This is a genomic window from Mesorhizobium sp. B2-6-2, from assembly GCF_006440615.1.
Lineage (GTDB): Bacteria > Pseudomonadota > Alphaproteobacteria > Rhizobiales > Rhizobiaceae > Mesorhizobium.
This window is the reverse complement of sequence record NZ_VFUG01000018.1, coordinates 1-96766: the sequence shown is the minus strand read 5'-3', so window position 1 is coordinate 96766 and position 96766 is coordinate 1. Positions and strand designations below refer to the sequence as shown.

89 protein-coding genes and 1 pseudogene are annotated in these 96766 nt (G+C 64.9%); 42 read left to right on the top strand and 48 right to left on the bottom strand.

All coding sequences use genetic code 11. The features are described 5' to 3' along the window. Both FJ419_RS25495 and FJ419_RS25490 read left to right on the top strand, forming a co-directional pair. Positions 1-175, top strand: a pseudogene (locus FJ419_RS25495) (IS4 family transposase); the annotation flags it as partial. Positions 176-453: 278 nt separating this feature from the next. Continuing rightward, on the top strand, positions 454-1176 hold the full coding sequence (locus FJ419_RS25490) for an SDR family oxidoreductase (protein ID WP_246679377.1): 723 nt from the start codon (positions 454-456) through the stop codon (positions 1174-1176). Here FJ419_RS25490 and FJ419_RS25485 read toward each other — a convergent pair. Continuing rightward, the gene (locus FJ419_RS25485; protein WP_140699685.1) at positions 1127-2077 is read right to left on the bottom strand and encodes a LysR family transcriptional regulator; all 951 of its coding nucleotides are present in this window, start codon (positions 2075-2077) and stop codon (positions 1127-1129) included. The genes FJ419_RS25490 and FJ419_RS25485 overlap by 50 nt on opposite strands. A 13-nt stretch (positions 2078-2090) precedes the next feature. Then, the gene (locus FJ419_RS25480; RefSeq protein ID WP_095768364.1) at positions 2091-2993 is read right to left on the bottom strand and encodes a S1C family serine protease; all 903 of its coding nucleotides are present in this window, start codon (positions 2991-2993) and stop codon (positions 2091-2093) included. 203 nt (positions 2994-3196) lie between these two features. On the opposite strand from FJ419_RS25480, the gene yghU reads away from it, so the two are divergent. Beyond that, the gene (gene yghU, locus FJ419_RS25475; RefSeq protein ID WP_140699682.1) at positions 3197-4066 is read left to right on the top strand and encodes a glutathione-dependent disulfide-bond oxidoreductase; all 870 of its coding nucleotides are present in this window, start codon (positions 3197-3199) and stop codon (positions 4064-4066) included. A gap of 209 nt (positions 4067-4275) precedes the next feature. On the opposite strand, the gene FJ419_RS25470 is transcribed toward yghU, so the two are convergent. Both FJ419_RS25470 and FJ419_RS25465 read right to left on the bottom strand, forming a co-directional pair. Then, a complete protein-coding gene (locus FJ419_RS25470; protein ID WP_140699679.1) occupies positions 4276-4821 on the bottom strand; it encodes a YbhB/YbcL family Raf kinase inhibitor-like protein in 546 nt (181 codons plus the stop codon). A gap of 275 nt (positions 4822-5096) precedes the next feature. Then, on the bottom strand, positions 5097-6266 hold the full coding sequence (locus FJ419_RS25465; protein WP_181170807.1) for a PLP-dependent aminotransferase family protein: 1170 nt from the start codon (positions 6264-6266) through the stop codon (positions 5097-5099). A 269-nt stretch (positions 6267-6535) separates the two neighbouring features. On the opposite strand from FJ419_RS25465, the gene FJ419_RS25460 reads away from it, so the two are divergent. Further along, entirely contained in the window at positions 6536-6811 is a 276-nt protein-coding gene (locus FJ419_RS25460; RefSeq protein WP_140543070.1) for a hypothetical protein, read from the top strand. A 173-nt stretch (positions 6812-6984) separates the two neighbouring features. Next, positions 6985-7725 (top strand): sulfotransferase family protein, encoded by a 741-nt coding sequence (locus FJ419_RS25455; protein WP_140699673.1) that lies wholly within the window; start codon positions 6985-6987, stop codon positions 7723-7725. Between the two features lie 57 nt (positions 7726-7782). Here FJ419_RS25455 and FJ419_RS25450 read toward each other — a convergent pair whose 3' ends face one another. The 4 genes from FJ419_RS25450 to FJ419_RS25435 all read right to left on the bottom strand — a co-directional run bounded on the left by FJ419_RS25450 (position 7783) and on the right by FJ419_RS25435 (position 10448). Then, positions 7783-7938 (bottom strand): DUF1127 domain-containing protein, encoded by a 156-nt coding sequence (locus tag FJ419_RS25450; RefSeq protein ID WP_095768360.1) that lies wholly within the window; start codon positions 7936-7938, stop codon positions 7783-7785. 323 nt (positions 7939-8261) lie between these two features. Then, a complete protein-coding gene (locus FJ419_RS25445; protein WP_140699669.1) occupies positions 8262-8921 on the bottom strand; it encodes an outer membrane protein in 660 nt (219 codons plus the stop codon). Positions 8922-9265: 344 nt separating this feature from the next. Then, the gene (locus FJ419_RS25440) at positions 9266-9721 is read right to left on the bottom strand and encodes a GFA family protein (protein WP_140699666.1); all 456 of its coding nucleotides are present in this window, start codon (positions 9719-9721) and stop codon (positions 9266-9268) included. Between the two features lie 175 nt (positions 9722-9896). Further along, complete coding sequence (locus tag FJ419_RS25435; protein WP_140699663.1) at positions 9897-10448, bottom strand: isochorismatase family protein; 552 nt, start codon at positions 10446-10448, stop codon at positions 9897-9899. A gap of 141 nt (positions 10449-10589) precedes the next feature. Here FJ419_RS25435 and FJ419_RS25430 point away from each other — a divergent pair, with 141 nt between their 5' ends. Further along, positions 10590-11117, top strand: a complete 528-nt coding sequence (locus FJ419_RS25430; protein ID WP_246676530.1) for a hypothetical protein — start codon at positions 10590-10592, stop codon at positions 11115-11117. 12 nt (positions 11118-11129) lie between these two features. Here FJ419_RS25430 and FJ419_RS25425 read toward each other — a convergent pair whose 3' ends face one another. Further along, on the bottom strand, positions 11130-12038 hold the full coding sequence (locus FJ419_RS25425; RefSeq protein ID WP_140699661.1) for a LysR family transcriptional regulator: 909 nt from the start codon (positions 12036-12038) through the stop codon (positions 11130-11132). 97 nt (positions 12039-12135) lie between these two features. Between FJ419_RS25425 and FJ419_RS25420 the strand changes: the two genes are divergently transcribed. Next, positions 12136-13374, top strand: a complete 1239-nt coding sequence (locus FJ419_RS25420; protein ID WP_140699658.1) for an MFS transporter — start codon at positions 12136-12138, stop codon at positions 13372-13374. Between the two features lie 35 nt (positions 13375-13409). Here the strand turns inward: FJ419_RS25420 and FJ419_RS25415 are convergent, their stop codons facing one another. The 14 genes from FJ419_RS25415 to FJ419_RS25340 form a co-directional block, all read right to left on the bottom strand. Then, entirely contained in the window at positions 13410-15407 is a 1998-nt protein-coding gene (locus tag FJ419_RS25415) for an amidase (protein ID WP_140699655.1), read from the bottom strand. A gap of 225 nt (positions 15408-15632) precedes the next feature. Further along, positions 15633-16310: a hypothetical protein gene (locus tag FJ419_RS25410; RefSeq protein ID WP_140699652.1), complete on the bottom strand. Its 678-nt coding sequence runs from the start codon at positions 16308-16310 to the stop codon at positions 15633-15635. Positions 16311-16482: 172 nt separating this feature from the next. Then, on the bottom strand, positions 16483-18735 hold the full coding sequence (locus FJ419_RS25405) for a molybdopterin cofactor-binding domain-containing protein (protein WP_140699650.1): 2253 nt from the start codon (positions 18733-18735) through the stop codon (positions 16483-16485). Then, a complete protein-coding gene (locus FJ419_RS25400; RefSeq protein ID WP_140546222.1) occupies positions 18732-19238 on the bottom strand; it encodes a (2Fe-2S)-binding protein in 507 nt (168 codons plus the stop codon). The genes FJ419_RS25405 and FJ419_RS25400 overlap by 4 nt, the downstream gene beginning before the upstream one ends. After that, positions 19238-20611, bottom strand: coding sequence for a cytochrome c (locus tag FJ419_RS25395; RefSeq protein WP_246679364.1), 1374 nt, complete (start codon positions 20609-20611; stop codon positions 19238-19240). Before FJ419_RS25395 ends, FJ419_RS25400 begins: the two co-directional genes overlap by 1 nt. Positions 20612-20802: 191 nt before the next feature. Then, entirely contained in the window at positions 20803-21576 is a 774-nt protein-coding gene (gene xth / locus FJ419_RS25390; RefSeq protein WP_140699644.1) for an exodeoxyribonuclease III, read from the bottom strand. 168 nt (positions 21577-21744) lie between these two features. Further along, positions 21745-22401 (bottom strand): alpha/beta fold hydrolase, encoded by a 657-nt coding sequence (locus tag FJ419_RS25385; protein WP_140699641.1) that lies wholly within the window; start codon positions 22399-22401, stop codon positions 21745-21747. Positions 22402-22456: 55 nt separating this feature from the next. After that, complete coding sequence (locus FJ419_RS25380) at positions 22457-23554, bottom strand: tetratricopeptide repeat protein (protein WP_140699713.1); 1098 nt, start codon at positions 23552-23554, stop codon at positions 22457-22459. A gap of 17 nt (positions 23555-23571) precedes the next feature. Beyond that, positions 23572-24480, bottom strand: coding sequence for a Ku protein (locus tag FJ419_RS25375; RefSeq protein ID WP_140699639.1), 909 nt, complete (start codon positions 24478-24480; stop codon positions 23572-23574). Between the two features lie 434 nt (positions 24481-24914). Beyond that, positions 24915-27413, bottom strand: coding sequence for a DNA ligase D (gene ligD / locus FJ419_RS25365; protein ID WP_140699636.1), 2499 nt, complete (start codon positions 27411-27413; stop codon positions 24915-24917). Positions 27414-27675: 262 nt separating this feature from the next. Then, positions 27676-27900 carry a hypothetical protein gene (locus FJ419_RS25355; RefSeq protein WP_140699633.1) on the bottom strand — a complete coding sequence of 75 codons (225 nt, stop codon included), beginning with the start codon at positions 27898-27900 and terminating at the stop codon, positions 27676-27678. 96 nt (positions 27901-27996) lie between these two features. Beyond that, complete coding sequence (locus FJ419_RS25350) at positions 27997-29217, bottom strand: GNAT family N-acetyltransferase (RefSeq protein WP_246679363.1); 1221 nt, start codon at positions 29215-29217, stop codon at positions 27997-27999. A 9-nt stretch (positions 29218-29226) separates the two neighbouring features. Continuing rightward, on the bottom strand, positions 29227-30534 hold the full coding sequence (locus FJ419_RS25345) for a hypothetical protein (RefSeq protein WP_140699631.1): 1308 nt from the start codon (positions 30532-30534) through the stop codon (positions 29227-29229). Beyond that, a complete protein-coding gene (locus tag FJ419_RS25340) occupies positions 30531-31715 on the bottom strand; it encodes a glycosyltransferase family 4 protein (protein WP_140699628.1) in 1185 nt (394 codons plus the stop codon). The genes FJ419_RS25345 and FJ419_RS25340 overlap by 4 nt, the downstream gene beginning before the upstream one ends. A 354-nt stretch (positions 31716-32069) precedes the next feature. Between FJ419_RS25340 and FJ419_RS25335 the strand changes: the two genes are divergently transcribed. Both FJ419_RS25335 and FJ419_RS25330 read left to right on the top strand, forming a co-directional pair. Then, complete coding sequence (locus tag FJ419_RS25335; protein WP_246679358.1) at positions 32070-33257, top strand: DUF1972 domain-containing protein; 1188 nt, start codon at positions 32070-32072, stop codon at positions 33255-33257. Beyond that, on the top strand, positions 33254-34525 hold the full coding sequence (locus tag FJ419_RS25330; RefSeq protein WP_140699621.1) for a cellulase family glycosylhydrolase: 1272 nt from the start codon (positions 33254-33256) through the stop codon (positions 34523-34525). The genes FJ419_RS25335 and FJ419_RS25330 overlap by 4 nt, the downstream gene beginning before the upstream one ends. Positions 34526-34606: 81 nt before the next feature. Here FJ419_RS25330 and FJ419_RS25325 read toward each other — a convergent pair whose 3' ends face one another. Beyond that, the gene (locus tag FJ419_RS25325; RefSeq protein ID WP_246679380.1) at positions 34607-35872 is read right to left on the bottom strand and encodes a VpsF family polysaccharide biosynthesis protein; all 1266 of its coding nucleotides are present in this window, start codon (positions 35870-35872) and stop codon (positions 34607-34609) included. A 55-nt stretch (positions 35873-35927) separates the two neighbouring features. Beyond that, complete coding sequence (locus FJ419_RS25320; protein ID WP_140699617.1) at positions 35928-38021, bottom strand: Wzz/FepE/Etk N-terminal domain-containing protein; 2094 nt, start codon at positions 38019-38021, stop codon at positions 35928-35930. Between the two features lie 238 nt (positions 38022-38259). Between FJ419_RS25320 and FJ419_RS25315 the strand changes: the two genes are divergently transcribed. The 4 genes from FJ419_RS25315 (at position 38260) to FJ419_RS25300 (ending at position 43288) form a co-directional block, all read left to right on the top strand. Continuing rightward, complete coding sequence (locus tag FJ419_RS25315) at positions 38260-39792, top strand: formyl transferase (protein WP_140699614.1); 1533 nt, start codon at positions 38260-38262, stop codon at positions 39790-39792. Next, on the top strand, positions 39789-41051 hold the full coding sequence (locus FJ419_RS25310; protein WP_140699611.1) for an NAD(P)/FAD-dependent oxidoreductase: 1263 nt from the start codon (positions 39789-39791) through the stop codon (positions 41049-41051). Before FJ419_RS25315 ends, FJ419_RS25310 begins: the two co-directional genes overlap by 4 nt. Before the next feature lie 360 nt (positions 41052-41411). Beyond that, positions 41412-41909: an N-acetyltransferase gene (locus tag FJ419_RS25305; RefSeq protein WP_140699609.1), complete on the top strand. Its 498-nt coding sequence runs from the start codon at positions 41412-41414 to the stop codon at positions 41907-41909. A gap of 377 nt (positions 41910-42286) precedes the next feature. Then, positions 42287-43288: an aldo/keto reductase gene (locus tag FJ419_RS25300; RefSeq protein ID WP_140699606.1), complete on the top strand. Its 1002-nt coding sequence runs from the start codon at positions 42287-42289 to the stop codon at positions 43286-43288. A gap of 40 nt (positions 43289-43328) precedes the next feature. Here FJ419_RS25300 and FJ419_RS25295 read toward each other — a convergent pair whose 3' ends face one another. The 4 genes from FJ419_RS25295 to FJ419_RS25280 form a co-directional block, all read right to left on the bottom strand. After that, on the bottom strand, positions 43329-43556 hold the full coding sequence (locus FJ419_RS25295; RefSeq protein WP_140631530.1) for a hypothetical protein: 228 nt from the start codon (positions 43554-43556) through the stop codon (positions 43329-43331). A gap of 115 nt (positions 43557-43671) precedes the next feature. Further along, positions 43672-44301 carry a glutathione S-transferase family protein gene (locus FJ419_RS25290; RefSeq protein ID WP_140699603.1) on the bottom strand — a complete coding sequence of 210 codons (630 nt, stop codon included), beginning with the start codon at positions 44299-44301 and terminating at the stop codon, positions 43672-43674. A gap of 201 nt (positions 44302-44502) precedes the next feature. Beyond that, on the bottom strand, positions 44503-45600 hold the full coding sequence (locus FJ419_RS25285; RefSeq protein ID WP_140699601.1) for an NAD(P)/FAD-dependent oxidoreductase: 1098 nt from the start codon (positions 45598-45600) through the stop codon (positions 44503-44505). Positions 45601-45686: 86 nt separating this feature from the next. Next, a complete protein-coding gene (locus FJ419_RS25280) occupies positions 45687-45920 on the bottom strand; it encodes a hypothetical protein (RefSeq protein ID WP_140699598.1) in 234 nt (77 codons plus the stop codon). A gap of 118 nt (positions 45921-46038) precedes the next feature. Between FJ419_RS25280 and FJ419_RS25275 the strand changes: the two genes are divergently transcribed. The 5 genes from FJ419_RS25275 to FJ419_RS25255 all read left to right on the top strand — a co-directional run bounded on the left by FJ419_RS25275 (position 46039) and on the right by FJ419_RS25255 (position 51460). Continuing rightward, complete coding sequence (locus FJ419_RS25275; RefSeq protein ID WP_140699596.1) at positions 46039-46638, top strand: DUF922 domain-containing protein; 600 nt, start codon at positions 46039-46041, stop codon at positions 46636-46638. 450 nt (positions 46639-47088) lie between these two features. Further along, entirely contained in the window at positions 47089-48165 is a 1077-nt protein-coding gene (gene ugpC / locus FJ419_RS25270) for a sn-glycerol-3-phosphate ABC transporter ATP-binding protein UgpC (RefSeq protein ID WP_140699591.1), read from the top strand. 37 nt (positions 48166-48202) lie between these two features. Continuing rightward, the gene (locus FJ419_RS25265) at positions 48203-49528 is read left to right on the top strand and encodes an ABC transporter substrate-binding protein (protein ID WP_140699586.1); all 1326 of its coding nucleotides are present in this window, start codon (positions 48203-48205) and stop codon (positions 49526-49528) included. A gap of 98 nt (positions 49529-49626) precedes the next feature. Then, the gene (locus FJ419_RS25260) at positions 49627-50565 is read left to right on the top strand and encodes a sugar ABC transporter permease (RefSeq protein ID WP_140699581.1); all 939 of its coding nucleotides are present in this window, start codon (positions 49627-49629) and stop codon (positions 50563-50565) included. A gap of 1 nt (position 50566) precedes the next feature. Then, entirely contained in the window at positions 50567-51460 is an 894-nt protein-coding gene (locus tag FJ419_RS25255; protein ID WP_140699578.1) for a carbohydrate ABC transporter permease, read from the top strand. 45 nt (positions 51461-51505) lie between these two features. Here FJ419_RS25255 and FJ419_RS25250 read toward each other — a convergent pair whose 3' ends face one another. Beyond that, on the bottom strand, positions 51506-52948 hold the full coding sequence (locus tag FJ419_RS25250) for a LuxR C-terminal-related transcriptional regulator (RefSeq protein WP_140699574.1): 1443 nt from the start codon (positions 52946-52948) through the stop codon (positions 51506-51508). Positions 52949-53113: 165 nt separating this feature from the next. Between FJ419_RS25250 and FJ419_RS25245 the strand changes: the two genes are divergently transcribed. Then, positions 53114-53365: a hypothetical protein gene (locus FJ419_RS25245; RefSeq protein ID WP_140699571.1), complete on the top strand. Its 252-nt coding sequence runs from the start codon at positions 53114-53116 to the stop codon at positions 53363-53365. A gap of 3 nt (positions 53366-53368) precedes the next feature. Here the strand turns inward: FJ419_RS25245 and FJ419_RS25240 are convergent, their stop codons facing one another. Further along, the gene (locus FJ419_RS25240) at positions 53369-53788 is read right to left on the bottom strand and encodes a VOC family protein (RefSeq protein WP_140699568.1); all 420 of its coding nucleotides are present in this window, start codon (positions 53786-53788) and stop codon (positions 53369-53371) included. A gap of 263 nt (positions 53789-54051) precedes the next feature. On the opposite strand from FJ419_RS25240, the gene FJ419_RS25235 reads away from it, so the two are divergent. Both FJ419_RS25235 and FJ419_RS25230 read left to right on the top strand, forming a co-directional pair. Next, entirely contained in the window at positions 54052-55260 is a 1209-nt protein-coding gene (locus tag FJ419_RS25235; protein WP_140699565.1) for an MFS transporter, read from the top strand. Positions 55261-55465: 205 nt separating this feature from the next. Next, a complete protein-coding gene (locus FJ419_RS25230) occupies positions 55466-56179 on the top strand; it encodes a hypothetical protein (RefSeq protein ID WP_140699562.1) in 714 nt (237 codons plus the stop codon). 43 nt (positions 56180-56222) lie between these two features. Here FJ419_RS25230 and FJ419_RS25225 read toward each other — a convergent pair whose 3' ends face one another. Next, the gene (locus tag FJ419_RS25225; RefSeq protein WP_140699559.1) at positions 56223-56567 is read right to left on the bottom strand and encodes a hypothetical protein; all 345 of its coding nucleotides are present in this window, start codon (positions 56565-56567) and stop codon (positions 56223-56225) included. A 106-nt stretch (positions 56568-56673) separates the two neighbouring features. Then, a complete protein-coding gene (locus tag FJ419_RS25220; protein ID WP_348642829.1) occupies positions 56674-58932 on the bottom strand; it encodes a cation:proton antiporter in 2259 nt (752 codons plus the stop codon). Positions 58933-59336: 404 nt separating this feature from the next. Here FJ419_RS25220 and FJ419_RS25215 point away from each other — a divergent pair, with 404 nt between their 5' ends. Both FJ419_RS25215 and FJ419_RS25210 read left to right on the top strand, forming a co-directional pair. Further along, positions 59337-59543, top strand: coding sequence for a hypothetical protein (locus FJ419_RS25215; RefSeq protein ID WP_140541617.1), 207 nt, complete (start codon positions 59337-59339; stop codon positions 59541-59543). A gap of 233 nt (positions 59544-59776) precedes the next feature. Beyond that, on the top strand, positions 59777-60445 hold the full coding sequence (locus FJ419_RS25210) for a DUF2270 domain-containing protein (RefSeq protein ID WP_224632366.1): 669 nt from the start codon (positions 59777-59779) through the stop codon (positions 60443-60445). Positions 60446-60574: 129 nt separating this feature from the next. Here the strand turns inward: FJ419_RS25210 and FJ419_RS25205 are convergent, their stop codons facing one another. Continuing rightward, entirely contained in the window at positions 60575-61177 is a 603-nt protein-coding gene (locus tag FJ419_RS25205) for a sulfotransferase family protein (protein WP_140699556.1), read from the bottom strand. Positions 61178-61218: 41 nt separating this feature from the next. After that, positions 61219-62118: a VOC family protein gene (locus FJ419_RS25200; protein WP_140699551.1), complete on the bottom strand. Its 900-nt coding sequence runs from the start codon at positions 62116-62118 to the stop codon at positions 61219-61221. A gap of 145 nt (positions 62119-62263) precedes the next feature. On the opposite strand from FJ419_RS25200, the gene FJ419_RS25195 reads away from it, so the two are divergent. Continuing rightward, on the top strand, positions 62264-62563 hold the full coding sequence (locus FJ419_RS25195; protein WP_095768322.1) for a hypothetical protein: 300 nt from the start codon (positions 62264-62266) through the stop codon (positions 62561-62563). A gap of 463 nt (positions 62564-63026) precedes the next feature. Next, positions 63027-64712 (top strand): alpha/beta fold hydrolase, encoded by a 1686-nt coding sequence (locus FJ419_RS25190; protein WP_140699547.1) that lies wholly within the window; start codon positions 63027-63029, stop codon positions 64710-64712. 87 nt (positions 64713-64799) lie between these two features. Here FJ419_RS25190 and FJ419_RS25185 read toward each other — a convergent pair whose 3' ends face one another. The 3 genes from FJ419_RS25185 to FJ419_RS25175 form a co-directional block, all read right to left on the bottom strand. Then, positions 64800-65630, bottom strand: a complete 831-nt coding sequence (locus FJ419_RS25185) for an aldo/keto reductase (RefSeq protein ID WP_140699544.1) — start codon at positions 65628-65630, stop codon at positions 64800-64802. Between the two features lie 157 nt (positions 65631-65787). Continuing rightward, positions 65788-66159 (bottom strand): endonuclease domain-containing protein, encoded by a 372-nt coding sequence (locus FJ419_RS25180; RefSeq protein ID WP_140699541.1) that lies wholly within the window; start codon positions 66157-66159, stop codon positions 65788-65790. Positions 66160-66269: 110 nt separating this feature from the next. Continuing rightward, a complete protein-coding gene (locus FJ419_RS25175; RefSeq protein ID WP_140699701.1) occupies positions 66270-66866 on the bottom strand; it encodes a TetR/AcrR family transcriptional regulator in 597 nt (198 codons plus the stop codon). A 469-nt stretch (positions 66867-67335) separates the two neighbouring features. Between FJ419_RS25175 and FJ419_RS25165 the strand changes: the two genes are divergently transcribed. Genes FJ419_RS25165 through FJ419_RS25155 form a run of 3 tightly spaced genes read left to right on the top strand, consistent with a single transcriptional unit; the run spans position 67336 to position 71107 of the window. Beyond that, positions 67336-67836, top strand: a complete 501-nt coding sequence (locus tag FJ419_RS25165) for a (2Fe-2S)-binding protein (protein ID WP_181170804.1) — start codon at positions 67336-67338, stop codon at positions 67834-67836. Further along, entirely contained in the window at positions 67833-68816 is a 984-nt protein-coding gene (locus FJ419_RS25160) for a xanthine dehydrogenase family protein subunit M (RefSeq protein ID WP_140699535.1), read from the top strand. The genes FJ419_RS25165 and FJ419_RS25160 overlap by 4 nt, the downstream gene beginning before the upstream one ends. Beyond that, positions 68813-71107 carry a xanthine dehydrogenase family protein molybdopterin-binding subunit gene (locus FJ419_RS25155; RefSeq protein WP_140699533.1) on the top strand — a complete coding sequence of 765 codons (2295 nt, stop codon included), beginning with the start codon at positions 68813-68815 and terminating at the stop codon, positions 71105-71107. The genes FJ419_RS25160 and FJ419_RS25155 overlap by 4 nt, the downstream gene beginning before the upstream one ends. A 75-nt stretch (positions 71108-71182) precedes the next feature. Here FJ419_RS25155 and FJ419_RS25150 read toward each other — a convergent pair whose 3' ends face one another. Further along, positions 71183-72400 carry a LuxR C-terminal-related transcriptional regulator gene (locus FJ419_RS25150; protein WP_246679379.1) on the bottom strand — a complete coding sequence of 406 codons (1218 nt, stop codon included), beginning with the start codon at positions 72398-72400 and terminating at the stop codon, positions 71183-71185. 211 nt (positions 72401-72611) lie between these two features. Between FJ419_RS25150 and FJ419_RS25145 the strand changes: the two genes are divergently transcribed. Further along, positions 72612-73574, top strand: a complete 963-nt coding sequence (locus FJ419_RS25145; RefSeq protein WP_140699531.1) for an AraC family transcriptional regulator — start codon at positions 72612-72614, stop codon at positions 73572-73574. 264 nt (positions 73575-73838) lie between these two features. Then, positions 73839-78095, top strand: a complete 4257-nt coding sequence (locus FJ419_RS25140) for an autotransporter domain-containing protein (RefSeq protein ID WP_140699528.1) — start codon at positions 73839-73841, stop codon at positions 78093-78095. Between the two features lie 186 nt (positions 78096-78281). Here the strand turns inward: FJ419_RS25140 and FJ419_RS25135 are convergent, their stop codons facing one another. Then, a complete protein-coding gene (locus tag FJ419_RS25135) occupies positions 78282-79292 on the bottom strand; it encodes an NAD(P)-dependent alcohol dehydrogenase (RefSeq protein ID WP_140699525.1) in 1011 nt (336 codons plus the stop codon). A 98-nt stretch (positions 79293-79390) separates the two neighbouring features. On the opposite strand from FJ419_RS25135, the gene FJ419_RS25130 reads away from it, so the two are divergent. Then, positions 79391-80320, top strand: coding sequence for a LysR family transcriptional regulator (locus FJ419_RS25130; protein ID WP_140699522.1), 930 nt, complete (start codon positions 79391-79393; stop codon positions 80318-80320). 102 nt (positions 80321-80422) lie between these two features. On the opposite strand, the gene FJ419_RS25125 is transcribed toward FJ419_RS25130, so the two are convergent. Continuing rightward, on the bottom strand, positions 80423-80806 hold the full coding sequence (locus tag FJ419_RS25125; RefSeq protein WP_140699519.1) for an SgcJ/EcaC family oxidoreductase: 384 nt from the start codon (positions 80804-80806) through the stop codon (positions 80423-80425). A 230-nt stretch (positions 80807-81036) separates the two neighbouring features. Here FJ419_RS25125 and FJ419_RS25120 point away from each other — a divergent pair, with 230 nt between their 5' ends. Then, positions 81037-81522, top strand: coding sequence for a hypothetical protein (locus FJ419_RS25120; protein WP_246679347.1), 486 nt, complete (start codon positions 81037-81039; stop codon positions 81520-81522). A gap of 38 nt (positions 81523-81560) precedes the next feature. On the opposite strand, the gene FJ419_RS25115 is transcribed toward FJ419_RS25120, so the two are convergent. From FJ419_RS25115 to FJ419_RS25100, 4 genes are all read right to left on the bottom strand, one after another. Beyond that, positions 81561-82319: a slipin family protein gene (locus tag FJ419_RS25115; protein ID WP_140631594.1), complete on the bottom strand. Its 759-nt coding sequence runs from the start codon at positions 82317-82319 to the stop codon at positions 81561-81563. Next, the gene (locus FJ419_RS25110; protein WP_140699513.1) at positions 82316-83680 is read right to left on the bottom strand and encodes a nodulation protein NfeD; all 1365 of its coding nucleotides are present in this window, start codon (positions 83678-83680) and stop codon (positions 82316-82318) included. Before FJ419_RS25110 ends, FJ419_RS25115 begins: the two co-directional genes overlap by 4 nt. A 215-nt stretch (positions 83681-83895) precedes the next feature. Next, the gene (locus FJ419_RS25105) at positions 83896-84201 is read right to left on the bottom strand and encodes a hypothetical protein (RefSeq protein ID WP_140631599.1); all 306 of its coding nucleotides are present in this window, start codon (positions 84199-84201) and stop codon (positions 83896-83898) included. Between the two features lie 286 nt (positions 84202-84487). Continuing rightward, positions 84488-85918, bottom strand: coding sequence for an MFS transporter (locus tag FJ419_RS25100; RefSeq protein ID WP_246679346.1), 1431 nt, complete (start codon positions 85916-85918; stop codon positions 84488-84490). A 132-nt stretch (positions 85919-86050) separates the two neighbouring features. On the opposite strand from FJ419_RS25100, the gene FJ419_RS25095 reads away from it, so the two are divergent. Together FJ419_RS25095 and FJ419_RS25090 are read left to right on the top strand one after the other, a co-directional pair. Beyond that, positions 86051-86980, top strand: coding sequence for a LysR family transcriptional regulator (locus FJ419_RS25095; RefSeq protein WP_140699502.1), 930 nt, complete (start codon positions 86051-86053; stop codon positions 86978-86980). A 461-nt stretch (positions 86981-87441) separates the two neighbouring features. Further along, the gene (locus FJ419_RS25090; protein WP_140699496.1) at positions 87442-87669 is read left to right on the top strand and encodes a hypothetical protein; all 228 of its coding nucleotides are present in this window, start codon (positions 87442-87444) and stop codon (positions 87667-87669) included. An 81-nt stretch (positions 87670-87750) separates the two neighbouring features. On the opposite strand, the gene FJ419_RS25085 is transcribed toward FJ419_RS25090, so the two are convergent. Together FJ419_RS25085 and FJ419_RS25075 are read right to left on the bottom strand one after the other, a co-directional pair. Further along, entirely contained in the window at positions 87751-88206 is a 456-nt protein-coding gene (locus tag FJ419_RS25085; RefSeq protein WP_140699491.1) for a hypothetical protein, read from the bottom strand. Between the two features lie 815 nt (positions 88207-89021). Continuing rightward, entirely contained in the window at positions 89022-89963 is a 942-nt protein-coding gene (locus FJ419_RS25075; protein ID WP_140699485.1) for a hypothetical protein, read from the bottom strand. 423 nt (positions 89964-90386) lie between these two features. On the opposite strand from FJ419_RS25075, the gene FJ419_RS25070 reads away from it, so the two are divergent. From FJ419_RS25070 to FJ419_RS25050, 5 genes are all read left to right on the top strand, one after another. Continuing rightward, positions 90387-90629 (top strand): hypothetical protein, encoded by a 243-nt coding sequence (locus tag FJ419_RS25070; RefSeq protein ID WP_140699482.1) that lies wholly within the window; start codon positions 90387-90389, stop codon positions 90627-90629. A 32-nt stretch (positions 90630-90661) separates the two neighbouring features. Continuing rightward, positions 90662-90892: a hypothetical protein gene (locus FJ419_RS25065; protein WP_140699479.1), complete on the top strand. Its 231-nt coding sequence runs from the start codon at positions 90662-90664 to the stop codon at positions 90890-90892. Between the two features lie 412 nt (positions 90893-91304). Next, a complete protein-coding gene (locus tag FJ419_RS25060) occupies positions 91305-91790 on the top strand; it encodes a RidA family protein (protein ID WP_140699476.1) in 486 nt (161 codons plus the stop codon). 109 nt (positions 91791-91899) lie between these two features. After that, positions 91900-92121: an alkylphosphonate utilization protein gene (locus FJ419_RS25055; RefSeq protein WP_140699473.1), complete on the top strand. Its 222-nt coding sequence runs from the start codon at positions 91900-91902 to the stop codon at positions 92119-92121. 221 nt (positions 92122-92342) lie between these two features. Continuing rightward, positions 92343-94337, top strand: a complete 1995-nt coding sequence (locus FJ419_RS25050) for an acyltransferase family protein (RefSeq protein WP_140699469.1) — start codon at positions 92343-92345, stop codon at positions 94335-94337. 271 nt (positions 94338-94608) lie between these two features. On the opposite strand, the gene FJ419_RS25045 is transcribed toward FJ419_RS25050, so the two are convergent. Beyond that, complete coding sequence (locus FJ419_RS25045; RefSeq protein ID WP_140699466.1) at positions 94609-94962, bottom strand: cupin domain-containing protein; 354 nt, start codon at positions 94960-94962, stop codon at positions 94609-94611. Between the two features lie 251 nt (positions 94963-95213). Here FJ419_RS25045 and FJ419_RS25040 point away from each other — a divergent pair, with 251 nt between their 5' ends. From FJ419_RS25040 to FJ419_RS25030, 3 genes are all read left to right on the top strand, one after another. Then, the gene (locus FJ419_RS25040) at positions 95214-95537 is read left to right on the top strand and encodes a hypothetical protein (protein WP_140699463.1); all 324 of its coding nucleotides are present in this window, start codon (positions 95214-95216) and stop codon (positions 95535-95537) included. Between the two features lie 171 nt (positions 95538-95708). Beyond that, complete coding sequence (locus tag FJ419_RS25035) at positions 95709-96062, top strand: hypothetical protein (protein WP_140699459.1); 354 nt, start codon at positions 95709-95711, stop codon at positions 96060-96062. A gap of 123 nt (positions 96063-96185) precedes the next feature. After that, positions 96186-96524 carry a hypothetical protein gene (locus FJ419_RS25030; RefSeq protein ID WP_140631667.1) on the top strand — a complete coding sequence of 113 codons (339 nt, stop codon included), beginning with the start codon at positions 96186-96188 and terminating at the stop codon, positions 96522-96524. The last annotated feature ends 242 nt before the right edge of the window (positions 96525-96766 follow it).

Below are 96766 nucleotides of genomic sequence, written 5' to 3'. Positions count from 1 at the left end.
CGCATCGCCGCCCGCGCCTGCCGCATCGCCATGCCCATCCTGCGCTTCACCGATCTGGTCACCCAATGCCTCTTCGAACGCCGAAGAATCGAGGCCATCAACAAGCCCTCCGGTCAATCCGAGCCGCCGAATGGACCGGACCTCCCCAAACCAGTTGGGCTTCGCCTATGAATAACTTTCCCCGGACACCCCTGCCTCGTGGGGGAGATGGCCGGCAGGCCAGAGGGGGGCGCTGTCCCGCCGACCGACAATGACGTTCGTTCTATCCGATCCAGATGAAACTGAAAGGTCGCATTCCTTCGCGCCCCCCTCTGCCCTGCCGGGCATCTCCCCCACAAGGGGGGAGATCGGCTGAACGCCATCGGGCTCTCCGATACCACTATCGGTTTCTTCCGTTTCCGTTCCACGCCGTGCTTTGCCACATCAGTGTCCATGCAAAGGAAAGGCACGGACATGGAGAAGCAAAAAATCCTGATCGTCGGCGGCAGCTCGGGCATGGGGCTGGCGCTCGCCAGGCGCTGCCTCGAGGAAGACGCGCACGTCATCATCGCCGGGCGAGGCGAAGCGAAGCTGAGCGCAGCGCAGGAAAACCTCGGCCGCCGGGACACGCTCGAAACGGCGGTGGTTGACATTGGCCGCGAGGATGAGGTCGCCGCACTGTTTCAGCGCATCGGCAGGCTCGACCATATCGTCAGCACGGCGGCCGACATCGACGGCGCCTACCGGCTGTTGCCCGAGATCGAGCTTTCAGCCGCGCAAACGGTGGTGGAAAGCAAGTTCTACGGGCCGCTTTTGCTCGCCAAGCACGGCGCGCCGAAGCTGCCGTCAGCCGGCTCGCTCACTTTCGTCTCGGGCATTGCCGCCCACCGGCCGGCGGCGCGCGGCGCGGTCGTCGCGGCCGTAAACGCCGCCTTGGAAGGGCTGGTGCGGGCTTTGGCCGTCGAACTGGCGCCGATCCGGGTCAACGCCGTCTCGCCCGGCTGGGTCGACACGCCGATCTGGGAGTTCGTCGCCGGCGACAAAAAGGACGACACGCTTGCGGCGATGGCGAAACGACTGCCGGTAGGCCGGGTCGGAAAGCCGGAGGACATCGCCGACGCAATCCGCTTCCTGATCGGCAATGGCTTTACGACGGGAGAGACGCTGCATGTCGAGGGCGGGCACCGCCTGGTGTGACCAAGGCGAAGCCCTCCCCTACGGCGGTGAGCAGCGCCTTAAGCGCCGGCGGCTGGACGCGGCGCCGGCGCCAGATCATCACCACGTCCGCCGAGCGGACCGGCCCAGGCCAGGCAAGCTCGGACACCTCGCCGCGATCGATCGCGGCGGCGACCGCGATCCGCGGAACGAGACCGAAGCCGGCGCCTGCCGCCACCAGCCCGGCAATGGCGTCGATGCTGCCGGCTTCGGCGGCGAGGCTGGGATTATCGAGGCCGGCCTCGGCGAATGCCCTATCGACCATAGCGCGGTAGACGCAGCCTGTCTCGGTGGCGACGAACTGCTTCTCGGCCAGGGCCGCCAGATCGACATCCGCCCGGTTGTCGCCGGGCGGCGCTATCAGCGCCAGCGGCTCAATCGCCACGACGCGCCTGGCAAGGCGGCGGTCCGTCTCACCAACATCGATCTCCGGGGGCCGCTCGAAGCAGAAAGCGACGTCGATCTCGCCGTCGCCCAGCCTGCGCAGCAACTCGCCGCTGCCGGCGATCCGGAGCTTGATGTCGATGCCGGGATGATCGGCGCGAAAACCAGCGAGCCATGGCGCCAGCCTTGCCGCGGCGATCGTCTCCAGCGCGCCGATCGACAGGCCGCCGGCCGCCTCGGCGCTGGTGGCATCAATCGCGGCGCGGGCCTCGTCGGCAAGCGCCAGCAGCTCCTCGGCATAAGGTTTCAGCGCCTCGCCGGCCGGCGTCAGGGTGAGCCCCTGTCGCGAGCGGGTGAAGAGGCTGGCGCCAAGCTCGGTTTCCAGCGCCTGGATCTGGTCGCTGACGCTCGACTGCGCGAGATTGACCTCCCGCGCTGCGCGCGTGACGTTGCGGGTACGCGCGACCGCGAGAAAGGTCTTCAGCAGCCTGGGATGCATCGGCGCTCCAAGCCTACTGCAGCTGCGGCTTCTTCAGGAAGGAATTGCGGTCGGCGGATTTGACGCGCAGCCAGGTCTCGCGGCCGTCGCGCACGACGCGCAGCGGAATTTCCGCACCGGCCGGGTTCTGCCAGAGTTTTCTGTAGAAATCGGCCAGACCGTCGACTTCGCCGTCGCGCACATCGGAGATGATGTCGCCCTGGCGCAGGCCCGCCTGTGCGGCCGGGCCGCCTTCGGCGACGCTCATCACCACCACCATGCCGTTCGACTCGGCCGAGAAGGCGCCGAGCCACGGACGCGGCGCCTTCGCCGCCTGGCCGCGCTTGATCAGATCGTCGAGGATCGGCGTCAGAAGATCGATAGGCACGACCATGTTGATGTCGGCCACCTCGCCGGCGCGGCTCATCTGCAGGCGCAGCGAGCCGACGCCCAGCAGCTTGCCGGCGCGGTCGAACAGCGCGGCGCCGCCCCAGGACGGATGCGCGGGCGCCGTGAAGATCGCCTCGTCGATCAGATACTCCCAATAGCCGGCGAATTCCTGCTTGGTCACGATATGGGCGTCGACCTGCTGGCCGATGCCGTCGGCGAGCGTCACGGCATCGCCGATCTTGGCTTTCCTGGCATTGCCGAGCTGGACCGCAGGCAGGCCGAGCGGCGACAGCGCCTGCACGAGGCCGAAGCCGGTCTCCTGGTCGTAAGCCAGCGCATGCGCCGCCACCACACGGCCATCCTGGTCGGTCAGCCACACTTCCTCGGCCTCGGTGATCAGATAGCCGATGGTGAGCACCAGCCCATTGTCGCGGATCACCACGCCGCTGCCCTCGCGGCGCGTGCCCAGCGCATTGGCGGTGAAGGCGTCGTCCGGAACCGTGGCGCGCACGGCAACGACGGAGCGCGAAATTTTCTCGATGGTCATCGGTCCATCCTGCATTGCGGGTCTCAGCCTATAAGTATGGCCGAAGGAGCGCCGTGCAAGGGCGGATTTCCCCTCGCCCAAGCTGGCATAAGCGCTAGTTCAACGAAGATTGAACTTTTTTCTTTGACGCGCGCGGAACCGCACCTAAGTCTATCGGCATCCGTGGCAGATGCCCGCCCTTCACGAAACGCAAGGCCTTCAACATGAACCAATACGTCCCGCCGAAAGTCTGGACCTGGAACAAGCCGAATGGCGGTGAGTTCGCCTCGATAAACCGGCCGATCGCAGGCCCCACGCATGACAAGAAACTGCCGGTCGGCAAGCACCCTCTGCAGCTCTACTCGCTGGCCACGCCCAATGGCCAGAAAGTGACGATCATGCTGGAGGAGCTTCTGGCGCTCGGCCACAAGGGTGCGGAATACGATGCCTGGCTGATCAAGATCGGCGACGGCGACCAGTTCGGCTCGGGCTTCGTCGAGGTCAATCCGAATTCGAAGATCCCGGCGCTGATGGACCATAGCGAGCCGAAGCCGGTCCGCGTGTTCGAATCCGGCTCGATCCTGACCTATCTCGCCGAAAAGTTCGGCGCGTTCCTGCCGACCGAACGCGCGGCGCGCGCGGAAACCTTCTCATGGCTGTTCTGGCAGATGGGCTCGGCGCCTTATCTAGGCGGCGGCTTCGGCCATTTCTATGCCTATGCGCCCGAAAAGATCGAATACGCCATCGACCGCTTCGCCATGGAGACCAAGCGGCAGATGGACGTGCTCGACCGCCGGCTGGCGGAGAGCGAATATCTCGCAGGCCCCGACTACACGATCGCCGACATTGCGGTCTGGCCCTGGTATGGCGGGCTCGCCAAGGGCCGCAGCTACACCAACGCCGCGGAGTTCCTGTCGGTGCATGAATACAAGAACGTGCAGCGCTGGGCCGACGCGATCGACGCGCGGCCGGCGGTAAGCCGCGGCCGCATGGTCAACCGCGTTTCCGGCGATCCGGCCTTCCAGCTGCGCGAGCGCCACGACGCCAGCGACTTCGAAACTAGGACGCAGGATAAGCTGCAAGCGGCGGAGTGAACTGCTGATTTCCCCCCTCGTGGGGGAGATGGCCGGCAGGCCAGAGGGGGCGCGAAGGATCGCGGCCTCCGGTGTTTTGCATCGGCCGAGCACAGTCGGCGATCGGATTTAGCAGATTTTAGCTGGAAAGGTTGGCGGGACAGCGCCCCCCTCTGCCCTGCCGGGCATCTCCCCCACAAGGGGGGAGATTGGCTGTCGCCAGCGCCCCGCTACCTCCCAAAGGCATACGTCACGGTCGCCTGGCCGAGCGCAGAGCTCTTGGCGGCGACCGAGATCATCTCCGGCAAGGGGTTGGCCGGTATGCGCAATGTCTTTTCACCCAGCGCATAGAGCGTAAAGACATAGTGATGGTCGCCGCTGCCGGGCGGCGGGCACGGGCCGAAATAGCCGGCGCGGCCGACGCCGCCTTTGCCCTGTACAGAGCCCTTGGGCATGCGCTGGCCACTTTGCGCGCCGGCGCCTTCGCGCAGACCCTTGGCGCTCGCCGGGATGTTCCAGGCCAGCCAGTGCCAGAAGCCCTTGCCGCCATTGGCATCGGTGTCGAACATGGTCAGCGCGTAGCTTTTCGTTCCGGCCGGCGGGCCCTTCCAGGCAAGCGCGATCGAGACGCTCTGCCCGCCGCAGCCGGGCTTGTCGCCGAGATATTTCGCATCCCATTTGCCGTTCGATACCGACGGGCTGGAGATCTCGAAGGCCGCCGCCTGACCGGCGAAGGCGACAAGGGCAAGCATGGTGAAGCCGAGGCGCAAGGTCATCTGATCCTCCCTGAATGACGCAGCGTAGCCGAAAAGCGGCCCGAAAAAGGCTAGCTAGCGCGGCCTCCTGCCGGGACAATGAAAAAGCCCCGCCGGTGGAGGCCGTCGGGGCTTTCGTTCGGACCGTAGAGGTGGGACCCCACGGCCGGGTCGATCCAGGGGGTTGGATCGGTCGCGACACTAGCCGAGGAATCTGGCGCGCGGACAATCACGCCTGCGCACGACCAATCACGCCTGCGCGAGTGGACGGCCGGCTGCTGATCTCCTCTTGAGGGTCAGCCCCGCAGCAGCTTTGCCAGTCTCGGCACGCCTTCGTTCACCGCGCGGCCGTCGGCAAGCGTGAATGACATGCGCAGCGTGTTGCGGCCGGTGCCGTCGGCGTAGAAGGCGTTGCCCGGCACGAAGGCGACGCGCGCCTCCTTGATCGAGCGCGCCAGCAGTTCGGTGGCATCCGTGCCTTCCGGCAGCGTCAGCCAAACGAACATGCCGCCGTCCGGACGGCTCCAGGAAATGCCGGCGGGCATGTCGGCTTCCAGCGCGGAAAGCAGCGCATCGCGGCGCTTTCGGTAGGCGCCGATCAGCTTTTCCACCTGGGCGTCGAAGATGGTTTCGGCGACGCGGTGCATGACCATCTGGTTGATCGACGGGCTGTGCAGGTCGGACGCCTGCTTCATCAGCACCAGCTTCTCCACCACATGGCGCGGCGCGCAGACCCAGCCGACGCGCATGCCCGGCGACAGGATCTTCGAGAACGACCCGCAATAGAGCGTGCGTGCATGATCGATGCCGCCGGAGCGGGCGCAATCGAGCGCAAGGATCGGCGGTTCGCCCTCGCCGTCATAGCGCAGCGCGCGGTAGGCGGCATCCTCGATGACGGCGATGTCGAGCTCGCCTGCAAGGTCGAGCACCGCCTCGCGCTGCTTGGTATCCAGCGTATTGCCGGTCGGATTGGCGAAATCCGGCACCAGATAGGCGAACTTCACCTTGCCGCCATTGGCCGCCGCTGCAGCGCGATAAGCCTCGGGCGTCATGTTGCCGCCGGCGGTGTTCAGCCGGTCGTAGCGCGGCTCATAGGCGTTGAAAGCCTGCAGCGCGCCGAGATAGGTCGGCCATGTCACCAGCGCAGTGTCGCCGGGGGACAAAAAGAGCTTGCCGAGATAGTCGAGCGCCTGCTGCGAGCCGGAGGTGATGAAGATGTTGCCCTCGTCGCATCGAACGCCAAGCTTGCCCATATAGGCGGCCAGCCATTTGCGCAGCGGCAGGAAACCCTCGCTGACCTGGTACTGCAGCGCGGCGCCCGCCTCCTTGCCGCCCAGCACGGCCTGGTAGGCATCGCCGATGGCTTCGGCCGGAAACAGCGACGGGTCGGGAATGCCGCCGGCGAAGGAGATGATGTCGGGCTGGTCGAGCAGCTTCAACAGCTCGCGGATTTCCGAAGCCTTCATGCGCGAGGAACGCGAGGCCAGAAGATTCAACAGGGTCAAGGCGCACCTCCCGCGGAGCGTATTCTATTTAGGTCAACCTAGCTGACCTATTATCAGGCTTTTTCACCGAGTTGAATAGCCCAGGTTCGAAGCGCGCGCAGGCCAATAAGCACCATGCATTCACCGAAACGTGACCGCCAGGAAATATCAGCGACATCTAAATAAATCGCTGTTGATGATACTTATGACGTGCCCCAACTGTGGGGCTACAACGATGGGAGGTACAGGCCATGAAAACGAAGATCGCATTTCTAAGCCTATTGGCCGCGTCGGTCATCGCCGGCACGGCATTCGCCGGCATCCTCGACGAGCCGAAGATGATGGCTCCCTTCTTCACCGACAAGACGATGAAGACGATGAAGTCGGATGCCGATATGAAGAAGGCTTGGGCCAAGATGTCGAAGAAGCACCAAGCGGCGATGATGAAGGAATGCCAGGACGCGGCGATGAGCAAGCCGCATGCCGAATTCTGCGCCAAGCTGAACGCGCTGGCGGGCCACGCCTGACCGAGTTTCGACGCAGGATGGCGGATCCTGAGGTGGACCGCCATCCGCTGCCAGAATTCCGATGCATTTTGGCGACCGCGAATAGAAACCCGTTGCCTCGAAGCGCAAGCGGATGCAACCTCATTGGCGCGGACCGTCAAGAAGAAGAACATCGGTCCGGAACGGGAGGGGTAATGACTCTCGAGGTCATCGGGGCCGGCTTTGGCCGCACCGGCACGTGGTCGACTTTCGCCGCGCTGAACAGGCTCGGTTTTCCGAGCTACCACATGCAGGAAGTCATCATCAACAAGGCCAACAAGGGCCATCTCGACTTCTGGCGCAAGGTGGCGAACAGCCCGCCCGGTGCGCAGCAGGATTGGAACCGGGTCTTCGCCAATTATCGGGCGACCGTCGACAATCCGGGCTGCTGCGTGTGGCGCGAGCTGATGGCCGCCTATCCGGAAGCCAAGGTGCTTCTGACGCTGCATCCGCGCGGCGCCGAGGCCTGGTACGACAGCACCATCGACACGATCTACTTCACCGAGAATGTCTGGCAGTTCAGGGTGCTGGAATGGCTGACGCCGTTCGGCCGCAAGTTCGGCGACATGTCGCGCAAGCTGGTCTGGGGCCGAACGCTGAAGGGCGTGATGAACGACCGCGACAAAGCGGTGGCGCGCTATAATTCCTATATCGCCGAGGTGAAGGCGGCGGTGCCGCCTGAGAAGCTGCTTGTCTTCAAGGTCAGCGACGGCTGGGCGCCGCTCTGCGATTTCCTCGGCGTCGCGCTGCCCAACGAACCCTTCCCCAATCTCAATGATCGCGCCAGCATCAAGAAGATCATCAACGGGATGATCGTGGGATCTTATCTGATGCTTGCCGGCGTAGCGGTCCTGATCGCGCTGGCCATCGGCGCCCTGTGGTGGTGGCTGGCGTAGCGGCCACCCGGATCGGCCTGCCAGGGCCGCGGCGCTCCGGCTCCGGCGGCCGCGCGATTAGAACGGCAAACGGATCTCGTCAGGTTCGGTCCTGTCAGGCCAGCCGATGTCCTTCTGAATCTCCGTCGGCAGCTCGTTAAGCTCGCGCGCCGTGCGGCGGCGCTTGCTGGCCTGCGCGAAGGCGGCGCGGATTCGGTTGAGACTTTTGAACATGAAAAACCTCCTAAATCAGCGGCGGAAAACCGGTGCCGCCTCTTCCCGGCGCCGCTTTTGCGATGCGTCTGTAACCGGTGGATTGCGCGCGAACGGTGAAATGCTTCACGAAGCCGGAACGGCTTGAAACATATGCATGCAAACTAATTTAGGGGGTCGGCCATGTGGCGCTACTCAGGACGCGAGCCTGCATGGCTTGCAATGTCAAACGCTTACGCCCGTTGCCTTGCGCGTTGATTCGCATCCGTTGAACGGCCCGCGCTTTACTCAGTCAAGCGGAAGCCTGGCTTTCGAAAGCCGCCACGCGCTCTTCGGGAATCGCCCTAGAATTTGTAGTTGATCTTGCCGACGACGACGTTTTCCGTGTTCCGGTTATCGACGAAGAAGCCCGGCAGCTGGTCACTTTCGCCGGTTTTGGTGCCGAAGTCATAATAATTCCACTCGACGCCCGCGATCCAATGGTCGGTGAAAGCGTATTCGGCGCCGAGACCAGCAGTCCAGCCGACACGTGAGCCGCCGCCAAACGACTGCGGAAAAACGTCAACCTCGGCGATTTTATACTTGGTGAATGCGATGCCAGCGTCACCATAGATCAGGAAGCGGTCGAACGCGTATCCGAGACGTCCGCGCACCGAGGCCAGATAGTCCTGCTTGGTCTCACAGGTCGTACCAGGAGCTGTCGAACATTGGTTGTCGCCCTTCACGGTCGAGCCTGCAAGGTCGCCTTCAATGCCGATGACGTACTGGTCGATCTGGTAGTTGTAGCCGATCTGGCCGCCGAAAATACCGCCGGAGCCATTGGTGTTGAAAGGAACGAAACCGCCCGACCAGTGGCTGTCATTCCAGCCGCCGCCTATCTGGCCGCCGGCATAGAAGCCAGTCCATGAAAAAGGCATGGCCGCGACAGGCTGAACAAGGTCGGCCGCCAGCACCGGGGAAGAGGCTGCCAAAAATGCAACCGAGCAAAGCAGGGCCAGCTTCATGAGAGTCTCCGCACCGATCGACCACAAATCGGTACCACAATGCGGATTGCTCAGCGTATCAAAGCTTCGGCAAAGGCCTTTTTGAGCGGCGCGAGTTGTAATCCGGCAACAAATTAGACATCCCTGATTCAATCAGGTTTCGCCGCCATATACCGTTTTCGCGGAAGTTTCAGCGGGCGGCAAATGTGCCATGGTGAAGTCTGCGGTATGAGGCCGCCGTGGTCGACGCGGACGCCCAAGCACATCCCCAACAATGCGCCCCCAACGGCCGCGTCGACCATGACCGGAAACGCCAATGGCGACCGCGCCTTGGGTCGCCTTTTTTCGACCGGCCTCGCTTTTTTTCAGCCCTGGGAGCCGGCGTATTCGGCGACCAGCGGCTCATATTCCTCGAAGGCGGGCAACGTCGCGTAGCTGTGCACGGCCGATGTCGCCGCCCAGGGCAATTTCTCACTGGTCCAGGTTTCGATGAAGGGCGCGAACCAGGCATGGTCGTCGAGCATGGTCGGGCGCAGGTTGACGAACCAGTCGATCCCTTCCGGCCGCGTGAACATCCAGGTCATGCAGTAGCCGCAGAAATAATGTTTCGATGCGCCGTGCAGACCGCCGACCACCGGCTCGCCCTTTGTCACCTCGAAACCTTCCGAGGGGATCGCCGCGCTCAGCGAATAGGCGCTGGACGACATCGACTGGCAACCCGTGCAATGGCAGGCCATGGTGAGCAGCGGCTTTGCCGAAATTTTCAGGCGCACGCGGCCGCAGCGGCAGCCTCCTTCGGCGGGAAGAGTGAGGGTGGGCAAGATCGGCTCCTGGGGTTTGGGGGTTCTCCCTTCTCCCCCTGTGGGAGAAGGTGGATCGGCGCGTAGCGCCGAGACGGATGAGGGGTGTTCCAGCGGAGGGAGACGCTGGCATTCCCTGGAACACCCCTCATCCGGGCCCGCTTCGCGGCCACAAGGGGAGAAGGGGAAGGCGCGCTCAGCCTTCGATCAACTCCGCCGTCGTCGCCATCCGCACGCCCTGCCCCGCGAAAGCCTCGTTGTGGCGGACGATGATGTCGGGCGCCTTCTCCTCCAGTGAATCCAGCGTCGAGTGCGCGTCGGAGACCACGGTGACGCCGAGACCTTCGGCAAAGGCGCCCTTCACGGTGGCGGCGACGCAGAAATCGGTCTGGGCGCCGATAAGCACAACGTCCTTCGCGCCGTGTCCCGCCACCCATTCAACGAGTTCGGGATTCGAGAAGGCGTTGCCGACTGTCTTGCCGAAGGTCGGTTCGTCGTTGGCCTGACCGAGCAGCGGCCATACCGGCCAACCGGAAGCGCCCGGCGCCAGCGGATCGCCTTCCGGTCCGTCATGGCGGATGAACGCCACCTTGCGGCCGGAACGCCGTGCCCAGTCGATCAGCCGACGGGCACGCTCGGCGATCGTGTCGGCGTCATGGATCGGCGGATCGAACCGACCGTCGAACATGCCGGTCTGCAGGTCGATGACGATCAGCGGCGCGGCGGCGGAGGGGGCCGTGTCTGGCATGGCGCGAAGATAGCGTGGGTGGGGGATCGGTCAAGGACGAGGCAGGAGCCAGCAAGCAACAACTCGCGCGAACCATCTACAATTTTCAGTTGTATTCAGGATTAATCACAACTAAGATGTTCGAGAGATCGGGGGATGACAATGGATGAACAATACACCGTGTTCCTGATCGGAGGAGGCACGGGAGGTGACGAGCAGGCGGTGTTCACGCCGCACGATGTGGGAACCCGATGCAGGCTCACCTGCAGCTATCGCAATAAAGTCATCGCTGCTGAAGAAGACGACTATTTCGAAGCCCTATGCCAAATCCGCAATCAGCTCGAAGTGGAAGGACTACTACCCTTTTGTTATGGCGCGAGCGCCAATGTTTTCCCTGAAGGCACCGTGACAGAGATGAGTCGAGGATTGGTGGTTTGCAAAGTGAAAACGGGCGAGCGTCCCAAGAAGAGCGGCTTAGTCAATATTTTTGACGATGGCTATGATGTGATGCCCGTGTTCGTCTCCATGCAGCAGAAGTTTTGGGATTCGTGGCTCGCCTCTCTGCCCCGATCGCAAGACCCGGAGATAGCGAACTCGACGGACGGTGCAGCTCACTCCCTCTGGCAGGCTCTAACACTTCGCTTTGCCAAGATGTTGAAATCGCTTTTTCCACTGTCAGGGGGAAGATAAGGCGTCTGGCTTTTACGACATCAGCGGCATCGGCCCCTTCAGCGCCTCCGCCAGCGCGTTGCGGAACACCGCGATCGGACGCGCCAGCCTTCCCGCCGGCGGGCGGTGCAGCAGCCAGCAGCGCACCTGCGGCTTGAAGCCGGGGCAATCGACCACCTCGACCGCGTCGCGCCATTGGCTGCCCGACAGCGCGCCGGGCGTGACGACGCCGATGCCGTGGCCGCGCGCCACCAGCGACATTCTCAGATCCGCGCCCTGCGCCTCGACGCCGACATGGAAGGGCAGCCTTGCCGCCTCGAAGCGATGGCGGATGAAGGCGCGGAAGCCGCAGCCGGTTTCGTTCAGCACCCAGGGGTAGCGCGCGAGATCGTTGAGCTCGGCCGGCTTCTGCACGCCGAGGTTTGGCGCGGCCACCAGCAGCACCGCCTGCACGCCGAGATCGTCGCCGACGAGCTCCGGCGGCGGCTCCACACCCTCGGCGAGGCAGACCGCGACGGCATCGATCTCGCTGTGCAGCACCTGCTCCACCAGGCGCGGCGACAGGCTGGAGGTGATCTTCAGCGTCAGTTGCGGGAACGCCGCGCGAAGACTGTCGAGCGGCTCCGACAGCGCGCTGGTCGAGAGGTAAGGCATGATGCCGAGACGGAACTCGCCCCTCACCTCGCCGGCCGGCGAGACGCCCGCCTTCAGATCCTCCAGCGAGCGCAGCACCCGGCGGCCATGCTCATAGGCCTCGCGGCCCGAGGCGGTGGGTTTGAGCGGCTTCGACTGGCGGTCGAGCAAAGGCGTCGCCAGCCGCTCCTCGAGATTCTGCACCCGCCGCGTCACGCCGGGCTGGGTGAGGTTGAGCCTGGCCGAAGCGCCGACGATCGAGCCGGTCTCGACGACGGCGACAAAGGCTTCGAGGTCATGGATGTTCATGCGTATCTCGCATAATCATTATCATATCATTTCAATTGTAGCATTATGATCGGCGCGAATAAAGTCCTCGCGAAATATACAAACAGCGAGGCTACCCATGAACGGAACAGACAACGCCCGGATCGCGACGGCCGAGTTCGCCGATCCGTCGCCGCATGCCGGCGGCGGCACGATCACCCGATCCCAGACGCTGCTGTTCGCCGCTTCGGTCGGCATCATCGTCACCAATCTGTTCGCGCCGCAGACGCTGGTCGGGCTGATCGGCCCGTCGCTAGGCGCCGAGGTATCGGAAAGCGGCTTGGTCTCGATGGCCACGTTGCTCGGCTATGCGGCCGGGCTATTCTTCATGGTGCCGCTGTCCGATCTCATCGAGAACCGCGTGCTGGTGCTGCGCATGCTGTGCACGGCCGCGCTCGCGGCGGCGGTCGCGTCATTCGCGCCATCGGCCGCCTCGCTGCTTGCCGTGTTGTTCGTGCTTGGGGCGGCCTGTTCCTGCATCCAGGTGCTGGTGCCGGTCGCGGCCTCGATGGCGCCGCCGGGACAGGACGGGCGCGTCATCGGCGACGTGATGAGCGGGTTGATGATCGGCATCCTCTTGTCGCGTCCGATCGCCAGCCTTGTCGCCGACGCCTTCGGCTGGCGCGCCTTCTACGGCATCAGCGCCGCGGCACTGGCGCTGCTTGCCATCCTGCTCGGCTTGACATTGCCGAGGCGGAAGCCGCCGCTGGCGCATACGAGCTATGCGGGGCTCATCGCCTCGCTGGTCGGGCTTCTAGGCCAAGAGCCGGTGCTGCGCCGCCGCGCCTTCACGGCAAGCCTGGTGATGGCGGCTTTCAGCGTGTTCTGGACGGCGGTGGCGCTACGCCTCTCCGCCCCGCCTTTCGATCTTGGCCAGAAAGGCATTGCGCTGTTCGCATTTGTCGGCGCCGGCGGCGCGGCGGCGACGCCGATCTTCGGCCGCGCCGGCGACCGCGGCTTTACGCGCACCGCCACGATTCTGTGCCATCTCGTGCTGATTGCGGCGCTCGGCCTCGCCGCATGGGCCGGGGCGGCCAAAGCCGGGGCATGGCTGCCGCTCATCCTCATGGGCGTCAGCGCCGTGCTGCTCGATATCGGCGTCACCGGCGACCAGACGCTGGGCCGCCGCGCCGTCAACCTGCTGCAGCCAAAGGCACGGGGCCGCATCAACGGGCTGTTCGTCGGCATCTTCTTCATCGGCGGCGCAATCGGCTCGCTGCTTGCCGGCATCGCCTGGACCTGGGGCGGCTGGAACGCGGTGTGCGCGGTTGGAGCGCTGTTCGGGGTGGTGGCGCTGGTGGTGGATTGGACCGAGTAGCTCGATCTTCTCCTCCACGCTTGTGCGGGAGGAAGCTATCCAATCCCACCCGTCACCCTATACGCCCCGCTGACGCGCCCATCCGGCGACCTCACAATGGCCGTGACGATGGAGCCATAGGCGCCGCGCCAGACGCTGTGGAAGCCTTGATGGGTCGTGGCCGGCACGATCGCGCGACCGGTGAATTGGTTACCGCTGCCTTGCATGAAAACCGGCTCGCCGTTGACGTGGACTTTGACCACCGCCGTGTCGCTGACCTCCAGCGCGATCGCGATCTCATCGGTGTCGCCGGCGCGGGTCGTCTCAGCCGTGAGCGCCAGCGTGAGCGGGGGATCGCCAACACGACTTGCCGCTCGCCTGCCCTCGAACACATCGCCGGCCAGCGCCGGCGTGCGCGGCGGGGCGATGCGGCGCCTCGTGGCGCGCTCATAGCCGCCGGCGATCGTCAGCAATGCCACGTCGTCATAAGCCTTTCCGGCGAAGGTGAGGCCGACAGGCATGCCGATATCGGCCATGGCGCCCATCGGCACCGTCACCGTCGGGATGCCGAGATGGCGCCAGACCAGATTGCCGTTGGCGACCCAGGTGCCGTTGCGCCAGGCGAGCCGGGCGGAAGCCTCATCGACGTCGGCATCGGCCGGGCCGACATCGGCGACCGCCGGCAGCACCACGGCGTCGAGGCGGTTGGCGTCGAGCCAGTCCTCGAAGTCGGCGCGGCGCGTTGCCTCCAGGCCTTTCAGTCCTTTCTCAATGGTTGGGATATCTTCCAGTCGCGCCACGCCCCGCTTTGCCCGCTCGACATATTGCGCCAGATCGAAATCGGCATCGCCATAGCGATCGCGCAACGTGCCCGGCGGCTGCGGGAAGATCTTTGCGCCGTCGACCGAAGCGAGATCGGGGATCGCCGAATCGGCATTGGCGCGCAGGAAATCGTCCCAGGACCAGATGGACAGGTCCCAGATCTCGCGCTCGGCGAATTCCGGCGGCACAAGGCCGCGGTCGACCATCGACAGCGCGCCCGGACGGTCGCGTTCGTAATTGGAGACGACAGGGAAATCGACCTCGACCACCTCGGCGCCGAGTGCTTCAAGGTTGCGCGCCGCCTGCCCCCAGAGCTCAAGCACCGAGGCGCGGGTCTCGATCGGGCGCTCCGCGCCATCATCTTTGCCGATATACATTCTCGGCACGCCGAGGCGCTTTCCCTTGAGCGCGCCTTGCACGGCAAGCGCGGCATAGCTCGCCGGCCGCAGCGCCGAGGCTTTCGGGATTTGCACCCAGGGCTGCACGCGCCAGAAATCGCCGCGCGTCTCGGCATCGTCGGCAACGATGACGTCGAGCAGCTCCAGCATGTCCGGAATGGTCCGCGTGTGCGGCACGACCACATCCATGGTCGGCACCAAGGGCCAGTTGCCGCGCACCGAGATGACGCTGCGCGAGGGCGTGTAGGCGACCAGCGCGTTGTTGGAAGCGGGCGCCCGGCCGGACGACCAGGTTTCTTCGCCCAGCCCGAAAGCCGCGAAGCTGGCGGCGGTCGCCGTGCCCGAGCCGTTCGACGAGCCGGAGGCGAAGGCGGCGGTGAGGAAATCCTTGTTATATGGGCTTTCGGCGCGGCCGTAGACGCCGCGCTGCATGCCGCCATTGGCCATCGGCGGCATGTTGGTGAGGCCGATCAGCACCGCGCCGGCGGCGCGCAGCCGGGCAATGGTGAAGGCGTCTTCCGTAGCGACGAGATGCTCGAAGGCCGGCGAGCCGGCGGCCACCGTCAGCCCCTTGGCCTTGTAGCTGTCCTTGGCGGTGTAGGGGATGCCGTCGAGCAGCCCGAGCGTCTTGCCCTCGCGGCGGCGCCGGTCGGACGCTTCGGCCTCTTCGAACATCTTCGGGTTTAGGATCGGCACGGCGTTCAGCGCGATGCCATGGCGGTCGTAATGGGCGATGCGCCGCAGATACGCAGCGACAAGCTCGACGCTGGTGACTGTGCCATCTTCCAGCGCGCGGCGCAGATCGGCGATCGAGGCTTCGACGAGATGGAGCATGATGGCGAGCGAATTCCCTTACAGAAGCTGCGTTCCGTGACACCTCTGCCCTGCCGGGCATCTACCCCGCAAGGGGGAGATTGGGATGTCGCGACGGCTTTCGCCAATCGCTGACGCTGCAGAGAGGGCGCCGTCGCAGAAACTGCCAATCTTTCTCCTTGCGAGGGAGATTGGCTGGCAGGCCAGGCTGTCCAGCCGGCCTGTCAGGTAATCCAAGGGCGCTATTCATTTTTCCGGACGAATGCCCGCCTCTCGCCCTCGTGCTCTACGCTCAACCCACCAATCATTCTGCCAATCCTCATAGCCGAGAAGCGAGCCCTCCATCCGTTCGAGGGCTTCGTTCCAGCCGGTCTTGGCGGAGACTTTTGATGCCAGCACATATGCGTCTATTCGCCATTCCTCGTCGGGGAGTGCGAAGAAGGCGCGCCGCCATCTTTCGAACTTTGGGAAGCGAGCGCGCTCGGCGTCGGTGAAGGGCGTGTCGATTATGCGGCGCACCAACCGACCCGAGCGGACGAACGGGTCGAAACGGTCCAGCATTTCCGTCAACCACTCCACCGGATAGGCGTCTTGGAACACCGCCAGAGGCTTGCGACCTTCAAGCATCAGCGGCAGCTCGAAATTCGTGTGAACGAGATACGGTGTCTCGCGAATTGGATGCCAGGGCTCGATGCGATTGAGCCTCGGGTCAAGCTCGCGAGGTGGGATGCATATCGCGCCCAGCCTTTGAATATCTCCCGGGTCCAATTCCCATGAACCTGATAGCTGTGTGCTGCTGCAACCCAGAATCGCGCCTAGCTCTTTCAGGTCCAAGACGCAGATCCGAGCCTCAGCGACAGCCGAACCGGTCGCAGGATCGATCTCCTGCAGGACAAAATAAGTGGATTCGGCAGTGTCGCTCATGCGGCGACGATGGCTGCTCGGACTGTCCTTGTACAGGTCTTCTTCGGAGAGGCTGGCGGGACAGCGCCCCTCTGCCCTGCCCGTCCTTCGCTACAGCGAAGAGGGTGAACCGGGTATCTCCCCCGCAAGCGGGAAGATCGATGTCGCGATCGTTTCGCCAATCGCCGCCGCGTTAAACCCCCAGCACGCCCTTCACCCGCTCGCGCGTGTAGGGCAGATCGTAGATACGCTTGCCAGTCGCACTCCGGAACGCATTGGCGATGGCGCCTGCGGTCGGGCCCTGGGCGGCTTCGGCGACACCGAGATAGGGCGTGCCTGGATTGTCGACGACCTGCACCTCGATGCTGTCGGGCACCGCGCTGAAGCGCAGGATCGGATAGGTCGACCAGTCCGGACTCAAGATGCGCGTGCGGTCGAAATGCACCGCCTCGTAAAGCGTCCAGCTCATCGATTGCAATATGCCGCCCTCGGTCTGGTTGACGATCGAATCCGGGGCGACGGCCTCGCCGCAATCGACCGCCACGACAACGCGCGACACCTTGATCGCGCCGCTGTCGCTGTCGACATCGGCTTCGAGCGCGACGGCCAGATACGCGGCGTGGTTCTTGTACTTGGCGAAGGCGAAGCCTCGGCCCCGGCCTGCCGGCAGGCGATCCTTCGACCAGCCGAATCTTTGCGCCGCCACCTCGATCACCTTCCTGGCGCGCGGGTCCTTCAGGTGGCGCAGGCGGTATTCGACCGGATCGGCGTTCGCCGCCAGCGCCAGTTCGTCCATGAAGCTTTCGATAGAGAACACGTTGCAATAGGCCCCTAAGCCGCGCAGCGAGGAAACGCGCACCGGCATGTCGGCGATGAAATGCCAGTTCACGCGCTGGTTGGGCACGTCGTAGAGCGGGATGGCGTTGCGGTCGCCATTGCCGAGCGGCGATATCTGCAATTTCGCCGGATCCGGCGGGAAATGCCGGGCCATCAAGCGGCCGGCGATCAGCGATCCGGCCGAGCCCGGTCGCGTGCCATGGCTGTTGCTCCACAGGTCGTAGTGCCAGTTGACGATGTTGCCGTTCTGATCGAGCGTGGCCTCCGCCCTGGTCAGCATGGCCGGTCCGTAGGGTTCCCACAGATGCTCCTGGTCGCGCATCCACTGCACGCGCACCGGCTTGCCCGGCACTTTCTGCGCAATCAGCGCGGCGTCAGCCGCCGCGTCGTCGGCGCCGTTGTGGCCGTAGCAGCCGGAGCCTTCGGTATGAATGCAGCGCACCTTTTCCTCCGGCACGCCGAGCATCTGAGCAATCGCCTTGCGATCGGGATAGACGCCCTGCGTGTGCGTCCAGACCGTCGTCAGACCATTTTCGGCCATGGCCACCGCGCTCGACGGGCCGATCGACCCGTGCATCTGGTAGGCGCGGGTGAACTGCGCCTCGAGCGTCCGGGCGCCCGGCACGCTATCGGCGCCGACCGAGGTCACGACGCCGACCTCCGATACGGATTTTTCGAGGAAGGCCGGCAGATCGTACTGGTCAGGAAGCGCCGGCTGCTCCTGCCACTTGGCGACGCCGGCCATGGCGCGCATGGCCCTCACCGCCTGGAATTCCTGCTCGGCGACCACGGCCAGGAAATCGCCGTCGCGCACCACCGCGATGACACCGGGCATCGCCTTGACGGCGGCATCGGCGAAGTCGGTGAGCCTGGCGTTGTAGCTCGGCGGACGCACGACGCGGGCATGCACCATGCCGGGCGGCCGCATGTCCTGCACATAGGCTTCCCCGCCGGTGACCTTGGCCGGGATGTCCACCCGAGCAAAGGGCTTGCCAATCGCGTGGTAAGCAGTGGGCGGCTTGAGCTTGGTGTCGGCCGCCGCATCGACATGCAGGAAGTCGGCCGAGACCAGTTCGCCATAGCTGGCCTTGGCGCCGTTCGGGCCGACGATCGCGCCCGCCTGCGCCTTGAGCGCCTCGACCGGTGCGCCGAGCTTCTCGCTGGCCTTGGCGATCAGGATCTGGCGCACCTGCGCCGAGGCGTAGCGGATGGCGGTGCCTGAGTTCTGGATCGTCTGGCTGCCGGCTGTGTAGCCTTCGTTCGGTGTCAGCGCGGTGTCGGCGGTGACCAGCTTGATCGCGGCCGGCTCGACCTCCAGTTCCTCGGCCGCGATCTGGCGCAGCGACGTCTTGGTGCCCTGGCCAAGCTCGGCCTTGCCGGTGAAGACGGTGATCGAACCGTCGGCGTCGATGCGGATCCAGGCGTCGAGCGAGGGCGTATCGGCCAGGCTGCCGGGTCGTTTCGGCTTAGCCGCCTGGCCGCCGGGCGCGGTCGGCACCTCGCCCTCCTGCGCTTCGGCGGGGATCGCGAAGGAGACGACCAGCGCGCCGGCTCCGGCCAGGAAGCCGCGGCGGGTGACATCGGGAAGCGGGTTCGGTGCGTTCCTCATCCCCTCCCCGTGGCGGCGGCCGGCGCCATGTTGCCGGCGGACTTGCCCTGCATCAGGTCGCGGGCGCGAGCCACGGCCCGAAGGATGCGCATATGCGTGCCGCAGCGACAGAGGTTGGGCTCCAGCGCCTGCCTGATGTCGGCGTCGGCGGCATCGGGCTTTGCCTCGAGCAGCGCCTGCGCCCGCATCATCATGCCGGCAATGCAATAGCCGCATTGCGCCGCCTGTTGTTCGATGAACGCTTTTTGCATCGGGCCGGGATCGTCGATGGTGCCAAGGCCCTCGACCGTCTTGATCTCGCGCCCCTCGACCAGCATGGCCGGCGTCAGGCAGGAAAAGACCGCCTTGCCGTCGACCATCACCGTGCAGGCGCCGCACTGGCCGAGGCCGCAGCCGAACTTGGCGCCGTTGAGCTTCAGATCGTTGCGCAGCACATAGAGCAGCGGCGTTGCCGGATCGGCGTCGACGTCATGTGACGTGCCGTTGACGTTGAGCTTAACCATCAGTCCTTGGCTCCCACATTGTCCGGGCTGCGCTCGATGCCGTCCGAAGGCCGGACGCTGACCTGGTATTTGCCGCTCCTGGTGTCGGCGGTCTTCGCCTTCGTGTCCGACCATGCCGGCTTCTGTGCATAGGCCTCACGCAGATAGCCGAGCAGGTCCGCCACCTGATCGTCGGTCAGCGTCGCGGCGAAGCCGGGCATGATCGGGCTCTCCCGGCCGCTCGCCGCCGGCAGGCCAAAGAGCACGACGTTGATTGCATTTTGCGGATCGCGCGCGGCGATCGTGCTGGAGAGATGGAAATCGATGCCGCCGAAAGGCTGCGGGCGGCTGCCGTCATGGCAGGTGGCGCAGGCCGCCTGGTAGATCGCGCCGCCGCGGCTTGTCGGACTGCCGGTTGTGGCGCTGGCCGGTATCGGCGTGCCGCCCTGGTCGATCGAGAGCTTCTTGCGGATGTCTTCGGCTGCCGCCGCGCGCTCCGGCGTCGGCTCGCCCATACGCGAGCTCAGGTAAGTGGCGATGGCGCTGGTATCGGAATCGGACAGACGACCGAGATTGCCGGTGACCTCGGCCATCGGTCCGTTGGCCACGCCGTGATCGGCATGCCAGCCCTGGCGCAGATAAGCAAAGAGGCTGTCATGCGTCCACGGGATCGGGGCCGAGGACGATGCGTCGAGCGCGAAGGCGTCCCAGCCCTCCGCTTCGCCGCCTGCCAGATGCGCGCCTTTCCGCTCGGCACCCAGGGCATTGCGCGGCGTATGGCAGGCGCCGCAATGGCCAAGCCCTTCGACGAGATAGGCGCCGCGGTTCCATTCGGCGCTCTGCGCGGCATCCTCGCGATAGGCGCCCTTGTCGAAGAAGAGCAGCTTCCAGCCCGCCAGCACGAAACGCAGGTTGAGCGGGAACGGCAGCTCATTGGCGGGAGGCCGGTTCTCCACGGCATGCCGCGTCATCAGATAGGCGTAGAGCGCCTTGTTGTCCTCGTCGAAGACCAGAGTGAAATGGTCGAACGGGAAGGCAGGATAAAGGTGATCGCCGTCGCGCTCGACGCCTTCCCGCATCGCCCGGCTGAAGGCAGCTTCCGACCAGCGGCCGATACCGGTCTTGGTGTCCGGCGTGATGTTGGTGGAATAGATGGTGCCGAATGGCGTCGGCACCGCCAGCCCGCCGGCAAAGGACTTTCCGCCGGGCTTGGTATGGCAGGCCGTGCAGTTGCCGACCGAAGCGAGCACCGCCCCCTTCTCGATCAGCGCCTGATCGAAGGCGGCGCGCTGCGGCGGTTCGATCGGGTCGATCGCCGGCTTCCAGGCATAGGCGGTAAAGCCCGCCAGGCAGACGACAAGAAGAATGAGAACGCCGATCCAGAAGCGTTTCAAGGAAGGGCTCCTTGCGCAGGGCGCCGCAGCAGCCCGGGACATCCAGCCGGCTATGCGCCATCGGATGAACTAGGCAGGAGCTGCGCGCCGTCAATTGGCGAAGGCGCGGAAGCCGCTGATCTTTTCCCCGGAGAGATTGTCTGTCACGCGGGCCTTCGCCAATCGCCTAAGCCATTCCGGCGCCCCGGCACTCACCCTAGTTCCACCCAGACCGGCGCGTGATCGCTGGGGTTTTCCCTTCCCCGGACCTCGCGGTCGATGCCTGCCCCTTTCAGTTTTCGAGCGAGCTTTTTCGATAACAAGATGTGGTCGAGCCTCAGGCCGGCATCGCGCGGCCAGCGGTTCCGGCGATAGTCCCAGAAAGTGTAGAGCCTCTCCTCCTTGGGGAAGATCTTTCGCAGCGCGTCTGTCCAGCCCTGCGCGATCAGCGCGGCGAAGGCGGTGCGGCTTTCAGGCTGCACCAGCGCGTTGTCGTCATAGGAGCGGGTCTCATAGATGTCGCGCGGCTCGGGCACGATGTTGAAGTCGCCGGCGAGCACCACCGGCAGGCCGGTGTCGAGGAGCTCAACCGCATGCGCGGCGAAGCGCTCGTGCCAGGCGAGCTTGTAGTCGAATTTCGGCCCCGGTCGAGGATTGCCGTTCGGCGCGTAGAGGCAGGCGATGACGACGCCGTCGACCGCTGCCTCGATGTAGCGGGCCTGGCGGTCGGCATCGTCGCCGGGCAGCGCATCGCGCGTCAGCACAGGCTCGGCGCCGCGCGCGAGGATCGCGACGCCGTTCCAGCTCGGCTCGCCCTTCCACACCGCGCCATAGCCGGCCTTCGCGAGCCGGGTCAGCGGAAACTGCGTGTCGCGCGTCTTCAGCTCCTGCAGGCAGACGACGTCGGGCTTTGCCTTGGCGAGCCAAGCCAGCAGGTTGTCCAGCCGGGTGTTGATGTTGTTGATGTTGAAGGTGGCGAGTTTCATTTACCGAAAAGCGCCCCTCGCTTCGTTATCCTCGGGCTTGACCCGAGGATCCATTCCGTGACCGTCGCCGCGGAACGCGGCGGGGCAGAATTCTGAACCGTTGCAATGCCTTAGCGTCACGGCATGGATTCCAGGGTCTGCGCGCGTCGCTCCGCTCCTTGCTTCGCCCTAGAATGACGACGCCGATGGCTGCGCCAGCTTGGCTTTTATAGTCTCTGCCACAGTATTCAGATGATCGCCCGCCGTAAAACCCGAGATCGCCTTGCGCGGTTTCAAATCATGGTCGCCGTCCTCCAGCCAGATCACCTCAATGGCAGGAGAAAGGCCGTAGGTCGCAACTTCTTCCTTGGTGCCGAACTCGTCGCGCGTGCCCTGGAAGATCAGTGTCGGCGTCTTCAGGTCGGCGAGATGCTTTGTCCGCAACTGCTCAGGCTTGCCCGGCGGATGGAAGGGATAGCCGAGACAGACCAGGCCGGCGATCTCGCCCTTGGCGAACATCTCGTCGGCGACCATCGAGGCGACACGGCCGCCCATCGACTTGCCACCTATGATCAGCTTTCCGGTCACGCCCTTGGCGCGCAGATCGGCGATTGCCTTCACATATTCCGGGTTCACCGTCTCGGCGCGCGGCGGCGGCTTGCGATGGCCGTAGCGGCGCGCGGCCATATAGTGGAACTCGAAGCGTGCGACCTGAAAGCCGGCGGCCGCGAGCGCCTTGGCGGTGGCGGTCATCGAGGTGGAATCCATCGGCGCGCCGGCGCCATGGGCGAGCAGGATGGTGACAGGGCCGGAGTCCGGGCCATCGAAGAGGAAGTGGGTCGTCATAGGACTGTTCTCGGCGCGACGGCGAAGCTGTCGCGATCGCCTCCGCCAACCATTCTCACCCCGCCGTCCGCGCCATATGCAGATCCACGAATTGTATGCCTTTCTGCGCGGTCCGCGCCCATTCGGACACCGCATCCAGCTCCAGATATCGCACCCACAGCCGGCGAGCCTCGGCCAGATTGCCCGCATCGAACTCCAGGCGCGCGAGGTTGAACACCGGATCGGCATAGGTCTTGTCGAGCGCAACAGCCTTCTGGAGATGCCTTCGCGCCGATGCCACCTTGCCCTCGTCGCTCATCAGGCCGGCGAGGTTGAACCAGGCCTCGACGAAGCCGGGGTCGAGCTTTATCGCGCGGGCATAATCATGCGCGGCTTCGGCAACCCGCCCGGCGCCGCGCAGGCAGTTGGCACGGTTGAAAGCGGCAATCGCATCCTTGGGATCGATCGCCAGGCAACGCTGGTAGAGCGCGGCCGCATCGTCGTGGCGCCCCTCCTCTTCCGCCATCTCGGCCTCGGCGAACAATTCCTCCAGGGTGTCATCCTCGGGTGAGCCGAGGTCGAACAAAAGCTGGCCGTCGAGCTCGCTCCTGCCTTCGTCGAGATAGATCGCATCCGGGCGGCCATGCTGCGAGCCGAGATTGAGCGACTTGGCGGTGAGCGAGGCGACCGGGCCGGAGCGATGCACCGAGCGCGCTATCGCGCCCCAAGTGGCGCCGCTGGCGATCAGCCCGGCATATTTGCGGGCAAGGATCAGGTCTCGGAAGGAATAGGGTTCGCCGTCATGCTCGAAGGCATCGAACAGCGACAGAAGGTCGAGTTCGTCGCCGGCGAGTCGCGACTGGTCGATCAGCGACTGCCTGGAGAGCGACGCGGCGCCGGGCGCCTTCATCAGCCCAAGCAAGCGCAGGAAACCGCTCTCGCTGATCAGCGCGCGGCCGGCTTCGCGCTCGACCTTCACGCGGCGCTCGATCTCGGCATCGCCGGATTTCGCCGCCTTGGCGAGAAGCGTGCGACCAAACACGACATGAGTGGTGCGGCGGGTGACGCCGCGCCTCAGCTCCGCATGGCGGCGCTCGACCTCGCGGGCAGCGAGGCGCAGCGGAAAGGCGGCCAGCGCGCCGATGACGCCGAAGACGGCGCCGGAAACGATCACTGGCCCTGCATTTCCCGTCACTTCTTGCTCTTGCCGACAGCCTTCAACAGGTTCGCCTTCAGCGGATTTTCAGGCGCGCCGCCGGCCGCCGCTTTCTTGGCGGGCTTGGCCGGCGCTTCCTCGGCCTTGCTCTTCGACCTGGCCGGGGGTTTCGCCTGCTGCGAGAGGCTCGCCTTCAGCGCATCCATCAGGTTGATGACGTTGCCACGCTCGGGCGCGGCCGCGATGATCGGCTTGTGGCCCTTCAGCTTCTCGCGGATCATCGCCATCAGCGCCACCTCGTAGCGATCCTCATAATTCTTCGGATCGAAATGGGTCTGCTTCTGCTTGATCAGCGCCTCGGCCAGCTGCAGCATTTCGGGATCCGGCTTGGCATCCGGGATGTTTCCGAAATATTCAGCTGTGCCGCGCACTTCGTTGGGATTTCTCAAGGTGCAGACGAACATGCCGTTCTCGCGCGCGCCGATCGTCACCACGCGTTCGCGGCTGGAGAGCACCAGGCGCGCGATGGCGAGCTTGCCGGACTTGCGCATCGCTTCCCGAAGCACCGCGAAGGTTTCCTCCGCCATGGCGCCGTCGGGCGCCAGATAATAAGGTGCGTCCTGGTAGATGACGTCGACCTCGCCCTCATCGACGAAAGCCTCGATGTTCATCGTGTGGTTGGATTCGATCCTGACCGCATCGAGATCGGCGTCATCGATGATGATGTACTGCTTGTCCTCATATTCGTAGCCGCGCACCAGGTCCGAACGCTCGACAAGGCCGAGCTCGGGATCGACCGGCTTCATGTTGATGCGGTTGTGCGTCTTCTTGTGCAGCTGATTGAACGAAATGCGCTCGCTCGCGCTGGTGGCCGGATAGAGCCGGACTGGACAGCTGACGAGGCTGAGCTTGAGATAACCTTTCCAACTTGCCCTGGGCGCCATGATGAACTCCTACGCGGCCATGCACTGACACTATGTTTGGAGCATGGTCTTGTCCAAAACCGGTTCCGGCTTTTTTAGGGACCATGCTCTTTGCAGCGCTTCGTCCGTAGGACGATCAGCGCCGTGGAAATCCTACACCGACCCCTGATTGTACTGCCGAATTCCTGACGAAGTGTTTTCTGGGGCGGTTAGCGCGGAGAATAGTTCAAATTGTAGCAAGCGTCGATGGAGATGGCACTGAGATGATGGCGGGACAGCGCCCCCCTCTGTCCTGCCGGACATCTCCCCCACGAGGGGAAATCAGATGTCACGCCGGCTTTCGCCAATCTCCAACGTCGCAAAGAGAGCGCCAGCGGCGAGGTTGCTGATCTCCCCCTTGTGGGGGAGATGCCCGGCAGGGCAGAGGGGGGCGCGAAGGAACGCGGCGCTCGCCGTTATCCTACCTTGTCAAACACAGGCAGATCCTTTGCCGCCTCGTCGATCTCTGCCCAGGGATCGCCAGATGTCTCCAACAGTCCCGGCAGCGAGGCGTAGTTCAGGTCCTCCGGCGCATCGATCGTCTCCAGGTCGGTCCAGCTCACCGGCGTCGAGGCCGGCAAATTGGTGCGGGCGCGCAGCGAATAGGGCGCGGCGGAGGTGTGACCGCGAGCGTTGCGGTGGAAGTCGATGAAGATGCGCTTCTTGCGGTTTTCCTTGCCCATGGTCGTGGTGAAGGTTTCGGGCGCGCTTGCCGCCAGCAAAGTCGAAATCGCGCTCGATGCCTGATGCAGTTTCTTCCAGTTCTGCTTTCGGGTCACCGGCACGGTGATGTGGATGCCCTTGCCGCCGGAGGTTTTGGCGAAAGGCACCAGTCCCAGGCTCTCCAGCCCGCCCTTGATGTGAACGGCGGCCTCCACCACCTCGCGCCAGGAAATCCCCTCGCCCGGGTCGAGGTCGAAGACGATCTGGTCGGGCCTGTCGAGTTTTGACCGGTGTGTGCCCCAGGTGTGGAATTCCACCACGCCGAATTGCGCCAGTGCCAGATAGCCCTTGGCGTCCTCGACCGAGAGATAGGTTTTTGTCTCGCCTTCCGAATTGATCGACTCGAACACGGCAACCGAAGGCGGCATGCCAGTGAAGGCGTGGCGCTGGAAGAAGCAGTCCTGCGGCTTGCCGGTCGGGCAGCGCACCAGCGACACCGGTCGGCCGATGATATGCGGCAGCATGAAATCGCCGACCAGCGCGTAATAGACGGCGATGTCGAGTTTTGTAGGCCCGGTCCTGCCGAATAGCCGCCGCTCCGGATTGGTGACCCAGATGGTGGCGAGGTCGGATTCGGCGATCAGCCGTTTGCGCTTGACCGGCACCGGCGTGGTCAGCCCGCCGATATCACGCAACCCGCGGAAGACGCCGTGCCGTATCGCATTGTCGGCGGTGCGGTTCGAATAGCGGATGCGTGCCGACAGCAGCGGCTTCACCCAATGCATCTCGCGCATGATCTCGCGCGGCACGCCTTCGGGCGGGGTCGCGCCGGCGGTCAGCCGCTCCAGACGGGCGAGCAGGTCCGTCGCCATGTCTGTGTCGAAACCGGTGCCGACCTTGCCGCGATAGTGCAGCTCACCATTTTCGAACTCAGCCATGCCGAGCGCCGCCAGTCCTTCCGCCCGGTCGGAAACGGTATAGCCGGCGATGACGAAATCGTCCGTCTTCTGCGCCTTGGCCTTGGTCCAGTTCTTGGTGCGGCCGCTCTGGTAGATTGCGTCGGCGCGCTTGGAGACGACACCTTCCAGCCCAAGGTCCGAAGCCTGATCGTACAGGCCCTGGCCGTCGCCCTCGACATGGTCGCTGTACTGGATGGCGGAATTGGCGGGCTGACCGGCGAGCAGTTCGGCGAGCAGGGCTTTGCGCTTCTGCAGCGGCACCTTGCGCAGATCCCAGCCGTCGAGATGGAGCAGGTCGAAGGCGTAGAAATGCAATTTGGAGCCGGCGCCCTCGGCCAGCGCGTCCTGCAGCAGCGCGAAGCGCGAGATGCCCTTGTCGTCGAGCACCATGATCTCGCCGTCGATGATCGCTTGGCCGATCGGCAGCCGCGAAAAGGCCTGCGGCAGATCGCCATAGCGTTTCGTCCAGTCGATGCCGCCGCGGGTGATCAACCGCACCTCGCCGCCCACGACATGCGCCATGGTGCGGTAGCCGTCGAACTTTATCTCATGCAACCAGAGCTCGCCCGTGTCCTCGGCAACGCTCGTGCCGCCCGGCGGCTTCGGCATCTGGCTGGCGAGTTGCGGCTCGATGCGGGCGGGTGGCTCGGCCCTAATCGCGCCGGGCAGCTCGCCCGGTTTGAGCGAGCCGACTTTCGGCGGCAGGCGCTCGCGCTTCCTCGGCGGCGCCGCCAGTTCCTCGATGCGGCGGCCGGTCTTCACGCTTTCGGGGCGCGCCTCGAGAATGTCGAGCTTTGTATCGGAGGCGATGTCGCGCTCTTTGAAGAGCAGCCAGTTCTTCTTGTTCTCGTCCTCGCCCGGCTTCGGCTTCAGCCGGGTCAGCATCCAGCCGCCATTCAGCTTCTCACCGGCCAGCCGGAACTTGAAGGCGCCGGTCCTGAGGCTTTTCTCGACATCCTCCATCGGCGCCCAGGTGCCGGTGTCCCAGACGATCATCGGCCCGCCGCCATATTCGCCCTCGGGGATGAGGCCCTCGAAATCGATATATTCGATCGGATGGTCCTCGGTCTCGACGGCGAGACGCTTGTCGGCCGGGTTGAGCGAGGGCCCGCGCGGCACCGCCCAGCTTTTGAGCACGCCGCCGACTTCCAGGCGCAGATCGTAATGGTCGGCGGTGGCGTGGTGCTTGTGGACGACGAAGCGGTTGCCGGCACCGGCGGACAGGGCGCCTGCCGGTTCGGGGGTGCGGGAGAATTCGCGCTTGGCGCGGTAGGGTTTGAGGTTGGCGGGCATGGGTCAGACGCCGAAGGGCGGAATAGAATGCGGCGAAAGCCGAGTTCCTTCGCGCCCCCCTCTGTCCTGCCGGACATCTCCCCCACGAGGGGGGAGATTGGATGTCGCGCCGGTTTTCGCCAATCGCCCACACTGCAGGAAAAGCGGTGCCGACGAAGCTGCTGATCTCCCCCCTTGTGGGGGAGATGTCCGGCAGGACAGAGGGGGGCGCTGTCCCGCCAGCATCTCGGATTTTCCTACATCGCGAAGCAAGGGATTTGGATCAATCGTCGGCGGCCGGCGTCAGCTCCAGCTCCGCCGGCGTCAGCCCTTGCCTCAGTTGCGAAAGCCGGAACTCGTCGACCCAGTAGACCTCGCCGTCGACCAGCACGCGGGCGCTGTAGGAGCCGCCGGAAAAGCGCTTCGCGGTCACATAGACCTTGTGGCGCTCAAGCGCGGTCTTCACCGCGGCGCGGCGGGACTTTTCTCTGGCGACGGGACTGGCCATGGCCTCACTCGAGCACGCTGCCGCTCCAACAGCGGCTGCCCATAAGGATGGCGGAGAGCGGGATGTGAGTCAATTTGCCGGGTGAAGGCGGCCCGTTCACCGCCCTGCACGCAGCCGCCGCCAGCGCTGCATCGCCTCCTGCGCGACCTTGAACAGGCGCGGGTTGGCGCGCACGAAAGCCACGCCCCGGCCACGGTATTTAATGGCCTCGCTCGCCGCCATGCCCTTAGGGGTGATGCCGTAGCAAAGTTCGGACAGAACCGACTTCACTGCGCCCATATGTTCCTTGTAGCTCTGGTTGCCGACCGACAGGTCGAAATAGTCGAACCCCTGCCCGCGTCCCCGTCTGATCAGCTCGCCCATGATGCAAAGTCCCGGCGAGACATTGGGAACCGCACCCTGGTCGATCGCGACCAGCAGCGCGTGCAGGGTGCCCAGATGGACCGCCAGATATTGGACCGCGACAATCACGTCGCCAGCGCGCAGGCCGAAGATCCGCACCGAACCATCGGTAAGGCCGCGATGCGCGGCCTTGCGGTAGAAATCGACCACCGGCGGCTGCGCCAGCAGATCGAAGCGGCCGAGCTCGCGAAAACGGCTGAGCCGCATCTCGACCAGCTTGTCGAAGGTGGAATCCACCAGGGCTGGCGTGTCGGCCTCGACCAGGGCCAGGCCGCCATTGCGATCGAGCCGGCGCAGATCCTTGTTGAGCGCCTTGACGAAGGACGGGCGACAGATGCGCTTGACGACGGTTTCGGCGTCGCCATCCATGGCGATGCCGTAGTGGGAATGTATGGAATCGCGCGCCGGAGAAAGCAGCGCCAGGGGATTGGCGATGCCGCCGATCTGTTTCGGGATACCGACGATATGGATGCGGTCGGCCGGCGGCAGCACGGAAAGCACCGCCGCCCATGCGGCCTCGGCGGATTGCCTGGTCCAGGGCGTCGCGTCGGCGAGCAACGGCGCGGAATAATCGCACACCCCGCAGCTCAGCCACTCGATCACCCAATGGTGGAATGCGCGGCGCCGCATCAACGGCACCAGCATCCTCAGCTCGCCCGTGGCGGCGTCCCTCACCTCGATCATGGCGAGATCGGCTTTTGGCGGCACAAGTCCTTCGACGATTCCTTCGGCCCAGGCGAAATGCTGGTGGCCGGTGCACACGCCCTCTGTCTCGAGACGCAGCCAGAGCGGTTTGACCGCTTCGAGGCTGGTGTGCAGCTGCGCCACATAAGCGCCGCCGGTGGCGTGCACTGCAGCCTCATCGCCGGCCAAGCCGGTCGTCATCGCGGCCATCGGCATTGCCTGGCTTGTCACATCATTCTCCTATCGTCTCTGCACTGCCAGCGTGGCCGCACGGCGCCAGGCGCCGAACACGCTGGGGCGCTGCTCGTTCGGGTGCTTGGAGTTCCACATACGGTGAGCAGCGAAATACCATGAGGCCACAAGCACGAAGGTCTCGGAGATCGCGGCTCCGGCCAGCGACCATGTCGACGGGGCGACGGCCAACAGAATCCCGATCGCCGCCAGCCCGACAATCGCGCCGGCCATGGTGATGAAGGCGACGATGCGGAAATCGCCAAGGATCTCGAGCACCACGCGCGGCATGACATAGGCCATGATCGGCACGAAGTTGGCGATGGCGAAAAGCCCGATCAAGCCGACCGAGGCATGCTGCAGCGCCTGGGATTTGATCATCGGCAAGATGAACAGGATGCCGCAACCATAGGCCAGGCTGCCGAGCCCCATGACGAGCGCCCAGACCTTCGCCTGCGTCCACACGCGGTCGAACTCCTTGTTGCGCGCCAGCTTTGCGAGTTCCGGCTGGGTCATGTTGGAGAAGGCAAGGCTGGAGATGCGCAGCGGCGCAAACAGCACCAGCACCGCCGCCAGCGGCGCATAGGCCGCGGGTCCGGCGATGCCGGCGACCAGCAGGGCCAGGCATTGCCCCTGGATGTTGGTGGTTGTGGCGCTGAACCCCGACCAGCGAAGCTGCGGCCAGAGCTTTGCATAGCGCCGCAAGGTCGGCGCACGAAAGGAGATACGCAGCCTGCGGCGCGCCAGCCTCACCAGCACTGCGATGCCGACCAAATTGGCCACGGCAAGCGCGTAGAAGGTGACCTGAAGCGCGTCCGCGAAGAGCCAGATCGCCGCTCCTGCGAGCACTATGCCAGCGATCGTGAACGCGGCGTCGCTGATGGAGACGACGAGCTGCATGCGGCGCGCGAAGAAGGCGGTGCGCATGTGGCTGCGCAGCGACCAAGCCCCGACGAAGCAGGCGGCGCCGATGCCGCTCGGGTCGCCCAGGAGGCGCATCAGCAGCCCGGTGCCCAATCCCATCAGCAGCGCCACCACCAGCGCCGCCGATCCGAAGGTCACGTCGTAGGCGTCGACGCCGGCGCTGTTGGCGCTTTTGCTCATCCATACGGTGGCGGGAACGGCGGTGAGCGAGCGGATATAGGACAAGCCGACGCCGCCCATTACCATGGCCAGTGCGAAGAGCCCATAACCTTCGGCCGACAAAAGATGCAGCAGCGCGATGTTCAGGGCGAAATGGAAGCCGCTCTGCATCGCCTCGCCACCGATCATCAACATGAGGCGCCGCACAAGATGGGCCGGGAAGGTGAACTTCACGGGCTCGTCTCCGCCTCGCGGGCGACACGCGCCCGCCCCTGCCGCGGCGGCGTCGCCTTCAGCTTGTCGGCCACTATCGCCACGATCGCGGCGGCGGCGATCGGCTCGCTGAAGACCGCCTCGTAGCGCGCGCGACCGGCGGCGGCGAAGCCGCGCCACAGATCGGGCCGCAGGATGATCTCGCCGAGCTTGCCGGCAAGGGCGGCGGCATTGCCCGGCGGCGCATGCCAGCCGGTCTCGCCGTCGGCCACCACTTCCACCAGCCCGCCGATCGCCGACACCAGCGGCGGCCGCCCCCAGCCCATCGCCTCGATGGCCACGCGGCCGAGCGATTCCGGGCGGCGCGACGGCACCGCGACGATGTCGGCCCAGCGGTAATGGTCGGTGGGGTCGGAGACGAAAGGCAGCACCTCGACATGCCCGTTCAGGCCCATGCGCCCAACCAGCTCGGCCAATGCCTGCTCGCGCTCGGCGCTTTCGAAGGCGCCACCGACGAGGCGGACCTCGACACGCTCGCGCAACTCGGCGGGGAGCGAGGCGACGGCTTCGAGCAGCACCTCCTGCCCCTTTATGCGGTTGACGCGGCCAAGCAGCAGGACCTTGAGCGGCCGGTTGCCGTCATAAGTCATCGGCAGTGCTGCGGCGGGACCGGCAACGCCGTTATAGACGACATGCGTGCGCAGCCCCTTGGCATCGAGGGCCGGCGGATCGCCGAAGGTGGCGCGCGTTGCGCGCGAGTTGAAGATGAGATCCGCCTTGCTCCAGCGCATCAAGGCGACAAGCACCTTGCGCAGGACGCCCTCGGGAATCTCGTGGATGTGCAGCAGCGCCTTGCGCGGCAGGAGCCGTGCGGCCAGCGCATAATCGGCGATGATCGAGGTGTTGATATAGGTCAGGTCGCTGCCCCGCATGCGCCGCCAGGCCCGCCAGAGCGCCGCCGGCAGCCGCGCCATCTCGACGGTGGCGAGCTTGAGCATCGCCTGGCGCCTGAGCACCCAGAGCGGTTCGAACACGATGCGGCTGGCATGCGGCTTGAGGATATCGACGATCGGTCCCTCGCGCGGCAGCACGACCTCGATCTCGGCGGCCGGAAACGCGGCGCGCAGCGCTGCCACGCTCTCCGCGAAGCTGCGGTCCGAACCATAGAGCTCGTAGCCCTGATGAACGCAGGCTATGCGCATTGCTATCTTTCCACCTTGCACCCCGAGTCCGCTCAGCACCGGACCCTTCAAGCGCGGAAGGAACTTCATGCCAAATCCGCACGCCGCTCTACCAGCGGTGGCCACTGCAGGCCCGGGAGCAAGGATCGTGCCGGTCCCGAATGTCCGGCCGCGACCCAGGAACCCCAGCCGTGCCCCATATCGATACAGATACGTGGCGAAAGTTGACCGATGATGAAGCAAGCGAGGTAGCTTGAAGAGAAATTTTACACCTTCATGTGAATATTCGCCCTGGGGCTACCCTGGCACGGAAGTTGCTGGGCGTGTCATTGCCGTAAACAACAACTATGACCGGACCCTGGGGATTCCTTTATTTTGAAACCGGAACGACCTTTCACCCTGATCGAAAAGCCTTCGATCCTGATCCTGGGGACGCGCGGCATTCCGGCTTCTCACGGCGGCTTTGAAACCTTCGCCGAGCGGCTGGCGCTTTTCCTGGTTGGACGCGGCTGGAAGGTCGGCGTCTACTGCCAGAAGGAGGTCGGGCGCGTCGGGCAAAGGGTGACGAGCGAGACCTGGCGCGGCATCGAGCTCATCACCATCGAGGTCGCTTCCAAGGGCCCCCGCGCGACACTGGAATTCGACTGGCAATGCGTGCTCGACGCCGCCAGGCGGCCGTGCGTGTGCCTGGTGCTCGGCTATAATGGCGCGGTCTTCCTGACCTGGCTCAGGCTCATGCGGCGCAAGATCATCACCAATATGGACGGGATCGAGTGGCGGCGGCCGAAGTGGGGGCCGGCGGCGCGCAGCTGGTTCTGGCTCAACGAATGGATCGCCGCCTGGGTCTCGCATCGGCTTATCGCCGATCACCCGGCGATCGCCGACCATCTGGCGACAAGGCGACGGCGCGGCGCCATCGCCACCATCGCCTATGGCGCGGACCCGGTGACCTCGGCGCCGGAATTGCCCGTTCGCGCGCTCGGGCTCGAGCCAGGCAAATATCTGGTCTCGATCGCGCGGATCGAACCCGACAACAACATCCTGCCAATCATCGAAGCCTTCCGCAGCCGCGATCGCGACGACATGAAGCTGGTGGTGCTCGGCACGCTCGACGATGACATTCCCTACCACCGCGCCGTGCGCGCGACGGCAGGCACCACGGTGATCATGCCCGGCGCGATCTACGATCGGGCGACGGTGCAGGCGCTGCGCTATCATGCGCGCGCCTATATGCACGGCCACACGGTGGGCGGCACCAACCCCTCGCTGGTCGAGGCGCTTGCCGCCGGCAACATGGTGATCGCGCATGACAACCGCTACAATCGCTGGGTCGCCGGCGAGGCGGCGATTTACTTCAGCGACACCGACAGCCTGAGCCAGCGGATCGACGAGGTGCTGGCCGACGACGCGCTGGTGGCGCGCTGCAGCAAGACGGCGCGAACGCGGGCCCGCGAGGCTTTCCGCTGGGAAGACGTGCTCATTGCCTACGAGAAGGAAGCGCTGCGGCAACTCGGCGTCACCACCGCCGTGCCGGCGAAAGCCGACCGCGCCAAGCACGCATGACCGGTTGGTCGCGCCGCCGGGTCCTCGGCGCGGCGCTGGCCGCGGCAATAGCGCCGCTGGCGAGCGTGGTTCCGCCACTGTCATCTCCAGCGCGTGCCGCCGGCGCATGGCCTTTCAGGCGCGGCGTCAATACCTGGCCCTGGTTTGCGCTGACGCGCGAATTTCCTGCACCCCGCACCGACTATGACTGGCCGCCTTTCCAGTCGCAGCGGCCGGTGCCGACGCCGGCCGACCTTGCCCGGCTGCGCGCCAGCGGGCTCGACTTCATCCGCCTGCCTGTCGATCCGGGGCCGTTCCTGGCCGCCGACGCGGGCGAGCGCGCCGACCTCATGGCGATGCTGAGCGCGGCGGTCGAGGCAGCGCTCAGCGCCGATCTCGGCATCATCGTCAATATACAAGCCAACGGCGCCACGCATTACTGGAATCCCGACCGCATGTATTCCAGCACCGGCGCGCCGGAATTCGCGCGCTACCAGGTCTTCGTCGGCGAGGTTGCCGGCATGCTGGCGGACATGGCGCCCGGCAGGATAGCGCTGGAGCCGGTCAACGAGCCGCCGCAGGACTGCTCCTCCGGGCTGTGGCCCAAGGTGCAGGCGATGCTGCTGAGCGCGGCGCGGGCCTCGGCGCGCAACCTGCCGCTGCTCGCCACCGGCGGCTGCGGCTCGATGGTGCGGGGCCTCGCCGCGCTCGATCCGGCGCCGCTGGCGGCCTACGAGCCGATCCTGTTCACCTTCCATTTCTACGAGCCCTACCTGTTCAGCCATCAGGGCGCGCCGTGGATGCGCGAGCCGGTCTACCGGGCGCTGAACAATGTGCCGTGGCCAGCCTCCGCCGGGACGCTGGAAAGAACGCTGGCCTCGGTCAGGACAAGGATGGCGCAGGATTCCGAGAGATCGGACGAGGCCAAGAAAGCCGCCTACGAAGAGACCGAAAAGGTGCTCAAAGTCTATTTCGATGCGCAGCCCGACCGCCGCTTCATCGACCGCTACCTCAGGCAGGTGAGCGACTGGGCGCAAACCCATGGCATCGCGCGCGAGCGCATCATCATGGGCGAGTTCGGCGCGTTGCGAACCGATGCACGATACACAGCCGCGCCCAATCCGGACCGCGCCCGCTACATCGGCGATGTCCGGCAGAGCGCCGAAGCCTTCGGCTTTCCCTGGGCATTCTGGGACCTGTTCGACGGCATGGGCATGATGGACGACACCACCCGCGCGCTCGACCCGGCGATGGTCGAGGCGCTGGGGCTGAGGATGCCGCGCGCTTGATTTGCTGAATCGCCAAACCGCGATAAGAGTTTGGTTTCATGTAAGAGCGGCCGAAAAGTCAGCGCTTGTCTCGCGGCGTTCCTACGCCTGCGTCCTTTGACGCGCAACAGGCCTCACCGGCCGATAAAGCGCCAGCGCTATAGCCACGAATTTGGTCATCAGCGTCGTCTTGGAGGCGATGCTTTCGGAGGTGTTGAGCAGGATGAGCCAACCCAGCATCGGCAGCCAGATGCCCGAATGGCAGCGGCGCGCGACCTCGTGCATGAACAGCGCGAAGCCGAAGAAGATCAAAAGCGTGAAGAACGCCCCCTGATAGAGCGTCAGACGCAGGATCGGATTCTCGATGCCCTGCTCCAGGCCGGTGATGCGGCGCATGCTGTCGAGCAGGTCGACATCAGGCCCGACGATCAGGTCGCGCAATTCCAGATGCCTGAAGAGATCGAACATCTCGACGCGGGCGTTGGCGCTGCCGCTGTCGGAGACGAAACGTTCTAGCAGCGCGTCGAAGAAGCCATAATAGCCGGCAAGCCCGATGGCCAGCGGCAGCAGCGCGGCGAGCATGATCACCAGCGCGGCGCCCAAAAGATTGACGCGCCCGGTGCTGAGCTGCGCCACCCCGCGGATGAGCACATAGACGCCGCCGAGCAGGATCGTCAGCACCATGCCCGAGCGGCCGCCGAAGGCGACCAGCGCGCAGAACTGCAGGCCGACAAGCGCCAGCCTGAGCGGCGTCGACAGGGAACGCGAGCCGGACAGAAGCGACAGCACATAGATCGAGGTGACCGTGGCATTGGAGAGCGGGTGCCCCTGCAGCGCCGTCGAGCGCAGATCGTTGACGAACACCGCGCCGTCGAACCTGTAGGGGAACACCAGATGCTTGGTGCCGAACTCGAACAGCGCCAGCAGTGCGTTCGCGGTCATGACGACATGGATGACCGCCTGCAGCCAGGCAAAGGTCTTCTCGTCATCCTCGCTCAGCAGCAGCACGATCAGCGCCGGGGCGACGAAAGTGTCGATCATGCCGGCCATGCCGGGGCGCTGCCTGAGGATGACGACGAAAAGAAGCACGGTCGAGATCACCGCCATCAGCGTCGTGGCCGGCCGCTTGTTGGCGACGTAGACGGCATAGCCGACCGGATTGCCGAAGGTGCAGGAGCGCCAAACGAAGGCGAGCACGAAGAGATAGGTGGACGGGTGGATCTTGCTCAGCGGGCTGCCTTGCAGGCCGTCGTAATTATAGCCTGCGAGCCACAGCATGCCGCCGGAGACGGAAAACAGAAGCAGCACCGCGATAGTCAGGCCAAGACGGGTCAGCGTGTCGACTGGGACAGTGCGCGGGCCCGCCATGCCATAGCCCGAAGCCGGAACAGGCCGGGCGGGACCAGCCAGGATCGAGGCCATGTCAGGCCGCCTCGTCGACCAGCATGGCGCCGGTCGGCAGCCGCCCCATGACGGAGACCGCTTCCGAGGTCGCGGCGACGTCGCGCATCGACGTCGCGTTCAGCCTGGCGACGAGCAGGATCTCGTCGGCCATTGCGACCAGCGGCAGGACGTTGAGGTCGTCGGCAAGCGCGCCGCCGTCGACGACAACGAGCTCGAAGCTGTGACTGGCCTCGGCCAACATGCGATGGGCGAAATAGAGCGCCTGCGCTTCCTGGAACACCGCGGTCGGCCGCCCCCGGCTGACCAGCGCCACGGAACTGCCTGGTGCATAGCGGCTGACCGCGTCGAGCGGATATTCGCCGCGCAGCACGTCGAGCACGCCGGGCTGCGGGTCCTTCTGGCCCTTGCCGGCATTGATGTCGATGAACAGCACGCGGCGCCCCCTGGCCGCCGCCGCGTTGGCGAGCTGCCATGCCACCCTCGACCGTTCAGCCTTATCCTCGGGCGGCGACGCCACCAGGATGGAGGGTACCAGCGGCCAGTCCGGCGGGCGCCTGGTAGCGGCGGCGATGCGCTGCAGCGCGAGCCCGGCCACGGCGTCGGTCTTCTGGGCCGCAGCGCCGGAGCGGCGGCGCCCCCTGCCCGGCAGGACGCCCAGCACCGGCGCCTCGATGGCCGACTGCATCTGATTGGCGGAAAGCACGGTCGGCGAGAGATATTCGGCGATCAGCGCCATGCCGATGCCCAGCGCCAGCCCGCCGAAGATGGCGCCGAAGATAAGCAGCCCCTTCGGCGGCCAGCTCTTCTTCAGCGCCGGCATGGCCTGCGAGATGATGCGGGCATTGGTGCTGTTGACGTTAGTCTGCTCGCGCGTTTCCTGGGCCCGCTGCAGGTAATTGGCATAGACGGTGCGCACGGCGTCGAGATCGCGCTGCAGCTCGCGCAGCCTGACCGAGGCCTGGTCGGTGTCGAGCGACTTGCCTTTCAGGGACGCCACCTTGGTCTCCAGCGCCTTCTGGTTGGCCGACGCGCGCTCGTAATCGGTCTCGGCGGCGGTAACGAGGCGGCCGAGTTCACGCGAAATTAGCTTGCGCAGGTCGCTGAGCTGCTGCTGCGCGGAGATCATCGAGGGGTGGCGTGGCCCGAGCTCGGTGCCGAATTGCGATATCTGGTCGACCAGCGTCGCCTCCTGCGCCCTGAGGCTCGCAATCACCGGCGAGCGCATCGCTTCCGATGTCGCGTCCGGCGCGCCGCCCTGCCGGCGCAGCTGGTCGACCTGCGCCTTGAGCTGGGCCGTACGGGTCTGGGCGGCTGTCAATTGCGTGTTGAGATCGGTCAGTTCCTGGTCGCTGACCAAATTGCCGGCCGCCATCACCATGTTGTGCTCGGCCTTGTAGGTCTCGACGGCGTTGGCAGCCTGCTCGACGCGGTTGCGCTGGTCTTCCAGCCGGGCGCTGATCGCGTCGGAGGCGTCGGCCGCGGCCTTCGAGCGCGCTTCGGCCTGGTCGTCGAGATAGGCCTGCGCGATGGCGTTGGCGAGTTCGGCCGCCAAGTCGGCGCTCTTGGCCGTGATGATGATGTTGAGCACCAACACCTTGTCGTCTCGCTTCACCGCCAGGCGGCGGCGCAGCGCGTCGAGCGTTTCGGCTGTCCTGTCGCCGTCGCCCGAGCCGAAGAACATGCCCAGCCAGCCGCCGAGCCCGCCCTGCCCGTTGAAGTCCGGGTTCTCGGTCAGGTTGGTCGCCTTGATAGCGCGCAGCAGGACGCCGTTCGATTGCGCCACGCTTACCTGGCTTTCGACCTGGGTGATGCCGCCATCGGGCGAGATGCGGCTCGGATTGACGTCGTTGGTGACGACCTGGAGGTCTTGCGGATCGATGATGATCTGCGCCGTCGAGGAATAGAGCGCCGGCGTCAGGAAGGCGTAGATCAGCGTTGCGATGGTGAGCAGCGCGACGGTCGCGAAGATCAGCTTGCGGCGGCGCAGCAGGATGCGGCCGAGATCGCCAAGCTCGACCGTAGCGGGCGCGGGCGCAGGCGCGTAATAGGCCGGCGCCGGCGCGATCGCCTCCGGAGCGTTTTGCTGAGGCACCATGAGCAGGGGTGATTGCAAAGGTCGCTCCGAAAACGCTCCATCGGCCGGCAACGAGAAATGCGGCGTTGGTCTAGCTATTCCCGGCAACGATTAAAACACTGTTAATTATGTTCATAAATTGAGGCTGCTCTGGCACGAAGTTTGCACCAACGCAGTAGAATCTAAGTGCAGCCTAAATTGGAGACATCGTGCGCATGCGGCGGGAATTTGATCTGGCCAGCCGGGTCGCCGGCACCGGATGTGGCCGGGGCTGGCGATGCGCCTGACCCTGCGCCTCGACGGCGATTGCGTGCGCGCTTTTCATGTGGCGCTGGCCGAGCGGTTGTCGCTGCTGCCTGGCGTGGAGCTTGCCGTCGACGCCCGTCCGGCGGCGGGCGGCGTGCCGCGCGCAGCCGAAGCGCTGTTCCAGCTTGAGACGCTGATCCATCGCCTGCCCGCCAATGGGACGGCCAGGCGTGTGCCGCTTTCGGCACTGGCCGGCCATGCGAGAGCGTCCGCGCCGGCCGACCTCACTATCGATCTCATCGGCGACGTCGAGCCGCAGGGCAGACGCGTCTGGCGGCTCGCCTATGACGGCGTCTGCGGCGAGCAGGCCCTCCTGGCGCTGATCCTTGCCGGCCGAACGCCGCTGGCCCGCCTGGAACAGAACGGCGCGACAGTCGCCGAGGGACGGCTCGGCACCGAATATCACGGCATCGCGCTGGCTTCCTTCCAGGACGTGCTGGCGCGCAGCGCCAGCCTGATCGTCGCGGCGGTCAACGGCGCCGCCCGCTCGTCGCTTCCGGTGCTGCCCGAGCCGCCATCCGAGACGGCGCCGGCAGCCATGCCGCCGGCCACGAAGCTCGGTGCGCGTGCGGCCAAGGCGACGGCACGCCGCATCGTCCAGCAGATATACCACCTGTGCTACAACGCCCCGCATTGGCGGGTCGGCTGGCGCGAGACCGGCGGCAAGGACCTCTACGAGCTGCGCGCTCATCCGCAATCCGGCTGGCGCGATTTGCCGGACGACGGCAGCCGCTTCTACGCCGACCCGTTCCCCGTGCTTTACCGCGGCCAGATGACATTGTTCGTCGAGGACTACATCCACCGCACCGGCAAGGCGATCCTGTCGGCAGTGGCGTTTGGCCCGTCCGGACCAGTCGGCACTCCGAAGCCGGTTCTGGAGCTGCCCTACCACCTCTCCTATCCCTTCGTGTTCGAGCGCGACGGCGAGATGTGGATGGTACCGGAAAGCTCCGCCAACCGGACCGTCGACCTCTACCGCGCCACCGCTTTCCCGGGCGGCTGGGTGAAGGAAGCGACGCTTCTGTCGGATATCGTCGCCAGCGACGCCACGCTCACCGAGCATGGCGGGCGCTGGTGGATGTTCGCCACCGTACGCGACGGCGGCGGCGCCTTCTCGGACCAGCTGCATCTGTGGTCGGCGCCGGATTTCCGCGGGTCGTGGACGCCGCACCCGAAGAACCCGGTTATGATCGACATCGCCTCGGCGCGGCCGGCGGGCCGTATGGTCAGCCGCGGCGGCCAACTCCTTCGCCCGGTGCAGGACTGCCGCAGGAGCTATGGCGCCGCGCTCGGCATCGCGCGCGTCACGCAGCTCGACGATAGCGGCATGGAACAGGTCGTCGAAACGATCCTCAACCCCGGTGCCGGCTGGGCCGGCCGCAAGCTGCATACACTGAATGAAGCGGGCGGGCTGGAATTCATCGATGGTTCGGCAATGGCGCCGCGCTGGAAACGCATGCAGAGGCAGGATTCCATGCCTAAGGGCGGTGGAGAAAAGACATGAGCATCGCAGAGGACCGCGAAGCAACCGCCGTGCCGGCCGGCCAGGCCGAGGTCGAAGTGGCGATCGTCGGCGCGGGGCTCGCCGGAACCGTGCTGGCGCTGTCGCTCGCCAAGGCGGGCCGCAAGATCGCGCTGGTCGATCCGCATCGTGTCCATCATGACGAATTCCGGGCCGAGAAAACCCGGGCGGAGCAGATGGGGCTGTTCGAGAAACTCGGCCTCGGCCCGGTTTTCAGGTCTCTCGTCACCCCGATGACAAACGTCCATGTCTTCCGCTTCGGCCAGCTGTTCGAGCGCAAGCAAGGCTGGGAGTACGCCTTTTCCTACACGCCGCTGGTCAACGGCCTGCGCGCGGCGCTGCCTCCGCAAGTGCCGCTGACGATCGGCAAGGTCGCGGAGGTCTCGACAGGACCGGACCGGCAGCGGCTGGTGCTCACCGACGGCTCCGTGATCGATGCCCGGCTGCTGGTCGTGGCCACCGGCTATAGCGAGGCGGTGCGGCGCACGATCGGCGTCGAGCGCGTCGAGGAATCGAAGGCGCATTCGCTGACGTTGGGGTTCGATCTCGCGGTCACGCCGCAGGAATTCGGCCTGCCGTCCCTCACCTTCTACGGAAGGCGGATCGCCGATCGCATTGCCTTTCTTACCATCTTCCGGATCGGCGAGCGGATGCGCGCGAACATGTTCGTCTACCGGACCGTCGCCGATCCGTGGGTGCGGTCGTTCCGCGAGGACCCGCAAAAGGTGCTCTTGGAGTTGATGCCGGAGATCGCAGCTCGATGCGGCAACTTCGCCGTCGCCAGCGAGGTCGAGGTGAGGCAGGTCGGCCTGACTACGACGCAGGGCCATCGGCGCGACGGTGTCGTCTTCATCGGCGATGCGTTCGCCACGACCTGCCCGGCGCAAGGCGACGGCATCCACCGGGTGCTGACCGATGTCGATTGCCTCAGCTCGACGCATATCCCCGCCTGGCTCGAGACGCCCGGCATGGCGGCCGACAAGATCTGTGCCTTCTACGACGATCCGACCAAGATCGCCGCCGACGCCAGGGCCATGCGCGCCAGCATCTACGCAAAGCGGATAACCACCGAGACGGGGCTTGAATGGCGGCTGCGCCGCCTGCGCAACAACACCGCGCGGCGCTTGATGATCTTTGCCCGTCGATTCCGCGAGGCGGGAAAATCGGGTGACGCCGGACCTGGCCCGGAGGGAACTGCTTTCGACCAAACCGGCAAGGCACCGGCCGGCCTGGGAACATGATCGTGAGCGATCTTACCAATCCGTAAGTCGCGATCCCTGGCAAAGCTGGTTTAGATCGTGGCGAGCAGTGTCTCCTGCTCGGCGGGACAGCACGCCCGTCGCTCCAATGGCCCGCTGCCGGCTCGGCGGCGGGCTAACGAGCGGCGGCACACAAGGGAAGGTGCCGGCTGCGCAACAACACCGCGCGCCAATTGATGATTATTGGGCGCAGGTTCCGTGATCGCGAAGAATTGCCAGCGCCGAACGGCGCCAGAGCCGAAGGCGCCCCACCTACGCCTTGCTGCATCCGAAGCCGCTCGCTCGGGGTTGGCCGCGCCCCGCGCTTCGCCCTATCTTCAGGTTGCAACAAGGACCACGACCATGACCCGCATCCGGGCGATGACGAGGAACGACTTGGCCGATGTGTCGCGGCTGCTCGGCCAATCGTGGCGGCGGACCTATGCGCCGATCATGGGCGACGAGGCCGTGGCACGGCTTTCCGATGAAAGGCACGCGCCGGAAAGGCTCGCGGGGGAGCTCGACGACGAGGACAAGATGTCCTTCGTAGCCGAAGGCGCCGACGGCTCTATCGCCGGCTACGCTATGGCGGCGATGGACGCAAAAGGCGACGTCACGCTGGAGCGGCTCCACATCGAGCCGCAAGCGTTCGGCAGCGGCCTCGCGGTCGACCTGCTGCACGCGGTGCTTGCCGCCCATGCCGGTATCCCCAGCATCGCGCTGGAGGTGATCGAAGGCAACGACCGCGCGATCGCCTTCTACCGCAAGCACGGCTTCGAAGTGGTCGAACGCCGGGAAGCGGCCCACGGCGTCGGCAGCCACGCCTCGCTGATCATGCGCCGCATGCTGCCGATGGCTTAGAGGTTATGAAGTTGATGAAAGGACCCCTTGCTGACCTGCCGGCATTGGCTGCATATGCGGTGGTGCTTGCGACGCAGCTGCCAAGCTTGGGACAACAACTATCGGCTTTTTTGGCGGGCCTCGGCGGCAATGCCAATCGCGTCACAGCCAGGCGGCGCTCCGCCGGATTCGAGACGGTCCAGGTGGTTCCGTCAGAGCTCCGAGGGAGTGCAGCCAGCCGGAACCACCCGCCCGCCTTGTGTCCTTCCCAAGACGCATGAACGATACGAGTCTGTGCCCGGCCCAGCTTTGATCCGGATCAAGCGAATGTGCCGGCTGGACGTCCCGCCTTAGGCCCCTATATTCGCGAGCGCTGATTTTCCTTCGGAGCAAGACGCATGAGCCTCGGCAAACAGAAACTTGGCAGCCAAGGGCTCGAAGTCTCCGCCATCGGCCTCGGCTGCATGGGGATGAGCCAGGCCTACGGCCCGGCCGACGAGGCGGAGTCGATCGCGACGATCCACCGGGCGATCGAGCTCGGCTGCACCTTTCTCGACACGGCCGAGGTCTATGGGCCCTTCGTCAATGAGGAGCTGCTTGGACGCGCGCTGAAAGGCCGGCGCGATCAGGTGACGATCGCGACGAAGTTCGGCTTCCGCATCGCCGACGGCAAGCAGGCCGGGCCCGACAGCCGGCCCGAGCATATACGTGAGGTGGTCGATGCTTCGCTCTCGCGGCTTGCCACCGACCGCATCGACCTCCTCTACCAGCACCGCGTCGACCCCGCCGTGCCGATGGAGGATGTCGCGGGCGCGGTCGGCGAACTGGTGGCCAGGGGCAAGGTGCGCTTCTTCGGCCTGTCGGAGGCGGGCATTGCCAACATCCGTCGCGCGCATGCCGCGCATCCGGTCTCGGCGCTGCAGAGCGAGTATTCGCTGTGGGAACGCAACCTCGAGCCCGAGATCATCCCGGCGCTGAAGGAGCTCGGCATCGGCCTGGTGCCGTTCGCGCCGCTCGGCCGCGGCTTCCTGGCCGGTGATGTCAGGCGCGCGGAGGAGTATCCCGAAGGCGATTTCCGCCGCGGCGATCCACGCTACCAGGGCGAGAATTTCGACCTGAATGTCGCGGCGGCCGCCACGGTGCGCGACATCGCCGCGGCAAAGGGCGTCAAGCCCGGCCAGATCGCGATCGCCTGGCTGCTCGCCAAAGGGCCGGATTTCGGCATCGACATCGTGCCGATCCCCGGCACCAAGCGCCGGGCCTATCTGGAAGAGAATGTCGCGGCGGCCGACATCGCGCTCGACGCCACCGAGATGCTGGGGCTCGACATGGCGCTGACGCCCGACAAGGTGGCAGGGCCGCGCTACAACGAGCGGGCGATGTCTCAGGTGGACCGGTAGAAGCTGGCTAATCTCCCTCGGGAGGATTGGGCAAACGACCCTACTTTTTCTTGCAGTCCGACATCGCCTCCATCGCCTTCCTCGCCTCACCCTCGCTGGCGTATTTCTTCTTGCCGAGATCGACGACAAGCGTGCCGTCGGGCTTCTTCGGCACGATCTCGCATTGCTTCGACACGGCGTCCCTGGCGACCCAGTATTGCTCGGCTGCCATGACAGGCAGGCTCATGATGCCGGTGGCGAGGATTGCGGCGAGGATGGTGCGAACCATTGCGGACCTCCATGGCTCTGGTTGGAACGCAACGCGAAACAGGCGGGCGCCGATTGGGCGACGCACGACACGCTGCCTTTGGAAAACGCCCCGTCCGCCGCTGTGTTCCCGCGGCTCAGGCGTGCGAATGCGGATCGATGCTGTAAGGATACACTGGATAGTCCGGACCGATCGCCTCGCTGACGCGTCCCATCCAAGCATCGACCGCGGGATAGTCGGCGAGCGAGAAACCGCAGTCCTCGGCGCGGTGGCTGTAGGCGTAGACGGCGATGTCGGCGATGGTGAGCGCATTGCCGACCAGGAATTGCGTGTCGGCCAGGCTGTGCTCCAGCGCGTCCAGCGCGCGCACGCCCGCGTCGCGCTTGCCGGCAACCATCGCCTGGTTACGCTCCAGCCGACCCGTCAGCGTCCAGTAGCGCAGCGAGCCGATGACCGGTTCGATATGGTACTGCTCGAAGAACAGCCATTGCATCACCTTGGCGCGGGCAAAGCGGTCCGACGGAAGGTAAGGTGTGCCCTCGGCGAGATAGGCAAGGATCGCGTTCGACTCGGCGATCGCCTCGCCATTGTCCAGCCCGAGCACCGGAACTGCGCCTGCCGGGTTGAGCTTCAGGAATGTCTCGGTGTGGCTCTCGCCCTCGAAGATCGAGATGATACGGGTGTCGTAGGCGATGCCGAGCAGGCCGAGCAGGACGCGAACCTTCCAGGCATTTTGCGACGGGAGGTAGTCGTAGAGCGTGAGCATGGCGGTCCTCCGTTGGTGGGACTGGCTTGGTATGCCGCGGTGAAAGGTGCCACCCGATTCAGGCGGGCGCAGATCAGCACGGAAAGGTCTGAGCGAGGCCCCCTCTCTGCCCTGCCGGGCATCTCCCCCTCAAGGGGGGAGATTAGATGTCACGCCGGCTTTCGCCAATCGTCAACGTTGCAGGAAGGTGGCCGTCGCCTCTCACCGCCTCGCAATATCCTTCGCCACCGCCTGCGCCTCGATGCCGATCTCGCGCAGCAGGCCGGTGACCGGGTTGTAGAAGCCGACGAGATAGACGCCGAGCTCCGTCGCGCGGGCGTTCACGCCGCTCTTGTCCGGCCTGAGCTGCGCCGGCAGGAAGCCGTCATAGGCCGGGCGGTAGCCGGTGGCGAAAATAGCCGCGTCGAATTTCTTCTCCACCCCGTCGGCGAATTTCACACCGTCCCGGGTGAAGCTTGCGATATCCGGTGCGATGCCGATCCGGCCGGCCTTGATCGCCGCCACCGTGCCGACGTCGATCACCGGAATGCGGCCGGCTTCGATGCCCTGCATGATGCCCTGCCGCGGCCGCACGATGCCGTATCTCTCCAGCCTCCCCAGCGCCAGATCGAGGATCTTTGGGAACATCCAGTCGTTCAGCGCCTGCGGCATCGGCCGGCTGGCGATGCCCACGATCTGGATCGGCACGCCGAACAGCTGGCGCGGCACGATGTGGACGCCCTTGCGCACCGAGATTGTGGGCCTGGCGCCGCTTTCAGCCAGGTCGAGCGCGATCTCCGCGCCCGTATTGCCCATGCCGACGACCAGCACGTCCTTGCCGAGATAAGGCGCGGCCTCGGTATAGGCGGCGCTGTGCAGCACCTTGCCCTTGAACGCTTCGATGCCCGGGAAGCTTGGTGTGATCGGCTCGGCATTGTTGCCGGTGGCCACCACAACTTTGCGGGCATTGAACAGCCCGGCATCAGTCTGGACCAGCAGACGCTCGCCTTCGCGGCGGACCGATTTGACGGTGACGCCGAAGCGCGGCTTGAGCCCGAAACGCCCGGCATAGGCATCGAGATAAGCGACCACCTTCTCGCGCGGCACATAACGCGGGTGGCTTTTCGGGAACGGCACGAAGGGCAGCGACGAGAAGGATTTCACCGTGTGCAGATGCAGCCGCCGATAATGCCGCCGCCAGGCGGGCGCCACCTCATCGGCCTTTTCCAGGATGATGAAATCCTGCCCCGCCTGTTTTAGGCAGGCAGCAACGGCGAGCCCGGCAGGACCGGCGCCGACGATGACGACATTGGTATCCAAATGGCTTTCCTCCCGCCAAAGCGGCAAAAACTATGACAGGAGGGGTTCGAGGGGCAAGTAGGGAGAAGCACCTACGGGCAGCCTCCCTACTCAATCGCGCCCGGCGCCTCGGGCTCATCCTCGGGCGGTTCGAGGATCTCGATCAGTTTCGCCACACGGGCGCCGGGCATGGCGCGGCCTTCATTGACCAGCGCCTCGTCGGCGCCGATCCAGGCGAAGGCCTCGCGCAGTTCCTCAAGGCTGGCGCCGGTGAGCGCGATGTCGGCGATGACGGCCTCGTCGACCGGTCCAAGCACGGAAATGATGTCGTTGCGGGTCATCTTGTCCTCCCCCATGGGTCGGGATGATTGCCCAGGGGAACGGCTGACGAGCGGAGCGGGTTCCAAAAATCCGTGGGCCGGCTTCTTCGGGACGAGGCCCGGTGCTATGGCTCGCCCCATGAAGCCCGCCCTCCTCCTCGCCGCCCTGCTTTCGTCCACGCCGGCGTTCGCCGACTGGAAGCCCGTCGAGAAAATCGAGACTTATGCCGTCTCAGGCGAAAGCGCGGAACAGCTTTACCTCTCGATCGGGGAGAAGGGACCGGTGATCGGCAAGGATTCGGCCGGCAACGAACGGCGTGTCATCGCGCACACTTTCTTCAAGCTGACCTGGCAGCGCGACTACCAGCCGCAAGGCGGCGCCTGCGTGCTGAGGACGGCGCGGCCGAAGCTGATCATCACCTATACGCTGCCCAAGCCGGCGGGGAAACTTGGCTCAGCCTTGCAAACGCGCTGGGACGCCTTCGCCGCCGGGCTGATCGCGCATGAGAAGGTGCATGGCGCCGGCATCGTCGACATGGTGGACAAGATCGTCGCCTTCAGCACCGGCCTCACCGCTCAGAACGATCCCGGCTGCAAGAAGGTCCGGGCGGAGCTGACGGCCTATCTCGACCAGCTCTCGAAGGCGCAGCGCCAGGGCAGCCGCGATTTCGACAAGATCGAGTTCGGGCAGGATGGCAACATGCTGAAGCTGATCGCGGCGTTTCTGGGCGGGGCCTGAGAACGAAAGGCAAGAGGCGCGGCAACCGCCCTGTTCACTGCGTTATGGCGGAAGCAATGCGCGGTCTTAGACGAATAGCGGCTAATCCCGCTGGCGGTCTGAATCGGCGGGAGTCGGCCTTTCCCGGGAAAGCTGAAATCTATTACATTAACGCTGCCTAATATCCATCGGTGATCGTTTGAAGATGAACCGTCCGTCCGCCGGCGACCGGCTGGATCCACTTCGCTTCAGGGCAGCCTTTGCCCAACTGTCTTCAATGACAAAAGTAAGCAAGGCGCGCCGCCGCTTTACAGGCGGATGTGGTAGCGCTACCGTTTCACAGTCGCGTGACCCGGGGGCTGGGGCAAACGTCGCCGACGCCAGTGGTGGGTGCTTGCCGGCATCCGTTTCAGCCACACCTTGATTGGAACGGCTCCCGCGAGATTCGCAGGGACCATCGGGAGGAGTTCGATGGCGTCTGTCGCGATTGGCGATGTCTACAAATCGTTCGGGACCACCCAGATCCTGCATGGCGTTAGCGTCGATATAGACGACGGCGAGTTCGTCACGCTGGTCGGGCCCTCAGGCTGCGGGAAATCGACGCTTCTCAGGATGATTGCAGGCCTGGAAAAAATCTCGCGCGGCCATATCTCGATCGGCAGCCGTATCGTGAACGACGTTGCGCCGAAGGAGCGCGACGTGGCCATGGTCTTCCAGAACTACGCGCTCTACCCGCATATGACGGTTGCCGAGAACATGGCGTTCTCGCTCATGCTCAAGGGTGTCCCGAAGGCTGAAAGCGATTCGGGCGTGAAGCGGGCGGCCGAAATCCTCGGGCTGGTGCCGCTTTTGTCGCGCTATCCGCGCCAGCTTTCGGGCGGCCAGCGCCAGCGGGTCGCGATGGGCCGGGCAATCGTGCGCAATCCGCAGGTGTTCCTGTTCGACGAGCCGCTCTCGAACCTCGACGCAAAGCTGAGGGTGCAGATGCGCGCCGAAATCAAGGAGCTGCACCAGCGGCTGAAGACCACGACGGTCTATGTCACCCACGACCAGATCGAGGCCATGACCATGGCGGACAAGATCGTGGTCATGCATGACGGCCTCGTCGAGCAGATCGGACCGCCGCTCGAGCTCTACGACCGGCCGAACAACCTGTTCGTGGCAAGCTTTATCGGCTCGCCTGCCATGAACCTGCTCAAGGGCGCATTCGCCAATGACGGCCCACCGTCGTTCAGGGGCGCGGGAGGCATTTCCGTGCCTTTGCCGAAATCTCCCTCCATCGGCAACGGCGAAGCCATGGTGCTCGGAGTACGACCCGAGCATCTGCGGCTGGCCGACGACGGCATTCCAGTCAAGGTGGCGGTGATCGAGCCGACCGGGTCGGAAGTGCAGATCATCGGCCGCACGGTCGGCGGGGAGGACATCGTCGCCAATTTCCGTGAGCGCCATTCCTTCGCGCCGGGAGAAACCATTCGGCTGTCGGTCGACCCCGGTCCGATCCACCTGTTCGACGGCGAGACCGGCAAGCGAATCGAGACGGCGCGATAAAAACCAGGCAACGGCAGAGCAATAGGAGGAAACGAGTATGAAGTTCACCAGACGCGATGTAATCCGCACGACCGCAGCCGCGGCGGCCGGAGCCCTGGGCAGCCGCTTCGTCGGCTCGAGCGCGTTCGCCCAGGAAGGCGTGACCTACAAGCCCGAGGAAGGCGCCAAGCTCAGGCTGCTGCGCTGGTCGCCCTTCGTGCAGGGCGACGAGGACCAGTGGCTGAAGAATACCAAGCGGTTCACCGAGGCGACAGGCGTGGAGGTGCGCGTCGACAAGGAAAGCTGGGAAGACATCCGTCCCAAGGCGGCGGTCGCCGCCAATGTCGGCTCCGGCCCCGACCTGATGTTCGTCTGGTTCGACGACCCGCACCAGTATCCCGACAAGCTGCTCGATGTAACGGAACTGGGTGATTATCTCGGCAAGAAGTATGGCGGCTGGTACGACGGCCCGAAACAATATGCGACGCGCGAGGGCAAGTTCATCGGCTTGCCGCTGGCCACCATCGGCAACGCCATCGTCTACCGCGAAAGCTGGGTCAAGGAGGCAGGCTTCTCCGAATTCCCAAAGGACACGGCCAGTTTCCTCGAACTTTGCAAGGCGTTGAAGGCGAAAGGCCATCCCGCCGGCTTCACCCATGGCCACGGCGTCGGCGACGGCAACAATTACGCGCATTGGCTGCTGTGGAGCCACGGCGGCCAGATGGTCGACGAAGCCGGCAAGGTGACGATCAACAGTCCGGAGACGCTCAAGGCGATCCAGTATGCGCAGGAGCTCTACAAGACCTTCATCCCCGGCACCGAAAGCTGGCTCGACGTCAACAACAACCGCGCATTCCTGGCCGGGGAAGTGAGCGTGATCGCCAACGGCATCTCAGCCTACAACACGGCAAAGATCAACAAGGACAAGGACCCGAAGCTGGCCGAGATCGCCAAGGACATCCGCACGACCAACATGCCGATCGGGCCGGTCGGGAAATCGGTCGAGCTTTTCCAGGTGACCACGGCCGTCATCTTCAACTACACGCCCTATCCGAATGCCGCCAAAGCCTATCTGCAGTTCATGTTTGAGGACCCGCAAATGTCCGACTGGATCACTTCGTCGGCGGGCTATTGCTGCCAAACGCTGAAAGCCTTCGACAACAACCCGGTTTGGAAGGCCGACCCTAACAATGCAGCCTATGCGAAAGCCTCGGCGACGCTGCGCCCCAACGGCTATGCCGGGCCGCTCGGCTATGCATCCGCCGCGACAATGGCTGACTACGTGCTGGTGGACATGTTCGCCAAGGCGGTGACGGGCCAGGCGACGCCGCAGGAAGCCATGGAGGAGGCCGAAAAACGCGCCAATCGCTACTACCGCGTCTGATCCTGGCGCAGTTTGAAGCAGGATGACCGCGCTTTGCGGCTTACCCAAGCCAAGCGCGGTCAGCCACAGTTCCACCCGCATAACGAGGAGCCCGCGCCATGGCCGTGCCGTCCGTTGCCGTTGAGACGCGCCCGTCGATCCGTTCGAGGCTCGCCGAAAGCAGGAACGCTCTCGGCTTCGGCTTCATGCTGCCGGCGGCGGCGCTGCTCCTGGTCTTTCTCACCTATCCGCTCGGGCTCGGCATCTGGCTCGGCTTCACGGACACACGCATCGGCCGGCCGGGCATCTTCATCGGCGTCGAGAACTACGAATATCTGTGGAGCGACAGCGTCTTCTGGCTCTCGGTGTTCAACACGCTGCTCTATACGGTCAGCGCTTCGATCCTAAAATTTGTGCTCGGCCTCTGGCTGGCTCTCATCCTCAACGAGAAGCTGCCCTTCAAGTCGTTCTTCCGCGCCGTCGTGCTGCTGCCCTGGGTGGTGCCGACAGTGCTGTCGGCCATCGCTTTCTGGTGGATCTACGATTCGCAGTTTTCGATCCTGTCCTGGGCGTTGCAGCAGATGGGTCTGATCGACCACCGCATCAATTTTCTCGGTGACCCGACCAATGCGCGCGCCTCGGTCATCGCGGCCAATGTGTGGCGCGGCATTCCCTTTGTCGCCATCACGCTGCTTGCCGGGCTGCAGACGATTCCGCAATCGCTCTACGAGGCCGCTACGCTCGACGGCGCCAACCGCTGGCAGCTGTTCCGCTACGTGACCCTGCCGTTGCTGACGCCGATCATAGCCATCACCATGACATTTTCGGTCCTGTTCACCTTCACCGATTTCCAGCTGATCTATGTCCTGACCCGCGGCGGGCCGGTGAACGCCACGCATCTGATGGCGACATTGTCCTTCCAGCGCGGTATTACGGGCGGCCAACTGGGCGAAGGCGCGGCAATCGCGGTCGCCATGATTCCCTTCCTGCTGGCCGCGATCCTGTTCAGCTATTTCGGACTGCAACGGCGCAGATGGCAGCAAGGCGGCGGAGACTGACATGGCCGCGATCAAGGAAGTCGAGCGCCTGGACACCGACGAAGGCGGCATGGGCTACCTGCAAAGCCTGCCGCGGCGGGTGGTGACGGTCTACCTGCCGCTGCTGGTGTTTCTGATCGTCCTCCTGTTCCCGTTCTACTGGATGACGATCACCGCGGTTAAGCCCAATATCGAGATGACCGACTATGTGAACTACAATCCGTTCTGGGTCGTGCATCCGACGCTGGAGCACATCCGTTACCTGCTCTTCGAGACATCCTATCCAGGTTGGTTGCTCAACACGATCATCATCTCGACCGCCGCAACTTTCCTGTCGCTGGCGGCTGCCGTGCTTGCTGCGTATGCGATCGAGCGGCTGAGGTTTTCGGGGGCACGGCAGGTTGGCCTCGCCGTCTTCCTCGCCTATCTCGTGCCGCCTTCTATCCTGTTCATTCCGCTGTCGGTGATGGTGTTCAATCTCGGTCTTTACGATACGCCGTTCGCACTGATCCTCACCTATCCGACCTTCCTCATCCCGTTCTGCACCTGGCTTCTGATGGGCTACTTCCGCTCGATCCCCTTCGAGTTGGAGGAATGCGCGCTCATCGATGGCGCGAGCCGCTGGCAGATCCTCACCAAGATAGTGCTGCCGCTGTCGGTTCCCGGTCTGATCTCGGCCGGCATCTTCGCCTTCACCTTGTCCTGGAATGAGTTCATCTATGCGCTGACCTTCATCCAGTCTTCGGAGAAGAAGACGGTGCCGGTCGGCGTGCTCACCGAACTCGTTCGCTCTGACGTCTATGAATGGGGCGCGCTCATGGCCGGCGCGCTGATCGGGTCGCTGCCGGTAGTGGTGCTCTATTCCTTTTTTGTCGAACACTATGTTTCATCGATGACCGGCGCGGTGAAGGAATAGAAGCGCTTTCGCGCTTGGCACCTGACGTCGGGCTTGTGACCGTGGCTAACAGAGCGGCACCAACTTTGCCGCTTCGCGGATGGCTCGCGCGGCGCCCGGATTGCTGACCGGATAGCCAGAGATGAAGCCCTCGACCGAGAAGCTGGGGAATTCGGTGCGCAGACGGTCCGCGATGGCTGCGGCCTCGCGACCTTCGCCTAGTTTCGCATGGGCGAGCATCAGGAAGATCAGCACGTGCGGCGAATCCGGCGTGCTCCGTCGCAGCGCGGCTATGGCTTCCCGGTGCCTGCCGGCCGTGAACAGGACGCGCCCCTGCATGCCGAAATACCAGGGCGGGCTAAGCGGATTGAGTCGCATGGCGCGCTCGATGAGCGGGATGGCTTCCGCCGGATCGCCGGCGACCAGCGCCTTGCTGCCGGCAAGCAGCGCCAGCGTGTCGGCATGGTTGGAACCGCATTCGAAGGCGCGCCGGTGCGCCCTTTCAGCTGCCTCCAAATCGCCCAGGCAACCCATGAGATCGCCGAAGCAGTTGTGCGCAGTGCTGTCGCTCGGGTCGAGCCGCAGCGCATTCTCGGCCGCCCAGCGCCATTTGGCGATCGAGGCACTCAGATTGTCGCCGAAGCCATTGCACGCCTCGATCGAATAGGCGTAGGCAAGTTCGGTCCAGGCCTTGACCAGGGTCGGGTCAAGTTCGAGCGCGCGTGAAAACAGCCTGATGGCTTCCCTGTTGCCGCTGCGGCTGAAGGTGTTGTGCTGCTCGACGCCCAGCAGATAGCAGTCATAGGCGCGCAGGCTGGCCGGCGGCTTGCGAAGGATTGCATTGCGGCCGACCGTGGCGATCGCTCCGAAACAGCCGGCAAGCACGTTGATCACGCTTTCGGTCAGGCTGTCCTGCAGCGCGAAGATGTCCTCGACGGACCGGTCGAAGCGTTCGCTCCACAGGCTGACGCCGGTTCGCGCATCGGCCAGCTCCATCGTAAGCCGCACTCGCTGGGTGTCGGCGCGCAACTGACCAGACAGAAGATAGGCAGCGCCCAGGGCCTTGCCGTCGGCAGCGAAATCGGCCGGCTTGCTGCCCAGCGCCTTCATGGTGTGGAAGGCAATGACCGGCAGATCCGCGTAGCGCGCAAGGTCGATGGTGATGTCGGATGACAGCCCGCGAGCAAAGCGGCGCCATTGCTCGTCGGCGCTCAGGCATTCGACGGGAAATATTGCAAGTACCGGCGAAGTGTCGGGCACGGCCGGCATGGCTGTGACGGCGTTGATATGCATGGCAAGCGCGACCTTGCTGCGGACGCCGAGCTTTTCGTAGATCGCGGCGAGATGGGTGCGCACGGTGGATGGCGCGATGAACAGCGCCTCGCCGATCTCGCGATAGGTCAGGCCAGCCGCGAACCTTTCCGCCACCGCACGCTCGCGCTCGGACAAGGCCGGCACAGGCTGGCGCGCTGAAAGCGCGGCCGGTATGGACGCAGCGTCGTGGTTCATCTCGATTCCTGCCCGCGGACGGCGACATTATCAACGCCCCGCCCCCCGCAAAATACTACAAATGCAGGACCCAAAACACTGCATGCAGCCGATGGATCGACCGAGCGTGGCGGGTCAGGCTCCCGGCGTGCCCTCGATGAGGGCCGTTTTTCCAAGGAGCCGACGATGAAACCAATATTGAACACGATTTCCGATTTTTACGGCGCCATGCGGCTCGACCTCCGCTACCCGCCGGCCGGAGAAAGCTTGACGCGTCATCCCGGGGTGGTCGGCCTTTTGGCCGTGTGGCACGAACGAGCCTGCTTCCGCGAGGAACTGGCGCTCAAGGCGCGCTATACGCCATATCTGATCGGCGATATCGGTCTGACCATGGACGAGGTGCGGGAGGAGCTCGCTAAACCGTTCTGGCGCCGATAGGCCTCAGAAACTTACCACCACCGCATCCGCGCTCCGCTTGGCCGGCCCATGAAACACCGCCTCGATGTTGTTGCCGTCAGGGTCGATCAGGAAGCAGGCATAGTAGCCGGGGTGGTAGCGCCGTTCGCCCGGCGCGCCATTGTCCTTGCCGCCGGCGGCGAGCCCGGCGTGGTAGAAGGCGTCGACCATGGCGCGGTCCTTCGCCTGGAAGGCGAGATGGTGACGGCCGGTGAGCACGCCTTGGGCGGAACGGCTGTCGGGGGTCGAGACGAACAGCTCGTCGGCCCAGAAATGGTCCTCAGCGCCGCCGCCAATCGGGATGCCCAGCACTTCGAACAGGCTGCTGTAGAAGCGCCGGCTGGCCTCAATGTCGCGCACCACCAGGTGAAGGTGATCGATGAGCCGGCCGCGATAGAGTTCCATGGGATGCTCCTGGTTGAGAGGGTGAAATCTAGATGGGGCTGGCGAGCGGTCAATGACGGGTACTGCCGGCTGCTGACACTTTCAGCCACGGGCGGGACAGCGCCCGGACCAACAAAATCGGCCCCTCAAAAAATCCGGATAAAAAATGCAACCAGATTGTAGGATCGGCTCCCGCCCCGGCGTCCTTCGGACGCAGACGGCCCGGTGGACTGGAAAAACCGTGCCGCATCAAACAGGATGCCTTTCGGCATGGGAGCAGAACCATGAACCATTCCTATCGTTGGGTCATCGTCGCGGCCGGCGCGCTGATGACCTGCGTGGCGCTCGGCGCCATGTTTTCGCTGGCGATCTTTCTGGAGCCGATATCGCTTGACACGAACTGGTCGCGCACCGGCATTTCCAGCGCCATGACCTTGAATTTCCTGGTGATGGGTCTGGGCGGCTTCGCCTGGGGCGCGATCTATGACCGGGTCGGCGCCAGGCCTGTGGTGCTTGCGGGCGCGGTCCTGCTTGGCCTGTCGCTGGTGGTGGCGAGCCGCGCCACCTCGCTGCTGGTCTTCCAGCTCAGCTACGGCATCATCGTCGGGCTGGCGGCCAGCGCCTTCTTCGCGCCGATGATCGCGCTCACCACCGCCTGGTTCGACACCAATCGCAGCCTCGCCGTCTCGCTGGTCTCGGCCGGCATGGGCGTCGCGCCGATGACCATCTCACCCTTCGCCCGCTGGCTGATCACCGCCTATGACTGGCGCACCGCCATGTTCGACATCGGCGTCATGGCCTGGGTGCTCTTGTTGCCCGCCATCTTGCTGGTGCGCCAGCCACCGGCGGCGGTCGCAGCCAGCGACGGCACGCCGGCGCCCGTCACCGGCGATCCAGGCATGAGCGTCGGCCAGGCGCTGCGCTCGCCGCAATTCATCGTGCTGGGCCTCACCTTCTTCGCCTGCTGCGCGGCGCATTCGGGCCCGATCTTCCACATGGTGAGCTATGCCATGTCCTGCGGTGTGGCGCCGATGGCGGCCGTGTCGATCTACAGCGTCGAGGGGCTGGCCGGCCTTGGCGGCCGCGTGCTCTACGGCGTGCTCGGCGACCGGCTGGGCGTCAAGCCTGTGCTGGTCACCGGGCTTGCTATCCAAGGCCTAGTGATCGCCGCTTATCTCACCGTCGGCCAGCTCGAGCAGTTCTACCTTCTGGCCGTCATCTTCGGCGCCACCTATGGCGGCGTGATGCCGCTTTACGCGGTGCTGGCGCGCGAATATTTCGGCCTGCGCATCATCGGCACCATCCTCGGCGCGGCAACGATGCTCTCCAGCCTCGGCATGTCGCTCGGGCCGCTTGCCGGCGGCATGATCTACGACGCCACTGCCAGCTATCACTGGCTGTTCATCGGCTCGGCGCTGATCGGGTTGGGCGCGGCCGGGATCGCGATCGCCTTCCCGCCGCAGCCCAGCCGGCAGAAGCTGCAGATGGCGTGAAGATGATCGGAAGCGGCCGCCCGACGGAAGGCGGCCGCAGTTCCTGGTTCAGCGACTGGCGGGCGGCGACGCGGGATGGCGCGAGTTCTGCCGCTGTGGTCTGCCGACCTGTGTTGCGCAGGCGTTCCAGATAGGCCGGCGAAACCCTTGTAGCCGTCGTGATAGCAATTTATTCTTCGAGCCCGGCCTCGAGCGGGTGACTGCGGTGGCAATGATGGAAATGGACCCGGCGCCGACAGCTGCAAAAGCTCTCAATGACGAAGTTGCGGCCGACGCAAAAGCCTATCTCGACTCCGCCGTATCGACACTCACCGTGCCGGTGCCGCTCTTGATGGGCATCGGCTTTGCCGCCTATTCGCTGGCAACAAAACCGACCCCGTCGGAGGATGCAAAAATATCGGTCGCGGGGGTCGACGTGCCGCTGGCGATCGCCGTGGTGCTTGTCATGTCGCTGAACGGCCTGTCACTGCTCCACATTGCAAGGATGGTGTCGCTGCTTCATGCCGCATGGCGGCAAGAATCGACCAGGGAGGTCGTTGCCAATGTGCTGCTGCATCAGCCGAACATGATGAACCCGTTCGCCGGCGCGGCGTCTTTTCGCAACGGCGTTCCAGGCCCGCTCTCCTGGTTGCTCAGTCTTGTGCCGAAACTGGCGGCAGGCGCCCTCATAGGGGTTTGTGCCATATTCCTTGTCTCGCTTGGCAACCATTGGCCCGCCGCGGCTGGTATGTGGTTCACGATCGCGGTCTTGTTCGCCATCACCATGCACGCGGCGGGCATGGCCGGTGTGATCTTGACGCTGCCACAACTGATCATCGACCTTTGCGGTTGGAAGTCGCTGGTGCCGTTGATAGTCGGGCTGGCCGTCGGCACGGAGGCGGCATGGCGGTTCGATATCGCCATCGGCACGCCGATCTAGACTGCTTCACCGAGACGAAGCATTTCTCCCGGTCCAAGCGATATCAGCACATGTTGTCGATCATGAAGGCAGTCGACATCGGACGGGTCACGGCAACTTCGCCGGTAGGATACCCACGGCGCCGCTTCCAGGCCGTCAGGGCGATCACCAGCGCGCAGCAGACAGCGTTCAGCCAGTTGATAGCCGCCAGCATCGGATCGCCGAGATTGATGCCGGCATGAAGCCCTGTCGTGGCATTGGCGGCGGTCCACAGCAGCCAAGTCGTGTAGGAGATCGCCGAGGCGCCGTTCTCGTCGCCGGCCACGCGCAGGATCTGCGGCAGGTAGGAGACGACGCGCAGGCCGTTGAAGAAGGTGAACAGATAGAAGGACAGATCGCCAAGCGTCATTCTCGCATCTCCGAGCCAGCTTGACGCGGGGGATATACGGCGATCCGGCATCAGCCTGTGAGGGGCTTCACATGGTCTGCCGATTTCTGCGCCTGAGCCAGCGGCCTCAGCCCGTTCCCGTGCCCGTGCGCACCGCCTCGCGGTCGCTCTCGTCGCGCTTGACCCGCTCGTCGGAGATCAGCACCACTGGGCATGGGCTGCGCCGCAGGACGGCCGTCGTCGTCTCGCCGAAGATCAGCTCCTCGCCCTGGCGCCGCGCCACGCCCATGACGATCAGCGCCACGTTGCGGCCGGCCTGGCGGGTGATGGCGTCGGCGGCGGCGGCTCTGCTGCGGATCGCCGTCTCGATCTCGACGCCGTAGCGGTCGGCAAGCGCGACGATGTCCTTCAGCACGGCTTCCCTGCGGCGGTGCGAGACGGTGTCGCGCAGCTCGTCGCGGCCGGTCCGTGCGACATAGAGTGTCTTGACGCGCGCGCCGGTGACGGCGGCGACGGCCAAAGCCAGTTCGGCGCCGCGGCGGGCAACCGCCGTGCCGTTGACCGGCACCAGTATCTTGCCCGATCGCGGGCCGAGCCGAGGCATCTGGCGGCCGGCGGTGGCCGGCTTCAACACCAGGCAGAGCGGCCCGTCGAACGCGCCGGCGACCTCGTTCAACCGATGCGAGAAGGCCCCCTTGGAGGTGACCGCGCGGCCGAGGCCGACGAGCAGCATGCCGTAGCCCTTGCGCGCCTCCTTGATGACAGCCTCGGCCGAGAGCTCCTCATGCTGGCGGCGCGTGACCGGGGCTTCGCGCACCGGCGTCTCGTCACCTTGCTTCGCCGCCTCACGGCTGTCCTCGGCGCCCTTCTCGATTTCCTCCAGATGCAACCCTTCGGTCGGCTCGGCATCGATCTCGCCGCTGGAATGCAGCACCGTCGTCGGCTTGCCGGCGCCGATAACGCCTGCGAGATAGGCGGCGAAGCGGCCGACGATACCCTCGTCGACCACCACCAGCAGCCGCTCCAGATTGGCGACGAAGCCGCGCTGGTCGATGTCCTCGCGCTCCAGTCTTTTCTGCTCGCCCTCGCCCATCGGTAGGCGGCGCAGGGCCCAGCGCAATGTCGGCGGCATGGCCAAGGTGGTGATGACCGCCATGGTGACGATCATGGTGAAGAGGTTGTGCGACAGCACGCCCATCGATAGGCCGATCGAGGCGACGATGACCTCCGTGGAACCGCGCGCGTTCATGCCGCAGCCCACCGCGACGCCTTCGGCGCGGCTCATGCCGGCGACCTCGGCGCCGATGAAGGCGCCGCCGAACTTGCCGATGCTGGCGATGATGACCAGCGCTACCGTCAGCAGCGCAAGCTGAGGATCGAGAAGCACGGTGAGGTCCGCGGATAGTCCGGCGACGCCGAAGAACACCGGCATGAAAAGGGCGGTGATGATGCCACGCAGCTGCCCTTCGATGTGGCGCGACAGGATCGGCGACTCGCCGACCAAGATGCCGGCGACGAAGGCGCCGAGCACGGTGTGCACGCCGATCAGATCGGTGATCAAGGCCATGGCGCCCATGATGGCGAGGATGACGGTGACGACCGCGTATTCGGAGCGGAAGGTGTCGTTGGTCCAGCGGATGGCATCGAAGACGATGCGGCGCCCGAGTGTGAAGGAAAACGCCATGAAGGCGGCGACGCCCATAATGATGAAGGCGAGGCCGCCGATCTCGATGCGCCCCTTGGTGGCGATGCCGATGGTGATGGCAATGATCACCCAGCCGATCGTGTCCTCGATGATGGCCGACGAGACGATGATCTGGCCAAGGTCGCGGCGCATGAAGTTCATGTCGCGCACCACCATGGCGACGATCTTGACCGAGGAGATGGAGAGCGCGGTGCCGAGGAACAGCCCGGCAACGATGCGCTCGCTGCCGGCGGCAAGCAGCGTGGCCGGCATGAACTGGGCGGCGATGAAGCCGAGCGCGAAGGGCACCGCCACGCCGGCAGCCGAGATGGAAAAACAGGCGCGGCCGACGCGGCGCACGAGCCGCAGATCCGTTTCCATGCCGGTGAGCAGGAGCAGCATCAGCACGCCGAGCTGGGCGATGGCGTTGATCATCGACTTTTGCGAGGCGTCACCGGCAAAGACCAGCCGCTCGGCCGCCGGCCAGACCCAGCCGAGCAGCGAAGGCCCAAGCAGGATGCCGCCGATCAGCTGTCCCATCACCGCCGGCTGACCCAGTATTTCCAACACCTCGCCGATGCCGCGACCGACGACAAGGAGTAGGATGAGTTCGGCGACGAAAATGCCTTCCGAGGACATGCCGGTCTTTTCGGCGGCGAAGGCGACGACGGGCATCAGCAGAAGCGCGACGGCAGCTAACACGACCGACCGGCGCCGATTGGGTATTTTGGACAAGCTGTCTCCCCTCGATTTCGCGTCATAACGGTTTGGCCGGTGGTTCGGTTGCACGGTTGTCGGAGCTGCCAGTCTCCCCTCTCGTGGGGGAGATGTCCGGCAGGACAGAGGGGGCGCGAAGGAACGCGGCTTCACAGCCAGAAGCGTTAACATCTGCAGGTCCGGCATGGGAATGGAGCAAGAGAGACAGGCAGAAGTTGGTGCTCTACGGCGCCCCCCTCTGCCCTGCCGGGCATCTCCCCCACAAGAGGGGAGATCAGCAGTTCCGGCGCCGTTTCCTACAATTCTAATCAAATGCCACCACGGATTTTTGCTTCCCGGTAAAGCGACTCGGCGATGTTCGCGCCGTGGCGGGCAATAAGGAGAAGCTAATGAAAAGCGACTTTGCCGCCGCCCACCTGCACCTCGACCGGGCCTGCCATTACCTGCGCGGCGACGATGAAACGAGCCGCGCGGCGCTTGCGGCGCTCGACCTTGTGATCGAGGCAGTGGCGGCAGCCCAGCATGCCAGGCCGATCGCAGATGTGCTGCCCTTTCCGCGACGCGCGAACGGTGGTGTCCCCCCACTTGCATCCTGACTTATCCGCCTGAAAAGGCGGGAACATTACGGCCGGCCGCACGTTGAAGCGAGAGGGGTGTGGTCGGTCGATGTCGAGGCGAGGACGGCCGGCCATGGCGGTGGGAGGCGCTCGGCAGAATGTCCCAGACGAATGCCGCAAAATCCACAGATGCAGCTGTGGCAAGGTCGACAGAGGCGGCTGCGCCGGCAAGATCCACCGAGAAGGCCGCACCGCCGCGCGCTTCCGACACACTGGCGCTGAAGCTCAGTTCCCCTGAATTCACCACGACGCTGTCGCATTTCCACCGCGCCGAGATCGCGCGCATGGCCGGCTGGCGCGACCGGCTCGACCGCACCAGCAACTGGGCGATCACGGTGGTGGCGGCGATGCTGTCGGTATCGCTGTCGACGCCCAGCGCGCATCACGGCGTGCTTTTGTTCGCCATGCTCCTGATCACGCTGCTTTTGTGGATCGAGGCGAGGCGCTACCGCTTTTTCGACGTCTACCGCGCCCGTGTGCGGCAGTTCGAGCGTTATTATTTCGCGCAGATCTTTTCGCCACAACCGGACTATGCTTCCAACTGGCTCGCGATCCTCGGCGAAGGCCTGCGCTCGCCGCGTTTCCTGATCACACAGCGCGCGGCGCTGATCCGCCGGCTGCGCCGCAACTACATCTTCATGTACACGATCCTGCTGCTTGCCTGGATCCTCAAGATCACCACGCCGAGCCTGTCGCGCGAAGGCTCTCCCATCGGCTTCGGCGCCTCGCTCGTCGACACGTTCCGGGTGGCGACGCTCGGCCCAATTCCCGGCGTCGTCGTCGTGTGCGGCGTGGCCGGCTGCTACCTCGCGCTGCTCGCCGCGGCGTTCCTGGTCCGCGCCGATGACGGGGAGCTGTCCTTTGGCGACGTGCATGTGTGAGGGACGGGAGTAGGGCAGTAGTGAATAGTGAATAGTGAATAGTGAGGATGTTAGCGATGGGAGTTCGCGGCGTCTACGTGGCCTGAGACTCTTGACCTACTCCCCTACTCCCCTACTCCCCTACTCCCTTCACTGCAGCGACAGCGCCGACCGGAACTCCTGCGTGGTGTTGCGGCTGGGATAGGGTTCGTCCGGCACGGGAACGCCTAGATGGGCGCAAAGCGGCACCCAGCCGTCGCCGAGCTTGTGGACCAGCAGACGTTCGGCCGGCACGGTATTCAGCACCGCCTCGACATTGTCCCGATAGATCGCGATCGCGTGGGCGCGATCCTGCGGGCGGCCGCCGAAGACCTGCTTGGCGACGAGCGCGATGCCGAGCGAGTCCTGGTCCGTGCTGCCGACGATCGCCGGCAGGATGGTTTTTTCGAAACTCTCCCACCAGCTTTCGGGCGAACGCCAGGTTAGGACGACGCGCGCCTGCGGATAGATTTCGATCAGTTCGCGCCAATAGTGCGCCGAGGGCCAGTCGACGCAGGATCTATATCCCGCGAAGAGTTGGGACCAGTCGGGCGTCTCGCCCCTGGCCAGCGCCCGCCAGAGCCGCTTCTGCTCCTCATGCGCCATTACCTCCGACATATGGTGGCAAGGACCGAAACCGAGCATGGTCAGCGCCTCGCGCATCGAATCCGTGCCGGTCCGGCCGAAGCCGGCTCCAATCACCATCAGCGACATTTCCCCCTCCTCCACTTCTTCCCATCTTCAAGCGGTTGCGCTCAATCTCCCTGTACCACGAACCGCAGCCGGTTGCCTTCCGGATCGGCGGTCGAGATAACGCGACCGTCCCTTTTTACCGGTATGTCGGCCGCTTCGAGCCTGCCCTCCACGGCGGCGAGCTCCTGCGCGGAGCCAAGCTCGATGGTGAAATGGTCGAGGCCGGCCGCACCCGGCGGCGGCTCGCGCAGCTCGTCGCGCGCCCAGATGTTGAAGGCCACCATATGGGCGCGGCGCTCCGTGCCGCAGTCGAACATGCCGAAGGTCCGGGACTGGATATGCGGCCGGAAGCCGAGCACGCCGAGATAGAATTTCATCAGCATCTCGGGCGCGCGCGCGCGCAAATGGATGTGGCCGATAAAGGCATCCTGCGCCATCTTCGGCTCGATATGGCCGGAGTTGCCGAGGTCGCGCAGCAGCCCCGACACGTCCAGCGGCTCGAGCCCCGAATGCGCGCTGCCGTCGGTGGCAATCAGCGTCACGCGGCCATTGGGCGACACTTCGCGGCGCAGCAAGCGCTCCGGCGTGTCGAAGCAGATCTCGATGCCGTTACCGGAGGGGTCGGAGACATAGAGCGATTCCGAAACCAGATGATCCTGGGCGCTGAACCGCAAGCCAGATGCCTTGAGGCGGGCGGCTGTATGCGCGAGATCGCGGCGGCTGGTGATATGGATGGCGACGTGGAAGAGATCGCGAGACTTCTGCGGCAGCGGTGCCTCCGCGCCGGCATGGAGCACGATCAGCGTCCGGCCGCCGGCGCCAAGCTCCGCCATGGTGGCGTCCTCGCCAAGCAGTGCCAACCCAAGCGCGTCGCGCCAGACATTCAAGGCCGCCGGCACGTCGGTCACCTTGAGATGGACCGGCCCGAGACGGGTCACCGGAGACAGCAATCCATCATCCATCGTCGTCTGTCCGACTGCGGCCAATGACATATTAGCTGTGAATGAATTGCCTGTCGCGCTCCAAGTTCGGGTTGACCCCTCCCCGGCGGGCGGCGACTATTGCGACGGCCGGTTTTCTGGAATTGGTTCAGCAGGAGGAGATCGCATGGACGAGACCGAACAGTGGCGCAACATGGCGAGCGCGCCGCGGGACGGCAGCCGCATCCTGGTGACGGTGCGCTCCTCCGAGCAGGGACCGGCCGAGGTCGACATGGCCTACTGGTCGCGCGCCGACCAGTTCGGCGAGGAAGGCTGGCGGGCGTCGGACTCTTCGCCCGGCCGCATCGTCGAATATGCAGAACCGGAACTCAGATGCTGGATGCCGCTGCCCACCGCCGGGCGCGGGACGATGCCGAGCCCCTGGGAGGGAGATGACGTGCCGCTGGTGGACGGAGAGGGAATTTAAGGTGAAGCCCGCCGTGGCTCGGAAGGCCGGCTTTCAAAACCGAAACGAGGCGGGTCCTCGCCCGGCACGCCGGCGAGAGAGCGCTGCACGGGCCGACGCTGCCACGGCAAAAAGCCTGCTTACGAGCATTGGTAGACTTATCCTGGGAAGCGCCGGGCAACCGTTGAGCTAACTGCCGCTCCAAGTACCGCGCCTGGGCGATGTCGTGACGAAAGACTGCGGGTGGGTTGCCTTGGGGCCGGCAGAAACCGTCATCTTGCCGGAAGGGCCAGTCGGCCGGGCTGAATGGCAGCATTGAGGTTCTCCCACGTTTCAGGTTCGGCCAACTCTCTGGCGCGACCGTGATAAAGTTGGAGATGGCAGCGTGATCGAAACGTGAAAAAGACCGCTTGGGACAGATAGCGGTTGAATTGCCAGGGGCGAAGCGAAAGAATTGCCATAATCGTGGCCGGGGCTGAACTCAATGAAAGGGCCTCATCTTTATCTTCTGGGCGGATTTGATCTCGCCGGTACTGCCGCGGCTGCTCCAACCTTGAGCCGCAAGGCACGGGCGATGATGGCCTATCTCGCGCTGCAAGCCGGACAGGCACAATCGCGCGAGAAGCTGGCCGCCCTGCTCTGGAGCCTGAATGGCGAAACCCAGGCCCGGATGAGCCTCAGGCAAGCCGTTTCGGCCATCCGAAAGGCCATGCGCAAGTGCGGCAGCGGACGGTTTCTGACAGACGGCGTCAGTGTCGGCCTGTATCTCGACGAGATCGACTTCGATGTCGCCCGGTTCGAGACGCTTGCGACAGGATCGTCGCCCGAACACCTCGAGCAGGCACTCGCCGTCTACCGCGGCGACCTGCTCGACGGTCTTGGCGTGAGAGAGGAGCCGTTCGAAGATTGGCTTCGAATTGAACGCGAGCGGCTGAGAACGATCGCGGTTGCAGCGCTGGACAGGCTGGTGGCGCATTACAGCGCGTCGAACGACCTTTCATCCTGTGCGCGGACGGCTGCGCGACTGCTCGCAATGGAGCCTTTGCGCGAAGATATCCACCGGGCATTGATGAGGGCCTATGCCGCGCAGGGCCGCATCAACCTTGCTCTTAAACAGTATGAGCTCTGCCGTGAGGCGCTGGAGAGAGATCTTGGGCTGCAGCCAGAATTGGAAACGCGCCAACTGTACGAGGCTCTGCGGACACGCCGGATGAGTTCATCGCCTCACTCGACACGTCTGGTTGCGGCCGCCGAGCCGGCGGCCGGTTCGGGGGCAAATGCCGGTGGGAGCCTTTCCGGCGGCGAGCCGATGCCACCGACCACCCACTACGTCAAATCGGCAGGAATCAACATCGCCTATCAGGTGACCGGCGAAGGACCGATTGACCTCATATACGTGCCCGGCTGGGTCTCCAATCTCGACCTTGCCTGGGGCTCGCCGCGCTTCGCGTATGTGCTCAAGCGGCTCGGCACCTTCTCACGCCTGATCCGATTCGACAAACGCGGCACCGGTCTATCCGACCGCAATGTCGGCCTGCCGACGCTGGAAGAGCGCATGGAGGATGTGCGTGCGGTGCTGGACGCAGTCGGCTCCACCCGAGCGGTGCTGTTCGGCAGCTCGGAGGGCGGTCCGATGTGCATGCTTTTCGCCGCCACCTATCCTGAGCGTACGTCCGCGCTGGTGCTTAACGGAACCTACGCCAAGGGCACTTGGTCAAAAGAGTATCCCTGGGCCAGAACTGTGGCGCAGGTGGACGACGACGTAGCGGCCGTCGAGAGACAATGGGGCAAGCCAGCCGACATGAGCAACGCAGCGCCGAGCCTGACCGAAAATATGGTCGAACGCGAATGGTTCGCCGCCTATCTCAGGAATTCGGCCTCGCCCGCCGATGCAATCGCGCTCTGGCGCTGGGGTACCGAAGTCGACGTTCGCGACATCCTGCCGGCGATCCGCGTGCCGACGCTGATCGTGCAGAGGACGGGCGATCGGTGGGTGCGCCCAGAGGAAGGGCGTTACTTGGCAACCCACATCCAAGGCGCCAGATACGTCGAGCTGGCCGGCAGAGACCACGTGATCTGGGGTGAAGATTGCGACAGTCTGGTTGACGAGATACGAAGCTTCGTCACCGGATCGATATCCCGAAAGACCATCTCTGCGCTCACCGGATGAGCGGCGGCATGTCGTCGGCAGAACTGCTCATTTCCCATCCGTGGGAAGGTTGGCGGTTCCGACGCCGCGCCAAAAGGGGCGCAGCCCTCAGAACAAAAACGCCGCCGTGGCTGGATCGGGTCCCGTCCGGCCGTCGGGCGAATCCAGACCGTGAACGGTCTGCATGTCGTCCGCGTCCAATTCGAAGCCGAAGATGTCGAAATTGCCGGCGATGCGCTCCCGGTGGATCGACTTCGGAATGACGACCACCCCCTCCTGCAGGTGCCAGCGGATGATGACCTGCGCCACCGACTTGCCATGCTTCTTCGCGATCTTCTCCAGCGTCGGATCGGCCAGCAGCCGGCCGCTGCCCAGCGGGCTCCAGCTCTCGATACGGATGTTGTGCCTGGCGTGAAAATCGCGCTTGTCACGCTGCTGGAAGCGCGGATGCAATTCGATCTGGTTGACGACCGGCGTCACGCCGGTCTCGCCGATGATACGCTCCAGATGGTCCTGGTTGAAGTTCGAGACGCCGACAGACTTGATACGGCCGGCCTTCTGCAGCTCGACCAGCGTCTTCCAGGCCTCGACGTATTTGTTCTGGCTAGGCACCGGCCAGTGGATGAGGAACAGGTCGATCTGGTCAATGCCGAGCTTCTGCATCGTGTCGTCGAAGGCGCGCAGCGCCGCGTCACGCTGATGCGCGCCGTTGCGCAGCTTGGAGGTAATGAACAGCTCGCCGCGCGGGACGCCGGCAGCAACGATCGCCTCGCCGACGCCTTCCTCGTTGCGATAACCCTCGGCGGTGTCGATCAGCCGGTAGCCGGCCTCGATGCCCCAGCGCACGACCTTGGCCGTGATCTCCGGATCGACCTGCCAGACGCCCAGCCCGATCTGCGGGATGGTGGCGCCGTCGTTCAATTTGAGCTGTTCGGGCATGGGAGGTTCCTTTTGGAAGGGAGGGTGGTGCCGACTATGTAGGCCACGGGTTGGGGAATGCCAGTCGAACTGGTGGCGCCGGCGGCGAAGCTGCTGATCTCCCCCTTGTGGGGGAGATGTCCGGCAGGACAGAGGGGGGCGCTGTCCCGCCTGCATCTCAGGTCGCCTCTGCCAATCCCGCCGTTATAACAATGTGCTGGCACACATTGTCGATGTCACGGATGACGTCGTCATTCCAGAAACGTAGAACGATCCAGCCATCTTGCTCCAAGCGCTTGGTTCTGATCTCGTCGGCATTAGCACGGCCTGCATCACTATGCTGCGAGCCATCGACTTCTACGATCAGCTTCTTCTCCGGACAGGCGAAGTCGACAATAAAACCAGCTATCGGGAACTGCCTTCGGAAACCCAGGCCCATCAACCGATGGGCACGAAGCTCATTCCAAAGCTTCAACTCTGCGTCGGTCATGACCTTGCGCATAGATTTCGCGTTGTTGCGATGTGTGGGCGGAAGAGGTGTATGCGGCATGGTCGCAACTAGGCTAAGGGTTGGGTCACCAACGTTTCTACTCTACGGCGCCCCCCTCTGTCCTGCCGGACATCTCCCCCACGAGGGGGGAGATTAGCAGTTCCCGCGCCTCAGCCCCTCGCCCCGAACCGCAGCCCATCCATCAAGAGCTTCACCAGCCGCCCTGACCGCTCGCGCCAGTCGGGTGTGTTCGGCGCCGAGTAGATGCCGCCCAGCGCATGCATCACATCGGAGGCGTCGACGTCGGCGCGGATTTTGCCCGAGGCGGCAGCGGCCTCGATCAGGCTTCGCATGGCGCCCGAGACGCGGCCGGACGTGTCGGAGAACAGCGTCGAGTTGGTGGTGAGCAACAGGCGCAGGCTGGTGGCGAGGCCGCGCTTGGTGGCGATATAGTCGACGAAGCGCTGCATCCAGAGCTCTAGGGCGACATCGGCAGGATGCTCACGAGCAAGTTCCTCGGCGGCGTGGCAAAGTCCTTCCACCTCGCGGCGATAGACGACCTCGACCAGGTGTTCACGGGTTGGGAAATGGCGGTAGAGCGTGCCGATGCCGACCCCTGCCCGCTTGGCGATCTCCTCCAGCGAGGCGTCGACGCCATCGGCGGCGAAAGCCTGCGCCGCCACCTGCACCAGCCTGTCGCGGTTGCGTTGCGCATCGGCGCGCAACGGCTTTGGCGCCTGCGCGTCGCGCTTCGCTTCAGCGGTCATTTCCTGGTCAGGCACCTTTTTCTCCACCGAACGCAATATGGGGGGTTGAACCATGCCAGGCCAGACCCCACGTAACTAAACGGAGGCACCTCCGTTTTAGTGGAGTGCTTTTATCATATAACCAGGGGAAGCGATATGTCACGTAGAGAAGGACGGCAAGCGCACCCTGGTTGGTGGAGACGGGCGGAGACGGTGGAGTGCTTGATCTCCCCCCTCGTGGGGGAGATGGCCGGCAGGCCAGAGGGGGGCGCTGTCCCGCCGACATATCAATCGATAACAAGCGCTCCCTTCCGGCAGACTTCTCTCCGCGAGCATAAATCGCAAAACGCCTCGTTCCTTCGCGCCCCCCTCTGCCCTGCCGGGCATCTCCCCCACGAGGGGAGAGATTGGCAGCTTCCACGCTTGCCCCTGTCCTCCCAAGCCCCATTTCCATCCGCTCAAGCGTCCAGCAATCGGAGCCCGACGCCCCATGAATGACCAAGTCACCATCAGCCCCACCACGCTTTCCCTCAACCTCACCATCAATGGCCAGACCCACGCGCTGGAAATCGAACCGCGCGTGACGCTGCTCGATGCGCTGCGCGAACGGCTCCACCTCACCGGCACAAAGAAAGGCTGCGACCAGGGCCAGTGCGGCGCCTGCACCGTGCACGTCGACGGCGAGCGCGTGCTGGCCTGCCTGACGCTCGCGGCCCAAGTCGAAGGGCGCTCGATCACCACTATCGAGGGCCTTGCCGGCCAGGACGGCACGTTGCATGCCGTGCAGGCCGCCTTCCTCGAGCAGGACGCCTTCCAGTGCGGTTATTGCACACCGGGACAGATCATGTCGGCGGTGGCCTGCATCCGCGAGGGCCATGCCGGCTCCGACGAGGAGATCCGCGAATACATGGCCGGCAACCTGTGCCGCTGCGGCGCCTATCCGCACATCGTCGCCGCCGTCCGCCAGGCCGCACGGGAGCTGCGCTCATGAGAGATTTTTCCTACTTCCGCGCCGACAATATCGAGGCCGCGCGCAACGCCGCCGCTCTTCCCGGCGCCATGCTGCTTGCAGGCGGCACCACGCTCATCGACCTCGCCAAATGCGGCGTCGCCGAACCCTCGACCGTCATCGACATCAGCCACATCGAAGGGCTCAACGCCATCGATGTCACCGCCGACCGCGCCGTGATCGGCGCGCTGGCCAAGATGAGCCATGTCGCCGACCACACCTCCGTGAAGAGCTGCTTCCCGGCCGTATCGGAAGCCCTGTGGCAGGCGGCCTCGGCGCAGTTGCGCAACATGGCGACCATCGGTGGCAACCTGATGCAGCGCACGCGCTGCCCCTATTTCCGCGATCCGCAAAATTTCCCGGCCTGCAACAAGCGCGCGCCGGGCAGCGGCTGCTCGGCGATCGGCGGCGCGACGCGCAGCCATGCGGTGCTCGGCGTGAGCGAGGCCTGCATCGCCACCTATCCGGGCGATCTCGCCGTGGCGCTCGTCGCCTTCGACGCCGAGGTCGACCTCGGCGGGCGCAAGCTCAAGGTCGAGGACTTCTTCCTTGCGCCGGGCGCCACCACCGAGCAGGAGCACGACATCCGTCCCGGCGAAGTGATCACCGCAGTAGAGATCCCAGGCTCGGCCGCGGCCAGACGCTCGACCTACATCAAGGTGCGCGATCGCCAGTCCTATGAGTTCGCGGCGGCAAGCGCGGCGATAGGACTTGAGCTTGAAGGCGACGGCCGCACCATCCGCGACATCCGTGTCGCGCTCGGCGGCGTCGCCACGAAACCGTGGCGGGCGCGCGCCGTCGAAGAGGCGCTGAAAGGCAAGGCGATCGACGAAGCCACGATCCGCAAGGCGGCCGAGCTCGCCATGGAGGGCGCCATCGACCATGGCGCCAACCACTACAAGATTGCGCTGGCGCCGCGCGTGATCGCGCGCGCCATCCTCAAATTGGGAGAGACGGCATGACCGTTCATGACATGAAACACGCCGCGTCCGACAGCGCGCGTCTCGAAGCAGTCGGCGGTCGGCTGTCGCGCGTCGACGGACCGGCCAAGATAACGGGCGCAGCGAAATATGCCTTCGAGCAGCAGCTCGATGGGCTGACGCATGCGGTGCTGGTCGGCGCAACGATCGCCGCCGGCAAGGTGACGGCGATCGACGCCCGCGCGGCCGAGACCGCGCCCGGCGTGCTCGCCGTACTGACGCCCGACAACATCATGGAATTGAAGGGCGCATCGGACTGGCTCGGCAACCCGCCCTCGCAGCCGACCTATGCGCCGCTCGTGCGCGAAGTCACCTTTTCCGGCCAGCATGTCGCGGCGGTGGTGGCCGAGACATTCGAGCAGGCGGTCGCCGCCGCGGCGCTGGTCAAGGTGTGGTATGACGAGACGCCGGCCATCGTCGACCTGAGCGACGGCAAGGCGGGCGACGGCATCCCGATCGACGCCATGACCAAGGAATGGGGCGACGCTGAAGCCGCCTTCGCCGAAGCGCCTGTGCGCATCTGCGCGGCCTACAACACGCCGCGCGAATTCCAGGCGGCGATGGAGCCGCATGGGCTGATCGCGCGCTGGGAGGGCGACGAGCTGACCATCTGGGAGCCCAGCCAATGGCTCGACGGCATGGCGCGCACCTATGCCGAGTGGTTCAGCGTGCCGTTCGAGAATGTGCGGCTGGTCTCGCCCTATATCGGCGGTGGCTTCGGCTCCAAGGCGGTGGCGCTGGCGCACAGCGCAGTTGCGGCGGCTGCCGCCAGGATGCTCGACCGGCCGGTGAAGCTGGTGCTCACCCGCCCGCAGAATTTTACGTCCTATGGCGGCCGCGCGGCGACGCGGCAGACGGTGGCGATCGGCGCCGACAGGGATGGCAAAATCCAGTCGATCGTGCATCGCGGCGTCAACGAGACAGCGGTCGACGGCATGTGGGTCGAGCCGCTCGGCTCCGTCACCTCGATCATGTATGCCACGCCCAACTTCTCCTCGAAGCAGAATGTGGTGCGGGTCAATACGGTGGTTCCGGGAGCAAAGCGCGCGCCTGGCGAGAACCCGAGCGCCTTCGGCATCGAAAGCGCCATCGACGAGCTTGCCTATGAGCTCGGTATCGATCCGCTGGAGATGCGGCTGATCAATTATGCCGAGCAGGACCCGCATGCGAAGAAGGCGTGGTCGACACGCCAGTTGCGCGAGGCCTTTGCCGCCGGCGCCGAGGCCTTCGGCTGGGCGAAGCGCAGCAACGCGCCACGCTCGATGCGCGACGGCCGCCAGCTCATCGGCTGGGGTGTCGCGGCCGGCACCTATCCGGTGCGACGCGCGCATGGCGAGGCGGTGGTGAAGCTGCTTTCCGACGGTTCGGTCGAAGTCGAAAGCTCGTCCATCGACATGGGCCAAGGCACTTACACGATCCTGGCGCAGATCGCCGCCGAGACGCTTGGCGTGCCGGTGGAGCGGGTGTCGGTAAAGCTCGGCGACTCGCACTTCGCCCGCGCCGGCGTCACCGGCGGCTCGCGGCTTGCCGGCGTCATGACCGGCGCCGTCCACAAGGCGGCCGGCCAGGCGTTGGACGAACTGATCGGGCTCGCGCTTTCCGAGCCGCGCTCGCCGTTCCAGAAGCTGCAGGCGAACACGTTGCAAGTGAGGGATGGCCGCATCGCCTCGCCGCGCGGCGAGGTGCCGGAGCTGTCGATCGCAGACTTCATGATGGCGATCGGCCGCGACCAAATCGAAGCCAAGGGCGACACGCTGCCGGCCAGCACGACGCCGGAAGAGCGCTACAAGAACTACACCACGATAGCCATGTCGATCCCGCACACCGAGGGCGACTATTCGCGCCATTCCTGGTGCGCGCATTTCGTCGAGGTGCGCGTCGACGAGGATTTCGGCACGGTGCGCGTGTCGCGCGTGGTGTCGGCGCTGGATTCAGGCCGGCTCTACAACCCGAAGCTGGCGGAAAGCCAGTGGAAGGGCGGCATCATCATGGGCATCGGCCAGGCGCTGCTTGAGGAAGGCATCGTCGATCGTCGCCACGGCCGCATCGTCAACGGCAATTTTGCCGACTACATGCTGCCGACCAATGCCGATATCCCGGACATCCAGACCATCTCGGTCGGCATCCCCGACCCGCACTCCTCCGCCCTTGGGGGCAAGGGCGTTGGCGAACTGGCAATCGTCGGCATCGCGCCGGCGATTGCCAACGCAGTGTTCCACGCGACGGGGAAAAGGGTGCGGGATCTGCCGATCACGCTGGAGAAGCTGATCTGAGGTCGACGCCAGGGACGGCCCTCCGCCCTGGCCGGCGGCAGGTGTCGCGCCGACGAGGAGTTCGGCGCGGCCAGCTCAGCGGCGAGCGGCAGCCTGATCAGTCACGAAAGGCATGCCTATGTCCGAAATCAGTTTGACGAGATCGGCTTGGCGCCTCGTGCCGGTCTTGGCGAATATCCGGTTGAGATGGGTCTTCAACGTGTTTTCACTGATGCCGAGCGACGAGGCGCTCCTGGACGCGGGCAATCCGCTGCCGATCCGCAGGAGGACCCGGGCCTCCGCGGGAGTAAGGTCGAACAGCGTCGTGAGAACGGCCTCCGGCAGCGGAGAAGAGGACGTCGTGGTCGATACGAAGACGGCCGCGCAGGCGGGCCGGAAAGCCGCGCGCGCGGTTCCTTCGGTCAGCGGCAACACATAGGCTACGGCGGGCGGTTGACCCGGCGCTGAAACGGGCAGCCCTATGCCGCGAGAGCCAAGCGAAGCATCTGCGCCGGCAGCGCTGGCTAATGCTTCCGCCAAAGCGGGGGCGACCACCGGGTTCTGCGGTTGGAGCAGGCCTTTCCTGGAAAGAATGGGACCCTGCCCGGAAAACATCCGGTCGGCAGCCCCATTCGCATGGAGGATTGCTCCGTCGGCGCCGGCAAGAACGATAGGCACGGCGAGATGGTCGAGCGCTTGGCGATAGAAATTGGCGGTAATGCGGGTCTGATCGAGCAGATCTCCAATCAGGGAAGCGCGGCGCAGATGCGGCGAGAGCAATGCCAGGAACCGCTGCTCTTCAACGGTTATGATACCCCTGTTGGCACGCGTGGTGCAGCCCATGAGCCCAATCCGGTCCGGCGTGTGAACGAATTTGGTGATGCAAGCCTCGCGCAATCCCTGCGGTCTGGCCCAATTCTGGAAGAACGGCGTTTGCTGGAGCTCGGCCTCGCTCATATGCGACAGCGTCGCAACAGGCGTGTCGATGTCGCCCATGACCGCGGCCTTCAATCCGGGAATTTCGTCAAAGTCGTAATCTTCCTGGAGCGCACGCATTTGCACCGGATCCCAAGCTGATTGAGCCGCGAAACGGCCCTGATTGTCAGCAGTGCTGGCCAGCGCGACAGTGGTATAGGCGGCGTCGACGGCTTCGGTGACCCGGGTCATCACTCCGGTCCAGCCTTCCGGATTCAAAACGCAATCATAAATTTCACCGATAATCGAATAAAGTACTTCGCTGCCCAGCCTCTCCACCACGCCCCCTGACACGCCCTGTCCCGCATGAGAGATGTGCGAAAAACGATGATACAGCACCAAATTGACAGCCGCCCGGCGCAAAAACGCCGATCCCGTCTGGAAGGATTTCGCGACGTCATACTTTGGGGTGACGCCACGCGTGGTTGAACTCGATTAAGGGTCTAATGCGATCGGTCGAACGCCGAGCGATCAATGTCGCTTGTTATTCTCCGATTGGAAAGCATCGCGTTCGACAATTTTTGAAGCTGTAGTTTTTCGAGGTGTTCGATTGTCGCGAAAGACGGTGTTTTCATCGGCTCAGTTGCCCTCGCATCTTAATGAACGCGATCGGTTTTCCCTCTGGCAGGACATCCATGTCGCGGAGATATGGTCGGTTGAATACGGCATATCCGCGGACCTGCCTTTCGAGGCAGCGATCGAAGCCACGGCTGTCGGATCACTGGTTCTCGGCCAGATGTCCGGAACAATCAGGCATGCAACGAGGAAAGCAAGCAACATTGCCGACGACGGCAATGACGGATATCTCCTGCTGATCAACCAAGCCGACACCGTTTTGACCGGGGCGCAGGTCGGCCGCGAGTACGGCGTCGGCAAGGGAGAAGCGGTCCTGGTCACGGCATCGGAAGCACTGAAAATGGTCGGTGCCGACCGGAATGTGTGGTCGAACGTGGTGGTCCCACGCGCCGTCCTCGTACAGGCCTTCCCACAGATCGATGACAGGCTGGCGTTGAAGATCGGCGCCGAAAACGAGGCTCTCGATCTTCTCAAGCGTTATTGCCAACTTCTTGAGACCGGCCGCCCCCTCGTCTCGGCCGATCTCATCATGCACGCAACGGACGTGATCGTCGATCTGATCGGTCTGGTGACGGGCGCGAAAGGTGAGGCCGCCGAATTGGCCGGCCTGCGCGGCCTGCGAGCGGCCAGGCTGCGGGCGGTCCTGGCCAACATCGCAGACAATTTCGCCGATCCTGGCATCTCCGCGCAGGGCGTCGCAAAGGAACTCCGTCTGTCGACGCGCTATATTCACGACATTCTCCAGGAGACGGGCATCAGCTTCTCCGAACGTGTGCTCGAGCTGCGCTTGCAAAGCGCACATAAGATGCTCACCCAAAGACACAATGACGACATGCGGGTCAGCGAAATTGCGATGATGAGCGGGTTCAGCGACGTGTCCTACTTCAATCGCTGCTTCCGCCGTCGCTTCGGCTACACGCCAACAAGCGCCAGATAGCACCGGGCATTTCCCGAAACCGGTCAGGCGACGCGATTTCCGATTTTCCCATCAGCTCTATCTGTTTGTTTTAGCCGCATTTCTGCGACGCCAAGTAACGCCGCTTGGCTGCAAAATTCTCGGTGGTGCCAAACCATCACAACGCGCAGAAAAGAACCGGCATCTCTTTCCAGTCCAATTCCAGTGCGGCGCTGCCCAAGACAATGCCGGGCTCCAATGACATGTCACCTTCAGGGTGAAATGACTTGTCTGTCAGGGGATTAAATGCCGAAGAATGGATTTGAAGGTCGGAAGAAGACGTTGAAGTATCTGGCGTTGACGTCGACGGCGCTGATCGGCCTTGGCCAGCCAAGCGCCACGGCGGCCGAGATCTGGACCGGCGCAGCCTCCACGGATTGGTTCACCGCCGGAAACTGGAATCCCGCATCGGTACCGACCGCGGCCGATAATGTCACTATCGACACCATCGTCATAAACCCGACCGTCATCAACGCCGGAAATGCTTTTGCCGCCGGTCTCACCATAGCCAATGGCTCTTCTTCAACCGGCAATCTGACCATCTCGAATGCCGGCACTCTTACCAATCTCTATAGTTATATCGGCTACGTTTCCGGCTCCTCTGGCACGGCCACGGTCAATGGCGCCGGTTCGCAATGGAACATCACGGGCAATCTCTATGTCGGGTTTGGTGGCGCCGGATTGGTGACGGTTTCAAATGGTGGCCTGTTGTCGGATGACCTTGCCAATCTTGGCGGGAGTTCCTCTGCCACCGGCACTGTTGTGTTGACGGGGGCAGGCTCCGCCTGGACGAACGCTTCCCAGATGACCGTCGGCGATCAAGGCACCGGATTTCTGGACATCTTCAGCGGAGCAACAGCAACGGATGTGACCGGCGTTGTTGCCGCGAATGCCGGCTCCCATGGCACGGTCAACGTCTTCGGCCCGGGGTCGACATGGACGAACAGCGGAAATCTGACGGTCGGACAGAATGGCACGGGCGCGATGACCGTTTTAGCCGGCGGTGTGGTGAGCGACCTTGCTGGCTATCTCGGATATTCCGCGGGCTCGACCGGGACGGCGACGGTCGGTGGCATCGGCTCGACCTGGACCAACAGTTCGTCGCTCTTCGTCGGCCATGCCGGCACCGGCACTCTGACCATCTCCAACGGCGGCGCTGTAAGCAATTCCCTCGGCTCGATTGGTGAGCAGGCCGGTTCCAGTGGCTCGGCGACTGTCACCGGCGCCGGCTCGTCCTGGACCAATTCCGGCAATCTACTTGTCGGCTGGGGCGGCGCCGGCACGCTGACGATCCAGAGCGGCGGCGTGGTGAGCAGCACCAGCGGCCAGATCGGCTCCAAATCCGGCTCGACCGGCGCCGTGACAGTCGCCGGCGCCGGCTCGTCCTGGACCAATTCCGGCGAGCTTTATGTCGGCTGGAACGGCGCCGGCACGCTGACGGTCCAGAACGGTGGCACGGTGAGCAATACCAACGGCTATATCGGTGAAAATTTCAGCCCGGCCGCCGCCGCGACGGTGGACGGTGCGGGCTCGCACTGGACCAATTCCGGCTTTCTCTCCATCGGCAACTACGGTGCCGGCGCGCTGACGATCCAGAACGGCGGCGCAGTGAGCGCCATGTCGGGCTACATCGGCGTCAATGCCGATTCGAGCGGCACCCTTACAGTCACCGGAAACGGATCGACCTGGAGCGACACGAACGGCCTCTACGTTGGATATGGCGGCACTGGCATACTGAACATCCAGAACGGCGGTCTAGTCAGCAGCAACATCGGCTTTGTCGGTGCCAAAGCGGGCTCGACCGGCGCGGCGACGGTCGATGGCGTAGGTTCGATCTGGAGCATCGCGTCGAGCCTGTCTGTCGGCGACGCCGGCACGGGCACGTTGACGATTTCGAATGGCGGCACGGTCAGCAATGGTGAGGGCAATATCGCCGCGCAGGCAGGCTCGACCGGCATCGCGTTCGTCGATGGCGCCGGCTCGACCTGGACGAACGCAGACCTGTTCGTCGGCAGTGCCGGCACGGGCACGCTGGCGATCTCGCATGGCGGCACCGTCAGCAGCGGGACCGGCGTCATTGGCTCGCAGGCGGGCTCCATCGGCATGGTGATTGTCGACAACGCCGGCTCGACCTGGACCAACAGCGGGGATCTGTTTGTCGGCGATTATGGCACCGGCGCGCTGGCGATCTCGCATGGCCTGGTCAGCAACGGCTCTGCGATTATAGGCGCGAAGGCGGGCTCGACGGGCATGGCGTTTGTCGATGGCGTCGGCGCGACCTGGACCAACAGTTCCAACCTCTATGTTGGCGCAGACGGCACCGGCGCACTGGCGATCTCAAACGGCGGAACGGTCATTAGCAACGCTGGCTATCTGGCCTTTGACGCCGGATCCATAGGTACGGCAGTGGTCAGCGGCGCGGGCTCAAGCTGGACCAGCAGCAGCCTTCTCATGGTTGGTCACCGTGGTACGGGCTCATTGATCGTCTCAAACGGCGGCACGGTCAGCAACACAGATGGCTATCTGGGAGCTAGTGCCGGGTCCATCGGTACCGCAACGGTCAGCGGCCCTGGCTCGACATGGACCAATAGCGGAGATCTCTATGTCGGCAGTATTGGTACAGGCACACTGACGATCGCGAATGGCGGCGCGGTGTCGGCCGGCGGCGCGGTCAACATCGCCGCCCTGGCGGGCTCTGTCGGCACGCTGAACATCGGTGCGGCGAGCGGATCGCCAGCGGCGGCCGCGGGCACGCTCAATGCGGCGAGTGTCCAGTTCGGACCTGGTGCGGGCGCAATCAACTTCAACCACACCGACACGAACTACACCTTCGGCTCGGCGATCGCCGGCGTCGGCACGATCAACCAGATCGCCGGCAACACCAACCTCACCGCCGATTCCAGCGCCTTCACCGGCGCGACCAACGTGAGCGGCGGGCGGCTGGCCGTGAACGGCTCGCTGGCCAACTCGCTGGTGACGATCTCGGGCGGCGTGCTGGGCGGCAACGGCACGGTGGGTGGCATCGCGGCGCAATCGGGCGGCATCATCGCGCCGGGCAATTCGATCGGCACGCTCAATGTCGCGGGCGATGTCGACCAGACGGCAGGTTCGGTCTACCAGGCCGAACTGACCTCGACCGGCCAGTCCGATTTGATCCAGGCGACCGGCGCTGCGACGATCGCCGCCGGAGCGATGCTCGACGTGGTCAAGACGGATGCCGCGCCTTACGTAGCGGGCACGCATTATGCGGTGTTGCAAGCCGACGGTGGTGTCGCCGGAAACTACGCGCTCACAGGCGATATCGGCACGGCTTTCCTCGGCCTCGTCGACAGCTATGACGCCAATCACGTCTATCTCAATGTGGTCCAAAAGACCTTCGCTCAGGTTGGCCTGACGCCGAACCAGATCGCCACCGGCGGTGGCGCCGAAATGCTGGGTGCCGGCAATCCGCTCTACGACGCAATCGCCGTGCTGCCGACAGAGGCAACTGCCCAAGCGGCTTTCGACCAGCTGTCGGGAGAGATCCATGCCTCGGCCAAGGGGATGTTGCTGGAGGACAGCCGCTTCATCCGCGACGCCGCCACCAGACGGATCAGCGCCGCGTTCGGCGATGCCGACGCAGCCGCATTGCCGGTCATGGCCTATGGCGAGGGCGGGCCGGAAATGGTCGCGGCCGACACCGATCGCTTCGCCGTCTGGGGCCAAGCCTTCGGCTCATGGGGACATACCGGCAGCGACGGCAATGCCGCCGCCTTCGATCGTTCGACCGGCGGCCTCCTGGTCGGCGCCGATAGCCTGGTCGGGGACTGGCGCGTCGGCGCCATCGGCGGCTACAGCCATTCGACTTTCGACGCCGACGCTCGGCATTCCAGCGGCGCCGGCGACAATTACCATCTCGGGCTCTACGGGGGCACCAACTGGGGCGCCATAGCCTTCCGCACCGGCGCCGCCTACAGCTGGAACAGCATCTCGACAAAGCGCGCGGTTGCCTTCAATGGCTTCGCCGATCAACTGTCGGCCGACTACGACGCCGGGACGGCACAGGTGTTCGGCGAACTCGCTTACAAGGCCGATGCCGGGCGCTTTAAGTTCGAGCCGTTCGCCAATCTCGCCTATGTCAGCGTGCATACTGACGGCTTCACCGAGAAAGGTGGCGGTGCAGCCCTGACCAGCGCAAGTTCAGCTACCAATGCGACCTTCTCCACGCTCGGGCTGCGCGCCTCGACCGACGTGGGCCTGGGCAGCATCGAGGCGACCGCGCGCGGCACGCTCGGCTGGCGCCATGCCTTCGGCGATGTCACGCCGACTTCGACTTTCGCCTTCGCCGGCGGCAACGCCTTCACCATTGCCGGCGTGCCCATCGCCAGGGACAGCGCCGTGATCGAGGCCGGATTCGACCTGCCGATGTCGGTCAATGCCACTCTCGGCCTGTCCTACACCGGTCAGTTCGGCTCCCATAACGCCGACAACGGCGTCAAGGCCAACCTCGACCTCAGGTTCTGACGGCGAGAGGTGAGGATCGGGAGTAGCATGAGAACGCTCGGTCGACGGAGCGCCCCCTGCCGGCCGAATACGGCAAGGGCTTGGGCGGCGAGGCGGATTGAAGCTCCCACATCTTGCTGTCAGGGAAGTCGGCTTCAGGGAGATCGAGAGATTCATCGCCTTCGCCTACTCCAGCGTCAGCTCTTCCTACCAATCCAAGCCGAACACCAGCTTGCCGAAATGCAGGCCGCCGGCGGCCATGTAGGTGTAGGCTTCGGTCGCCTCGTTTTGTGAAAACACTTTGTCGACGACCGGCTCGATCCGGGCGGCGCCGATGGCGCGGGCGGCGTCGCGCAGGTCCGAGACCGATCCGGTGTTGTTGCCCACCACCTTCAGCGCCTTGATGATGATCGGCAGCAGATTGACCGTGGCCTCGGCGCCGGTGACGAAGCCGATGGTGAACAGCGTGCCGCCGGGCGCTGTTGCATTGACGGCGCGCGCGAAGGTGGCGGTGCCGCCGGTCTCGACGACGAGGTCGGCACCGAGACCGTCGGTCAACTCCAGCACCTTGCCATCCCAGTCCGGTGTCGCGCGGTAATTGATCAGGTGATCGGCGCCGAGCGCCTTGGCCCGCTCGAGCTTCTCGTCCGAGGATGAAGTGATGATGACGGTGGCCCCGGCCGCCTTGGCGAGCTGCAGGGTGAAGATCGAGACCCCGCCCGTGCCGAGCAGCACGACGACCGAGCCCGGCCCGACATCGGCGGCGCGGATGGCGTTCCACGCGGTGGTGCCAGCGATCGGCAAGGTCGAGGCCGCCTCGAAGGAGAGATGCGCCGGGACCGGCACGACCGAGTTGGCCGGCAGCGCAACATATTCGGCCAGCGACCCGGGCAAGGAGATGCCGCGCATCCGCGTCATCTCGTAAGGACGCGGCCGGCCGCCGATCCAGCGCGGCTTGGCGTGGACAACAACGCGGTCGCCATTTTTGAATGTCGTGACGCCCTCGCCGAGCGCGACGATCTCGCCGGCGCCGTCGGCCACGGGAACGAGCGGGAAGACCGGTCCGGGATAATTGCCGCTCGCCACAGCGACATCGACGAAATTCAGGCTCGCCGCACGCTGGCGGATCAGCACCTCGCCGCGTTGCGGTTCGGGCGTGGCGATGCTGGCGGCGCGGAAGGCGTCGAGCCTGGGTTGGCTGAGTTCGATGGCTTTCATGGGTTCACTCCGTGCGTGGTCGATGGACGATTGAGCGAATCTAGCTGCTGCGCTATTACTCGATAATCGTTGGACTTCGCATTTGAGTATTGCAAATCATGCAGCAATCAGTTGAACCCTCCGCCCTTGCCGAAATGGCGGCCTTCGCGGCCGTCGCCGAGGCGCGCTCCTTCACCCGGGCTGCAGCGAGAGTCGGGCGCGACGCGACCATCCTGTCGCGCCGTCTCCAATCGCTGGAAGAGCGGCTGGGGGTGCGGCTGCTCCACCGCACCACGCGCAGCGTGTCGCTTACCGAGGCGGGCGCGGAATTCCTGTTGCGCGTGCGCGCCATCCTGGCCTCGGTCGACGAGGCTGAGGCGGCCGCATCGGCGCATGCCGCCGGCGGGCCGCGCGGCCTGCTCAAGCTGGCGCTGCCCGGGACCTTCGGGCGTATGTGGATCGGGCCGCTCTTGCCGCAATTCCTGGTGGAGTTCCCCGAGGTCCACATCGAGGCAGAGTTCTCCAACCGCTTCGCCGATCTCGTCGCCGAGAATTTCGACGTCGCCGTACGGCTGGGCAGCCTGGAGGACTCGCGCCTGGTGGCACGCAAGGTGGCGACGCGGCGCCGGCTGCTCTGCGCCGCGCCCTCCTACCTCGCCAGAAGGGGCAGGCCGGAAACGCCGCAGGCGCTGCTGGAGCACAGCTGCCTGGGCTTCTCCGGCTTCCAGACCTTTCCCGCCTGGGAGATGACCGACCGCGAGGGCCGGCGCGTGCGCGTCGAGGTTTCAGGGCCGTTGGTCAGCGACGACGCCGAGGTGCTGGTCGAGGCCGCCGTGCAGGGCGTCGGCCTGATGATGAGCACCGACTGGCTGGTCGGGCGCGAGCTCGCCGACGGCCGGCTGGTGCCGATCCTGGAGGACTGGACACTTGCCGACGAGGGCGCGGTCTATGTCGTCATGCCCTCGGCCAAGGGTCAGGCCGCCAAGACCCGCGCCTTCGCCGACTGGATCGGCAAGCGCTTCGCGCCTGAGCCGCCGTGGCGAAAGTAAGCGCGAGGTAGCCGGGCATTCGCGCAGGCGCTCCCGACCGCGGTGCTCGCAGGACAAGCTTCCTCGCCCAAGAAGGGGATAGGCAGTTCCGGCGGCCGCGCCCTACCCTTTTGCCGCCAGCAAATTCGCATCTCGCGCCAGCCGCCAGCGGCCGTCATTCTCCTTGCGCAGCAGCGTCAGCGTATAGCCGGACCGCCGCACCGGCTCGCCGCCGGGCAGTGTCGCCGTCATATCGATGCGGTTGCGGATATAGGCCCAGTCGCCGAGCAGATTGAGCTCGACGATCTCGCTGTCGCCGTCGATCTTGGTCTCGCCCATGCTCCTGGAGGCGGCGGCGAAGGCTTCCTTGCCGAAGGGCTCCTTGCCGGGAACCATGAAGACGACATCGTCCGTCATCAGGCCAAGCACGGTCTCCAGATCGCCCTTCCGGCTCGCCGCCATCCAGGTCTCGACCACCTGGCGGATCGCGGTTGCATCATCGGTCATCGGTTTACCTCCTTGCAATCGTCGGCGGTCGAATTGTCGTCAATACCTGGTGCAATCGCCGTCGCCGGCAACACCGCAGACGAGATCTTGGTGGTCGACCCTTCCGGCAATCTGCTGGAATTGTTCGAGCCGGCCAAGAGCACGTAAGCGAGATCCATTCAGGAGAGATTGGCCGCTCGCCGGCTTTCGACAATCTCTATATGATGCCCTGCCACGGTGGGGGATCGATTATGAAAAGCGCACTGGCAATCGTCGCACTTGGCCTTCTAGCCACCCCTTTCGCCCATGCCGCGCCTTGCGCCTGGTCCGCCCGGATGGAGGAGGACGAAGGCGGCAGCGTGATGATGGCTTCGGTCTGCGGCGGCCCGAAGGGCGACGCACATCTGATGCTAGCCTGCTTCGACAAGCCGGTGCTGAGCTACGATCTCGGCGCCGCGGGCGGGCAGCTGGAGCCCGGCATCGGCGGATCATTCACCTTCAAGGCCGGCGACAGGAGCCTGACGAAAAAGCTCGAGCTCGAGGCGATGTACAATTACTTCACCGCCGAACTCTCCGGCCCCGCCGACCCGTTGCTGGCGCTGCTGCGCGGCAAGGGCGAGGTGACGGTCTCGGCCGACAAATACGGCGCGGCGAGCTTTCCGCTGAAAGGCTCAGGTGCTGCGATCGGCAAGGTGCTGGCAGAATGCGGCAAGGGTTCGGGCGGCGAGGCCGACTGACTCTGCCGCCGAGGGAAGAGGCCGGCAGCGTCAATGCCTCACTTGCCCTGGCCCTTCATGAACTGCCCGAGCAAATCCACCGGCAGCGGGAACACCACCGTGGACGAGCGCTCGCCGGCGATGTCGTGCAGGGCCTCGAAATAGCGCAACTGCATGGCTTGCGGCTCGGCCGCAAGCATGCGGCCGGCCTCGACCAGCTTCGCCGCCGCCTGCTGCTCGCCGTCGGCATTGATCACCTTGGCACGGCGCAGCCGCTCGGCCTCGGCCTGCTTGGCGATGGCGCGGACCATGCTCTCGTTCAGGTCGACATGCTTGATCTCGACATTGGAGACCTTGATGCCCCAGGCGTCGGTGCGCTGGTCGAGGATCTCCTGGATGTCGCTGTTGAGCTTGTCGCGTTCGGCCAGCATCTCGTCGAGCTCGTGCTTGCCGAGCACCGAGCGCAACGTGGTCTGCGCCAGCTGGTTGGTCGCGGCCATGAAGTCCTCGACCTGGATGATTGCCCGCTCGGCGTCGACGATGCGGAAATAGAGCACGGCGTTGACCTTGACCGAGACGTTGTCGCGCGAGATGACATCCTGCGGCGGCACATCCTGGACGACCACGCGCAGATCGACCCGCACCATCTGCTGGACGAAAGGGATGAGGATGATGAGGCCGGGGCCCTTGACGCCGGTGAAGCGGCCGAGCGTGAAGACCACGCCGCGTTCATATTCCCTCAGGATGCGGATGGCGGCCGCCAGGAAGATGATCACCAGCAGCGCAATGATAAGATAGGCGACGTAACCGACCATCATTTTACTCCGTTGTTGCTCGCATCGCGACGCCGCACGGTCAGCACGAGGTCGCTGACGTCGATCACCTCGACCCTGTCGCCGGGTGCTACGGGTTCGTCGGCCCTCGCCCGCCAACGTTCGCCCAAAGCCAGCACATGGCCCTCGCCGCCCTGCCAGTCGATGATCTCGACGGGCAGGCCGCGCATCGCCTCGCCGCCGACGCGCGGCGGGTTCCTGCGCGCCGCCCAAACATAGGTTCCGGTGAGCAGCGCCAATCCGAGCGTCAGCACGGCGGCGGGGCCGATGACCGCCCACGACATGGCAAAGCCCGGCCCTTCGATCCTGAGCAGCATGGCCGAGCCGAGCAGGAAAGCGGCGACGCCGCCCAACCCCAGCACCACGGTGGGGTTGAAGGCCTCGATGATCAGGAAGGCAATGCCGAGCAGCATCAGCGCCAGGCCGGTATAGTTGATCGGCAAGAGGTTGAGCGCATAGAGCCCGAGCACAAGGCAGATTGTGCCAATGACACCGGGCGCCACGGCGCCCGGGCTGGTGAACTCGAAGACAAGGCCATAGACGCCGACCAGCATCAGGATGACGGCGGTGTTCGGATCGGTGATGACGGAGAGCAGCCGTATGAACCAGCCAGGCTCCAGCGTCTCGACCGGCAGCCCTTTCGTCGCCAGCACTTTCTTGGCGCCGGCGACATCGACGGTGCGCCCGTCGGCAAGCTGCAGCAACTCGGTAGCATCGCGGGCGACGAAGTCGATGACATGCTCCTGCAGGGCGGCGTTGGCCGACAAGCTTGCTGCCTCGCGCACCGCCTTCTCGCCCCAGTCGCCGTTGCGGCCGCGCATCTCGGCGAGCGAGCGGATGAGCGCGACCGCGTCATTGGTCACCTTGGCCATCATCTCGTCGCCGGGCGGCTCGGTGACGCCCTTCTGGTTCTTGTCCTTGTCGCCGCCCGGAAGCGACGGCAGCCCGCCTATCTCGACCGGCGTCGCCGCGCCCAGATTGGTGCCCGGCGCCATCGCCGCGACATGGGTTGCGTAAAGAATATAGGTGCCGGCGCTCGCCGCATGGCCGCCGGCCGGCGCAACATAGCCGATGACGGGCACCGGCGAGGCCAGGATGTCGGCGATCATCTCGCGCATCGAGGTGACCAGGCCGCCCGGCGTGTCGAGCTGAAGGATGAGCACTTCGGCGTTGCGTTCAGCAGCAGTATCGAGCGCCTCCTCGAGCTGCCTGGTGCTCGCCGGCCCTATAGCGCCGTCAATGGCAACGCTCAGCGCGATCTTCCCGCTCCCGGTCGAGGAGAAGGAAGAAACGGCAGCCGCGGCCACGAGGGCAACGGCGAAAAGGGCCGCCCGCGCGAAGGTCACGCTCGAAGCTCCATGAGTTCAAATATGGGTTGTGCCGTGGCGAAGTCCAATGAGCGTCAAAGGCCGCCTGCGCCAACCGTCGGCGGCTGCGGTTGGGCGCCATGGTTCAGGCCGGCGTGCTGAAGGCGCTGCGCAGGGGAATCGGTCCTGAAGAGACAAATCGAAAAAAAGCGCTCCCGGCCCGTGTCTGATCGCGCGAGCCGGGGCGCGGGGCGTCAATAGTCGGAGCCGCCCTCGACGACGACCCGACGATGATGGTGCCGGTGGATCGAACTCGTGACGACCACGTCCTGACGACGGTGATGGCGATAACGCCAACCCCGCTCGCCATTGTCATAGAAGGCGACCGTGCCGTGATGGCGGTGATGCAAGCGATGGCCCTCGTCATTGATGATGATGGCGGGGCGGTGATGATAATGATGCCTGTGATGCGTCCTGATGACGACATCGGCCTCGGCCGCCGAAGCGACGGCGGGTGCGGCGACGCAGAGCGCCAGGGCGGCAAGAAGCACTGTTTTCATTGCTCTATTCCTAATTCCTGAATCATCCCTTCGGCTGGGTAAACCGCTGCCTATCCCTTTGGTTCCGGGAGCATGGACATGCGCCATCCGCTCCGGCGCGCGATCGAGATCGGGTGGGAGGATGGGCCGGCGCCGCAGTGGGCGGGGGTTCGTTGGGGGTAGCTGAGGCACCGGCCGAAGGCGGAATGGGCACCGCCGCCTGTCAGGATAGGCTCCCGGTGCGGTGACGAAATTGCGTGATCGCGGAAGGAACGGCGCCGGCGCCGAAGCTGCCGCTCTCCCCAGATTACGCGATCCGGCCTCTCCGCCCAGCCACCGCTATCGCGACCGCCAACGCCACCAACCCCGTGGCCGCCGCGAAGGTGAACCCCATGCCGCCGGCGACCGCTGCCGGCGCTGCCGTCGCGACATCCTTGGTGCCCACGGCGAAGGCGAACACCGCGCCCATCACCGCCGTGCCGGTGACAAGGCCGAGATTGCGCGACAGGCTCAGCATGCCCGAGACCACGCCGCGCTCGGACCTATCGACATCGGCCATGACGGCGGTGTTGTTGGCCGCCTGGAAGAGCTGGTAGCCGGGCGTCAGCAGGATGATCGTCGCCGCGTAGCCGACGACACCGAAGACGCCCGGCAGCACGGCGAGCGCGACGCAGCCGGCGACCATCAGCACCAGCCCGGCCATGACCATCGCGGCAGCGCCGAGGCGGTCGACGACACGCCCGGCAATGATGCCGCAAAACGCCGAGACCACGGGGCCGATCGACATCACTGCCCCGGTCGCAGCGTCGCCGAGGCCCAGTGCACGCGACAGGAAGAACGGGCCGACGACCAGCGTGGCCATCATCACCGTCGAGACCAGCGCGTTCATGGCAAGGCTCGGCGCCAGCACTGGGTCGCGCAACAGCGCGAGCTTGACCAGCGGCGACGCCACCTTGGCTTCGGCGACGACGAACAGCGCCGCACCGGCCATGGCCGTGCCGAGCAGCGCCATGTTCAGGCCACCGAAATGACCGCGCCCCATGGTCATGGCCAGCGCGTAGGCGGCAAGCGTGGCGGCAAGCAGCAGTGTCCCCAGCATATCGAAACGCGCGGCTCCCTTCGCCTCTGCGCGGTCGATGCCCGGCCCTTGGTCGCCCGGCAAAAAGCGCCAGGCGGCAAGCAGCGCGACAGCGCCGAGCGCGGCATTGACAAGGAAGATCGAGCGCCAGCCGAAAGCTGCGATCAGCACGCCGCCGAGCGAGGGTCCAAGCGCGGTGCCGATCGCCGACATGGTGCCGAGCAGGCCCATGGCGCTGCCGGTGCGTTGCTTCGGCACCGTCTCGCCGACGAAGGCCATCGTCAGCGCCATCATCACCGCCGCGCCCAGGCCTTGCACGGCGCGGGCAGCGATCAGCATCGCCAGCGACGGCGCGAGCGCGGCAGCAAACGAAGCGGCGCTGAAAAGCGTCAGGCCGGCGATCAGCAGCAGCCGGCGGCCGACGACATCGCCGAGACGCCCGACGCTGACGATCAGCGCCGTGATGGCGAGCAGATAGGCAAGCACCACCCATTGCACCGCCGGAAAGGACGCGGCGAAAGCCGCGCTCAAAGTCGGCAGCGCGACATTGGCGATGCTGGTACCGAGCGAGGAGACGAGCATGGCAAGCGACAGGCCGGCCAGCGCGCCCGCCGTCGAATGGCGCAGGGGCGCGGCGCGGGTTTGGGCAATGTCGGCCATGATTTCTTCTCCGTCGGTTGAACTTGCGGGGAAGATAGGCGTGCGCATGACATGGCGGAACACGCAGCGTATGCACTTGAATAGTGCATCGGACGCCATGCCACTTTGACGAATCCGTGCTATGGTCGCGTCATGCCGCGACCCGATCTCAACCTGCTCGTCACGCTGGATGCGCTGCTTGCCGAAGGCAGCGTCGCCAAGGCCGCGCGGCGCCTCAAGCTCAGCCCTTCGGCAATGAGCCGGGCCCTGGCGAGGCTGCGCGAGGCGACAGGCGACCCGCTTCTGGTGCGTGCCGGGCGCGGCCTGGTGCCGACGCCGCGCGCTGTCGAGCTCGGCGGGCAGGTCGGGCGGCTGGTGAAGGAGGCGGAAGCGGTGCTGCGGCCTGCCGAGCGGCTCGACCTCGCGCGGCTTGGCCGCAGCTTCACGCTGCGAAACAGCGATGGTTTCGTCGAGAATTTCGGCCCCGCGCTGCTCGCCCGCGTGGCTGAGGAAGCGCCGGGCGTGCAACTGCGTTTCGTGCCCAAGCCCGACAAGGATAGCGGCCCGATGCGCGAGGGCGCGGTCGATCTGGAGACCGGCGTAGTGGGCGGTTCGATCGGGCCGGAGGTGCGCGCGCAGGCGCTGTTCCGCGACCGCTTTGTCGGCGTCGCGCGGGCCGGCCATCCTTTGAGCGAAGGCCGGATCACCGCCGCGCGGTTCGCCGCCGGCCGGCACATATTGATCTCGCGCCGTGGCCTCGACCGCGGCCCGGTGGATGACGCCCTGGGGCTCGTCGGGCTGACGCGGACAGTCGCGACCGTGGTCGGCGGCTTCGCCGAGGCGCTGGCGCTGGCGCGTGGCTCCGACCTCATCGCCACGGTGCCGGAACGCTATACCGAAACGCTGCGCGAGGGCCTGTTCACCTTCACGCTGCCGGTGAAGCTCGCCGCGCTGACGATCTCGCTTTTGTGGCACCCGAGGCTCGACGCCGATCCGGCGCATCGCTGGCTGCGCGGGCTGGTGAAAGAGGTGTGCCGCCTTTCCTCTCCGCCATTACGCGAGGGCGAGGAACCCTTGTCCTGATGCGCCGCGGCACCGCGGAACCGACCGCGCGCTGCAGTCGATCATATTAGCCATCACTAACATGTACTATCGTACGCAGGACAAACCGTGTCTGTCATGGAACCCGCGGCATAGTCAGCGCGTTGCCGGGCGCGCGTGAAACAGCCGGAGGCTCGCTTGAGCGAATTCAGGAAGTTCGCTTGCCCCCGGTGCCTGGGCGCCGGCAAGGTGTTCGAGTGCGAGAAACAGGTGGCGTCGAACGGCGCATGTTGTCCCTCTGGCGCGTTGCGCTACAATTGCCCTGGACAACGGGCTTCCTGCCAGGCCTGCAACGGAACCGGCCTGCGCGGCTACGGCGCGCCCTCTACTATAGAGGACTAAACCCGGCCGGCTTCGCTTTCGCTACACTTGGGAGTCTTGCCTTTCATTCGTAATTTCTAATATAATATAAAAGGGCGAGAGCGGAGCGGCGGGCGCCCCGCATGACAATTTATCGTGTCGAGGAAATGGACGGCGAAGCCGTCGTCGCGGCCCATTTGGCCGCAGCAAAGACGCCTTTCGAGGCGGCTGAGAAGGCGCTTGGCCAGAAAGTCACTTTGCGCGCCGGCGCCGACAGGTGGGTCCGCGTCGTCGATCTCACCGAGCGGCCGAGACCGGTCAGGCTCAGGCCCACGACATTCGAATTCAAGGCTATAGGCCAAAGAAAATAGCGCGCTCCGTTTTGCATTGGCGCCAGTGTGGACGAAGCGCGGCGAAGGCGCCGAGCAAACCGCCAGGCACTTTTCCTGGCTTTAAGTACTGGCGCCGCCCATCAGCGCGGCGACCAGGGTCGCCAGGAACACGAGCAGCCCCAAAGCGACCCGGTCCAGCCATGACCGCCGTCTGGCAAGAACCTCGAACAACCGTTTGGCCATCGCAACTTCCCCCATTCGGCGACACTCTATCACGTCTTTCATGAGCGGGTCATGAAACGGCTCACAGATAGATCCGATGCCGCTTTCAAGCGGAATCCCGTTGTCGCCGGGCACCAATGCTGTACTGCCGAATTGCACCCAAAAAAAGTCAGGCTCGAAGCGACATGCCGGCCGGCGAAAAATCAGCCTATTCAAGCGGATAGGCATATGCGCGGCGCTGCCTGGTGAATATCTGAAAAGCCCGGAATTCCGCCATTTCGTGGCTTTTAGCCGTGTCCCCGGCATGGTTGCAAAGCGTGCTTCGAGGACGAAAAGGCGGCTAAAAAGGTGCATCCGGGCCGATTCCCGGCGGCGTTGACAGGGCACCGCGCCAATGGCACTCGGCAACCACTGGTCACGCCATGACCGTTGCTGTTGGGGACGGACGGGGTTTCAGCAGCTTGGCGGCGGCGCCGGACGGGCGGGCACCTTCGAGGTGTACCGCCCGCTCCTGGCCAGCCTCAACTTTCAAGCCGGATATCGCGGGAACCAAGCCGGAGCGTCACCGCCCCGATTCAACGCTTGTCTGCGACTCCCGGCGCCAGTCCGGCATCGGCCTCAAATATCGTCCAACCAGGCTGCACGACCGCATCGGCGCGTGATCGGATCGGATCTCAGAACGTGAAGCCCGAGGATGGCACTGTGGCCGTCACCGCCGAAAGCCTGCCACGCCTGGCAAGCGTCGGTTTGCGATATGTCTTCTTCATCGGCTGCCTCGGCCCGGTCGACGAACAGGACCGCAACATATGCGCGACGTCCGCCGCGTCAAGCGAGGACGTAAATCTGGCGCCAGCAACTGGCCGGCGAGCCGCCAGGCGCGCCAGCCAATCTGTCCGTGCGCCTTTGTTACGATCTGGAAACCGAGACGCTCGCGACGACGCTTGACAGCTTCTGCCGCTTCGACAGCACCGGCTTTTCGTAAATCTTCTTCATAAGGCACCCCATTGCCCAAGTTTCGCGCTCGCACCAAGGCAACGCGAACGGATTCCCGTCAAAGGAAATCTGCTTGATTGACGTGCAACGAGGGCTGGCCGCAACCGAAAGGATGCGGGCTGTGGCTGGCCGGCAACATCCGGCGCCCTTCGCCGATACTTTGCGATGGTCCGTGGTTAGCCCGCGTGCTGCAGCCAATGGCGGTCGAACACGTCGAGGATGGCGCGGAATTCGGCCGGTGAAGCCTGATGGACACCGCCGTCGCTGCCCCCAAAGAGGAATCGCGAGAGCTGCCGGTCGACCTGCTCCGGCTGCTCGACGGAGACGCCCAGCCTCGCCAGATCCGCGGTAATTGACTGGTCGGGCAGCAGGTATCCGCCCCATGCGGCGGCGTCGGGCGCCGGATCGCGCAGGCGCACGATGAGAATCCTGGTCAGCGACGGCTGCGCCTCCGGGCCGATGATGGCGGTGCCGCACATATAGCCTCCGAGCACGCTGCCTGGTTGCGACTGCGGGAACAGGCTGAAGAAGAACTGGGCCTCGCCACCAACCTCCCTGGCATGGATGTAAAGCCCACGCTTTGCCGGCGCCACCGGGCCGCCAAGCACCAGCGGGCCGGTCGGCAACTCCTCGCGGTATTGGGCGGTGAGGCCGTGTACGCCCGGCCCTCCCTCGATCGACAGCCTGCCCCTGATCAGCCGGCCGCGATAGTAGGGTGACCAGGCACGCGAATAGCAGGCATAGCATCCGATGAGCGCGACAGTCTTGGCACGATCGTCATGGGCATGCGCCGCGGCTGCCTCGAATTGCCGCGCGGCATGGCGTTCCAACTCGACCCTGTCGACACCATGACGGTCGCATATGGCGGCGATGAAACTCGGAAGGTCGCTTTCGGCGACCCACTTGCCGGGCTGCTCCAGCCGCAGCAGTTGTGCCCAGTCCTCGTAGACGCTGAGTTCACGCGGATGAGCCCGGCCCTGCAGCCACTTGTCGGCGCGGCCGACGTCGAATGCGGTCCTGGGATTGATAGCGCGGAACGCCGCCGCGAGATCCTTGCGGGTCACAGTGCCGAGCAAGGCCGATGTCAGCCGCAGTTTCTGCGCGATATGTTGTGCCATCGAACCGCCCCCCGGAACCCATGCCCTCCCGTGGAATCCGGTCTGCCCATGACCGGCTGCGGCTGCCCGCCAGCATGGCGTCGACTCGGGATGATACGCATCGCCGCCATGGTTCGCGCCGGACCTTTGTCCCCGCCATACGTCTAGCGTTCCAACCGTCCACAGGCCGACGTTCCTGGAATTCCAGAGAATTCCACACCCTTCCACATTGCTGGCCTTTGCCATCGGGTTGCCGGCGCTAAGCTCGCCGCGGGCTAGGGGCAGACTATTGTGATGAAAATGTGCCGAATGTGGGCTTGAGCACATCATCCCCTTCCTTCGTAGAGCAAGTGACACGCTCGATTTTCGAGCAACGGCGAACCCGGCTCTCAGGGCCGGGAACAACCGAACTCTTGAACCACCTCATCAGGAAGGAACGACCAGATGACCTCGACCGCCTCATCGACACTCACCTTCGTCTTGTTTACCGCGGGGTGCATCGCGCTGGCGCTGATGTTCATGTACGCGCCGGAGGGAGAATTTCAGTCGAAATACGCCAGAGCGGCGCCCGCGGCGCAGGCCGCGCAGCCCACGCGCATCGACGTCGACAACGACGCCCACGCGATACGCTTCTACATCGACGGCAAGCAGGTCGCGCTGCTCGACGCATCGGGCTTCAAGCAATGAGGAGGCCGCGGAACCAGGAAAGGAAACCTGCCATGAAGATCGTGCTATCCGTGCTATCGGCGCTTCTCCTCTCGGTTGCGCTGACCCAAGGCGCCGGGGCCAAGACGAAAATTCCGCCGACCGAGACAAAGGCCAGCGCCGAGAAGACCCGGCCGCCGCTCGATGAGGCGGCAACCGGCGGTATCGTGCCTTTGGCGGGTCAGACGCCGAAGGGCTCGGAACCGGGCCAGGCCTATCCGCAGCCGCTGGACCTGCATTTCTAGGGCAATTGCAGGAAACGCGCCCGGCGGTTTTGGTCCGGAACGCGTAAGACAAAAGATGGCCATTCAGGGGGAACCCATAGCGGGTCCACCATCCAGGATTGGCGAGGAAAAAGCAGCGGTCGGACGGCCTAACCAAATAGCCAGCCCGCCAGCCTGAGGGCCGGAGGCTTGGCGTCGGCGGCGGGGGCCGGCGTCAGCCCGCGCGGATCGCAAAGCCGCGGCCCGCGCGGGCCAAGTTTCAGGCCGTTTTTTGGGACCCGGCGTCTTCAGGCTCCAAGTCATTTTCTTCGAACCCGGGTTTCCTGGAACCCGGGGATCTTTCGAATCAAGTCATTCTTGACGAATGGCCGGCGACCCGAAAAGCTCGGCGACGGCGCGCTCGATGGCGCTGTGCGGGAAGGGAGACCATGCCATGCCGGGTGCCGACGAAAAGCTTGCCGCGCTCAGCATCGAGCTGCCACCGCCGCTGAAACTGCCGCCGGGCATGGTGCTGCCCTTCCCCTGGGTGAATGTGCGCGGCGACCGCGCCTATATCTCCGGCCACGGACCGCAGGAGCCGGACGGTTCGCTTGCGGGCCCGTTCGGCGCGGTCGGCGAGAGCGTGTCGCTCGACGAGGCGCGGGCGTCGGCCCGCAAGGTCGGGCTGTCGATGCTCGCCAGCCTGAAACGCGAGCTCGGCAGCCTCGACCGGATCACCGGCTGGTGCCGCGTGCACGGCATGGTCAATTCGGCATTGCGCTTCACCGAGACGCCGGCGGTGATGAACGGCTTTTCGGAGCTTATCCTCGAGGTGTTCGGGCCGGAGATCGGCCGCCACGCCCGCACGGCAATCGGCGTAGCCGCCCTGCCCCTGAATTTCCCGGTCGAGATCGAGGCCGAGGTGATGATTGCGAGGTAGCGCCACACCTCTCCCTTGCACGCAAGATGACCAGCTCCAGCGCGCTTGACCGGGCCGGGATCGGCGCGATAGGCGGGGCGCAGGCCATCCAACCGATGAAAGATCCGCCATGACAGACGCTATCGTAAAAGACAGCAACGGAACGACGCTGAAGGACGGCGACTCCGTCACCCTGATCAAGGACCTCAAGGTCAAGGGCACGTCCGAGACGATCAAGCGCGGCACGCTGGTGAAGAACATCCGCCTCAACGGCAATCCCGGCGAGATCGAATGCAACACCAAGCAGGTGAAGGGCCTGGTGCTGAAGACGGAGTTCGTGAAGAAGGCGTGAATGCGGCGTCGGGCCTCGCGGGGCGAGATCATGCGGTCGGCTGCTTTCATTGCAGGAGCAGCGTCGCCGGCTAGGGAGGAGCTCGGCAATTCCGGTGCTGCCGCACGTCGTCGCCCTCCCCTTATGTTGCACCGCGTTAGATTTGTTGCATTGCGATATGAGCCCGCAGGCGCAAGTCTTCCCCAAGGCGGGATACGAACGAGCTTGCGAGGTTCGTATTCGTGTCAGCATCAGCGCAGGATTTCCGGCCCGACATAGAAGGGTTGCGGGCGGTGGCCGTAGCGGGCGTCATCGCCTACCATTTCGGCCTGACCGCGCTGCCCGGCGGCTTTGCCGGGGTCGACATCTTCTTCGTCATCTCGGGCTATCTGATCACCCGCCATCTGGTCGCCGAGATTTCCGGCACCGGCCGGCTCGACCTCCTGCGTTTCTACGCCCGGCGCGCGCGGCGCCTGCTGCCGGCGGCGCTATTCGTCATCGTCGCCACACTTGCCGCCGGCGCGGTCATCCTGTCGCCGGAAGAACAGGCGCTCTATTCCAAGGGCGCCATGTTCGCCTCGGCCTATATGATCAATCTGTGGCTGATCCGCTGGTCGTTCGACTATTTCGCCAATGACGCCGCGAGCAACCCGTTCATCCAGTACTGGTCGCTGTCGGTCGAGGAGCAATTCTACCTCGCCTGGCCGGCGCTGCTGATGCTGGCCGCCTGGCTGAAGCCGGGCAAACGCTCGATCGTCGTTGCAATCGCCGCGGCCGGCCTCGTCTCCTTTGTCCTCTGCGCCTGGCTGACGAGCGTATCGCCACCCTGGGCGTTCTACTTTTCGCCGCTGCGCGCATGGGAATTTGCCGCCGGCGGCCTCGCATCGATGGTGCCGGCGCGGCTGTTGCAGGAGCGTCCGCGGCTGGGGCGGGCGTTGAGCCTGGCCGGACTGGCGATGATCGGGGCCGCTTATCTCACCTTCAGCGAGGACGCTCCCTTCCCCGGCTTTCTGGCGCTTCTGCCGGTGGCCGGCACAGTCCTTCTGCTCAAGGCGGGAGCGGCCGGCGTCAGGGACGGCACTCCTCGTTTGCGCAATTCCGAACGGAACTGCGTGAACGCCGCCCTGACGCTGCCGCCTTTGCAATGGATCGGCAGGCTCTCCTATTCGCTCTATCTCTGGCATTGGCCGGTCATCGTCTATGCCGGCATGCTGGCGCCGGAGTTGACGCCTGCCGAGCGGCTTTACTGCCTTGCCCTGACGCTGGCGCTGTCCGCGCTCAGCTACCACCTTGTCGAGAACCCTATCCGTCGCAACGGCTGGCTGATGGCCAATGCGGCGCGGGCGCTGGTGCCGGCCCTCCTCCTGACCGGCACCGGCGTCGCAGCCGCCTATGGCAATGCCAGGCTCGCCGCGCATGATCTCGACCCGCCGCAGCGCATCATCGCCGCGAGCGCCGCCGAACCCTCCACGGCCCGCGCCAAAGCAGGCTGCGTGCTGGATTACGAGACGGTCACGCCGACCCCTTGTGTGTTCGGCGACGGCCGGCGCACCATAGCCCTGTTCGGCGATTCCCACGCCGACCACTGGTCGACGCCGCTGATCGAGGCGGGCCGGAAGAACGGCTACCGGGTGGTGACCTGGCTGAAAAACTCCTGCCGCGCCTCGCGCATCAGCGTCTGGTCGTCCGAGTTGAAGCGCGCCTACGCAGAATGCGACCGCTGGCGCGAGCAGGCGATCAAGGAGATCATCCGCGCAAAGCCAGCGCTGGTGGTCATCTCGGAGCTGGCGCTGAGCAGCGGGCGCAAGATGGCGGGCCGCGGCGGCGACACGGACAGCCAGGACGCCGACTGGCGGGCCGGCCTGCGCTCCACGCTCACCAGCCTGAGCCAAGCCGGCCTCAAGGTCGCCTTCATCCGCGACGTGCCGTTCAACAACGCGAATGTCGACACCTGCGTGGCGCGGGCGCTTTGGCGGAACGAAACGCCCTCGCGCTGCGACCAGACGCGGGCCTATGCCGCCAACGACAAGATGGCGGCGGTGGAGCGCGATATTGTCGACAGCATCCCCAACGCTGCTTACGTCGACCTCACCGACCGCTTCTGCAGCGCCACTACCTGCCACGTCTTCATCGACGGCAAGCTCGCCTTCCGCGACCGGCACCATATGGCGACACCCTTCGCGAAATCGCTGGAGCCGGACGTGGAGAAGAGGGTGATTTCGAAGGTGGGGCGGTGAAGCTGCCAATCTCCCCCCTTGTGGGGGAGATGCCCGGCAGGGCAGAGGGGGGCGCGAAGGATCGCGGCGCCCCAGAATAAGGTCGTCGCCCCATGAAACAGGGGAGAGGTGATTCGGCGAAGCCGAGACGATGATGGGGAGTCGCCCTACGAATGCCTCCCCGGCTTTGGCTGGTGAGATGAACTCAAGGCTGATATGCCGGCGGGACAGCGCCCCCCTCTGGCCTGCCGGCCATCTCCCCCACAAGGGGGGAGATCAGCAGCTCACACCCCTACCCCGCCACAACGACAAAATGCTTCGTCACTGGCTCGAGGATCTTCCACGTCCCTTTGAAATCGGCCTCGACCACGAAAGCATCGCCGGGGCCGACCTCGACCGGCTCGCCGCCGTCGGGCGTGATGATGATGCGGCCGGCGATCATGTGAACGAATTCATAGTCGGTGTAGGTGGCGTGATAGGTGCCGGGCGAAGCACGCCAGGTGCCGGACATCACCTTGCCGTCCTCGGTGGTGTGCTGCACGGCCGTCTGCATGGTCGGCCTGCCCTCCACGACGATCCAGCCCGGCAGGTCGCCGGCCTCGGCATGCTCGACGGGGCCGAATTTGAGAATGGTCTGCTTGGTCATGGGAGCTCCTGCGGTTGAGATTTACGTCGGTGTGGCATAGCCGATGGCGCCAAGGGTGCGCGAGCGATGCTGCGACATCGCGCGACGCGCTATTCCCCCTGGTCCGTGCACCCTTGCAGGGGAGCGAGCGTTTTCCCGCATTTGCGAACGGGCTCGTCCCCGAGATAGGGCCGCGCATTTTCCTCGGAACACCGGCCCCTTCGAAACCGTTTATCCCCTGAAGGGGCGTCCTGCAACTCAAGGAGGCAGCGATGAAAAAGCTTCTGCTTGCTTCGATGATCGCCATCGCCTCGGCGTTCGCGATCGCGCCGGCCAGCGCCGGTAGCGTGCAACTGGGTATTGGCATCGGGCCGGGCTATGATAACGGCTACTACGACGATTATGGCGGATACTACCCCCACCGCTACTATCGCCATGTCTACAATGACGACTACGACAATGGCGGCTATGTGGTTCGCTACCATCACCGCTATTATCGCCATCATTGCCGAACCGAACTGGTGAGCCACTGGCGCCACCACCACCGCGTGGTGGAGGAGGTGCGCGTCTGCGGTAACGGCTACAACGGCTACTAAAGTCACCCTGGTTGGATGGCGCGGAACGGCTTGCCGCTCCGCGCTATCGTCCGATGTGTGCCTGGAGCGCTTCGAGCGCTCACGAAGCCCTCAAATGTTGCCGATTGTGCAGGGCGCCGCAATTTTTGGGCTTGCCGCACGTTGTCATGGGTGAACCTTCAGGAGGTTGCCATGAAAAAGTTCCTGTTCGCCTCGGTGTTCGCCCTGGCCTCGACAGCGGCCGTCATCACATCGGCGGATGCCGGCAACGTATTCCTGGGCGGCAGTTATTTCGGCTACGGCCCCTTCGGCGATTTTTACGACAGCTACAACTACGCTCCGGTGTACGGCTCCTATTGGGGCGGTCCCTATCTGGATGACGGGCCCGGCTACGGTCCGGCCTACAGCAACGACTATGAAGGCGGCTATGTTGCCCCGCCGAGCCACTATCGTGTCGTAAAGCACGGCCGCCATTGCCGGGTCGAAATGGTCAGAACCCGCAGCCACGACCACAGATTCACGCGGGAGGTGCGCGTCTGCAGCTAGGCGATCATCGCCGGGAAGCAGGCGCGGCTTCAAATCCCGCCGATTTTCGCGCTAGGCCCACTGCCTAGGCAGCTTTTCGGCTCGTCAAGCGTTGTCAGTGCGAACCTTCAGGAGGAGGTTGCCATGAAAAAGCTTCTACTTGCCTCGGCAATCGCCATCGCTTCGGCAGTGGCCACGGTCGCGCCGGCAGATGCGCAAGGCTTCTTCGGCCTCGGTATCGGGCCGTTTGGCGGCTATCCGTTCTACGGCGGCCCGTTCTATGGCGGCCCGTTCTACGATTACGGCGGCCGCTATTACGGCCCGCGCTACTATGATGACTACTATCCCGGCTATGTGGTCCGCTATCCGCACTACCGGTACCATCGGTATTACAGACACTACTACATCTATCCCCACCGGTACCACCATAGGCATCATTACCGGCACCACAGGCATCACCACGGGTACTATTACCGGTATTAGCGGGTGATGCGGCCGGCGGACTGATCTCCCTCCTCGTGGGGGAGATCGCATATGGCTTTTGGGAGTTCGGATAACCGGCATGCCTTAATGGCGTCATCCTCGGGCTTGTCCCGAGGATCTACCGGCCTGCCTGAACTGGGCGCGCAATATCCGCGTGCGACGGCGGATCCTCGGGACAAGCCCCATAGGCGCTAACTTAGCGGTCGATGTGCGATGGCGCGCCGTCGTCGGGGTGGTTCGCG

Excerpts from the sequence above, each read along its gene's own strand:
- FJ419_RS25490 (WP_246679377.1), top strand. The coding sequence starts at position 454 with ATGGAGAAGCAAAAAATCCTGATCGTCGGCGGCAGCTCGGGCATGGGG.
- FJ419_RS25485 (WP_140699685.1), bottom strand. The coding sequence starts at position 2,077 with ATGCATCCCAGGCTGCTGAAGACCTTTCTCGCGGTCGCGCGTACCCGC.
- FJ419_RS25480 (WP_095768364.1), bottom strand. The coding sequence starts at position 2,993 with ATGACCATCGAGAAAATTTCGCGCTCCGTCGTTGCCGTGCGCGCCACG.
- yghU (WP_140699682.1), top strand. The coding sequence starts at position 3,197 with ATGAACCAATACGTCCCGCCGAAAGTCTGGACCTGGAACAAGCCGAAT.
- FJ419_RS25470 (WP_140699679.1), bottom strand. The coding sequence starts at position 4,821 with ATGACCTTGCGCCTCGGCTTCACCATGCTTGCCCTTGTCGCCTTCGCC.
- FJ419_RS25465 (WP_181170807.1), bottom strand. The coding sequence starts at position 6,266 with ATGAAGGCTTCGGAAATCCGCGAGCTGTTGAAGCTGCTCGACCAGCCC.
- FJ419_RS25460 (WP_140543070.1), top strand. The coding sequence starts at position 6,536 with ATGAAAACGAAGATCGCATTTCTAAGCCTATTGGCCGCGTCGGTCATC.
- FJ419_RS25455 (WP_140699673.1), top strand. The coding sequence starts at position 6,985 with ATGACTCTCGAGGTCATCGGGGCCGGCTTTGGCCGCACCGGCACGTGG.
- FJ419_RS25450 (WP_095768360.1), bottom strand. The coding sequence starts at position 7,938 with ATGTTCAAAAGTCTCAACCGAATCCGCGCCGCCTTCGCGCAGGCCAGC.
- FJ419_RS25445 (WP_140699669.1), bottom strand. The coding sequence starts at position 8,921 with ATGAAGCTGGCCCTGCTTTGCTCGGTTGCATTTTTGGCAGCCTCTTCC.
- FJ419_RS25435 (WP_140699663.1), bottom strand. The coding sequence starts at position 10,448 with ATGCCAGACACGGCCCCCTCCGCCGCCGCGCCGCTGATCGTCATCGAC.
- FJ419_RS25430 (WP_246676530.1), top strand. The coding sequence starts at position 10,590 with ATGGATGAACAATACACCGTGTTCCTGATCGGAGGAGGCACGGGAGGT.
- FJ419_RS25425 (WP_140699661.1), bottom strand. The coding sequence starts at position 12,038 with ATGAACATCCATGACCTCGAAGCCTTTGTCGCCGTCGTCGAGACCGGC.
- FJ419_RS25420 (WP_140699658.1), top strand. The coding sequence starts at position 12,136 with ATGAACGGAACAGACAACGCCCGGATCGCGACGGCCGAGTTCGCCGAT.
- FJ419_RS25415 (WP_140699655.1), bottom strand. The coding sequence starts at position 15,407 with ATGCTCCATCTCGTCGAAGCCTCGATCGCCGATCTGCGCCGCGCGCTG.
- FJ419_RS25410 (WP_140699652.1), bottom strand. The coding sequence starts at position 16,310 with ATGAGCGACACTGCCGAATCCACTTATTTTGTCCTGCAGGAGATCGAT.
- FJ419_RS25405 (WP_140699650.1), bottom strand. The coding sequence starts at position 18,735 with ATGAGGAACGCACCGAACCCGCTTCCCGATGTCACCCGCCGCGGCTTC.
- FJ419_RS25400 (WP_140546222.1), bottom strand. The coding sequence starts at position 19,238 with ATGGTTAAGCTCAACGTCAACGGCACGTCACATGACGTCGACGCCGAT.
- xth (WP_140699644.1), bottom strand. The coding sequence starts at position 21,576 with ATGAAACTCGCCACCTTCAACATCAACAACATCAACACCCGGCTGGAC.
- FJ419_RS25385 (WP_140699641.1), bottom strand. The coding sequence starts at position 22,401 with ATGACGACCCACTTCCTCTTCGATGGCCCGGACTCCGGCCCTGTCACC.
- FJ419_RS25375 (WP_140699639.1), bottom strand. The coding sequence starts at position 24,480 with ATGGCGCCCAGGGCAAGTTGGAAAGGTTATCTCAAGCTCAGCCTCGTC.
- ligD (WP_140699636.1), bottom strand. The coding sequence starts at position 27,413 with ATGCCCGCCAACCTCAAACCCTACCGCGCCAAGCGCGAATTCTCCCGC.
- FJ419_RS25355 (WP_140699633.1), bottom strand. The coding sequence starts at position 27,900 with ATGGCCAGTCCCGTCGCCAGAGAAAAGTCCCGCCGCGCCGCGGTGAAG.
- FJ419_RS25340 (WP_140699628.1), bottom strand. The coding sequence starts at position 31,715 with ATGCGCATAGCCTGCGTTCATCAGGGCTACGAGCTCTATGGTTCGGAC.
- FJ419_RS25330 (WP_140699621.1), top strand. The coding sequence starts at position 33,254 with ATGACCGGTTGGTCGCGCCGCCGGGTCCTCGGCGCGGCGCTGGCCGCG.
- FJ419_RS25325 (WP_246679380.1), bottom strand. The coding sequence starts at position 35,872 with ATGGCGGGCCCGCGCACTGTCCCAGTCGACACGCTGACCCGTCTTGGC.
- FJ419_RS25315 (WP_140699614.1), top strand. The coding sequence starts at position 38,260 with ATGCGCCTGACCCTGCGCCTCGACGGCGATTGCGTGCGCGCTTTTCAT.
- FJ419_RS25310 (WP_140699611.1), top strand. The coding sequence starts at position 39,789 with ATGAGCATCGCAGAGGACCGCGAAGCAACCGCCGTGCCGGCCGGCCAG.
- FJ419_RS25305 (WP_140699609.1), top strand. The coding sequence starts at position 41,412 with ATGACCCGCATCCGGGCGATGACGAGGAACGACTTGGCCGATGTGTCG.
- FJ419_RS25300 (WP_140699606.1), top strand. The coding sequence starts at position 42,287 with ATGAGCCTCGGCAAACAGAAACTTGGCAGCCAAGGGCTCGAAGTCTCC.
- FJ419_RS25295 (WP_140631530.1), bottom strand. The coding sequence starts at position 43,556 with ATGGTTCGCACCATCCTCGCCGCAATCCTCGCCACCGGCATCATGAGC.
- FJ419_RS25290 (WP_140699603.1), bottom strand. The coding sequence starts at position 44,301 with ATGCTCACGCTCTACGACTACCTCCCGTCGCAAAATGCCTGGAAGGTT.
- FJ419_RS25280 (WP_140699598.1), bottom strand. The coding sequence starts at position 45,920 with ATGACCCGCAACGACATCATTTCCGTGCTTGGACCGGTCGACGAGGCC.
- FJ419_RS25275 (WP_140699596.1), top strand. The coding sequence starts at position 46,039 with ATGAAGCCCGCCCTCCTCCTCGCCGCCCTGCTTTCGTCCACGCCGGCG.
- ugpC (WP_140699591.1), top strand. The coding sequence starts at position 47,089 with ATGGCGTCTGTCGCGATTGGCGATGTCTACAAATCGTTCGGGACCACC.
- FJ419_RS25265 (WP_140699586.1), top strand. The coding sequence starts at position 48,203 with ATGAAGTTCACCAGACGCGATGTAATCCGCACGACCGCAGCCGCGGCG.
- FJ419_RS25260 (WP_140699581.1), top strand. The coding sequence starts at position 49,627 with ATGGCCGTGCCGTCCGTTGCCGTTGAGACGCGCCCGTCGATCCGTTCG.
- FJ419_RS25255 (WP_140699578.1), top strand. The coding sequence starts at position 50,567 with ATGGCCGCGATCAAGGAAGTCGAGCGCCTGGACACCGACGAAGGCGGC.
- FJ419_RS25250 (WP_140699574.1), bottom strand. The coding sequence starts at position 52,948 with ATGAACCACGACGCTGCGTCCATACCGGCCGCGCTTTCAGCGCGCCAG.
- FJ419_RS25245 (WP_140699571.1), top strand. The coding sequence starts at position 53,114 with ATGAAACCAATATTGAACACGATTTCCGATTTTTACGGCGCCATGCGG.
- FJ419_RS25240 (WP_140699568.1), bottom strand. The coding sequence starts at position 53,788 with ATGGAACTCTATCGCGGCCGGCTCATCGATCACCTTCACCTGGTGGTG.
- FJ419_RS25235 (WP_140699565.1), top strand. The coding sequence starts at position 54,052 with ATGAACCATTCCTATCGTTGGGTCATCGTCGCGGCCGGCGCGCTGATG.
- FJ419_RS25225 (WP_140699559.1), bottom strand. The coding sequence starts at position 56,567 with ATGACGCTTGGCGATCTGTCCTTCTATCTGTTCACCTTCTTCAACGGC.
- FJ419_RS25215 (WP_140541617.1), top strand. The coding sequence starts at position 59,337 with ATGAAAAGCGACTTTGCCGCCGCCCACCTGCACCTCGACCGGGCCTGC.
- FJ419_RS25205 (WP_140699556.1), bottom strand. The coding sequence starts at position 61,177 with ATGTCGCTGATGGTGATTGGAGCCGGCTTCGGCCGGACCGGCACGGAT.
- FJ419_RS25200 (WP_140699551.1), bottom strand. The coding sequence starts at position 62,118 with ATGGATGATGGATTGCTGTCTCCGGTGACCCGTCTCGGGCCGGTCCAT.
- FJ419_RS25195 (WP_095768322.1), top strand. The coding sequence starts at position 62,264 with ATGGACGAGACCGAACAGTGGCGCAACATGGCGAGCGCGCCGCGGGAC.
- FJ419_RS25190 (WP_140699547.1), top strand. The coding sequence starts at position 63,027 with ATGAAAGGGCCTCATCTTTATCTTCTGGGCGGATTTGATCTCGCCGGT.
- FJ419_RS25185 (WP_140699544.1), bottom strand. The coding sequence starts at position 65,630 with ATGCCCGAACAGCTCAAATTGAACGACGGCGCCACCATCCCGCAGATC.
- FJ419_RS25180 (WP_140699541.1), bottom strand. The coding sequence starts at position 66,159 with ATGCCGCATACACCTCTTCCGCCCACACATCGCAACAACGCGAAATCT.
- FJ419_RS25175 (WP_140699701.1), bottom strand. The coding sequence starts at position 66,866 with ATGACCGCTGAAGCGAAGCGCGACGCGCAGGCGCCAAAGCCGTTGCGC.
- FJ419_RS25165 (WP_181170804.1), top strand. The coding sequence starts at position 67,336 with ATGAATGACCAAGTCACCATCAGCCCCACCACGCTTTCCCTCAACCTC.
- FJ419_RS25160 (WP_140699535.1), top strand. The coding sequence starts at position 67,833 with ATGAGAGATTTTTCCTACTTCCGCGCCGACAATATCGAGGCCGCGCGC.
- FJ419_RS25155 (WP_140699533.1), top strand. The coding sequence starts at position 68,813 with ATGACCGTTCATGACATGAAACACGCCGCGTCCGACAGCGCGCGTCTC.
- FJ419_RS25140 (WP_140699528.1), top strand. The coding sequence starts at position 73,839 with ATGCCGAAGAATGGATTTGAAGGTCGGAAGAAGACGTTGAAGTATCTG.
- FJ419_RS25135 (WP_140699525.1), bottom strand. The coding sequence starts at position 79,292 with ATGAAAGCCATCGAACTCAGCCAACCCAGGCTCGACGCCTTCCGCGCC.
- FJ419_RS25130 (WP_140699522.1), top strand. The coding sequence starts at position 79,391 with ATGCAGCAATCAGTTGAACCCTCCGCCCTTGCCGAAATGGCGGCCTTC.
- FJ419_RS25125 (WP_140699519.1), bottom strand. The coding sequence starts at position 80,806 with ATGACCGATGATGCAACCGCGATCCGCCAGGTGGTCGAGACCTGGATG.
- FJ419_RS25120 (WP_246679347.1), top strand. The coding sequence starts at position 81,037 with ATGAAAAGCGCACTGGCAATCGTCGCACTTGGCCTTCTAGCCACCCCT.
- FJ419_RS25115 (WP_140631594.1), bottom strand. The coding sequence starts at position 82,319 with ATGATGGTCGGTTACGTCGCCTATCTTATCATTGCGCTGCTGGTGATC.
- FJ419_RS25105 (WP_140631599.1), bottom strand. The coding sequence starts at position 84,201 with ATGAAAACAGTGCTTCTTGCCGCCCTGGCGCTCTGCGTCGCCGCACCC.
- FJ419_RS25100 (WP_246679346.1), bottom strand. The coding sequence starts at position 85,918 with ATGGCCGACATTGCCCAAACCCGCGCCGCGCCCCTGCGCCATTCGACG.
- FJ419_RS25095 (WP_140699502.1), top strand. The coding sequence starts at position 86,051 with ATGCCGCGACCCGATCTCAACCTGCTCGTCACGCTGGATGCGCTGCTT.
- FJ419_RS25090 (WP_140699496.1), top strand. The coding sequence starts at position 87,442 with ATGACAATTTATCGTGTCGAGGAAATGGACGGCGAAGCCGTCGTCGCG.
- FJ419_RS25085 (WP_140699491.1), bottom strand. The coding sequence starts at position 88,206 with ATGCACCTTTTTAGCCGCCTTTTCGTCCTCGAAGCACGCTTTGCAACC.
- FJ419_RS25075 (WP_140699485.1), bottom strand. The coding sequence starts at position 89,963 with ATGGCACAACATATCGCGCAGAAACTGCGGCTGACATCGGCCTTGCTC.
- FJ419_RS25070 (WP_140699482.1), top strand. The coding sequence starts at position 90,387 with ATGACCTCGACCGCCTCATCGACACTCACCTTCGTCTTGTTTACCGCG.
- FJ419_RS25065 (WP_140699479.1), top strand. The coding sequence starts at position 90,662 with ATGAAGATCGTGCTATCCGTGCTATCGGCGCTTCTCCTCTCGGTTGCG.
- FJ419_RS25060 (WP_140699476.1), top strand. The coding sequence starts at position 91,305 with ATGCCGGGTGCCGACGAAAAGCTTGCCGCGCTCAGCATCGAGCTGCCA.
- FJ419_RS25055 (WP_140699473.1), top strand. The coding sequence starts at position 91,900 with ATGACAGACGCTATCGTAAAAGACAGCAACGGAACGACGCTGAAGGAC.
- FJ419_RS25045 (WP_140699466.1), bottom strand. The coding sequence starts at position 94,962 with ATGACCAAGCAGACCATTCTCAAATTCGGCCCCGTCGAGCATGCCGAG.
- FJ419_RS25040 (WP_140699463.1), top strand. The coding sequence starts at position 95,214 with ATGAAAAAGCTTCTGCTTGCTTCGATGATCGCCATCGCCTCGGCGTTC.
- FJ419_RS25035 (WP_140699459.1), top strand. The coding sequence starts at position 95,709 with ATGAAAAAGTTCCTGTTCGCCTCGGTGTTCGCCCTGGCCTCGACAGCG.
- FJ419_RS25030 (WP_140631667.1), top strand. The coding sequence starts at position 96,186 with ATGAAAAAGCTTCTACTTGCCTCGGCAATCGCCATCGCTTCGGCAGTG.